The organism is Janthinobacterium sp. SUN026 (assembly GCF_030397625.1).
In the GTDB taxonomy this organism is placed as follows: domain Bacteria; phylum Pseudomonadota; class Gammaproteobacteria; order Burkholderiales; family Burkholderiaceae_D; genus Janthinobacterium; species Janthinobacterium kumbetense.
On the sequence record NZ_JAPQNU010000001.1, the window covers coordinates 395816 to 509565 of the forward strand.

A 113750-nucleotide genomic window follows, 5' to 3' on the forward strand; every position below is an offset into this window, starting at 1 on the left:
GTGGGGCGCGAGCCGCATCGTGGTGGGTTTACCCAGCCATCCCGATGGCACGGAACACGAAATGAGCGCGCGCTGCCGCCGTTTCGCCAACCAGGTGCACGGCCGCTTCAACCTGCCGGTGGAACTGGTCGACGAGCGTTATTCATCGGCCGTCATCGCCGCCAAGCGCGGTGAAGTCATCGATGACCGCGCCGCCGCCATCATCCTGCAACAGTATTTCGACGCGAATTATTAATCTGACCTTTGACCCATTCCTGAATGATCAAGAACCCTATGCCGCATCCTACGAATCCTTCCCAACTCGACGCCGAGGCCCTGTACGCGGTCTTGCTGCAACAGGTGCAGAGCGGCCTGGCGGGCATCCCCAACGTGGCCATCGTCGGCATCCATTCGGGCGGCGCCTGGCTGGCTGAACGCCTGGCGCGCGACCTGAACCTGCTCGACCGCCTGGGCGTGCTCGATGTCTCGTTCTACCGCGACGACTTCGCCCAGAAGGGCCTGCATGCCGACGTCAAGCCGACGCAAATCAGCTTTGACGTGGCCGGCGCCACCATCCTGCTGGTCGACGATGTGCTGTACACGGGCCGCACCACGCGCGCGGCCATCAACGAATTGTTCGACTATGGCCGCCCGGCCAAGATCATGCTGGCCGCCCTGGTCGACCGCGGCGAACGCCAGTTGCCTGTGGCCGCCGATTTCGTGGCCGCCTTCACAGCCGTGCCGCCGGGCCAGGCCCTGGTCCTGAAGCAAGCCGACGATGGAAAATTCACGCTCACCATAGATACCCACCATGCTTAATCCGCAACTGAATAAACACGGCGAACTGCAACATCTGCTGACGATTGAAGGCTTGCCGAAGTCTATCGTCAACCACATCCTCGATACCGCTTCCTCGTTCGTCGGCATTTCCGACCGCGATGTGAAAAAGGTGCCGCTGATGCGCGGCAAGAGCGTTTTCAACCTGTTCTTTGAAAACTCCACGCGCACCCGCACCACCTTCGAGATCGCGTCAAAAAGGCTGTCGGCCGACGTCATCAACCTGAACATCCAGGCGTCGTCGGCCAGCAAGGGCGAGTCCCTGCTCGACACCATCGACAACCTGTCGGCCATGCATGCCGACATGTTCGTCGTGCGCCATGCGCAGTCGGGCGCGCCCTACCTGATCGCCAAGCACCTGATCGACACGAAGCAGCCGCACGTCCACGTGGTCAACGCGGGCGACGGGCGCCATGCGCATCCGACCCAGGGCTTGCTCGACATGTACACGATTCGCCACTACAAGAAGGATTTCACCAACCTGACGGTGGCCATCGTGGGCGATATCCTGCATAGCCGCGTGGCCCGTTCCGACATCCACGCGCTGACCACCCTGGGCGTGCCGGAAGTGCGCGCCATTGGCCCGCACACCCTGCTGCCGGGCGGCCTGGAACAGATGGGTGTGCGCACCTTCACCAACATGGATGAAGGCCTCAAAGGCGTGGACGTGATCATCATGCTGCGCCTGCAGAATGAACGCATGAGCGGTGCGCTGCTGCCGTCGGCGCAGGAATATTTCAAGAGCTATGGCTTGACGCCCGAGCGCCTGGCGCTGGCGAAACCGGACGCCATCGTCATGCATCCGGGCCCGATGAACCGCGGCGTGGAGATCGATTCGGCTGTGGCCGACGGTCCGCAGGCGGTGATCCTGCCGCAGGTGACGTTCGGTATCGCCGTGCGCATGGCGGTGATGAGTATTTTGGCTGGTAATCAGGGCTGATAGCCCAAGGACGAGTAAGCGAGCATGACGACACTACATATCAAGAATGGCCACCTGATCGACCCTGCCAACGGCATCGATGGCTTGCAAGACCTGTTTATCGCCGACGGCAAGGTGCTGGCCGTGGGCAGCGCCCCGGCCGGTTTCACCGCCGACACCACCTTTGACGCGGCCGGCCTGGTGGTTTCCCCCGGCCTGGTCGACCTGTCCGCGCGCCTGCGCGAGCCGGGCTACGAATACAAGGCAACGCTGGAATCGGAGTTGCAGGCAGCCCTTCAGGGCGGCGTCACGAGCCTGGTCTGCCCGCCCGACACCGATCCCGTGCTCGACGAGCCGGGTCTGGTGGAAATGCTGAAATACCGCGCCAAGACGCAGAACAAGGCGCACGTGCATCCGCTGGGCGCACTGACCATGGGCTTGAAGGGCAAGTCGCTGACGGAGATGGCCGAATTGACGGAAGCGGGCTGTATCGGCTTTGCGCAGGCGGAAGAGCCGATCGAAGACACCACCGTGCTGCTGCGTGCGATGCAGTACGCGAACACCTTCGGCTACACGGTCTGGCTGCGCCCGCAAGACCCGCACATCGGCCGCGGCGGCATCGCCCACAGCGGCCCGCTGGCATCGCGCCTGGGCCTGTCCGGCGTGCCCGTGATGTCCGAAACCATCGCGCTGCACACGATCTTTGAGCTGATGCGCGCCAGCCGCGCGCGCGTGCACCTGTGCCGCATTTCGTCGGCGGCGGGCCTGGAACTGATCCGCGCGGCCAAGGCCGAAGGCTTGCCTGTCACCTGCGACGTGGGCGTGCACCATGTGCACCTGACGGACGCCGATATCGGTTTCTTCGACCCGAACGCGAGGGTCACGCCACCGTTCCGCAGTCAGCGCGACCGCGATGCGATCCGCGCCGGCTTGCTCGACGGTACGGTCGACGCCATGTGCTCGGACCATACGCCCGTCGACGACGATGAGAAACTGCTGCCGTTCGGCGAAGCGTCGCCCGGCGCCACTGGCCTCGAACTGCTGCTGTCGCTGGCCCTGAAATGGGCCGACGACTATGCGCTGGCGCAACCGCAGGCGGGCGCCCGTCCGCTGGCGCGCGCCGTAGCCAAGGTCACGTCCGATGCGGCCCGTGTCGCCGGCATCCCTGCCGGCAGCCTGGCCGTGGGCGAAGCTGCCGACATCTGCGTCTTCGACCCCGCCGCGCGCTGGACCGTGTCGTCGGCGTCGCTGGCCAGCCAGGGCAAGCACACGCCTTTCCTCGGCTATGAGCTGAGCGGCATCGTCAAGGCGACCATCGTCGCCGGACAGGTGGCGTTTCAGCGTTAAAAAATCAGATCCGTGGACCGGGGCACGCTGCCCCGGCATCCCTTGTCTGCTCCCGGATTTCGGTTCTGGTTTATTTGTTGGTGTGATTTGAAACTTCTGCTTACCTACCGCCTCGCGCGCATCGCCATTCACCTGAGCTGCGGCATGGCCAAGAGCGCCGTGCTCTTTCCCTGGCTGGACCTGGAGGGCCGCAACCGGCGCATCCGCCGCTGGTCGACGCAGCTGCTCGACATCTGCGGCGTGCACGTGGCGCAGCCGGCGGACAGCGTGCCGGCGCTCGACCATGCGATGGTGGTGGCGAACCACGTGTCGTGGCTCGATATCTTCGTCATCAATGCCGTGCACCCCTGCCGTTTCGTCGCCAAGGCGGAAATCCGCGCCTGGCCCATCCTGGGCTGGCTGGCGGGGCGCGCCGGCACCATCTTCATTTCGCGCGGCAGCAAGCGCGATTTGCGCCTGATCTTCCAGGGCCTAGTGGATAAATTGACGGCGGGCGAGCGCATCGCGTTCTTCCCCGAAGGCACGACCGCCGCGCAGGGACAGATACTGCCGTTTCACGCCAACCTGTTCGAGGCGGCCATCGATGCGCAAGTGCCGGTGCAGCCGTTCGCGCTCGTGTATGTGGATGACAAGGGAGCACTGCACCACGCCGTCGACTTTATCGGCGAGATGAGTTTTGCGCAAAGCATGGTGGCAATCCTGAGCGGCCCGCCCATCACGGCGCGCCTGACTTGTCTGGGACCAGTGGCGACGCTCGATGCGCACCGGCGCGAACTGGCGACGGCAACGCAGGCGGCGGTGGCCGCCGCGCTGCCGCTGGAAAAGACCGTCTAGTTTTTGACGTGCAGCCAGTGCGCATGCGCTGCGCGTGCCAGGTAGTCGAGGATAAATCCAAGTATGCCGATCAGTACGATGGCGGCCATCAGCTCCGAATACGCGAGGCGGTCGCGCGTATCGAGGATGAAGTAACCGAGACCGGCCGACACGCCAAGCATTTCCGCCGGTACCAGCACGATCCAGATGATGCCGATGGCCAGGCGCACGCCCGTCAGGATGTCGGCCGTGATGCCCGGCAAAATCACTTTAAACACGATCTCGCTGCGCGTGGCCGATAGGCTGCGCGCCAGCAGCAGCCAGTTCGGGTCGAGCCGCGCCACGCCGGCCGCCGTATTGAGCAAAATCGGCCAGACTGCCGCAAACGCCAGCAGGAAGTACACGGGCGCGTCGCCGACGCCCAGCACCATCACGGCGATCGGCATCCACGACAGCGGCGAAATCATGCGCAGCAGCTGGAACAGCGGCATGGCGGCGCCGGAAAAGCTCTTCGACATGGCCACCAGCACGCCCAGCGGCACGCCGATGACGATCGCCAGTCCCAGGCCCACGGCCACCCGTTGCAGGCTCAATACCACGTGCAGCCAGATATCCGCACCGCCCACCATCTCCTTGAATGCCAGCGCCGTGGGCAAGGGCGCGAAGGCGGTGGCGATGGGCGTGGATTTCTCCAGCGCCGTCACGCCCATGGACCACAGCAGCAAGGCACAGGCCAGCCCCACCAGGGGCAGGCCGAACTTCGTGAACAACTTGCTTGCCATCGTCAGACCGCCACGGTTTCGCTGCGCAGCAGGTTGGCCGGCAAGCCGAAGGCGGCCGGGCCGCCGACTGCCGTGATGGCCTTGCGCACGAAGCGGTCATCGACCAGGTCGCGCGCGGCGAACTTCGGATCGAGGTTGGCCAGGAAGCGCGTATCGCCTTCGACCTTGGTACGGCCGATGGCGCGCACCAGTTCTTCCGTGTACGAGGCAAACGGATACGGCTGGAAGTCGATGCGGCGCTGCTGCCAGTTCTTGTGCACGATCAGGCCCTGCTTTTCATAGCCGGCGTAATCGGTGGTGGCCAGCACTTTGGTCAGTACTTGCAGCGGATGCGGCGTGTAGCGGTGCTCGCCCACGTTCGACAGCAGCTTGGCCGTGTCGACCTGGTTCGAGCGCGTCCACAGCTGGGCCTTGACGATGGCGTTGGTGACCTTCTGCGCCCATTCGGGGCGCGTATTGATGTCTCGCTCGGAAAGGAAGGTGACGCAGCATGCATGGTTTTTCCACACGTCGCCCGAGAAGCGCAGGATCTTGCCGATGCCGGCGTTTTCCGCCGCCGCGTTGAACGGTTCGGCCACGATGTAACCGGCGATGGACTTGCTTGCCAGTGCCGAGACCATTTCGGCCGGCGCCAGCACGATCAGGTTGACTTCATTCGGTTTGATGGCCGCATTGCGCGCCCGCGTGACCGGGGTCAGGCCATTCGAGGACAGGATCTGCTGCAGCAGGATGTTGTGGATCGAGTACCAGAACGGGATGGCGACCGTGCGTCCGCCCAGGTCGGAGACCTTGTTGATCTCGTTGGCCACCGTCAGCGCGGAACCGTTGACGTGGTTCCAGGCGACGACTTTCGCGGGGAACTTGGCGCCGTAGCGCACCCACAGGGTGGCTGGCGACAGCAAATGGATGACGTTGACCTGGCCGGCGACAAACGCTTCGATGATCTGCGCCCAGCTGCGGAACAAACGCGGCGTCTCGGCCTGCAAGCCTTCCGCTTCGAACAGCTTGCGCGCGTGGGCGACCAGCAGCGGGGTGGCGTCGGTAATCGGCAGGTAGCCGATTTTCACGGGCTGGTCGTCGCCTTTCGGGCCTTGTTGGGCCATGGCGTCACCGGCGAACAGCAGGGGAGAAGCCACGCTGGCCGTGGCCAGGGCCGACATGCGCAGGAAGTCGCGCCGCGTCAGGCCGCAGTCGCAATCGGACGAGGCGCAGATATGCAGGGGTTTGTTTTGATCTTCGAATGTCATGGGAAAGTTCCGGTCGATTAATTGGGAGCGAAGGCGGGCGTTTGATCCTGCTTTTGCAGCGCCTGCAGGGCCTCGAGAATGTCCATCTTGAGGGCGATCACGTCGGCGCTGTGGCCGATTCTGGGCTGGGCGATGGCGACGGGCCATTCGCGCACGATGTTGCCCGGCTTGCCGCCCATCAGCAGGATGCGGTCGGCCACGAGGATCGCTTCATCGATATCATGCGTGACGAGCAGCACGGCCGTGTGCCAGCGGTGCACCACGTCGACCAGCAGCGACTGCATCTCGGCGCGCGTGATGGCGTCGAGCGCGGAAAACGGTTCATCGGCGAACAGCAGTTCCGGTTCGCGTGCCAGCGCACGGGCCAGCGCCACGCGCTGCGCCATGCCGCCGGAGAGGGCGGATGGATACAGCTTTTCGCGTCCCTTCAATCCCACCGCCTCGATAGCTTGCGCCACGCGCGCCTGGTGCGCTTCGCGCGTCAACTGCGGCTGGTGCTTGAAGTCCAGGCCGAAGCCTGCATTGCCCGTGACGTTCAGCCAGGGCAGCAGGCTGGCTTGCTGGAAGACGAGGGCGCTGCGCGGGTCCGGCTCGCGCATGGGGGCGTCGAGGAATTGAATCTCGCCCGTGGACGGCGGCTGCAAGCCGGCCAGCACGCGCAGCAGGCTCGATTTGCCGCAGCCGCTGCCGCCCAACAGGCAGACGATTTCGCGCTTGCGCACGCCCAGCGAGACGTGCTGGAACACGGGCGCCGTGCCCGGATAGGCATAGCTCAGGTCCTGCGCCTGCAGCGCCCAGTCTTGCGTTTCCACCGCTGCCGTCATGCCGGCGCTCCCGCCGCCTTGGCCGCCTGCTGGCTATCGAATAGCTGCAAGGCCGCCTGCAACTGCGTCAGGCTGGGGGTGACGATGGGGATGAACGACGATTCGCGCCAGCGGCGGGCAAAGCCCTGCTGCTCGGCGTTCAGATAGGCACGCCCGCCCATGGCTTGCAATTCCAGCATCAGCGCCTGCTGCAGCACGTCGGCCAGCTGTATGCGCAGGCGGAACATGGCCGGCGCCTGCGTCTTGAAGCGGCCATCGTGAACGCCGGCCAGCAAGGTTGCGACGGCGGCCTGCAGGGTGGTTTGCAGCGCTTCGATGCGCGGCGTGAGCTGGTTGCGCGAGCCGGCAGAAATTTGCGCCGCTTTGGCCAGGCTGGCGCGCGCCAGGCCGATCGACAGGCCGCACTGCATGCCGAGGAACGATGGGCGCACCTGCGGCAGCCAGGCCGGCGCGTTGTCGCTGATGATGTCCGCGGCGGGGATGTGCACCTGCGTCAGCCTGACGGAAGCGGTATTGCTGCCGCGTAAGGCGATCAGGTCCAGGTCGTCGCTGCGCTGCACGCCTGCCGTGCTGCTGTCGAAGGCAACGATGACGGGTGGCGCGCCGTCGTTCGGCGCCACGGCGGCGGCGGCGACAAAGCCCGCCTTGCGCAAGTTCGTCACCCAGGCCAGGCCGCCGTCGACCAGCAAGCCGTCGTCGTGGCGCGCGCCCGTGATTTGCAGTTGCTCGATGCCGGACAAGAATTTCATGGCGTTCGACAGGCCGCTGGCACCAGCCTGCGAGCCTGCCAGCAGGCCAGGCAAGCGGTGCTCGGCCAGGGCGTGGTTGTCGCTTTGCAGCAGGAATTCGATGAAGCAGCGCTGGCCCCAGAAAACAAAGGCGGCCGTCACCGATTGTTCGGCCACGTTGGCGATGGCGTCGATGGCGTCGCGTACGTCGCCGCCCGCGCCGCCGTGTTCCTGCGGCACGCCGATGGCCAGCAACTGGTCGCCAGCGAGAGCCGGCAAAATGGTTTCAGCCAGGTCCGACGATTGGTCCAACTGGTCGGCATGCGTGTGCAGCCAGTGATTGAGGTGGCCCATGTCAGACGGCGCCAGGCAGGTAGGGCGTCAATTGCGGATTGACGGGCGTGCCGGCCAGGCTGTTGGAGAAATTGCACAGCGTCGCCAGGCTGATGCCCAGCACCACTTCCAGCGCCTGCTGTTCGTTGTAGCCGGCGGCCAGGAAGGCTTGGTATTCGGCGTCGCTGACGGCGCCGCGCGTGGCGATGACGGCCGTGGCGAAGGCGGCGACGGCGTCCAGCTTTGTATCGCCCGTCGGCTGGCCATGCTGCAGCGCGCGCACGGTGTCCGGTGTCTGGCCCGCTTTTTTCAGCGAGATGGCGCTATGGCCGGCGATGCAGAAATCGCAGCCGTGGATGCGCGCGGCCGTGATTTGCACCACTTCGCGTTCCATTAACGTCAGGCTGGCGCGCGCATTGATGCCGGAGACGGTCAGATAGGTTTCCAGGGCCAGCGGGGCATTGGCCAGCACGCCGATCAGGTTGGGCAGGAAGCCATTGTTGGCGATGGCCTTTTCCACGAAGGGGCGGCTATCGGCCGGGGCGGTATCGAGAGTGTGCAGCGTCAGACGGGACATGGGGTACCTTGCTAAGTTGGTAAGTCACTCATGCATTATATCGGCCATGCCGTGCAGGTAACAGACGTCAGCGTCGTCCTTTTGTGCTCGTTCGTCTGCGATTGTGCGATCCTTGATTTCAGCTGGCCAGTTGGCGCTGGCGCTGGTCGCGCCGGTAGGCGCCTGGCTGTTCGCCCGTGACTCGCTTGAAGGCGCGCGTAAAGGCCGCGTGCGAGCGGTAGCCCACCAGTTCGGCCGCGCGTTCGACGGAGACGCCATCGTGCAGGCGCCGTGCGGCGATCTTCATGCGCAGCAGGAGCAGGAACTGGGCCGGCGAGTGGCCGCTGGCGCTGGCGAAATGCTTGCAGAAGCTGGCGCGCGACATGCACGCGGCCTTGGCCATGTTCTCGATCGACCAGTCGTCGGCGGGGGCGTCGAGCATGCGTTCGAGCAGCGGCGAAAATGCGGGCTGGTGCAGCAGCGACAGCAGGCCGGCCGCCACCTGCTCGCCCTGCGCCACATGGCGTATCAGGTAAAAGAACAGCAGTTCGACCAGGCGCGCGATGAGCGGCGACGGTTGTTCCGGGTCGCCGCCGGCTTCCGCCAGGATCAGGTCGAACAGCGCGGCAGCGGCGCTGAAGGCGGGCGCGTCGCCGCGTATCAGCAGGTACGGCGGGAAGGAGTCGACGATCAGCGCGGAGAGGGCGCCGCGAAATTGAAAGAAGCCGCAGGCCAGCGCCGTCGCCGGCTGGTCCGTGGACGACTGCAGCGGCAGCATGGCTTGCGCGCTGACCGCCTGCAGCGGGTCGCTGTGCGGGCTGAGGAAGTGCGGCAAGTCGCGCAGCAGGAAGACGCCGTCGCGCGGGCCGAGCGCAATCGGAGCCGTCCCGTCGAGGTGCAGATAGCAGTGGCCATCGAGCACCAGGTGAAAGCTGCCCAGTTCCCGGCCCGCCGTGGAGGCGCGCCAGCGGCCGCAGTACTGGCCCACATGCAGGACGGCGGTGTCGAGTTCCAGGCTGCCGAGCAGCCAGCGCGCCAGTCTGTCGGTATCAGGATGCATGGGATCGCAAAGGCAAAAGCTGCATCATACGGGCTGCGCGCGGCAAGGCCAACGACCGATTTCGACTAAGCATATGCGCGCCATGCTTGCCATTTAGCGCTTGCCGCTGTGCTGCTGGAAGGCGGGGCAGGCGACTTGCAGCAGCGAGCGGTCTTCCAGGCACACGGACGACAGTTTTCCACCCCAGACGCAGCCGCTATCGAGGCCGATCAGGTGCTCCCGCAGCTGCAGTCCCAGCGCCGACCAGTGGCCGAAGACGATGGTGTCGCCGGCGCTGCGCCGTCCCGGCACGTCGAACCACGGCAGCAGGCCGGAACCCGGCGGCGGGCTGCCGCTCTCCTTCATCTTGAAGTCCATCACGCCTTCCGGCGTGCAAAAGCGCAGCCGCGTCATGGCGTTGACGATGCAGCGCAGCCGGTCGGCGCCCTGCAGGTCGTCGCGCCAGGCGGCCGGCTCGTTGCCGTACATGGTGCGCAGAAAGGCCACCCAGCCGTCGCTGCGCAGCATCGCGGACACTTCCCCGCTCAGGGACAGGGCTTGGGCCGCACTCCATTGCGGCAGCAAGCCCGCATGCACGAGCACGTGGCCGTCGTGCTCCAGTGCCAACGGCCGCTGGCGCAGCCAGTTGATCAACTCGTCGCGGTCGGGTGCGTCGAGGATCTCGGCCAGCGTATCGGACGCATGCTCGGGGCGGATGCCGTTGGCCACGGCCAGCAGGTGCAAGTCATGGTTGCCCAGGACGCTGTCGGCCAGGCCCTGCTGCGCTAGCGCGTGCACGTGGCGCAGCGTGGCCAGCGAGGCCGGGCCGCGGTTGATCAGGTCGCCCGCGAACAGCAGGCGGTACGGGCCATTCGCCGCCGCCTGGATCCGTTCGATCAGTTCGATGGTTTGTGCATGGCAGCCTTGCAGATCGCCGATAAAGTAAGTTTTCATATGTGCCAGGGTGAAGTGAACTACGCGCCTGCATTATAAGCATGCCTGCCCTTTGGTGTTGGGTGCATTCCTGGTCGGTACCCGATTGCGCGCACTGCTGGCGGGAAGAAAAGCGGATGCCGATTATGCTGCCGGAGATTTAATGGGGCGGCATTTCCCGCTGGCGTATATCGATAATCATCCGCCAGCGCGTTTATCGGAATGGATAGCCGCGCCAAGCTGGTCTTGCAAGCGGCCTGCGCAGGAAGCCGGAATGCCACTCATCCATGTTTATTTATTTTCTACGCGTACTTTCGGCATATTTTTCATTGAATCTTAATGTGGAGCAGATAAATAAGCCGATAGCCGTGATTCAATAGGCGATGAATTATGCAACGCTACGCAGATGTTTATGCAATGTAGTATATTTCACGCTTATTTTATTATTTAAATTAATATAAAGGATGTACGGGATGGATCTGTCTACGATGACGATGCTGGAATTGCGCAAGCTGGAAGATAATATCAAGCAGGAATTGAACGGCCGCGAACGTGAAGATTTGAACAAGGCGCGCGAACAGATCATGGCCATCGCGCAGCAGGCGGGCATTCCGCTGAAACAACTGATACTCGACGGCTTGCACCCGCGCACGGGCAAAGTCGCGGTGCGTTACCGCCATCCTGACAATGCGACCGAACAATGGACAGGCCGTGGTCGCCAGCCGCTGTGGGTCAGGCAATGGGTGGAATCGGGCAAGTCGATCGATCTGCTGCGCGTATAATTCGGTATACTCTTGGCGCAGTAGCAAGCTGTCAGCCCCGCGCTGCACCTTGCCAGGCACCCTATTTGACCCTCTTTATACCGCCCACACCATGCTTCCATTGTCCAGAACGATCTTCAAGGCCTACGATATTCGCGGCATCATCGCTAAAACCCTCGATGCCAGCGTGGCCCACAAGATCGGTCAGGCATTTGGCCAGGCCGCTCTGGCCAAGGGCGAGCAGCGGGTCGTGATCGGCCGCGATGGCCGCCTGTCGGGGCCGGAATTGACGGCGGCGCTGGCGCAGGGCTTGCAAGCTGCAGGCGTCGACGTGATCGACCTGGGCGTGGTGGCCACGCCGATGGTCTACTTCGGCACGAATGTGCTCGACACGCGTTCCGGCATCATGGTCACGGGCAGCCACAATCCGCCCGACTACAACGGCTTCAAGATGGTGCTGGCCGGTGAAGCCATTCACGGCGAAGCGATCCAGGCCCTGTACCACAGCATCGTCGCGCACGACGGCAGCGCCAGCAGCACGCCAGGCAGCTATGCCACGCACGATATCCGCGCCGCCTATTTGGAGCGCATCCTGGGCGACGTCAAGCTGGCGCGTCCGATCAAGATCGCCGTCGACTGCGGCAATGGCGTGGCCGGCGCATTCGCGGGCGACCTGTTCCGCGGCATGGGCTGCGAAGTCATTGAACTGTTCTGCGAAGTCGATGGCAATTTCCCGAACCACCACCCGGACCCGGCGCATCCGGAAAACCTGCAAGACCTGATCCGCTGCTTGGCCGAGACGGATGCCGAAATCGGCATCGCCTTCGACGGCGACGGCGACCGCCTGGGCGTGGTCACCAAGGATGGCCAGATCATCTACCCTGACCGCCAGATGATGCTGTTCGCCGCCGATGTGCTGACCCGCCATCCTGGCGCGCAAATCCTGTACGACGTCAAATGCACGCGCCACCTGGCGCCTTACATCACCAAGCATGGCGGCGTGCCGCTGATGTACAAGACGGGCCACTCGCTGGTAAAAGCCAAGCTGCGCGAGACGGGTGCGCCGCTGGGTGGCGAAATGAGCGGCCATATCTTCTTCAAGGACCGCTGGTACGGTTTCGACGACGGCCTGTATTCGGCTGCGCGCCTGCTGGAAATCCTCACGCGCGAAGCCGATCCATCGGCCTTGCTGAACTCTCTGCCGCAGTCCGACAGCACGCCCGAACTGCACCTGGAGCTGAAGGAAGGCGAGAATGTCGCGCTGATGGACATGCTGCGCCGCGACGCCGTCTTCCCCGGCAATGAGCAGATCATCACCATCGACGGCTTGCGCGTGGAGTATGCGGATGGTTTCGGCCTGGCCCGCTCGTCGAACACCACGCCGGTGATCGTCATGCGCTTCGAAGCGGAAACGCCGGCAGCGCTGGCGCGCATCCAGGGACAGTTCAAGAGCGTGATCCTGGCCGCCAAGCCAGACGCTGTGCTGCCGTTCTGACAGCATGGCCGGCCAAGCTGGCGCACAGGCGCCCTTGAAAATCCTGCTGGTGCGGGTGTCCTCGCTGGGCGACGTACTGCATAACCTGCCGATGGTGGCGGATATCGCCCGCCATTATCCGGATGCGACCATCGACTGGGTGGTCGAAGAGGGTTATGTCAGCCTGGTGTGCCTGAATCCGCGCGTGGGCACCATCTTCCCGTTCGCGCTGCGGCGCTGGCGCAAGAGCCTGGGCAAGAAAGAAACGCGCGCGGAAATCGCTGCCTTCTTCCGCAGCCTGCGGCAGACGCGCTACGATTATGTGTTCGATACCCAGGGCTTGCTCAAGACGGGCATCATCATGGGTGCCGCGCGCCTGGCGCCGGGCGGACAGAAAGTCGGCCTGGCCAATGGCAGCGAAGGCTCCGGCTACGAAGGTATCTCGCGCATTTTTCATACGAAAAGCATTCCGCTCGATCCGCGTACACATGCGGTAGCGCGCGGTCGCCTGGTGGCCGGCGCGGCGCTCGGCTATACGGTCGATACGCCGGCCGATTTCGGCTTGCCGGACATATCGGCCAGCGAAGCGCGTCCGGACTGGATGGGCGAGGCGCCCTACTGCGTGTATTTCCACGGCACGGCGCGTGACGCCAAGAAATGGGCGCCGGAGAACTGGATCGCCCTGGGCCACGCGCTCGCTCCCATGCCGATTTTGCTGCCCTGGGGTTCGCCCAAGGAAAAGGCGGAAGCCGAACAACTGGCGGCCAGCCTGCCCAACGCGTGCCTGCTGCCGAAGCTATCGATGGAAGACGCCACCCTGCTGGCGCGCCATGCGGCGCTGGTGATCGGCGTCGACACGGGCCTGACGCATATCGCCGCCGCCTTTGTACGTCCGACGGTGGAAATCTATGCCGATTCGCCGCTGTGGAAAACGGAAGGCAACTGGTCGCCGAAAATCATCAACCTGGGCGACAAGGGCGCGCCGCCCGGCGTGCCGGAAGTGCTGGCCGCGGCGCGGCGCCTGCTGGCCGACCACCCTCCCGCCTGACTTCAACCGCCTGACTTCAACATCAAACAAACATGCGACTTCTTTATACCCTTGCCTGGTGGCTGGCCTTGCCCCTGGTGCTGGCGCGGCTGTGGCTGCGCGGACGCCAGGAACCCGGCTATCGCCAGCATTGGGGCGAGCGTCTGGGCTTTTATGGACGTCGGCCGACATCCGCTACCGACACCATCTGGCTGCACGCCGTCTCCGTCGGCGAGACGCGCGCGGCCGAGCCGTTGATCGATGCGCTGCTGGCCGCATGGCCCGCGTGCCGCATCGTCCTCACGCACATGACGCCGACGGGGCGCGCCACGGGGAAATCCCTGTTCGCCAGACACGGGGCGCGCCTGGTGCAAAGCTACCTGCCGTATGACACGGGCGCCATGCCGGCCCGTTTCATCCGCCATTTCGCGCCGCGCATCTGCATCCTGATGGAGACGGAAGTGTGGCCAAACCTGATCCACCAATGCAATCGCTACAAAGTGCCCGTGGTGCTGGCCAATGCGCGCCTGTCGCAGCGATCGCTGGGCAAGGCGCAGCGCCTGGGCAAATTGATTGCTGATGCGGCGCGCGGCATCACCCTGGTGGCGGCGCAGACGCAGGACGATGCCGATCGGGTGCGTCAGCTGGGCGTGCAGGACGTGGTGGTCACAGGCAGCATCAAGTTCGACGTCGTCGTGCCCGAGGCGGCGCTGGCGACAGGCGCCTGGCTGCGCGGCGCCATCGGCACACGTCCCGTGCTGTTGTGCGCCAGCACGCGCGAAGGGGAAGAACAATTGATTCTCGACGCCTTGACCCGCGCCAGCCTGCCCGCGAATGCACTGCTCTTGATCGTGCCGCGTCATCCGCAGCGCTTCGACGAGGTGGAAAAATTGGTGCTGGCGCAAGGCCTGGCCATGCAGCGCAGGTCCGGCCTGGGCCAGGATGGCGTCGTGGCTGCGGGCACGCAGGTGCTGCTGGGCGACTCGATGGGCGAGATGTTTGCGTACTATGCAGCCTGCGATTGTGCTTTCGTGGGCGGCAGCCTGCTGCCGCTGGGCGGGCAAAACCTGATCGAGCCGGCGGCCCTGGGCAAGCCCGTGCTGATCGGCCCCCACACCTTCAATTTTGCGCTGGTGACCGAGCAGGCGATTGCCGCCGGCGGCGCCGCGCTGGTGGCGGACGCCGACGCGCTGATGGCGCAGGCGGCGGCCCTGCTGCAGGATCCCGCGCGCCTGGCGGCCATGGGAGAAAAAGCGCTGGCGTTTGCCAGCCAGCATCGGGGCGCCACGCCGCGCACGATCGCTGCGATCCAGCCTTTGCTGCCAGCTTAATTGAACAGGACTGGTAATTCCTGCGAGCGTTTTCTGAGCGCCTGCTTGGCCCCATCGTAATCGGGATAGATCGATTCCACGGTGGCCCAGAAGCGGGGGCTGTGGTTCATTTCCAGCAGATGCGACAGTTCGTGCGCCACCACGTAGTCGATCAGCGGCAGGGCGAAATGGATCAGGCGCCAGTTCAGGCGGATCTTGCGCTCGATGGTGCAGCTGCCCCAGCGCGTGCCGGCCGATGATAGCGACAGTGAATCGTACTGCACGCCCAGCTTGTCCGCATACACGTCCAGGCGCGCCTCGAACAGCTGGCGCGCTTCGTGCTGGAACCATCCCTTCACTTTTTCCTTCAACTGCTGTTCGCTGCCCGTGGGCGTGACCCAAACGTGCAGCTCATTCGTCTCGCGCTGGAAGCTGGCGCGGTGGCGCGGTGCCTGGTGCAACCGCAAGGTGATGTCGCCGCCGAGGTAGGGCAGCACGGCGCCGTCGATCCATGCCACGGGCGGGCGCTGCTGGCGCTGCACCTTGCGCTCGCCCCGTTCCAGCAGTTTCGAGACGATCCAGCCTTGCTTGGCGCGGATGGCGTTGTCGATTTCGGCCAGGGTGACGCGCTTGGGCGCCGTGACGCGCAAGCCGTTATCGTCGATCATGAAGCCGATGGAACGGCGCGTGGAACGGCGCAGGGCAAATTCGACGAGGTGGCTGCCCAGTTGCAGCTGGCGCAGTGGCGGGCCATCGGCGGTGCGTGGCGGGGAAGGCAGAGGAGGCGGGGCAGGACGAGTGATGGGGGGCGCGGGTGCCACTAGCGGTGGCGCCACGGGCGGCGCTGGCGGTGCCGTGGGGCGCACCGCCGGGGGCGTGCTGGTCGAGACGTCATGCGCGAACAAATCCAGTTGCTGGTCGCCGACCCTGATGGTCTTCATCTGCTGGCGCAGTGTCGGCTCCTGGATGACCGCGCTGATGCCGTCTAGCCAGCGTTGTAGGCGTGAGGCGAAATGACGCGCATTTCTGATTCTATCCAATTTTCCACCTGTTGCATCATGCTGTCCGGGGTTTGCCCTTCCGGCGAAATCGGTTTGCCTATCGAGACGGTGATCAGTCCCGGGCGTTTGAGGAACGATTGCTTGGGCCAGCACTCGCCTGAATTATGCGCAATCGGCACCACCACGGCGCCCGTGGCGATAGCCAAACGCGTGCCGCCGCTCTTGTACTTGCCCGCCTGGCCCACGGGAATGCGGGTACCTTCAGGGAACATGATAATCCATTGGCCATCTGCCAGGCGGCGCTTGCCATGCGCGACGACGCTCTTGAACGCATGCTTGCCCTGCTTGCGGTCGATGGGGATCATGCGCAGCAGCGCCATGGCCCAGCCGAAGAAGGGGATGTACAAAATCTCCTTCTTGAACACATATACGAGCGGGCGTGGCAGGCTGGGAAGCAAAAAGATGGTTTCCCAGGCCGACTGGTGCTTCGAGAGCACGATGGCCGGCGCATCGGGGAAGTTCTCGGCACCCTTGACTTCATAGCGGATGCCGCAAATGACCTTGGCACACCACAGGATAAACACGTTCCAGCGCGAGGTGACCCAATAGCGCTTGTTATAGCTCAATGGCGCGGCAAAAAAGCACACGCAGGCCCAGACGATGGTTGCCACGATCATGATGATCATGAACAGCAGGGATCGCAGGAACAGGGAAATATTACGCAATGCGGTTCTCCGAAGATTAGATACTGAATGCCACTGTGGGCGCCGCTGCCGCCGGCGCCTTGAGCAGGTGGCTGACGACGGCGGCCAGGTCGGGGAAGACCTGGGTGCCAGGCGGCAAGCCGCCCGTTTCATTGGTCTTTTCGCCTTTGCCCGTCAAGACCAGGTAGGGCACGCAGCCGCTGATGAAGCCTGCCTGCAGGTCGCGCAGCGAATCACCGACCGTGGGCACGCCTTTCAGGCTGGTGTTGTAGCGCTGCGATATTTCATGGAACATGCCCGGTTTCGGCTTGCGGCAATCGCAATTGTCCGCGCCCGCATGCGGGCAAAAGAAGATGGCATCGATATCGGCGCCTACCTGCTGCGCCAATGTATGCATTTTCTGGTGGATCGCGTTCAAGACCGTCATGTCGAAATATTCGCGCGCGATGCCCGACTGGTTCGAGGCGATGACGACGCGATAGCCGGCCTGGTTCAGGCGGGCGATCGCTTCGAGCGAACCGGGGATCGGCAGCCATTCGGCCGGCGACTTGATGAAGTCCGGCGAGTCATGGTTAATGACACCGTCGCGGTCGAGAATAATCAGCTTCAGCGCCGGCGTGCCCATTATGCCGCCAGCTTCGAAATGTCTGCCACGCGGTTCATCATGCCGTGCAGCGACGACAGCAAGGCCAGGCGGTTGTTGCGCAGGGCGACATCCTCGGCCATCACCATCACGTCGTTGAAGAAGCCATCGACATCGTCGCGCAGCTGCGCCAGCGTTTGCAGGGTGCTGGTGAAGTCGCCCTTGGCGAAGGCCGCGTCGACTTCCGGCTGCACGCGCGAGACGGCGGCGGCCAGTTTTTTCTCCGCCTCGTCCTGCAGCAGCGCCACGTTGACGCCGCCGGCGGCGACCTGGCTCACGGCTTCTTCGTTCTTTTTCAGGATGTTCGTGATGCGCTTGTTGGCGGCGGCCAGCGAGGCGCTTTCTGGCAGGGCGGCAAACGCCTGCACGGCTTCCAGGCGCTGCACGATGTCGTCCAGGCGGTCCGGGTTTTGCGCCACGACGGCTTCGATTTCATTCGGCGAAAAACCGCGCTCGCGCAGGATGCCGCGCAGGCGGTCGAGCATGAAGGTGGTCACGTCGGCCACCGGGTCCTTGAAGCCGGGAACGGCTGCGAACTGCGCTGCGGCGTCGGCCAGCAAGCCCTGGATCGACAATGGCAGGCGTTTTTCCAGCAGCATGCGCAGCACGCCCAAGGCATGGCGGCGCAGTGCGAACGGGTCCTTGTCGCCCGTCGGCGCCAGGCCGATGGCCCAGATGCCGACCAGGGTTTCGAGCTTGTCGGCCAGCGCCACGGCCGTGCCGGTGGCGGTCGATGGCAGGCTGTCGCCGGCAAAGCGCGGCTGGTAATGCTCGGACGCGGCCAGCGCCACTTCCTCGGCTTCGCCGTCATGGCGCGCGTAGTACGTGCCCATGATGCCTTGCAGCTCGGGGAATTCGCCTACCATGTCGGTCAGCAGATCGGCCTTGGCCAGCAGGGCGCCACGTTCGGCCAGGGGCACGTCATATTGCAGCTTGGCGGCGATGGCGCCGGCTAATGCTTTTACTCTTTCTGTGCGGGCAGCTTGCGTGCCCAGCTTGTTGTGGTAGACGACGTTGGCCAGCAGCGGCAGGCGCGATGCCAGGGTCTTCTTCTTGTCTTGCTCGAAGAAGAACTTGGCGTCCGACAGGCGCGGGCGCACGACGCGCTCGTTGCCGCCGATGATGTGTTCGGGCGTGTCCGTTTCGATGTTCGACACGATCAGGAAGCGCGAGCGCAGCTTGCCTTCGCTGTCCGTCAAGGCGAAGTATTTCTGGTTCGTCTGCATGGTGAGGATCAGGCATTCCTGCGGCACGGCCAGGAATTCTTCCTCGAAGTGGCACTCATACACGACCGGCCATTCGACCAGGGCCGTGACTTCATCGAGCAGCGCTTCGGGCATCAGCACCTGGTCGGCGCCGGCCTTGTCCAGCAGCTGGGCGCGGATGCGCTCCTTGCGTTCTTCGTTGCTGGCGATGACGCTGGCGTTGAGGATCAGCGACGGTGCATAGTTTTCCGCGTGCGCAATGGTGATCGGCGCGCCGTCGGTGAGGAAGCGGTGGCCCAGGGTGGTGCGGCCGGCCGTCAAGCCCAGCAAGGTCAACGGCAGGATATTGATGCCGTGCAGGGCGATCAGGCTGTGGGCCGGGCGCACGAATTGCACGGTGCTGCCATCCGGGCGCTGATAGCTCATCAGTTTTGGAATCGGCAGCTTGGCGGCCGACTCGGCCAGGGCAGCTTGCGCGCCCGTGGCGAGCTGGCTGCCGGGTGCCGTGTAGGTGTAGAAGAAGCTTTCAGCCTTGCCGTCGGCGGCGCGTTCCAGCTCGGCCACCGTCAGGTCGGGGAAGCCCAGCGCGGCCAGTTTCTTGGCCAGCGGCGGGGTGCCGTTGCCGTTCGCGTCCAGCGCCACGGAGACGGGCAAGACTTTTTCGCGGATCGATTTATCGGGCGAGACTTCGCGCACGTTGGTGATGGAGACGGCCAGGCGGCGCGGCGAGGCGTAGCTGGTGGCGACGCTGTCGGCTTCCAGGAAGTCGCGCGCTTTCAGTCCGTTGACGATGCCGGCCGTGAAGGCGGCGCCCAGTTTGGCCAGCGCTTTCGGCGGCAGTTCTTCGGTCAGCAGTTCGATGAGCAGTGTTTGGTTCATGGTGTTCTTGTCTGGTACGGCGGTGTATGAGCTAGGCAATCAAGCGGCGGCGGGTTGGTTTGCGGCGGGCAGCATCGGGAAACCGAGGCGCTCGCGCGAGTCGTAATACGCTTGCGCCACCAGGCGCGACAGGGTGCGCACGCGGCCGATGTAGGCGGCGCGTTCCGTCACCGAGATGGCGCCACGCGCATCTAACATATTGAAGCTGTGCGAAGCCTTCATGATCTTTTCGTAGGCGGGCAGGGTCAGTTGCAGCTCGATCAGGCGTTTCGCTTCCGCTTCGTAGTTGCCGAACTGTTCGAACAGCAGGTCCGTATTCGCGTGCTCGAAGTTGTAGGTCGATTGCTCCACTTCGTTCTGGTGGAAGACGTCGCCATAGGTCAGTTTTTTCGTGACCCCGTTCTCTTCCCACTCGGTCCACACCAGGTCATACACGTTTTCCACGCCTTGCAGATACATGGCCAGGCGTTCGATGCCGTAGGTGATTTCGCCCAGCACGGGCTTGCAATCGAGGCCGCCCACTTGCTGGAAGTAGGTAAATTGGGTCACTTCCATGCCGTTCAGCCAGACTTCCCAGCCCAGGCCCCAGGCGCCCAGGGTCGGGCTTTCCCAGTCGTCTTCGACGAAGCGCACGTCATTCTGCTTCAAATCCAGGCCCAGCGCGGCCAGCGAACCCAGATACAGGTCGAGGATGTTTTCCGGCGCGGGCTTGAGCACCACCTGATACTGGTAATAGTGCTGCATGCGGTTCGGGTTTTCGCCATAGCGGCCATCCTTCGGGCGGCGCGAAGGCTGCACATACGCGGCGCGCCAAGGCTCCGGGCCGATCGCGCGCAGGAAGGTGCCGGTGTGGAAGGTGCCGGCGCCGACTTCCATGTCGTAAGGCTGGAGCAGGGCGCAACCTTGCTTGTCCCAATAGGTTTGCAAGGTCAGGATAATTTGTTGAAATGTGAGCATCGTATGAGTTCGCCGCGCGGGAGGCTGCGCTTTGTTAAGGTTTGCTTGAAGCCCGGACGCATGCTTGGCAGCGCGTCCGGGCCGGAGTTTTGCTAATTTTAGCGGTTTTTACGGGCCCACTGTGACTCTTCGGGCAATATCGGCCGCTTATTGCTGCGCGGCGCGGCCACGGCGGGCGGCGCGCGACAGCAGGAAGGCCGTCAGCAGGGCCAGCGCGGCCAGGGCCAGCACCAGTTTGTTGCCGTAAAGAATGTATGGCGTCATGCCGCCCATGCCTTGCACCTTGGCCGCCAGGGTGGCTTGCTGTTCCGGCTGCAGCAGGCTTTGCACCACGCCCTTGCCGTCGATGACGGCGGTGGCGCCCGTATTCGTCGAGCGCAGCATCGGGCGGCCCGTTTCCAGGCTGCGCATCTGCGAGATCTGCAGATGCTGCGGGATGGCGATCGAGTCGCCAAACCAGGCCAGGTTCGAGATATTCAGCAGCACGGACGCTGACTGCTTGCCGCTGCGGTGGGCGCTGGCCAGCTGGCCGGCGATTTCCTCGCCAAACAAGTCTTCATAGCAGATATTCGGCAGCACCAGCTGGTCGCGCACGGCCAAAGGCGCTTGCACCTCGGCGCCGCGGCCCATGTCGCCCAGCGGGATGGCCATCATGGCGACAAACCAGTGCAGACCGGGCGGCACGAATTCGCCGAATGGCACCAGGTGGTGCTTGCGGTACTGGTAGTACGGTCCCGGCGTGCCGTTGGGCGTGATCCCCACGGCCGCATTGTAGAAGCGCTGCTGCTCGTCGAGCACGGGCATGCCGACCAAAATCGAGCTGCCCGTCTGCCGCGCATACGTCGCCAGGCTATCCAGATAACCGGGCGGCAGCTGGTGCGGCAGCACGGTGACGGCCGTTTCCGGCGTGGCGATTAGGTCGGCCGGCGCGCTGGTGATGGCGCTTTGGTACATCTGCAGGGCGCCCAGCACGAAGCCGGGGTCGAATTTCTGCTGCTGCGGCACATTGCCCTGCAGCAGGCGCACCGTGATCGGACGTCCGACCGGGTGCGTCCACGCCACGTACTGCAAGCCGATGCCGGCCGCGTACAGCGTGATCAGGCCGCCCAGCGCGAACCAGCGCGTACGGTGCGTGAGCAAGAGCAGGGCGCCGGCCGACAGCGCCGCCAGCCAGCCCAGGCCATATGACCCAACGATGGGGGCGAAGCCGGCCAGCGGGCTGGCATTGTGGGCGTAACCGGTGGCCAGCCATGGGAAACCCGTAAACAGCCAGCCTCGCGTCCATTCGAACAGGGTCCAGGTCGCGGGCAGCACCAGCAGGGTCATGGCGGGCAGGGACAGCACCCAGCGCTGGCGCAGCCAGGCGGCAGCGCCCATGGCCAGGGCCACGTAAATGGCCATCAACAGGGCCAGCAGGGCCACGGCGACGGCGGCAATCGGCGCGGCCATGTCGCCATAGCGGTGCATGGAGATGTACAGCCAGTGCGTGCCGGCCGCGCACCAGCCGAAGCCGTAGGCCCAGCCGATCAGCGCGCCGCCCTTGACGCTGGACGAACGCAGCACCTGGTAGAACAGCATGCCCAGGCTGAGGATTTGCAGCGGCCAGTAGCCGAAAGGGGCGAACGCCAGCACGGCGACGGCGCCGGCGATGGCGGCAGTCAGCATGCGCGCCCAGGTGCTGCGGGGCGGTTTGGCGGGGGCGTTGGGGTCGGCGCGTCTGAAACGCATTTACAGGACGCGCATGTCAGAGTTCCAGTTCCGGCACGTTGGGCAGGCGCTCGACGAGCAGCACGTGCACCTGGCGCGCATCGGCGCGCAGCACCTCGAAGCGCAGGTTGCCCAGGTCGAAAATATCGCCCTTGTGCGCCATGCGGCCCAGGTACTTCGACACGAGGCCGCCGATGGTGTCGACGTCGTCGTCCACCAGGTGGCTGCCCACTTCTTCGTTGAATTGTTCGATCTCGGTCAGCGCCTTGACGCGCCAGCGGGGGCCGAACTGGCCTTCCTTCAGCGAGAGGATATTGTCCTCGGCTTCGTCGAAGTCGTATTCGTCCTCGATATCGCCGACGATCTGTTCCAGCACGTCTTCGATGGTGATCAGGCCGGCGACGCCGCTGTATTCATCGACGACGATGGCCATGTGATTGTGGTTGGCGCGGAAATCGCGCAGCAGCACATTCAGGCGTTTCGATTCGGGGATGAAGATGGCGGGGCGCAGCATGTCGCGGACGTCGAAAGTTTCTTCTGCGTAATAACGCAGCAAGTCTTTCGCCAGCAGGATGCCGATGACCTTGTCGCGCTCGCCTTCGATCGCGGGGAAGCGCGAGTGGGCGGTGGACAGGACTTCCGGCATCCATTCCTCGATCGGCTTGCTGATGTCGATGACATCCATTTGCGAACGGGGAATCATGATGTCGCGCGCACAGAGATCCGATACCTGAAACACGCCTTCGATCATCGACAGGGCGTCGGCATCGATCAGCTTGCGTTCATGCGCATCGTGTAGAACATCGAGCAATTCTGCACGGTTCTCTGGCTCGGGGGAAATGAGTGCGGTCAGGCGTTCAAACAGTGACCGGTGGGGCTTGACGTCAGTTCTGACGCCACTAGGGTGCTCGGGCATAGGAGGCGTGAGCCGTTGTTGCGAAGGGATATAGGATACACCAAAAGTGGGGGAATACCGGATTTCCCCGCTTTTGATGCAAATTTAATACGTTGAAGTGCGCCGTTGCCCGATGTTTTACGCGGCGTCCGGGCCCAGCACGCGTGCGCGCAAGGCCGCCACGTCGGCTTGCCAGTCGGCGAAATGCTCGCTGTCCTGCCACAGCTGGCGCAGTTCCGACGATTCCGCCGTGATGCGCTCGAAGGCCAGGCGCGCCTTGTCCAGCAGCGGCGGCGTCACCTTCTTCTTGCAGGCGGCCACCCACTCGTCCACTTCCGCCGTGGCCGGATCGTCCTCGCCCGGCTTGCCCAAGAGGCGCGCGATCACTTCCAGCGCGGCCAGCGCTTCGGCGGCGAACGGCGCTTCCAGCTCCGCTTCCTGGCTGTCGATGACGTTGTCGAGCGTCGTCTCGACCAGTTCCAGGGTTTTATATTCGTGCAAGTCCTGCGCCCAATCCATGGCGTAGTCGTTGCCGAAGGCGTCAGTGGCCCAGGTTCCCATCTGCTTACTCCTTGTACGGGTCGGTGATGCCGAGCTTGGCCAGGATGTCCGTTTCTAGTCCCTCCATTTCGGCCGCTTCTTCGTCATCCATGTGGTCGTAGCCCTGCGCATGCAGCACGCCGTGCACGATCAGATGGGCCGTATGCTCTTCCACGCTTTTCTTCTGTTCCGCCGCTTCCTTTTCCAGCACGTCGGTGCACAGGATGATGTCGGCGCGCGTCGGCTCGTCGTCGCTTAACTCTTCGCCTTCGTTGTAGGCGAACGTCAGCACGTTGGTGGCGTAGTCCTTTTCGCGGTAATCGCGGTTCAAGGTACGGCCTTCTTCCGCGTCGACGAAGCGGATGGTGAATTCGGCGGGGGCGAACAGGGCCGCCTTGACCCAGCGGCGCACTTTCGGGCGCGTGATCAGGGTTTCCAGGCGGGCGTCCGGGTATTGCACGGACAGGGACAGTTTATTTTTTTCGGACATTTTTGGCGGCAGCTGGTTTCAACAAGGGGAGTAACTGAGCGGCGTCGGCGTTGGCCGCCTGCGCCGTTTCATAGGCGTCGACGATGCGCGCGACGAGTGGATGGCGCACCACGTCGGTGCTGTTAAATTGCGTGAAGCCGATGCCGCGCACGTCTTTCAATACGTGCACGGCGTCGATCAGGCCGCTCGTCTGGCTCTTGTGCAGGTCGACTTGCGTGACGTCGCCCGTCACCACGGCCTTGCTGCCGAAGCCGATGCGCGTCAAAAACATCTTCATCTGTTCGACGGTGGTGTTTTGCGCCTCGTCAAGGATGACGAAGGCGTGGTTCAGGGTGCGTCCGCGCATGTAGGCCAGCGGGGCGATCTCGATCACCTGTTTTTCAAACAGTTTTTGCGTGCGGTCAAAGCCCAGCAAATCATACAGCGCATCGTAGAGGGGACGCAGATACGGGTCGACCTTTTGCGCCAGGTCGCCCGGCAGGAAGCCCAGGCGTTCGCCCGCTTCGACGGCGGGGCGCGTCAAGATGATGCGCTTGACGGCGTCGCGTTCGAGCGCGTCGACGGCGCAGGCGACGGCCAGGTAGGTTTTGCCCGTGCCCGCCGGGCCGACGCCAAAGCTGATGTCGTGCTCGAGGATGTCGCGCAGGTAGGCGATCTGGTGCGGCGTGCGCCCGCGCAGGTCGGCGCGCCGCGTTTTCAGCACGGGGCTGGCGATATCCGGCTCGACGAAGGTGCTGACGGGTGCGTTGGCGTGGTGTTCCGAGGCGGCGGACAGGCCCGCGCGCTGTTCTACCAGGGCCAGCTGCACTTCTTCCAGCGGCACGACCTTGTTGGCGATGGCGTAGAACTGTTCGAGGATTTCCACGGCGCGTTCGGCATTGCTGCCGCCGACAATGAATTTCTCGCCGCGGCGGAAGATCGTCACGTCGAGGGCGGCGGAAATCTGGCGCAGGTTTTCATCGAGGGGGCCGCACAGGTGCGCCAGGCGCGTGTTGTCGAGCGGCTCGGGGATGAAGTAATGCGGCTGTATCGGGGCTTTGGTTTTCAACTGGCTCTTTTCAATGCGGGTGCGCTGGCGACGAGTTCGCCGCGCAGGGTGTAGGAATGGCTTTCGGTGATGCGCACGTCGACCAGCTGGCCGATCAGTTGCAAACCGTCAGGGCCGGCGTCAAAATTGACCACGCGGTTGTTTTCCGTGCGGCCTTGCAGTTCGCTGTCATTGGTATCCTTCTTCGAGCGGCCTTCGACGAGGATGGTTTGCACGGTGCCGACCATGGACAGGCTGTATTTGCGCGTGTTGGCGTCGATGGCCGTCTGCAATTGCTGCAGCCGGGCCAGCTTGACTTCATGCGGCGTGTCGTCTTCCAGGCTGGCGGCCGGCGTGCCGGGGCGCTTGCTGAAGATGAAGCTGTAGCTGTTGTCGAAGCCCACGTCGGCGATCAGCTTCATCATCGCGTCGAAGTCGGCCTGGGTCTCGCCGGGGAAACCGACGATGAAGTCGGACGAAATGGCCATGTTCGGGCGCACGGCGCGGATGCGGCGGATGATGGATTTGTATTCGAGGCCCGTGTAGCCGCGCTTCATGGCGCCCAGTACCTTGTCGGAACCGTGCTGCGCGGGCAAATACAGGTGGTCGACCAGCTGCGGGATCTTCGCATAGGCGTCGATCAGGCGCTGCGTGAATTCTTTCGGGTGGCTGGTGACGAAGCGCATGCGCGCGATGCCGGGGATGTCGGCCACGTATTCGAGCAGCAGGGCGAAGTCGGCAATGTCTCCGCCTTCCATCGCGCCACGGTAGGCGTTGACGTTTTGCCCCAGCAGGGTGATTTCCTTGACGCCCTGGGCGGCCAGGCCCGCCACTTCCGTCAGCACGTCCTCGAAGCGGCGCGACACTTCCTCGCCGCGCGTGTAGGGCACGACGCAGTAGCTGCAATATTTGCTGCAGCCTTCCATGATGGACACGAACGCCGAGGCGCCTTCCACCTTGGCTGGCGGCATGTGGTCGAACTTTTCGATTTCCGGGAAGCTGATATCCACTTGCGCGTCGCCGCTGGCGCGGCGCAGTTCGATCATCTGCGGCAGGCGGTGCAGGGTTTGCGGGCCGAAGACCATGTCGACATACGGCGCGCGCTTGACGATGGCGTCGCCTTCCTGCGACGCCACGCAGCCGCCCACGCCGATCAGCAGGTGCGGCTTGGCCAGTTTCAGCTCGCGCAGGCGGCCCAGGTCGGAAAACACTTTTTCCTGCGCCTTTTCGCGCACGGAGCAGGTATTGAGCAGGATCACATCGGCATCTTCCGGCGTGTCGGTGCGCACCAGGCCATCGGAGGCGCCCAGCACGTCGGCCATCTTGTCCGAGTCGTACTCGTTCATCTGGCAGCCGAAGGTTTTAATGAATACTTTTTTCTGCATGGCGTCGGGTGCTTATCGGTAAATGTGGCGGCAAATAAGTGGGACAAATAATGGAGCAAATCAGTGTGGCTGCAAATAAGCTGGGCAGGGGGCTTGCGCTGTGCGCCGCTCGGGGCGGGAGGCGGCGGATGACCGGCCGGGCAGCCTCTAGCTGCCCGGCGGCAGGCTCGCTGCAAGTTCAGGCCATAGTTTAGCGTAAATCGCCGGGGCGGGCCATGTTGTGCTTACCTTGCCGACAAGGTTGTCGCCTGTATATGTGGCCCTGCGTCGTGATGCCCAAAAGCATTTATTGCCGTGTGACACCATTGATTTGTAACAAGTTGCTGCAAAGCCTTGTGTGCGCCCGCTGGCATCCTAATGTGTTGAAATAGCATCGTTGCCAAGCCAACCAGCAGCTTGATTGATATTTAACAATCAGGAAGTTTGCGCGAGGCGCAGATGCCGCGTGTTTGGGCTAGTATATTGCCTTATATGCAATTCATTTCAGTGAATTGCACGTGCTTTTACTCACGCGGCAAATTGCGTACGTTGGCTGGGCGTGGCTGTGCGAGTCCTGTGCAGGCAGTGCGATACGGAGGAAAGGCGGGGGAGGGCTGAATCCGATGACAGACGTTTATTTGAACACTCTAAGCCAGCCTTAAGTTCGTATCGGCATTATTTTCTACATTCACCAGACGAGGAAAAATCATGGCACATCATGCATTAGCATCGCAAGAGAGTTACAACCCGAACCACCTGCTGGATATTCTGCTGAGCAAGATGCAGCTGAAAAACGATGCAGCCCTGTCGCGTCTGCTCGAAGTGGCGCCACCCGTCATCAGCAAGATCCGCCATCACCGCTTGCCGGTCGGCGCCTCGCTGCTGATCCGCATGCACGAAGTGACGGGCATGAGCATCCGTGACCTGCGCGACTTGATGGGCGACCGCCGCACCAAGTATCGTCTGTCCGATGCCCAGGGCCGTCCAAAAGCGGAAGACCGCGGCGATGCGCAAGAATCGAATTACGCGCACTGATGCGGCGGTGGCGCGCTGACTGTGCCGCTTGCGTAACTGCTGGCGGCAACAGGCCGGCGTGGAGCGGGCAGCATGGACACACCGCAATACCCTTGACGGCTTTCGCTTCGCAGCGAGAGCCGTTTGCGTTTGCGGCCATGTCTAGCTCAGCAGTGCCGAGGTGATTTCGTCATAGCGCAGTTCCGTCTCGCGGAACAGCTGCAGATACGTGTCTTCGCCCAGGCCCAGCGCATCCCAGGCTACCGGCGAGACGCGCGGCACCATGTCGTCGCCCGCCTGCGCCAGGTCGAGCGCGCAGACGACGGCATTGGCCACGTGGATCAGCGACGCGAGGAAGCCTGCTCCCGGCGTGTCCGGCTGCAGATAGTTACCCAGCGCCAGGCGCATCGTGTCGGAAAAATTCCAGTGTTCGGCCAGCGCCACGCCAGCTTGCACGTGATCCACGCCCAGTACGGCTTGCTCCGCTTCGAGCAGGCTGCAATCGTGCGCCGCCTGGTGCGCGATGACTTGCGCATAGTGCGCGGGAAAACTGCTGACCAGCACCAGGCGGCCGATGTTGTGCAGCAAGCCGGCCGTGAACGCGTAATCCTGGTTGAAGCGGATTTGCCGCGCCAGCACCTTGGCGCAGGCGGCCGTCGCCACCGAATGGCGCCAGAAGGCCTTGTCGTCGAAACCGGGGCAGCGTCCTTCCGGGAAGCAACCCGTGATGGCCGCCGACGTGATCAGGCTGCGCGTGGTCTGGAAGCCCAGGTAAGTGATCGCCTGCTGGATGGTGGTGGCTTTCACCTGCAAGCCATATTGCGAGGAGTTGGCCAGGCGCAGGGTTTTCGCCGTCAGCGCCTGGTCGTACGATACTTTTTTGGCCAGCACGGAAATATCGACGTCTTCCTGGTCGATGCTGTTCAATAGTTCCATGACGACGGCGGGCAGCGATGGCAGGTCGTCGAGGTGGGCGACGATATCGTCGAGCGTCAACTGGGTGCTCATGCTGCCTCTCCCGTGCCCAGGCGGTAAGCCGTGACATAGCTGCGCAGCAAGGTGGTGGCCGCATCCAGGGGATCCTCGGGGTCATGCTTGCGGAACAGGTAGGCCAGTCGTTCGCTGTCGGCCGCCTGTTGCGCGGCGATTTCTTCGGGCGAGGGGGGCGGCGCCTGGATCGGCAGCATGTCGATGTTGTGGCGCGGCATCAGGGCCAGCATGTTTTCCGTCAATACCGCGCCTTGCGGCAACAGCACTTGTCCATGCGCATCGAGCAAGACATCCGACAAGACCATGCCAGGACGAACTTGTTCCAGGGGTAGATGTTGATGCATGACCGCCATGACGACTCCTTAGATGATTGCGGGATATTACCATTGCCATGGCGCAATGTCTCAACCTGTATCAAGGCCTGGTGGAAAACGGCATTGCTGTAAATCTTGCCAATAAGCATGTCATACCGTACATTTGATTCAGGCTGTTGTCCGCTGACGTCACTGCGCCCGCGCCGCGGGCTGGCGGCCTGGCCCGGGGAGTGTTGATTGATGGTGAGTATCCAAGTCCGGCTGACCCTGCTTTTTGTCGTGATCGTCACCCTGGTGCTGGGCATTTCGGGTAGCTATACCCAATATACCTTGAGCAAGGAACTCGAATCGGGCAGCGCGCGCCTGCGCAGCGGCGTGCTGACGCGCTTGCAGACCAGCTTGCCGTCCGCCCTGTGGGACCTCGACAAATCCAAGGTCGACAGCATCGTCGCGGCCGAAATGCTGCCGCCGGAACTGGTCGGCATCCGCGTCTACGACGCCTCCGTCGGCCTGTTCGCGGGCGAAGTACGCGACGCGGCCGGCACCCTGGTGCCTTTGACCTCCGACGTGGCCATGGGCGGCACGCCCGTCGAGGCGCCGCTGGTGTTCCGCGACGCCGTAGCCGCGGCCACGGGCGGCAAGCCGGTGATCGTCGGCAAGGTCATCGTCAATTTCAGCCGTGCCCAGATCGATGCAGCCCTGCGCGGCGAAGTGCGGCGCAAGGTGCTGGAAGTGTTGCTACTTGACATCATTTTGGTGGGCGCCCTGGCGCTGAGCCTGCGCATCGTCTTCGGCCCCTTGAAACAGTTGCGCGACGGCTTGTTCGACCTGGCCACGCGCGGCAGCGATGATGTCGAAGAGCTGCCGGAAAACCGGCGCGACGAGCTGGGCGACGTGATCCGCGGCTTCAATGCCGTGCAGCGCAAGCTCAAGTCCATCATCGAGGGCAGCCGCGAGGCGGAAGACATGGCGCGCCGCTCGCAGCAGGAGACGGCGCAGGCCATGGACGAGTTGCGCCGCGCGCAGGAATCGTTGCTGCAGTCGGAACGCCTGGCCTCGCTGGGCAGCCTGGTGGCGGGCGTGGCGCATGAAATCAATACCCCGGTCGGCATCGCGCTGACCAGCGCCTCGGTGCTGAAGGAAGCCACCGATGGCATCAGCGCGGCGGTGGCGGGCGGCAGCGTGAAGAAGACCGATATCGTGCGCTACCTGGAAACGGCCGGCGAAAGCGCGCGCCTTATCATGAACAATGCCTACCGCGCCGCGCACCTGATCCACAGCTTCAAGCAGATCGCCGTCGACCAGGTCAGCGAAGCGCGCCGTTTGTTCGAATTGCGCGACTATATCGGCGAAGTCATCTCGAGCCTGCAGCCGACCTTGAAAAAGACCCGCATCCGCATCGATATCGATTGCCCGCCCGGCATCATGCTCGACAGCTATCCGGGCGCGCTGGCACAGGTGCTGACCAACCTGGTCCTGAACTGCGTCGAGCACGCCTTCGATGCGGACACGGACGGCCACATCCATATCGGCGTGCACGGCGACAACGACTGGATCGCCATGCAGGTGCGCGACAATGGCCGCGGCATCGCGCCCGACATGCTCGACCGCGTGTTCGACCCGTTTGTCACCACGCGGCGCGGACAGGGCGGCACGGGCCTGGGCTTGAATATCGTATTCAACTTGATTGCCAAGCAGTTTGGCGGCACCATCACGGTCAGCAGCACCTTGGGTCAGGGCGCGACGTTCCTGCTGCGCCTGCCCAAGGTGACGCCATTGCCGGAAGGCGCCGCCAGCGTTCCGGCCGGCCAGGCATAGGCAAGGAGACAACACATGGCACAGATGGAAAATAGTCAGCAAGTGGCGCTTTTGCGCGGGATCAATGTGGGCCGCGCCAAGCGCGTGGCCATGGCCGACCTGCGCAAGCTGCTGGGCGACTTGGGTTTTGCGCAGGTGCGCACCGTGCTCAACAGCGGCAACGTCGTGTATGACGGAGGCAAGGTCGCGCCGGCCGACGCCGCTGCCCGCATTGAGGAAGCGCTGGTGCTGAAACTGGGCGTGGCGGCCCGGGTGACGGTGCTGTCGGCCAGCCAGTTTGCCGAACTGATCGAACAAAACACCCTGGCGCCGGCGGCCGATGCGGCCCGTCTGCTGACCTTGGTGCTGAACAATCCGGCCGACATGCTGCGCCTGGCGCCCCTGGCGCAGCGGCCGTGGCAGCCGGAAGCGCTGGTCCTGGGGCGCTGGGCCGCGTATGCCTGGTGTCCCGATGGCGTGTTGGCCAGCAAGGTGGTGGCGGCGCTGGGCGTGCTGCTCGGCGATGGCGTCACCTCGCGCAACTGGGCCACCATGCAAAAATTGCATGTGCTGCTGAACGGGCCGGAGGCGGCCGCCACCTCTTCATTTTCCAAGGAGTACTGATGCCTTCCATTCACGGTACATTCGACGTCACCATCACCCCGGAAACCTTGTCGGACACGGCCGCGCAATCGGGGCTGGGACGCCTGTCGCTCGACAAGCGCTACCACGGCGCCCTCGACGCCAGTGCGCGGGGCGAGATGCTCAGCGCGCGCGCCAGCGTGGCCGGCTCGGCAGGCTATGTGGCGCTGGAGCGGGTGGAAGGCACGCTGGATGGGCGTCACGGCAGTTTTTATTTGCAGCACAGCGGCACGATGACGCGCGGCGCGCCCGCCTTGTCGGTGACGGTGGTGCCCGATACGGGGACGGAGCAATTGCAAGGCCTGTCGGGCAGCCTGGCCATCCGCATCGAAGAGGGCAAGCATTACTATGCTTTCACGTATGAGATTGCTGACGCGCCATGAACTGGGAGATCGTCAAGGGCGTGCTGATATTGCTGGTCGCCGTCAGCGTCCTGGGCACGGCCTTTGTGCTGATTTCCGCCTCGGGCACGGACAAGGCGGCCTGCATTGCGCGCGCCCTGAAGTCGGGCATTCCTGTGGGCAATATCGAACGGGTTTGCCGCTTGCTGGACAAGTGAGCATCAAGTGAGCATCAACCCAGGCACGGCAGGCAAAAAAATTCCGCGCAAGGCGGAATTTTTTTTAAGGCAGCGGCAGCGGCTGCCGGAATAGGGTCAGCTATCGAATTTTTCCTGTTTTTCACCGTGCATGCTAAAGGCCAGCAAGCCCAGTCCCACCAGCAGCATCGAGACCATGCTCGCTTCGGGCACGGGCGGCGGCACGTTCGTTTGCTGCACGGCCGGGGCCGTGGCGGCTGCGGACGGAGGCAGTGCGCCGTGGCGCGCACCGGTGCTGCTCCAGCGCGGGGCCGCGTTGAGCATGGTGCCCTGCGCCAGCAGGCGCGCATACGGCAAGTCCGGTGTGTCCCAGCCGGGATTGTCGGCAGTGCTGGTGAAACCGAGACTGTCGTCGCTCACGACCTGGGCGTGTGTCGTGGGCGGGGTGCTGGCCGCCGCACTGCCGGCGCACGCCGACAGCGCCAGCATGGCCATGCCTAGCGGCTGAAGTAACTTCATCTTTGACTCCCTGGTTCACCGTGCGGTGCGGTCGAAAACCGGCCTGCGCCAAGACGGACAATGCGCCTGTACGGGGGCGTATCACGATTTTTCTGAAGAGCTCTTATTACAGCACAAATCGTGGCAATTTTGCTACGCTTATTTACTTTAAATTACGAATATTTATCATTTTGATAGCTTGATGGCTATCGCTGCCGCACACTTCGCATGAGCACGCTATCGCCGAAAAACACTGTTGTTTTTTTGTGCGAATCGCCAGCAGGAAAACAGTATATTGATTAGTATATTGTTTATCGCATGATGATCAATATGACCGCCTGTGGGAGGGCACGATGGAGACAGTCGCAACACAACACGCCGAATACAACCTCGACGCCATGCGTGGCTCGGCCTACAAGGCCAGCTCGCTGCTCAAGGCCATGGGCAATGCCGACCGATTGATGCTGCTGTGCCAGCTATCGCAGGGCGAGCATTGCGTCAGCGACCTCGAGCAAAAAGTGGGCATCGGCCAGCCGACCCTGTCGCAGCAGCTGGGCGTGCTGCGCGAAGAGATGCTGGTGGCCACGCGGCGCGACGGCAAGCAGATCTATTACCGCGTCGCCAGCGCGCCCGTGCTGGCCGTGCTGCAAGTGTTGTACGCGCAATTTTGCGCGCCACGCCCCACGTTCAACGACGAAGCGGACTGAGTATTTCCATGCACATCGACTGGCAGCATTTCACGCCGTGGGCCTCGCTGGCCGGCGGCATGCTGATCGGCCTGGCCGCGGCCCTGCTGATCCTGTTCAATGGCCGCATCGCCGGCATCAGCGGCATCGTCGGCGGCTTGCTGCGGCCGCGCCGTGGCGACCTGGGCTGGCGCATCGCCTTTCTTGCCGGCCTGGTCGGTACGCCCTTGCTGTATTCGCTGTGGCAAGTCTTGCCGCCCGTGCAGATCGATGCGGGCACGCCCGCCCTGATCGTGGCGGGTTTGCTGGTGGGCGTGGGCGTGCGCTATGGCGCCGGCTGCACCAGCGGCCACGGCGTGTGCGGCCTGTCGCGCCTGTCTCCCCGTTCGCTGGCGGCCACCATCGCCTTCATGGCGGCCGGTTTCCTCACCGTCTATCTGTTGCGCCATCTGTGAGCAAGCTTATGAGCAAGCTTATGAGCAAGCTGATCCTTTCCCTGTTGAGCGGCCTCGTCTTTGGCCTGGGCCTGATCGTTTCCGGCATGGGCAACCCGGCCAAGGTGCTCGGCTTCCTCGACCTGGCCGGCGCCTGGGACCCGTCGCTGGCGCTGGTGATGGGCGGCGCCATCGGCGTGGCCCTGCCCGCCTTCTGGCTGGCGCGGCGGCGCAGCACGGCGTTGCTGGGCGAACCCATGCAATTGCCAGTATCGCGGCGCATCGACCGGCGCCTGCTGCTGGGCAGCCTGGCGTTTGGCGCGGGCTGGGGCATCGCCGGTTTCTGTCCCGGCCCCGCCCTCGTCTCCTTGCTGGCGGGCCAGCCGAAGGCGTGGCTGTTTGCCGGCGCCATGCTGGCCGGCATGCTTGTCTTTGAAGTGCTGGAGCGCCGCAAGCTGCCGGCGCCGGCCTGAGACGGTACAATCTGGCGCATCGCCACTTGAAGATACCCGCCTGACATGAAAACCGTGATTTTCCGCGCCGGCGCGCGCGCCGCCCTGTTGTGCAGCGTGCTGGCGCTGGCCGCCTGCGGCAGCTTGCTGAAGAAAGACGCTCCGCCCGCTCCCGTGCCCGTGGCTGACACCTTGCCCAATCCGCAAGTGTTGCTGCTGGGCGAAGTCCATGACAATGCACAAGGCCAGCGCCTGCGCGTCGAGGAATTGCGCCGCCGCCTGGCGACCGGCTGGCGTCCCGTGATTGTCATGGAACAGTTCGACCGCGAAAACCAGGCCTTGCTGACGCGCGCCGCGCGCGATTGCGCCGATCCCGACTGCATCATCCGCGTGATGGAACAGCCGCGCTGGGACTGGAGCTTGTACCGGCCCGTGCTGGACCTCGTCATCAGCTACCAGCTGAGCCTGGTCGCCGGCAACCTGTCGCCCGCCGATGCCTCGCGCATCGTGCGCGACGGCATCCAGTGGGCCATGCCGCCCGCGATGGTGGCCACGTACCTGGCCGCGCCCGTACCGGCCGATATCCTGGACGGGCAAGAGAAGGAAGTCCAGGCGGCCCGCTGCAATATGCTGCCCGACATGATGATCAAAGGTGTCGTCAACGCCCAGGTGGCGCGCGATATCTGGATGGCCAAGCTGATCCGCGACCAGGCGCCGCGCGACGTGGTGTTGATCGCCGGCAACGACCACGTGCGCAAGGATATCGGCGTGCCCCGCTGGCTGAAGCTGGCCGACCCGCAGCTGAACGTGCGCAGCATCGGCTATCTGGAGCAGGGCGGCAGCGGCTACAAGGGCACGTTTGACCTGACGCAATCGATGCCGGCGCAACCGCGCCCGGACCCGTGCGCCAAATTCAAGAAATAAGGTTCAAGCAATAAGCGCTACTGCTGCACCCGCACCAGGGCGCTGACCCGGCTTGCCGTATCGAGCAGTTTCGGCAAGCTGTGTTCCAGCAGGTGCGCGACGGACGGCCCCGCCGTCTGGCCGCTGACGTTGATGGCCGCCACCACCTTGCCGGCCCGGTCGAACACGGGCGCGGCCAGGGCGATCAAGCCCTGTTCCAGCTCTTCCTGCACCAGGCACCAGCCCTGGCGCCGCACTTGCGCAATCTCTTCCATCAAGAGGTCGATATCGACCTTGGTCGCCGGCGTGATTTTCAGCAGCGCCATCTTCGACAGCCGTTCGCGCAGCACCTCGGGCGCCAGGCCCGACAGTAAAACCCGTCCCATCGAGGTGCAGTAGGCGGGCAGGCGGCTGCCGATGCCCAGGTTGATCGACATGGTGCGGTGCGCGGACAGGCGCACCACATACACGATGTCGTCGCCGTCGAGCACGGTGGCCGAGCACGACTGGCGCAAGGTCTGCATCAATTCTTCCAGCAGCGGCTGCGCCTGCGTCCACACGGGCAGCGACGACAAATAGGCATAGCCGAGGTCGAGCACCTTCGGCGTCAGGCGGAACAGCCGCCCATCCGCTTCCACGTAGCCAAGATGCAACAAGGTGTGCAGGATGCGCCGCGCGCCCGCGCGCGTCAGCTGCGTCCGCTCCGCCACTTCGCTCAGGGTCTGTTGCGGCGCGTCCGCGCCAAAACTGCGCAGCACGGCCAGGCCCCGCGCGAACGATTGCACATAGCTGTCGCCGGGACGCGGCGCGCCGTCGGCATCGAGGGTTTCTTCGGAGGAAAGGGGCGTGCTGCTGCGTGCGGTCATGGCGATTCCAATTGGTCAAGGTGGCAATTATAGCCATGGGGCCGGCGAAAACGGCAAATTGACAAGCGCCCCGATCAGGCATATTCTCACGAATAAGTTCTAAATACGAATATTTGTTCGTTATACGAACAAATGTCTGATGAGTTTGATTGGGAGGAGACAGGCAATGATCGACAAACTGCGTTCCAGCGTGCTTGATGCGCTGGCCGATATCCACGATGGCGCCACCGTCATGATTGGCGGCTTCGGCGGCGCGGGCCAGCCGGCCGAGCTGATCGATGGCTTGATCGCCCAGGGCGCGCGCGACCTCGTCATCGTCAACAACAATGCGGGCAATGGCGACACGGGCCTGGCCGCCCTGCTGAAAAACGGGCAAGTGCGCAAGATCATCTGCTCGTTCCCCCGACAGGCCGATTCCCACGTGTTCGACGCGCTGTACCGCGCGGGCAAGCTGGAGCTGGAATTGGTGCCGCAGGGCAATCTGGCCGAGCGCATCCGCGCCGCCGGCGCCGGCATCGGCGGCTTTTTCACGCCCACGGGTTACGGTACGGATTTGGCGAAGGGCAAGGAGACGCGCGAGATCGACGGCCGCATGTATGTGTTCGAGTCACCGATTCACGCCGACTTCGCGCTGATCAAGGCGGAGCAGGGCGACCGCTGGGGCAACCTGACTTACCGCAAGACGGCGCGCAACTTCGGCCCCATCATGGCCATGGCCGCGAAAGTCAGCATTGCTTCCGTGCATGAAGTTGCTGAACTGGGCAGCATCGATCCCGAGCACGTCATCACGCCGGGCCTGTTCGTGCAGCGCCTGGTGCAAGTGCCGCGCACGGCCACCGGCCCCGCCGGCTTCAAAGCTGCCTGAGGAATATCAAGTGAATAAATGGAATCGAGATCAAATGGCGGCCCGCGTGGCGGCGGACATCCATGAAGGCAATGTCGTCAACCTGGGCATCGGCTTGCCGACCCTGGTGGCGAACCACTTGCCGGCCGGCGCGGACATCATCTTGCACAGCGAAAACGGCGTGATCGGCATGGGCCCCGCGCCCGCGCCGGGCGAAGAAGACTACGACCTGATCAATGCGGGCAAGCAGCCCGTCACCCTGCTGGCGGGCGGCAGTTACTTCCACCACGCCGACAGCTTCGCCATGATGCGCGGCGGCCACCTGGACATCTGCGTGCTGGGCGCGTTTCAAGTCTCCGCCACGGGCGACCTGGCCAATTGGCACACGGGCGCGTCCGACGCCATTCCCGCCGTGGGCGGGGCCATGGACCTGGCCATCGGCGCGAAAAAAACCTGGGTCATGATGGAATTGCTGACCAAGACGGGTGAAAGCAAGCTGGTGCAGGCATGCACGTATCCGCTGACGGGCATCGCCTGCGTCAGCCGCATCTACAGCGACCTGGCCGTGCTCGACCTGTCGCCCGCCGGCGCCACGGTCGTCGAACTGGTGGATGGCTTGAGTTTCGAGCAGTTGCAAGCGTTGACGGCCGTGCCGCTGGCGGACGGACGTTAATTCACCGCCCATTCAATACACTTTCTTGGAGGAAAGAACATGACCCATGCTTACATTTGCGACGCGCAGCGCACGCCGTTTGGCCGCTATGGCGGCGGACTCGCCGGCGTGCGCGCCGACGACCTGGGCGCTGTGCCCATCCGCGCCTTGATGGCGCGCAACCCGAATGTGGACTGGAACGCCGTCACCGACGTGCTGTACGGCTGCGCCAACCAGGCGGGCGAGGACAACCGCAACGTGGCGCGCATGGCGGCCCTGCTGGCGGGCTTGCCCGACAGCGTGCCGGGCGCCACCCTGAACCGCCTGTGCGGCTCGGGCCTGGACGCCATCGGCAGCGCCGCCCGCTTCATCAAGAGCGGCGAAGCGGGCTTGCTGATCGCCGGCGGCGTGGAAAGCATGAGCCGCGCGCCGTTTGTCATGGGCAAGGCGGACAGCGCCTTTTCGCGCGGCATGAAAATGGAAGACACGACCATCGGCTGGCGCTTCATCAATCCCTTGATGAAGGCGCAGTACGGCGTCGATTCGATGCCGGAAACGGCGGAAAACGTGGCGTCGGACTTCGGCATCAGCCGTCTTGATCAGGATGCGTTCGCCCTGGCCAGCCAGGTGAAAGCGCTGGCGGCGCAGCAGGCGGGCGTGTTCGACAGTGAAATCTGCCCCGTCAGCATCGCCCAGAAGAAGGGCGAGCCCGTCGTCGTCGTCCGCGACGAGCATCCGCGCGCCACCACGCTGGAAACCTTGACGAAACTCAAGCCCGTCGTGCGCGCGGACGGCACGATCACGGCCGGCAACGCGTCCGGCGTCAACGATGGCGCGGCGGCCCTGCTGCTGGCCGACGAGGCGAACGCGGCCCGCTTTGGCCTGACGCCGCGCGCGCGGGTCGTGGCCATGGCGACGGCCGGCGTAGCGCCCCGCATCATGGGCATCGGGCCCGCGCCCGCCACCTTGAAAGTGCTGGCCATGACGGGCTTGACCCTGGCCGACTTCGACGTCATCGAACTCAACGAAGCGTTTGCCGCGCAGGGCCTGGCCGTGCTGCGCCAGCTGGGCTTGCCCGACGACGACCCGCGCGTGAACCCGAATGGCGGCGCCATCGCCCTGGGCCACCCGCTGGGCGCGTCGGGCGCGCGCCTGGCCATGACGGCCGTCAACCAGCTGCACCGCACGGGCGGGCGCTATGCACTCTGCACCATGTGCATCGGCGTGGGCCAGGGCATCGCGCTGGTGCTGGAACGGGTCTGACCTCCAGCGCGTCCGGGCAGGCACCATGCACTGTGCACTGACACAAGATGCGGCATCGGCATCGGCCAGGGTATCGCGCTGGTGCTGGAACGGGTCTGATTCCGCCCGCCCGCAGGTGAAAAAAGTTGCCGGCGATACGTATTAACGCGTATGCCGGGCGGCTTTTTGACCCTGATCAAGGGCGTATGATGCAAAACCAGCCCGGGCAACCCGGCTGGCGTTGGCTTTTTCACACGAACAAGAAGACTGATATGACATCCCACGATACTCCGCATGACGTTGCGCAGCTGACATCCCAGCAGCGCATCAAGGCCATCATTGGCGCTTCCTCCGGTAACCTGGTCGAATGGTTCGACTTCTATATTTACTCGTTCTGCGCGCTGTACTTCTCGCACGCCTTCTTCCCTTCCGGTAACCCGACGACGCAGCTGCTGCAGACGGCCGGCATCTTTGCCGCCGGCTTCCTCATGCGTCCCGTGGGCGGCTGGCTGTTCGGCCGCATCGCCGACAAATACGGCCGCCGCCAGTCGATGATGATTTCCGTGCTGATGATGTGCGGCGGCTCGCTGATGATCGCCGTGCTGCCCACGTATGAAACCATCGGCGCTTTCGCCCCGTTCCTGCTGCTGGTGGCGCGCCTGTTCCAGGGCTTGTCCGTGGGCGGCGAATACGGTACCAGCGCCACCTATATGAGCGAAGTGTCGGAATCGGGCAAGCGCGGTTTCTTCGCCTCGTTCCAGTACGTGACCCTGATCGGCGGCCAGTTGCTGGCCTTGCTGGTGCTGGTGGTCTTGCAGCAATTGCTGACCCTGGAAGAATTGCGTGCCTGGGGCTGGCGCATCCCGTTCGTCTTCGGCGCCCTGGCGGCCCTCGTGTCGCTGAACCTGCGTAAATCCCTGACGGAAACGACCACCGCCAGCGAGCGCAAGGACAAGGACGCGGGCAGTCTGCGCGGTTTGCTCAAGCATAAGCGCGCCTTCATCACGGTACTTGGCTTTACGGCCGGCGGCTCGCTCGTGTTCTACACGTTCACCACCTACATGCAGAAATACCTGGTCAACACGGCCGGCATGGATACCAAGACGGCCAGCGCTGTCATGACGTGCGCCTTGCTCGTCTACATGATTTTGCAGCCGGTGTTCGGCGCCTTGTCGGACCGCATCGGCCGCCGCACCTCGATGCTGTTCTTCGGCGGCCTGGCCACCCTGTGCGTGTTGCCGATCATGCATGCCTTGAAAGACATCACCAGCCCGTACGCGGCGTTTGGCCTGATCATCATCGCGCTGGCCATCATCAGCTTCTATACGTCGATCAGCGGCTTGATCAAGGCGGAAATGTTCCCCGTCGAAGTGCGCGCGCTGGGCGTGGGCCTGTCGTATGCGGTCGCCAACGCCATGTTCGGCGGTTCGGCCGAATACGTGGCGCTGCAGTTCAAGGCCTGGCACGTGGAAGAGTATTTCTATTGGTATGTGACCATCATGTGCCTGATTTCCTTCATCGTGGCCATCCGCATGCCGGACCCGAGCCGCTCGGGACTGCTGAAGTAAGCTTGCCGTAAAATAAGGGGACACTGCGGTGTCCCCTTTTTCATCACCGCCTTTTTATCGTGCCGATCAGGAGTTTCCATGTCGTATGTCATTGCCGCAGCCATCCAGCCCAGCGTTCCCGTCAGCGGCAGCGTTGATACTTTCCCCGTCCACCGCATCTATTGCGTGGGCCGCAACTATGTCGACCATGCCAAGGAAATGGGCCACACGGGCCGCGAGGCGCCGTTTTTCTTCATGAAGCCTGCCGACGCCGTGCTGCCCGTGCCTGCCGGCACGACGGGCGAGTTGCCGTATCCGGCGCAGACGCAGGATTTCCAGCACGAGATGGAACTGGTGGTAGCCATCGGCAAGGGCGGCAGCGATATCGGCGTGGCCGATGCGCTGAGCCACGTGTGGGGCTATGCGATCGGCCTGGACATGACGCGCCGCGACGTGCAGGGTGCGGCGAAAAAGCAGGGCCGTCCGTGGGAAACGGGCAAGGCGTTCGAGCACTCGGCGCCCATCGGTTCCATCACGCCGGCCGCGCAGGCGGGCGACGTCAGCCATGCCGCCATCACCCTGCACGTGAATGGCGAGCCGCGGCAAAGCAGCAGCATCGACATGCTGATCTGGAATGTGGCGGAAACCATCGCCGACCTGTCGACCTACTTTACCCTGCAGCCAGGCGACCTGATCTACACGGGAACGCCGGCCGGCGTGGCGGCCGTGCAGCGCGGCGACGAGCTGGTGGGGGCCATCGATGGCCTGGAGACCTTGCGCGTGAAAGTGGTCTAAGTTGTCAAGGAGACTGGCATGATGAATGACACGTATGCTGTGGCGCAACCCACGCGGGCCGGGATCGACGCCCTGGCAGGGCCGGCCCTGCTGGAATTCGGCACGGGCTGGTGCGGCCACTGCCGCGCCACCCAGGCGCCGCTGGCCGCCGCCTTTGCGCAGCACCCCGAGGTGCCGCACCTGCGCGTGGAAGACGGCCCCGGCCGCGCCCTGGGACGCTCGTTCCGGGTGAAACTGTGGCCGACCTTGATTTTCCTCAAGGATGGCCAGGAAGTGGCGCGCCTCGTGCGCCCGCTCGACAGCGCGGAGATCGCCAAGGCGTTCGCCCTGATCGACGCGTAGGCGGTTTCCATCATTTCTTGCCGCACCGCACCACTGCGCGTATCATAAGCCGCTTACAGCAAGATCAACCGCATCCTTCGTGATGCAGGCGCGATCATCGCCGGCCCGCTCCACCCGGAGGGGCCGCAGGCAAGGATTCACCACAAATGACCGATGCCGCGATGCCGACGCGCGGGTCTGGTACGGAATGCCTGGCGATACGCCGGGCCTGATACACGTCGCCCATCCCCTGACGCCTTTCCTGCCGTGCCCCGGGTAACCGGATGGCGCACGACCGTTGTTTCTCTGATCAGCACTGATCGCAGCGCGATAGCGCGCGTTTGTTCACCGTTGCCTGCCGTTAACAACGGCGTGTTGCTGCGTGGAATTTGTTTGCGAATTTAATAGCAAATTCACAGCAAATACGTCCGCGCACGGCTATGATATGTGAACCGCGCGCCTAGACAACGTGCTGTGCTGCTGCCTGAAAAAACATCCAGAGAATGGCCTTTAGACACCCTCCCCAAGGAGCGCAGTAAATGAGCACCCCCCCCAAGAAAAATTCCCCCGGCACGGTGCTGTTCGCCAGCCTGATCGGCACCACCATCGAGTTCTTTGACTTTTATATCTACGCCACCGCCGCCGTGCTGGTGTTCCCGAAACTGTTCTTCCCCGCCGGCGACCCGTCGGCCGCCGTGCTGCAGTCGCTGGCCACGTTCGCCATCGCCTTCTTCGCCCGTCCCATCGGTTCGGCCGTGTTCGGCCACTTCGGCGACCGCATCGGCCGCAAGGCGACCCTCGTGGCCGCCTTGCTGACGATGGGTATCTCCACCGTCATCATCGGCTTGCTGCCGACGTATGCCGCCATCGGCACCCTGGCGCCGCTGCTGCTGGCGCTGTGCCGTTTCGGCCAGGGCCTGGGCCTGGGCGGCGAGTGGGGCGGCGCGGTGCTGCTGGCCACGGAAAACGCGCCACCGGGCAAGCGCGCCTGGTACGGCATGTTCCCGCAGCTGGGCGCGCCGATCGGCTTCTTCCTGTCGGGCGGCATCTTCCTGCTGCTGAGCGAAACCATGACCGATGAGCAATTCTTCAGCTACGGCTGGCGCATCCCGTTCCTCGCCAGCGCGCTGCTGGTCATCGTCGGCCTGTACGTGCGTTTGAAGATCACGGAAACGCCGGACTTCCAGAAAGTCATCGACAAGAACGAGGTCGTCAAACTGCCGGTGGCCACCGTGTTCCGCCAGCATGGCCGCATGTTGTTCCTGGGCACCATCATCGCCCTGGCCACTTTCGTGCTGTTCTACCTGATGACGGTGTTCGCGCTGAGCTGGGGTACGACCAAGCTGGGTTTCACGCGCAAGGAATTCCTCGTCGTGCAGCTGTTTGCCGTGCTGTTCTTCGCCCTGACGATTCCATTCTCGGCCGTGCTGGCCGACCGCCGCGGCCGCCGCGCCACCCTGATCTGGGTCTCCGTCGCCATCGCCATCTTCGGCCTGGTGCTCGCGCCCATGTTCGGTTCGGGCGTGACGTGGGAAGTGACGGTCTTCATGGCTGTCGGCCTGGGCCTGATGGGCATGACCTACGGACCGCTGGGCACGATGTTGTCCGAACTGTTCCCGCCCGAAGTGCGCTACACGGGCGCGTCGCTGACGTTCAACCTGGCCGGCATCCTGGGCGCCTCGCTGGCGCCGTACATCGCTACCTGGCTGGCCACGAACTATGGCTTGCAGTACGTGGGCTATTACCTGTCGCTGGCAGCCGTGCTGACCCTGGGCGCGCTGCTGATGGTAGGCAAGCCACGCGAGGGCAAGGAAGCCTGGCAGTAACACCCCTCTGACCCCACCGGTCCCGAAAGCCGCCAGCTGCAACGCTGGCGGCTTTTTTTGTCGGTAAAACACCACGCCGCCCGCCTGCCGAGATTCTTGTTGACAGTCAAAATCGGCTGGTGGTAAGGTGTGCACACGTGTGCAATGCAGTGCAAGTCTTGAAAAAGCACATCCCTGGACAGTGACACCGCAAGATAGCGGTGCGGTCTGAAGTACCACAACGACAACAAACTTGGAGTGAGACGATGAAGATGCGCAATGTTGCGATTGCTATAAGCCTGGCCCTGCCGATGACGGCCATGGCCGCCGAGGAACGCCTGTCCGTGCTGTGTTCGGCCGACATGGAGTGGTGCCAGCTGATGAAGAACCGCTTCGAGGCGGAAAGCAAGATCAAGGTATCGATGATCAGGAAGAGCGCCGGCGAGGCGTATGCGAAGATCCGCGCCGAAGCGTCGAACCCGAAATCGGACATCTGGTGGGGCGGCACGGGCGACCCGCATCTGCAAGCGGCCGCCGAAGGCTATACGGAAGAATACAAGTCGCCCACCTTGCCCAAGCTGCAGCCGTGGGCGCTCAAGCAGGCCGAGACGGCCAAGTACCGCACCGTCGGCATCTACATCGGCATCCTGGGCCTGGCCTACAACGAAAACGTGCTGAAGAAGAAAAACCTGCCGCCGCCGCAATGCTGGAAAGACCTCGTCAAGCCCGCCTACAAGGGCGAGATCGAGATGGCCAACCCGAACTCCTCGGGCGCCGCCTACAACGCGCTGGCCACCGTGGTGCAGCTGTTCGGCGAAGAGGAAGCCTTCGATTTCCTGGCGAAAATGGGCCAGAACGTCAGCAAGTATCCGAACGCGGGCGTGGCGCCCGGCGAGGACGTGGGCCGCGGCGAAGCGGGCGTGGCCATCGGTTTCATGCATGACCTGATGAAACTCACCGTGGCCGGCTTTCCCGTGAAAGTCTTGCCGCCCTGCGAAGGCACGGGTTACGAGATCGGCTCGATGAGCATCGTCAAGGGCGCGAAAAACATGGAGCAGGCAAAGAAATTCTATGAATTCGCCCTGCGCCCGGACGTGCAGAGCGAAGCGGTGAAAGCGCTGGCGTTCCAGATCCCGTCCAACGTGGCCGCCACCATTCCCGCCGCCTCGCCCCGCCTGGAAAACATCAAGACCATCAACTACGACTTCGCCAAGTATGGCGCCTCGGACACGCGCAAGCGTTTGCTGCAACGCTGGACGACACAGATTTATTCGGCTGGCAATTAAGGCGTAAAGACTGTCATCGTACCGAACCTGCCGCATGCCGCAATGGCCATGCCGGCGGGTCTACTTAGCTGGATAGAGACCTCATGAAAAAGATATTTTACGGCTGGCTGCTGGCCGCCCTGGCAGCGTTGTGCCTGTTGCCCTGGCAGCAACAGGAAGCGGGATTGTTTGCCGGCGAATGGTTGCGCGACGGCCAGTTCTTCAGTGACCGTGGCGCACCGGCCGTGCTGCACCTGCTGTCGTTCGGCGCCTGGCCGCTGGGCGTGTTCTTCGCCCTGATCGCCGCCAGCGCCGCGCTGGTGGCCGGCAATCCCCACCGCAAGACCCTGGGCCTGGGCCAGATCGCCATCGGCGGCGCCGGCATGCTGTGGCTGGCATGGCTGGGCTGGGGGCCGCTGGCCGCCGGCACGGGCCTGGGCTTCGGCGCGCTGCTGCTGGCGCTGTGCCTGCTGTTCCTTCTCACCTCGGGCGCGGCCGCCTGCGGCGTGTGCCGCGGCGACGCCTTCGTGGCCGGCGCCATCGGCCTCATCATTTGCCTGATTTCCCTGTTCGTGCTGTTCCCCGTCGCGCTGATCCTTGTCAGCGCCGGCCAGCCCATGGATGATGGCGGCACGGGTGCCGCGGCCCTGGTGCGCCGCCTGGCGGACCCCGGCATCTGGAGCCTCAATTGCGTGTCCGGCCCCGGCCGCTGCGGCGTGGCCTGGAATACGCTGGCGCTGGCGCTGCTGACGGGCGTGTCGGCCACCTTCCTCGGTCTCGTGTTCGCCCTCTTGGTGACGCGCACCAATGGCCGCTGGGTACGCCCGATGCGCGCCATTACGATACTCCCCATCGTCACACCGCCTTTCGTGCTGGGCCTGGCCCTGATCCTGCTGTTCGGCCGCAACGGTGCCATCACGGGCCTCGTCGGCGACCTGTTCGGTATCGAGCAGAGCCGCTGGCTGTACGGCATGACGGGCGTGTGGCTGTCGCAGATGCTGGCCTTTGCGCCAATTGCCTTCATGACATTAATTGGTGTGGTGGAAGGCGTCAGCCCCTCGCTGGAAGAAGCGTCGGGCACCCTGGGCGCCAGCAGCTGGCAAACCTTCGTCAAGGTGTCGCTGCCCTTGATGCGTCCCGGCATCGCCAATGCCTTTTTGCTGTGCTTTATCGAAAGCATGGCCGACTTCGGCAACCCGATGGTGCTGGGTGGCAACTTCCACGTGCTATCGACGGAAATCTTCTTTTCCGTGGTGGGCGCCTCGAACGACCAGGGCCGCGCCGCCACCCTGGCCATCGTGCTGCTGACTTTTGCCGTGGGCGCCTTCTTCATCCAGAACCTGTGGCTGGGCAAGAAATCGTATGTGACGGTGACGGGCAAGGCCGACCACGGCGGCCACGCCTCGCTCAACCCGCGCCTGAAAACCACGCTGTGGACCATCGCCCTGCCATGGTTCGCCTTTACGGCCCTGATCTACGGCACGGTGGTGGCGGGCGGCTTCGTGAATAACTGGGGCCAGGACAATGCCTTCACCTTGCGCCACTACATCGACGCCTTCGGCATCACGGCGGGCGCTTCCGGCTGGCACTGGACGGGCCAGGCCTGGCCGTCGCTGTTCACCACCTTGATGATTTCGGCCATCGCCGCGCCCTTGACGGCCTTTGTCGGCATCCTGTCGGCCTGGCTGCTGGTGCGCCAGCAATTCGCCCTGAAAAGCGCGTTCGAGTTCGGCACCATGCTCAGCTTTGCCATTCCCGGCACCGTCATCGGCATCAGCTACATTCTGGCGTTCAACTCGGCGCCCATCGAGTTGACGGGCACGGCCACGATTTTGATCCTGTGCTTTGTCTTCCGCAACATGCCGATGGGATTGCGTACGGGCATCGCCGCCATGCGCCAGCTCGACGGCAGCCTGGACGAGGCCTCGATCACTCTGGGCGCCAGCAGCTGGACCACCATGCGCAAGGTCATCCTGCCGCTGTTGCGCCCGGCCATTGCCTCGGCCCTCGTGTATGGCTTCGTGCGCTCGATCACGTCGATCTCGGCTGTCGTCTTCCTCGTCAGCGCCGATTACGACATGGCCACGTCCTACATCATCGGCCTGGTGTCGAACGGCAACTACGGCACGGCGATTGCCTACGCCACGGTCTTGATCGTCGTCATCCTGCTGTGCATCCAATTGATTCATTTGCTGGTCGGCAAGCGCCGCCTTCGCCGCGTCAGCGCCGAAAAAACGCTGCCGGCCGCCGTTCCCAACCTGGAAAAGAGCTACGCATGAACCACTTTACTACCCACGAAACAGAGATTGCCGCGCTGGAATTCGATGGCGTCACCAAGCGCTACGGCAAGGCCCTGGCCGTGAACGATGTGTCGTTCACCATCGCGCCGCACACCATGGTCACCCTGCTGGGTCCCAGCGGCTGTGGCAAGACCTCGACCCTGCGCCTGATCGCCGGCCTGGAACGCGTCAGCGCCGGACGCATCCTGCTGGCCGGCGAGGACGTCACCTTGACCTCGGCCGCCGAGCGCGACGTCAGCATGGTGTTCCAGTCCTACGCCCTGTTTCCGCACATGACGGTGCTCGACAACGTGTGCTACGGCCTCATCGTGTCCGGTGAAACCAAGCCGCGCGCCGTGGAACGGGCGCAGGAAAGCTTGCGCCTGGTGGGCCTGGCCGATTTTGCCGCGCGCTTCCCGAACGAGTTGTCGGGCGGCCAGCAGCAGCGCGTGGCCGTGGCCCGTTCGCTGGTGCTGCAGCCCAAGGTGCTGCTGCTGGACGAACCGCTGTCGAACCTCGACACGAAACTGCGCCGCCGCGTGCGCGACGAGATCCGCGACATCCAGGTCAAGCTGGGCTTGACGGCCGTGTATGTCACGCATGACCAGGAAGAGGCGCTGGCTATTTCTGACCAGATCATCGTGATGAACCGGCAAGTGATCGCGCAAAAGGGCACGCCGCACGAGCTGTTTGAATCGCCGGCCGACAAATTCGTCGCCGACTTCATCTGTAACGCGAACATCGTCGATGGCGTGATCGAAGCGGTGGCCGACGGCAAGGCCACCTGCGTCATGGGCAAGTTGCGGCTGCGTCTGCCATGCCGCAGCCAGCGCAGCGGCGAAGCGAGTTTCGCCGTGCGTCCGGAAGCGATCCTGCTGTCGCCCGCGCAGCCCGACAGCGCCATGGTGGTGCGCGTGGCGCGCGCCACCTACCTGGGGCGCGAAATGCAATACACGCTCGACACGCCGGTCGGCGAACTGTTTGCCGTCTCGCACGACTTGAGCCAGGTTTTCACGCAAGGCACATCGGTCGCCATGACCGTACACGAACATGGCGCAGCCATCATTGGAGGACAAGCATGACAGATATGACACAGGCAGCGGTACTGGCCGACGCGGCCACCCTGGAGCGCTATGCCTACGCCCGGCACATCATCCGCCAGGCGGGCGAGATTGCGCTGGGCATGTTTCACCGCCGCACGGAACTGGTGATCGAGGAAAAAGGCTTGCAGGACATGGTCAGTATCGCCGATCGCATGGTGGAAGACTATGTGCGCGCGCAAATCGCCGCGCGTTTTCCTGACGACGCCGTGGTGGGCGAGGAGCGGGGCGGCGGGGCGTCGGACGCGCGCTGCGTGTGGGTCATCGATCCCATCGACGGCACGGCCTGTTTCGTCAACGGCATGCTGGCCTGGTGCGTGTCGATCGGCGTGCTGGTCGACGGCAAGCCGGCCATCGGCGCCGTGTACGACCCGAATGCGGACGAGCTGTTCCACGCCTGCCAGGGGCAGGGCGCCTACGTGGCGGCGAAGGCCGGCGAAACGCGGCTGCGCGTCAACGACGTGGCCAGTTTGCAGGGCGGCGTGCTGGGCGTGGGTTTTTCGCACCGCGTGGGCACCGATACTTTTTTACCGTTCCTGCTCGACGTGCTGGAAGAGGGCGGCATGTTCATCCGCAACGGTTCCGGCGCGCTGATGATCGCCTATGTGGCGGCCGGACGCCTGATCGGTTATTTCGAGCCGCACATCAATTCCTGGGATTGCCTGGCCGGCATCGTGCTCGTCAACGAGGCGGGCGGGCGCTGCAATGATTTCCTGGCCGATAACGGCCTGGAAAAGGGCAATCCCATCCTGGTGGGCGGCCCCCGCCTGTATCCGCAACTGGCAGCGCTGGCCTTGCCGCGCTGTGCCTGAGCACATTTTATTGAAAGGGAGGACAGGCGTCCGGCGAGGGGCGCGCGTAGTGGCAACACACTGTTGAGCATCATGAGTAATCCACCACCATAAAAACAAGCAGGAGACAAAATGAAAAACGGGATGAAAAACGAGATGAATACCATGCAGTTGAACAAGATCGCCGCCGTATTCTTGCTGGCCGTGCCAGGCTGCGTGCTGGCTGAATCGAGCGTCGTCGTGTACGGGCGCATCCATGCGGGCTTCGACCGTATCGAAACGTCAAGCTCGGCCACGGCGCCGAATGGCGAATCCATTTCTCGCGTATCGGACAATTCCTCGAAGATCGGCTTCCGGGGAAGGGAAGACTTGGGCAATGGCAACACGGCCTTCTTCCAGATCGAGGGCAATGCCAAGCTGGACGATGGAACGGGCGCCATCAATAGCAAGGATACCTTTGTCGGGCTGGAAAATCCCGCCTATGGCCGCATCGCGCTGGGCCGCTTTGCCACGCCGATTCGCCAGATCAACGGCTACACCAACCGTTTCGTGGGCGAAGGCATCCAGGATGACGCCAACATCTCCCAGCTGGGCGGCGAAGGCTTCAACCGCCGCAGTTCGAACGCCGTCAGCTACCGCACGCCCGTGCTGCAAGGCTTCAGCGCCACGATTTACCGCGCCAGCGAAAACGAGGCATCGAACGGCGACCGCATCTATTCGGGCATCGTGCAATACGTGAACGGCCCCATCAAGGGCGCCGTCGGCTATGAAAAGCACAAGGACTTGCGTCCCGGCTTCAGCGAAAAGATGTTCCGCGCCTTGGGCAATTACAACTTCGGCGGCGGCGACGTGGGCGTGGCCTGGAACCGCATGGTGTATGACGTGGCCGGCGGCGACTTGCAGCGCGACTACTTCACCATCACGGGCGCCTACAAGGCGGGCGGCGGTTCCTTCATCGGCCGGTTCGGCGTGGCAGGCGACGTGTCCGGCAGCGCGCCCAACGGCAGCAGCGTGACCATCAAGGCGACCACCCTGGTGCGCGGCGACGACAGCGGTGCCAAGCAGGCCACCCTGGGCTACGAGTATTACCTGTCCAAGCGCAGCACCGTCTATGCCTACTATACGCAAACGAATAACGACAGGAACGCCAACTACACGTTTGGCGGCAATGCCTTCGCCGCCACCAAGAAGGGTGCCAAGCTCAGCGGTGTGATGCTGGGCGTCATCCACCTGTTTTAACCTTTTTTGCCCGGATTTGCACACGTGTGCATTTCCGGGCGGCATTATCCCGACTATCAAGGAGATGGAAATGATTCAAGTGGCATTGTTCGGCGCCGGGCGCATCGGCCGCATTCACGCCGGCAATCTGGTGCGCCAGCTTGGCGTGCGCCTGAAATACGTGGTCGACGTGCATGCGGGCGCGGCGGCGGAAGTGGCGGCCCTGCATGGCGCCAGCGTCGCCAGCGTGGAAGCGGTGCTGGCCGACCCTGAAGTCAAGGCCGTGCTGATCGCGTCGAGCACGGATACGCATGCGGACCTGATCGTGCGCGCAGCGGCTGCCGGCAAGGCCATCTTTTGCGAAAAACCCGTCGACCTGACGCTGGAGCGTGCGCGCGCCGCCGCCGTTGCCGTCAAGGATGCTGGCGTGCTGTGCATGATCGGCTTCCAGCGCCGCTACGACCCCACGTTTGCCGCCGTCAGGCAGCGCATCGCAGCGGGCGAGATCGGCGCGCCGGAGTTGCTGGTGGTCACCAGCCGCGATCCCGGCCCGCCGCCCGTCAGCTACATCAAGGTATCGGGCGGCATCTTCAAGGATATGCTGATCCACGATTTCGACATTTTCCGCTGGATACTCGACGATGAAGCCGTCAGCGTGCACGCCACGGGAAGCTGCCTCGTCGACCCCGCCATCGGCGAGGCCGGCGACCTGGACACGGCCGTCGTCACCATCCGTACGGCCAAGGGACGTTTGTGCCAGATCAATGCCTCTCGCCGCGCCGCCTACGGTTACGACCAGCGCTTCGAAGTGCTGGGCAGCGCCGGCATGCTGCAGGCAGGCAACCACAAGCCGACGGAAGTGACGGCCTATGGTTCGGTGAACGTCAGCGTGGACAAGCCGGAAGATTTCTTCCTGGAACGCTACCGCGCCGCCTACGCCAGCGAAATGGCGCACTTTTTCGAGGCCTTTGCCCATGGCGCGCCCTTGCGCACCACCGTCCACGATGGCTTGAAGGCACTGGAACTGGCCGAGGCGGCCACCGTGTCATGGCGCGAACAGCGCATCGTGCAATTGTCATAAGGAATGCATGTGATGAAGAATACGACTGAATTTGCCCAGGGACGCGCGCTGGACGTGATCTGCCTGGGCCGCCTGGCGGTGGATCTGTACGCGCAGCAGATCGGCAGCACCCTGGAAGACGCGACCAGTTTCGCCAAGTACCTGGGCGGCTCGTCGGCGAATATCGCCTTCGGCACGGCCCGTTTGGGTTTGAAGTCCGCCATGCTGTCGAAAGTGGGCGACGACCACATGGGGCGTTTCTTGAAGGATACGTTATCGAAAGAGGGTTGCGACGTCAGCCATGTCGGCATCGACCACGACCGTTTGACGGCGCTGGTGATGCTGGGCATCAAGGATAAAAACACGTTTCCCCTGATTTTCTACCGTGAAAACTGCGCCGACATGGCCATCGAGTCATCCGCCGTCGACGCCGCCTTTATCGCCTCCAGCAAGGCGCTGTTGATCACCGGCACGCACTTCTCCACGGCTGCCATGCACGCCGTCAGCACGCAGGCCCTGAAATTGGCGCGCGCCAACAACGTGCGCACCGTGCTCGACATCGATTACCGGCCCGTGCTGTGGGGTTTATCGGGCAAGGCGGACGGCGAAACGCGTTTCGTCTCGAACGACGGTGTGACGCGCCACCTGCAGGCGATCCTGCCGCAATTTGATTTGATCGTCGGCACGGAAGAGGAATTCATGATCGCCGGCGGTGGCGCCGACATCATGGCGTCCTTGCGCGCCGTGCGGGCCGTGAGCGGTGCCACGCTGGTCGTCAAGCGGGGGCCGCTGGGCTGCGCCGTCATCGACGCGGCCATTCCAGCCAGTCTCGATGTGGCTTTCAACTATCAGGGCGTGCGCGTCGAAGTGCTGAACGTGCTGGGCGCCGGGGACGCGTTTCTCTCGGGCTTTTTGAAAGGCTGGCTGCGCGGCGAGGATTACGAGGCGTGCTGCCGCTATGCAAATGGCTGCGGCGCCCTCGTCGTGTCGCGCCACGGTTGCGCGCCGGCCATGCCGTCGCCTGTGGAGCTCGATTATTTCCTCGCCAATGCGGCGAAACTGACGCAACCGGACCAGGACGCCACCTTGTCGCGCCTGCACCGCACGACGGTGGCGCGCTCGCAGTGGGACGAGCTGTGCGTGTTCGCGTTTGATCATCGCACGCAATTCTTTGAGCTGGCGCAACAGGGCGTTAGTGATGAAGCGCGGATTTCAACGCTGAAGCAACTGTTCGTGCAAGCCGTGGGCCAGACGGAAGCGGCGCGTGGCTTGCAGGGCGGCACGGGCGTGCTGATCGATGACCGTTATGGCGTCGATGCGCTCAACGATGCGACCGGGCGCGGCTGGTGGATCGGCCGTCCTGTCGAGATGCCGGGATCGAACCCGCTGCAATTCGACTGGGGCCGCTCGCTGGCGTCGCGCCTGACGCAGTGGCCCAAGGAACACGTGATCAAGTGCCTGGTGCAGTTGCACCCCGACGATACGCCGGAAAACCGCCTGGAACAGGAAGCGCAGATCAAGGGCTTGTACGACGCGGCGCAAATCACGGGCCATGAGTTGCTGCTGGAAATTATTCCTGCGAAGTCCTTGCCGCAGCACGACGATACCGTGTACCGCGCGGTGAAACGGCTGTACAACCTGGGCATTTACCCGGAATGGTGGAAGCTGGAAAGCATGTCGGCCCAGCAATGGCAAGCCATCGATGCCCTCGTGCACGAGCGCGATCCGTATTGCCGCGGCGTCGTCCTGCTGGGCTTGAACGCGCCGATTGCCGCCCTGGCCGCCAGTTTTGAGCAAGCCAGTGCCAGCACGACGTGCCGCGGCTTCATGGTGGGACGCACCATCTTCCAGGAGCCGAGCCGCCGCTGGCTGGCGGGCGAACTCGACGATGCGGGCCTGATCGCCGCAGTGCGTGCCAACTTCGAGCAGCTCATTGCCCTGTGGCAGCGCACGCGCAACCGCCTGGAGCGTGCCGCATGAAGACGACGATCCGCTTGACCATGGCGCAGGCTTTAGTCTGCTACCTGGCCGCCCTGCGCACGGAAGAGGGCGATGGTTCCTTGATCCCCCTGTTCGGTGGCGCCTTCGCCATCTTTGGCCACGGCAACGTGGCGGGCCTGGGCGAGGCGCTGTACCAGTACCGCGACAGCTTCCCCACGTACCGCGCCCACAACGAGCAGGCGATGGCACACTCTGCCATTGCCTATGCGAAAGCCCACATGCGCCGGCGCATGCTGGCCGTCACCAGTTCCATCGGCCCCGGCGCCACCAATTTGCTGACGGCCGCCGCGCTGGCCCACGTGAATCGCTTGCCGGTCTTGCTGTTGCCCGGCGACGTGTTCGTCTCGCGCGCGCCGGACCCCGTATTGCAGCAGCTGGAAGACGCCAGCGACGGCAGCGTGTCGGTGAATGATGCCTTTAAACCTTTATCGCGCTATTTCGACCGCATCGTGTATCCGGAGCAATTGCTGACGGCCTTGCCGCGCGCCATCGCCGCCTTGACGGACCCGGCCGCCTGCGGTCCCGTCACGTTATCTCTGCCGCAAGATGTGCAAACGATGGCGTATGACTATCCGGCCGATTTCTTTACTCCGCGCACCGTGCGTTTCCGCGCCGTGCCGCCCGTGGAGCAGGAACTGGAAGAGGCGGCCGCCTTGCTGAAACATGCGAAACAGCCGCTGATCGTGGCCGGCGGCGGCGTGCTGTACGGCAAGGCTGGCGCCGCCTTGCAGGCGTTTGCCGAGCGCCACGGCATCCCCGTGGCGGAAACCCAGGCCGGCAAGAGCGCCTTGCCGTGGGACCATCCGCTGCAGCTGGGCGCCATCGGCGTGACGGGTTCGCCTGCCGCGAACGCGCTGGCGGCGCAGGCGGACGTGGTGCTGGCTGTCGGCACGCGCTTGCAGGATTTCACGACGGGCTCGAATTCGTTGTTTGCGCAAGCGCAATTGGTCAGCCTGAACGTCAACGCTTTCGATGCGCTGAAACGCCGTGGCCTGGGCGTGCAGGCGGACGCGACACTTGGCTTGCAGGGCTTGTCGCGGTACTTGCCTAATTGGAACAGCGCGGGCCACTGGCTGGACCGCGCGCAGCAGGCGGGCCAAGCCTGGCGCGCGACGGTAGCCACGATTACGGGTCTGCGCGACGTGGCCGGCTTGCCGTATGACGGCGAAGTCATCGGCGCCGTGCAGCGCTCTTCACCGGATTCTACTGTGCGCGACATCGTCGTTTGCGCGGCGGGGACGCTGCCGGCCGAGTTGCACAAACTGTGGCGCACGAGTACACCCGGCGGCTACCACATGGAATACGGCTATTCGTGCATGGGCTATGAAATCGCCGGCGGCCTGGGCGTCAAGATGGCGAAACCGGATGCCGAGGTCATCGTCATGGTAGGCGACGGCAGTTATCTGATGATGAATTCGGAAATCGCCACCTCCGTCATGCTGGATAAAAAACTCATCATCGTCGTGCTCGACAACCGGGGTTACGGCTGCATCAACCGCCTGCAGCAGGCGTGCGGCAACGCGTCATTCAACAATATGTTGCCCGACAGCGCACCCGCCATCGACTTCGCCCTGCACGCCCGGTCGCTGGGCGCGCTGTCCGAACACGTGGCCAACATTGCCGAACTGGAACAGGCGATGCTGCGCGCCCGCGCCGCCAGCCGCACCTACTTGATCTGCATCAATACGGACGCTACGCGCACGACCGCGGAGGGCGGTTGCTGGTGGGAAGTGGCCGTACCCGAAGTCTCGACACAAGCCGGCGTGCAAGCGGCGCGCGCCCGTTATGAACTTGACCGCCAAGGACAACAAAAATGACTACATGGAATGTGACGATCGGCATCAACCCGATCTCGTGGATGAACGACGATTTACCCAGCCTGGGCGGCGAAACGCTGCTGGAAACAGCCCTCAAGGAAGGCGCCGAGATCGGCTACGTGGGTTTTGAGCTGGGCAACAAGTTTCCCAAGGATGCCCCCGCCCTGAACGCCGTGCTGGGCAAATATAATCTCGCCTGCGTGTCCGGCTGGTATTCGGGACGGCTGGCCCATCGCTCGGTCGAGGAGGAAATCGCCGCCGTAGCCTCGCATTTACGTCTGCTGGCCGACAGCGGCGCCACCGTCATGGTCTACGGCGAAGTGGCGGACGCCATCCAGGGCGAAGCCCGCCCGTTGTATAAACGTCCGCGCTTTCAGTCGCCGCAGCAATGGCAGGCGTACGCCGACAAATTGACGGCGTTTGCGAAACACTTGCTCGACCACGGCGTGCGCCTCGCCTACCACCACCACATGGGCGCCTACGTGGAAACCCCGGCCGACGTGGACCAGTTGATGGCCTTGACGGGGCCGCAAGTGGGTTTGCTGTTCGACACGGGCCACATCACCTTTGCCGGCGGCGACGCGCTGGCAGTCTTGAACAAGCACATCGATCGCATCTGCCACGTGCATTGCAAGGACGTGCGCCCCAACGTGGTGAAACTGGCGAGAAATGGCCACTGGAGTTTCCTGCAGGCCGTCATCAATGGCGCCTTCAGCGTGCCGGGCGACGGCAGCATCGACTTTCCTGCCATCCTCACGCGCCTGTATTTGCACGGCTACGAGGGCTGGCTGGTGGTGGAAGCGGAGCAAGATCCGGCCGTGGCCCCCAGTTATCAGTATGCCAAGATGGGCCACGATTACCTGGCACGCCTGGTCGACGCGATTCCGCGATTGAAACGGGAGGCGGCATGAGCCCGCTGCTGGTCAAGGCTAGGGCCGGTTCGGCCATCGTCGAAGTGACGCCAGAGTCGGCCGGCTGGACGCACGTGGGCTTCGCCGCGCACCGTCTGGCGGCAGGCGAACAGCTGACGTTGGAGACGGGTAGCCGCGAACTGTGCCTCGTCGTGCTGACGGGCACGGTGACGGTGCAGGCGGGCGGGCAGACCTGGGAAGCCATCGGCAATCGCCAGAGCGTGTTTGAAGATGTCTCGCCCTACGCCGTGTATGTGCCGCTGGAAACCACGGTCGGCATCACGGCCGTGAGCGCCGCGGAAGTGGCGCTGTGCAGCGCACCGGCCACGACCCATCGCCCGGCGCGCCTGATCGACCCGCAGTCGATGATGCGTTCCGTGCGCGGCAAGGGGGCGAACACGCGCTATGTGTGCGACATCTTGCCGCAGACGGCCGAGGCCGATGGCTTGCTGGTGGTCGAGGTGGTCACGCCGTCCGGCCATTCGTCCAGCTATCCGCCGCACAAGCACGATAGCGACAATATCCCGCTGGAAAGTTCGTTGGAAGAAACGTACTACCACCGCCTCAATCCCGAGCAGGGCTTTGCGTACCAACGCGTCTACACGGACGACCGCAGCATCGACGAAGCCATGGCCGTGGAAAACCACGACGTGGTGATGGTGCCCAGGGGTTACCACCCCGTCACCGTGCCGTATGGCTACGATGGCTATTACCTGAATGTGATGGCCGGCCCGAAACGCGTGTGGCACTTTAAAAACGACCCGGCCCATGACTGGCTGATGACGAAATAACAAGGACAAGACAATGACTACCCCGATGATCGGCCACTTTATTGGTGGCAACCCCATGGCGTCGCGCTCCGAGCGCACCAGCGACGTCTTCAACCCCGCCACGGGCGCCGTCACGGCGAAAGTATCGCTGGCGACGCCTTCCGAGCTGAATGCGGCCGTGGCCGCCGCCCATGCGGCCTTTCCTGCCTGGTCGCAAACCTCGCCCCTGCGTCGCGCCCGCGTCATGTTCAAGTTCAAGGAATTGCTGGAAGAACATGCGGATCAATTGGCGGCCCTGATCACGGCTGAGCACGGCAAGGTGTTCACGGATGCGAAAGGGGAAGTGACGCGCGGCATCGAAGTGGTGGAATTTGCCTGCGGCATCCCGCAAATGATGAAGGGAGAATATTCGGAGCAAGTGGCCGGCGGCATCGACGCCTGGTCGATCCGCCAGGCATTGGGCGTCTGCGTCGGCATCACGCCGTTCAATTTCCCCGTGATGGTGCCGATGTGGATGTTCCCGATGGCGATTGCCTGCGGCAATACCTTCGTCTTGAAACCGTCCGAGCGCGACCCGTCGGCGAGCCTGCTGCTGGCGCAGCTGTTGACGGACGCCGGTTTGCCGGACGGCGTCTTCAACGTGGTACAGGGAGATAAAGAAGCCGTGGACGGCTTGCTGCACCACCCGGACGTGCGCGCCGTCAGTTTCGTCGGTTCCACGCCGATTGCCGAGTACATCTACGCCACCGGCTGCGCGCAGGGCAAGCGCGTGCAAGCGCTGGGCGGCGCAAAAAACCACATGGTCGTCATGCCGGACGCCGACATTCCCCAGACGGTCGACGCCCTGATGGGCGCCGCGTTTGGTTCGGCGGGCGAGCGCTGCATGGCCATTTCCGTCGTCGTGGCGGTGGGCAATGTCGCGGACCAGCTGGTGGAAGCCTTGGTGCCGCGCATCGCGGCCCTGAAGATTACGCAAGGCATGGATTTACAGGCGGAAATGGGCCCGGTGGTCACGCAAGTGCACAAGGACAAAATAGCTGGCTATATCGCCACGGGCGTCAAGGAAGGCGCCAAGCTGGTCAGTGACGGGCGCGGCTTCGTCTTGCCCTGCCACGAAAAGGGCTTTTTCCTCGGTGGCAGCCTGTTCGACCATGTGACGCCGGAGATGACGATCTATAAAGAGGAAATCTTCGGCCCCGTACTGTGCATCGTGCGCGTGCCCGATTTTACGACCGCGCTGGACCTCGTCAACGCGCACGAATACGGCAACGGCACGGCGATTTATACGCGCGACGGCAATACGGCGCGCGAATACACGCACCGGGTGCAGGTGGGCATGGTGGGCGTGAACGTGCCGATTCCCGTGCCGATGGCCTTCCACAGCTTCGGCGGCTGGAAGCGCAGCCTGTTCGGCGACCACCACGCGCATGGCCCGGAATCCGTGCGCTTCTACACGAAACAGAAGGCCGTCACGCAGCGCTGGCCGGCCTCGACGGCGGCGGGAGCGGAGTTTGCCATGCCGACCTTGAAGTAAGGTGCGATGGCGGCGCGCAGCATCAGCGCGTCAGCGCGCCGCCACGTGGCCGTAGCAGGTTTTCAGTTTTGCATAGTCGTAGAAGACGCTGCCCGGCGCGATGCGGGCGCCGTCGCAACTGGCCTGGAAGTCCGTTTCCTTTTCGTTGTACAGCAGGCGCACGATCAGCTGGCCTGTGTCGTTGCGGTACACATCCCATTGCATGTTGGCCGCCAGCGGCGAGACGTTCTGGCCGCGCCATGGATTGTTGGCATAGCTGTAGGGCGTCGATGCCGGCAGCGGCGCCAGCGCCTGTTGCAAGCCCATGGCCGAAGCGAGCGGAATGATCATCTCGGCGTGCGTGAAGCGCAGCTTGGCCGCGTGGCGCAAATCTCCCCTGGCCAGCGCATCGACTTCCTTGAAAAAATCGTCGCGCAGGGCCAGCGCGAAGCGCCAGGTCACGCCGCTGCTTTCCGTGGTGGCCGGCCCTTTCTGGTAAAAATCCTCGTGGTCGGCGATATAAGCATAGTAGCGCGCATCCTCGGCGGGCATGTAGCGGCTGAAATCGGCCGGCATTTCATGGCGCATGCCGGCGGCGATCGCGTACAGCTCATACAGTTTCGTGGCGGCCGCATTCAGGCTGCGGATGATGGTCTTTCCGCTGCCCGTCATGGTGCGCGTGAGCTGGCCGTCCGCGCTGGTGAAAGTGTAGCTGCCCGTATCCGCAAAACTGGCGGCGCCGCGCTCAAGCTGGTCGAGGAAGGCGGGTGCAAACAGCCGTTCGAGCACGTGGCGCGCATGCGCGGCCGCTTCCGGTTTTCTGGCCGGGGCATCCATCAGGGCGTGCAGCTGCTTGGTTCTTTCATAGTACTGGTAGGCCTGGCTGGCGGCATAGGTGGCGTAATGCGGGTTGGCGCGATCGGCGACAAAATCCGTCTGCGGCGCCAGCTTGTGCGCATACAGCAGGAAGCGGTTAACACCATCGGACTGCGCCACTGCCTTGCGTCCCTGCGGATACTGCGCCGGCGCGGGCGGCAGGTATAGCAAGGGCGCCAGCGCGGGCGCGTGCTCCAGCAGCGACTGCGTAAAAAAGCGTGCACTGTCGCGCGCGCGGTCCACTCCGGAATGGATGGTGACGAGCTGGCGCGGCGCCGTCGCGGCGTCTTGGCCCACTTGCGCGAACAGGGTGGGCAGGCGCGCCAGTATGCGCACGGCCAGTTGCCGGTGTTCCTCGATGCCCGTCTGCGACAGATTGCCGTAGCCGGGCCGCTCGATGCCGGCCACACCGTAACCGAGCAAGGCGTTCGCCTGCATCAGGGCCAGGATGTCGGGACCCAGTTCGCGCCCCAAGGGCGTGAGCGCATCCTGCGCGGCGGCCTGCCGCCACATCGCATACAGGGCTGCGTCGCTCTTCATGCCGGTCAATCCGCGAGCACCGTGGCGCGCCACCAGTTGTGTGTAGATGGGCTGGAAACCGGCCGGTGGCGCGGCATAGGTGGCCGGGTCCTGCTGCGGCGCATACGGCGCCTTGGTCTGGTAATGGCCTTCCGCGGCCTGGGCGGGAGCGGCGCAGATGGTGAGGGCCAGCAGCATGCTGGGCAAGGGGAGCGGTGGGGGCATGGCTATCCGTAGGTGACGTGATTGGTTCTTATGTGCAAGCCTAGCAGCAAACGTCCAACAGGCGGGCACGGCTGCCCGCCTGCATTCGTACTTACTGCGCCACGTGGCCGTAGCAGGTCTTCAGCTTCGCATACACATAGAAATGGCTGCCGGCGGCAAAGCGGGCGCCATCGCAGGCGGCCTGGAAGTCCGTTTCCTTTTCGTTGTACAGCATTTTCACGAGCACATTGCCGCCGGCGTCGCGGTACACATCCCACTGCATGTTGGCCGCCATCGGCGCCACGTACAGGCCGCGCCAGCTGCTGTTGTCATAGCTGTAGGTCTGCGCCGTCGGCAGCGCGCCGACGACGTTCTTCAGGCCCATGGCAGTGGCCAGCGGAATGATGGCTTCCGCATGCGTGAAGCGCAGTTTGGCGCCGTGCGACAGGTCGCCGCGCGCGATGGCGTCCACTTCCGTGAAAAAGTCGTCGCGCAGCGCGCGCACGTAGTTCCAGGTGATGCCGGCGCTTTCCGTGGTACCGGGGCCCTTGTTGTAAAAATCCTGGTAATCCTGCACGAATGCCTGGTACTTGGCCGCGTCCGACGGCATGTATTGCACGAAATCGGCTTTCACTTCGTTCGTCATGCCGGCCATGATGGCGTACAGGTTGTACAGCACCGAGGCGGCATCTGCCAGGCCCTTGATGGTGGTGCCACCGTCGCCCGTGACGGTGTTGGTGAACTTGCCGTCGTCGCTGGTAAAACTGTAGGTACCCGTGTTGGCGAAGCGGTAAGTGCCGTTGTCGATCTTGTCGACGAAGGCCTTGGTGAACAAGCGTTCCAGTACTTCGCGGCCCAGGGTACGCGCCGTGGCATCCGTGTCGATGGCCGTGTATTTGGCCAGGAAGCCGGGGCTTTCCAGGTAGGCCTGATAGGCCTGGCTATCCTGGTAAGTCTGGTAATGGCGGTCGAGGGTGTCGGTGACCAGATCCGTCTTCGGCACCAGCTTGTGCGCATACAGCAGGAAGCGGTTGGTGCCATCGGGCTGCGCCACGGGCTTGCCGGCCGGATAGCCGGTCGGGGCGGGCGGCAGGGTAATCAGCGGCGCGACGTTTGGTGCCGTGGCGGCCAGCGACTGCGCAAAGTACGCGGCGCTGTCCTTGGCGCGGTCCACGCCGGAGCTGATGGTGACGATCTGGCGCGGTGCGCTGGCGGCATTGCTACCCAGTTGCGTGAACAGGGCAGGCAGGCGCGCCAGCATGCGCACGGCCAACTGCTTGTGTTCATTGATGCCCGTCTGCGACAGGTTGCCGTAGCCTGGCGCCCTGATGCCGTCCACGCCGTAGCCGAGCAGCGCGTTGGCCTTCATCAGTTTCAGGATGTCGGCGCCCAGCTTTTGCCCCAGGGGCGTGAGCGCATCGTCGGCTGCAGCCCGTTGCCAGACGTTGTAGAAGGCGGCGTCATATTTCATGCTCGACAGGCCGCGCGAACCGTGGCGGGCCACCAGTTCGGTGAACACGGGCGCGTAGCCGGCAGGTGCCGCTTCATACGTGGCCGCATCCTGCTGCGGCGTGTAGGGCGTCTTGGTCTGGTAGTAGGTGGCGGGGGCGGCCGGCGTCACGGGCGGCGTTACCGGGGGCGTGACGGGGACAGGCGGTGTATCGTCGCCGCCGCCACAGGCGGCCAGGGAAAGCATCAGGAGGGACAGGGGGAGATGGCGTGCGCGCAGCATGGTGTTTCCTTCAGGTGTGGTTAGCCCAGGCGCGCCGTGCAGATGGCGCACCCAGGACAGACAGGCAGGGGAATGGGTATTACAGCTTGAGGGCTTTGGCCAGGCTGTTGGCGCGCGCATCGCGCTCGCTCAAGGGCGCCAGGCCATGGCGTTCCTCGATGAACTTCAGGATCGACACGGTTTCATACTCGGTATGGTCGATATGCCCGCCTTCGCTGAAGGGCGAGATGACCAGTGCGGGGATGCGCGTGGCCGGGCCGAAGCGGTCGCCTTTCGGTGGCGCCACGTGGTCCCAGAAACCGCCGTTTTCATCGGTGGTGACGATGATGACGGTGTCCTTCCATTGCGGGCCTTCCATGATGGCGCTGATGATGGCCACGCCTTCGTCGTCGCCGGCCGCCACGCTCGATTTATCCATCCCCGGATGCATGTTCTTCTTGCCCATGGGTTTGTAGAACGAGACGGGCGGCAGCTTGCCTGCCTGGACGTCGGCGAGCATGTCGGAGCGGTCCTTCAGGTGCGTGGCGCGCTGCTGCGGGCTGTCGATGAAGCGCTTGAAGTAGGTGAACGGCTGGTGGTGATACGAGAAATCGTCGGCCTTCTTGCCTGACTTGGTCGAGGCGACGGCGATGTCGTAGCCGTCCGCATAATAGACCCAGGAGATGCCCTTGTCCGTCAGGCGGTCGCCGATGGTGGGCATGGTTTGCGGCGGCAGGAACGTCTGTTTTTTTGTCGGATCGAACAGCAGCGGGCCCTGCATGGTGTTGACGGCGTAGCCGTCCTGCGTCACTTCCGCTTCCTCGCCCTTCTTGTGGCCCGTGCCGCGCTCATCCTGGGAGACGATGGACTTGGGCGCGTTCGGGAACACGGGCGTGCAGGCGCAGGTCAGCCACATGTGGTTGAGGAAGGAGCCGCCGTAGGCGGACTGGAAGAAGCGGTCGGCCAAGGTGTAGCGCTGTGCCAGCGCCCATAGTTTGAGCTTGCTGCCGTCGAAATAGCCCATGGGCAGGGCGCCCGTATTGCCCTCGACGACGAAGCGGTCATTCTTGCCGTCGTTGATCTGGCGCTTGTGCGTCCAGAACGCGTGCACGGGACTGGCCGTCTTGTCGCCAAGCGAGACGCTCGGCTCCATGCGGAAGGGCGCGTTGGCGATGTCGGCCTTGAAGCGCTGGTCCAGGCCGCCCTTGTCGAGTGCCACGGCGGGCAGCATGGCATAGGGCTTGCCATCGGGGCCGGTCTGCGTGGTGGTGTCGGGCGAGTGGCCATTGGCGATGCCGTCGGCACCGGGGAAGGTGCCGAACAGGTGGTCGAAGCTGCGGTTTTCCATGTACACGACAACGATCTGACCGATCTTCGCCAGCTTCGGATCGGCGGCGACTGCTGCGGCCATATTGCGCTGCGTGCCGACTTGGGTGGTGCAGGCTGCCAGACCGATGGCCCCGGCGCCGAACAGGGCGATTCTTAGAACGTGGTTCAACATAACAGTCTCCTTGACGCGCCTCCGTGGACGGGGCGCTTTTTTTAGTGGTGTGGCCAGAACTGGCTTGTTTGAAGAAATTGCACACGTGTGCAGCACGCGTGTGCAAACAGTAACCCGGATTTTTTTTGATGTCAACAAGTACAGGCGGGGGACGAAAAAGTGTGGAAAACGGGGAACGGCGGGCGGTGGCGGGCGGGCAGACGGCGTTGCGCCATCTGCCGCATCGAATGATTTAGCGCGTCGTGCCGCGCCGCACCAGGGTGACGGGCACTTCCTTCAATCGGCCCGGCATGGCAAATTTTTCCATGCGCTCGACCAGGCTCTTGACGGCGCGGCGCGCCAGTTCGCCCGCGTCCTGGCGGATGGTGGTCAGCTGGTAGGCATCCAGCGCGGCCATGGGAATGTCGTCGAAGCCGATCACCTGCAGTTGCGCGGGCACGTCGATGCCATACTTGCTGCGCGCCGCGTCGATGAAGCCGCAGGCGATCAGGTCGGTGGCGCAAAAGACGCCGTCAGGCAGCTTGCCCGAGGCGAGCAGGGCGTCGGCCGCTTCCTGGCCCGCCTGGTAGCCGATGGCGTCGGCCAGGTATTCGCCGGCCGTGCAGCGCTTCTTCGCCAAGGCCGGCGCCAGGTGGTCGAGGAAGGCCTGGCCGCGCGCGATGCCGCTGAAACTGCTGGCGCGCGTGTTGATGAAGGCCAGCCGTTTGGCGCCGCTGTCGAGCAGGGTGCTGGCCGCCAGTTCGCCGCCGTGGCGGTTGTCACTGTTGACCACGTCCACGCCTTTCAGGTCGCGCGCGCGGTTGATCATGGCCACTGGCACTTGCCGCTGCAGGTATTCCGTGGCGACGGCGGACGGCGGCGAGCCGGACGTCATGATGACGCCGGAAATCTTGTAGCTGAGGAGGATGCGCAGCAATTCGCTGAGGCGCTCGGGGTCTTCCGCATTCATCAGCAGCGGCACCAGCGCATGTTCGCTCAGGCTGCGCGTGACTTCGCCCAGCAGGGCCACGCGGAACGGGTCCGTGAAGCCCGTGATGACGACGCCTACCAGGTTGCTTTGTCCCTGGTTCATGCTGCGCGCCAGGATGTTGACCTGGTAGCCCAGCGATTGTGCGGCTTCCATCACGCGGGCCCGCGTTTCGGGCGCCACGCTGGCGCCGGGCGTGAACGTGCGCGAGACGGCGGAGCGGGAGACGCCGGCCCGTTTGGCGACGTCCACCGAAGTGACCCAAGACTTGTCTTTTTGTTCCATTGACGGTGTAGATGAATGAGAGGCCGATGCACGATGCGGTGCGGCGCAATGCCGCGCCATCATCTTAGCCGAAAATCCCGGCCGCGGCGCGAACTGAATGCCAGTTCCGCGCCATGGCCAGCGTGCCGGCCCTCAGCCTCTCGATCGCCTTACCACTTCGGCGTGTACTTCAGGGTGAACTGCACGTTGCGCGGGTCGCCATAGTAGTTATTCGACCCGGTGGTATTGTAGGCCGGGATGATGTAGCTCTTGTCGAAGACGTTGTTGACATTGAGCGACAGGGCCACTTGCGGCGTGGCTTGCCAGGCCATGCGTGCATTCCAGATCGAGACGCCGGCAACCTTGAAGGTGCTATTGGTATCGAGCGTATGGCTTTGCGTGTTGACGCCGGCGCCCACGCTGAATTTGTCCCAGGCGCCGGGCAGCGTGTAGCTGGACCACACGCGCAGCATGTGCTTGGGCGTCCAGGTGGAAAAGACCTTGCCCTGGTTGTCCGGGTCGTTCAGATAGGTCGTCGTCGTATAGGCGTAGCCGGCCGACAGCTGCAAGCCGCGCGCCACTTCGCCCGACACTTCCGCTTCCAGGCCCTGGCTTCGCACCTTGCCCGAGGCGCGCGAGCAGTACTCGTTATCGCACACCATGCCCGCGTCATAGTCGAACACGGCACGGTTCTTGTGGTCGTAGCGGAACACGGCCAGCGAGGTGTTGAGCTTGCCATCCATCAGCTCACCCTTGATGCCCGCCTCGTAGTTGGTGCCCGTGATGGGCTTGAGGACCTTGTCTTGCGCATCGCGGATACTTTGCGGCGTGAAGATGTCGGCATAGCTGGCGTAGGCCGACCATTGCGGATCGAGCGCGTAGATCAGTGCCGCCGATGGCGTGAACTTGGCGGTGGCGTTGAGTTGCTCTTCAGGACCTTCGGGTGTCGCATACACGAAGTCGTACCAGCTGAAGCGTCCACCCAGCACGGCTTTCAGCTTGCGGGTCAGCTGGCCGTTCCAGCTGCCATACAGGCCTTTCTGGCGTATTTCGTAGGTGCTGACGGGACGCACGCCCTTCGGGCGCGCGGCGATGCTGTCGAGGTCTTGCCATGGGCGGTTGTGCCTGATGTTGAAGACGTCCGCACCAGATTCCCAGGCGCGGGCGTAGACGTCGTCCGACGCCATCGTGACATAGCTGGCGCCCACGAGGACTTCCTGCGCGATGCCCAGGCCGTCGAATTTGCCGCGCACGTAGGTATCGATGCCGCGCTTGCGGTTGTCGAAATCCATGCCAAAGTCGGCATAGCTCGCGCCGCTGCCGTCGGGATTGATGGGCAAGGCCACGCGCTGGTGCACGGAGCCGGTGTTTTCCTTTATGTTCACGGCGGATGCCTTCAGGCTCCACTGGCTGTTGAAATGGTGTTCCAGATCGAGATACACGTTGGTTTGTTTGGCTTCGCTGCGGTTCCAGTCTGCGCCCGTGAAGGTGGAGCGGGGCAGGTTCAGCGCGCTGCCGTCCGCGTAGCGGGGCAGACCGATGAAGGTCGGGCGGCCATGGTCGTTGACGTTGCTGATGGCCAGGCCCAGGGTGGTGGCCGGTCCCAGGTCGTAGTCGAGCGCCGCGTACAGGGTACGGTTCTGGCTCCACACCTGGTCGACGAAGGAATGGGTATCGTCTTCATCGACGATGGCGCGTCCGCGCAGGCTGCCGTCCGCATTCAGGGGCATGCTGACGTCGAGCTGGGCGCCGTAATGGTCCCACGAGCCGGCGCGCGCCGTCATGCTGACACTGCGCGCGGCGGTCGGGCGCTTGCGCACCAGGCTGACGGAGCCGCCGGGACTGCCCGTGCCGACCAGCATGCCCGAGGCGCCGCGCAGTACTTCCAGGCGGTCGTAGATGACCATGTTTTCCTGGCCCCAGTTGCCCAGCGCATAGGTGTTGCGGTCGATGGGCACGCCATCGTATTGCCATTGATCGATCTGGAAGCCGCGCGCCGTGATCACCACGCCCGGTCCCACGCCATGCACGCCCACTACGCCGGTGACGTTGTTGACGGCTTCGCGCAAGTCCGTGATGCCCTGGTCGTCCAGGCGCTGGCGCGTCAGCACGCTCACGGATTGGGGGATGTCCTTCATCGATTGCTCGCCCTTGCCGATGGTGAGCTTGCGCGCCGTGTAGGAGCCGCTGCCTTCCGTGATGGCGCCTTGCTCGGCCTGGCCAACGATGGTAATCGAGGGCATGGTGCGTTCGGCCGCTGAAGCAGCGCCGATCGCCGCCGTGGGCGGGGACGCCGGCGCGGCCACCAGCACATAGCCGGTCGGCGTCTTGCCGATGGCGTAGCCGCTGCCGCGCAGCAGGACGGCGAAACCGTCATCGATGGCGTAGCTGCCTTGCAAGCCTGCACTGGTCAAGCCCTGCACCCGGGATGCATCGATGACGATGGACACGCCCGCCTGCTGCGCATAGCGGTTCAGGGCGCTGGCCAGCGGGCCGGCGGGGATGGCGTAGCTGGCGACAGCCGGGGCAGCCTGGGCGACTGCCTGGGCGTGCAGGCCGGCGCTTGCCAGCAGCATGGCCGCCAGGGCGAGCGGACGCAGGCGCGTGCGCAGGGTGTTCGGGGAGGAAACGGCAACGACTTGAGCGTACATGGTGACAGCCTTTTTTGAATGATCTCAGCTGCCTTGACGCACGAGATGCGCAAAGTGGAACCGCGAACGCACAATTTCTTACTTATTTTTTGCGGAGCCGCTGGCGGGGACATCGACCATCACCAGGTAGCGCGTCAGCATGCGGATGCGCAGTTGCGGGAAATTGTCGATCAACAGCTGCAGCGCCTTGTCGGTGTCGTCCAGCGGCAGCACGGCGGCCACGCGGATGCCGGCGATCTGCGCGCGGTCGTAATGCAGCTGGCCGGGACGGTGGCGCGCCAGCTCGTCGAGCACCTCGGCCAGCGGCAGGTCGTCGACCACCAACTGGTGCGCGCGCCACGCTTCCTGCACGCTGGCCGCATCGATGGCCGTGATCGGCCCCACTCCATCGTCCGTGATGCGCGTGCGTTGGCCCGCCTGCACCACGACGGCCGGATGTTGCGGCACTTGCGCCAGCACTTTGGACTCCAGCATGCTCAAGATGGTGGCGCCGTCTTCCCTGCGCACGCTGAAACGCGTGCCCAGGGCGCGGATCGCCGCCTGTCGGCTGTCGACGATGAAGGGGCGCTGCGCATCCTTGGCCACGTCGACGAGAATGTCGCCCTGCACCAGTTCCACATGCCGTTCGCCCGCATTGAAGTGCACGTTGACGGCGCTGTTGCCGGCCAGGGTGATCCGGCTGCCATCGGCCAGGGTGTGCGTGGACCATTGTCCCGTGGGGCTGCGCAGGTCGGCCAGCAGGTAGGCGGGGCGTTCGTTGAAGGCCAGCGCCCCGGTCAGCGTCAGCACGGCCACGGCGCTGGCCGCGGCCAGCTGGCGCAGACGCTGGCGGGGCTTGGGTGCGATGGCGGCCAGGGCGGCGCGCGCGGGGCGATGGTCGCCGCCGGCCGGCTCGCGCACGGCGTTCAATTGACGCAGCAGGTTTTCCATGCCAGCGGCCGCCGTCGCGTGCAGCGGATCGGCGGCCTTCCATGCTGCGAAACCGGCCTGCGCGGAGTCTCGCTCGGCCGGGTCGTCGGCGCTCAGGCGCACGATCCACCGTGCGGCCTGTTCGGCGGCGATATCCGTGCGGGGGCTATTCATGCCGCCAGGGCCGGGCAGGCGTGGCGGCAGGCCAGCAAGGCTTGCACCAGGTATTTTTGCACCATGCGCGTGGAGACGTTCAGTTGTGCGGCGACGGCGGCCTGCGGCTGCTCTTCCAGGTAGTGCAGCAAAAAGGCATCGCGCGCCTTGGCGGACAAGGCGGCCAGCGCCGTGGCGATCTGCTCGAGCGCCTGCACGGCCATCAGGACTTCATCCGGCGAGGGTGCGCCGGGCAGGCTGTCGGCCAGCAGGGCCAGTTCCGCCAGGTAGCTGCGCTCGAGTATCTGGCGGCGTGCGCGGTCGAGCAGCAAGCGCTTTGCCGTCGTCGACAGGTAGGCGCGCGGCTCGCGCATGCCGAACAGCGCGTCGCGCGAGGCGATGATGCGCACAAATGTATCTTGCGCCACGTCGGCCGCACCATGCGGGCAACTGAGTTTTTTGCGCAGCCAGCCGACCAGCCAGCCGTGATGCTCGCTGTAGAGCGACTGCACTTGCTGTTGCAGGCTGGGCTGGATAGAGGACATGGGCGATGAATAATATAAATGAGAATTATTCTCATTGTAAGCGCCAGCGGCGGATTGCCACAATCCCCGATTGCATGTGGATGGGGCTGGTGTTGCGTACAGGCTGCACGCGAGGCGGCGCCGGAAATGAAAAAACCCGCCGCTGCACGGGGCAGGGGCGGGTTGTTCAATACTGCAAATTCTTGGTGGTGATAGGTGGACTTGAACCACCGACCCCAGCATTATGAATGCTGTGCTCTAACCAACTGAGCTATATCACCAAACAGACCGGTCAAACCGGATGCTCGTTTTGACCAGGGGAAACCTGATCGATGTTCTTTGGTGGTGATAGGTGGACTTGAACCACCGACCCCAGCATTATGAATGCTGTGCTCTAACCAACTGAGCTATATCACCCAACAGCCGAGCATTATCCAGTCTTCCCTTTTTCTTGTCAATGCCAGCGCAAAAAAATGTGCGTTTTTTTCACGCGCCGGCGCTGGCGTGATTATTTTTGTAACACCGTCAGCAAAGGCTGGATTTGCGCCAGCATGGCCGCGGCCGGATCGGGGCCCAGGCAATCGATGACGATGCGTTCCGGCATGGAGCGCAGCCTAAGTCGCGCCTAGCGCTTGGTCAGTTGTTGTGTGGCGACGCTTATGTCAGCAAAGGGACGATTTGCGCCAGCATGGCGCTGGCCGGATCAGCGCCCAGGCAATCGATGACGGTACGTTCCGGCATCGAGCGCAGCCACGTCAGCTGGCGCTTGGCCAGCTGACGCGTGGCGATGATGCCCGTCTCGCGCAAGGCGGCGCGGTCGATGCGGCCGTCCAGGTAATCCCAGGCCTGGCGGTAGCCCACGCAGCGCATCGAGGGCAAGCCCGGATGCAGGTCGCCGCGGCGGCGCAGCTGCTCCACTTCATCGAGCAAGGCGTCGTTTTTCAGCATGAGGTCGAAGCGCGTGGCGATGCGCGCGTGCAGCACGGCGCGGTCCGACGGTTCCAGCGCGAACGATTGCAATTGAAATGGCAGCACGGTTTTTTCGCGCCGGTCCAGCAGGGCCGACATGGGCTGGCCGGACAGGGCGATGATTTCCAGCGCGCGGCCGATGCGCTGCGCGTCCTGCGGCGCCAGGCGCGCGGCTGTGACCGGGTCTTGCTGCGCCAGGCGCGCATGCATGGCGGGCCAGCCGATGGCGGCCGCGTCCTCTTCCAGCTGGGCGCGCAAGGCAGGATCGGCGCCGGGCAAGTCGTCGAGGCCATCGGCCAGGCCCTTGAAGTACAACATGGTGCCGCCGACGAGCAGCGGCAGCTTGCCGCGCGCGGAGATTTCCGTCACCAGGCGCAGGGTATCGTTGCGGAACTGCGCCACCGAATACGCGTCGAGCGGGTCGATGATGTCGATCAAATGATGCGGTACCTGGGCCAGTTCTTCCTTCGACGGCTTGGCCGTGCCGATATCCATGCCCCGGTAGACGAGGGCGGAATCGACCGAGATGATCTCGGACGGGATGGCTTGCGCGATGGCCAGCGCACTGGCCGTCTTGCCGCTGGCCGTGGGGCCCATGATGGCGACGGCCAGGGGGAGGTGTGGGGTGTTTTGCATGTTAGTTTTGTATGATGTGGTGCAAGAGCGACTGGAAAAACGTTCAGGGCGAAGCAGTGCAACGCCGCCATGGACGTTTTTCAGGCTCTTTTATTGGCCGCGCAGGAACAGTTTATCGAGCGCGTTGATTTCGACCTGCACCCACGTCGGCCGGCCATGGTTGCACTGGTCGGCGCGTTCCGTGCTCTCCATCTGGCGCAGCAGGGCGTTCATTTCCTGCACCGACAGGATGCGGTTGGCGCGCACGGCGGTGTGGCAGGCCAGGGTGCCCAGCAATTCGTTCTGGCGCTCGATCAGCACGCGCGAGCCTCCGTATTCGCGCACGTCGCGCAGTACGTCGCGCGCCAGCGTTTGCGCATCGGCGTTTTTCAGCAGGGTCGGCACGGAACGCACGGCCAGGGTGGTGGGCGACAGGGCAGCGATGTCGAAGCCCAGCGCCTTCAAGGTGTCCTGGTTTTCATTCGCCGTCGACACTTCGATGGCGTCCGCATAAAAGGTCACGGGGATCAGCAAGGATTGCACTTGCATGTCCTGCCCGGACACCTGCGCCTGCAGCGCGTTTTTCAGCTGTTCATAGAGGATGCGCTCGTGCGCGGCGTGCATGTCGACCAGCACCAGGCCCTTGGTATTTTGCGCCAATATATAAATACCGTGCAGCTGGGCCAGGGCAAAGCCCAGCGGATATTCTTCGCGCGCCATCGCTTCGGGCGAGGCGATGTAGGGCTCCGCCTGCGTGATCGGCGAGGATGCGGCGCCGCCGAACAGGGCGCCGTAGGCCGCCGTGTCCTGGGCCACGCCTGGCGCGTCGGCAAAGAAGGGGCGGGCCGCGCCGGGCGAGGCGGGCGCGAAGGTATTCGTAAATTGCGCGCCGAACGAGGTTTGCGTCTGTTCGCGGCGCCAGATGCCAGGTCCACCCAAACCCGCGCCCGCGGTATCACCGCCGAGGCTGGAGGCGGCCGGCAGGGGCGCCGGCACGCTGCCGAAGGCCGTGGCCGACGTTTGCGCCAGCGCGCGCTGCACGGCGTGGAAAACGAATTGGTGCACGGAGCGGCTGTCGCGGAAGCGCACTTCGATCTTCGACGGGTGCACGTTGACGTCGACCAGGGCCGGGTCGAGGTCGAGCGCCAGCACGTAGGAGGGAAAGCGGTCGCCGTGCAGCACGTCTTGGTAGGCCATGCGCACGGCGTGCACCAGCAGCTTGTCGCGCACGAAGCGCCCGTTGACATAAAAGAACTGGCCGTCGGCGCGCGCCTTGGACGCCGTTGGCAAGCCGGCAAAGCCGTGGATGCGCAAGGTGCCGGCCGATTCGTCCAGCGCCAGGCGGGCTTCGGCGAAGTCATTGCCCAGGATGTGGGCGCTGCGCTTGGCCAGTTCGCTGATATTCCACTGGTCGATGGTGCGGCCGTTGTGCGACAGCGAGAACGATACGTCCGGCCGCGCCAGGGCGATGCGGCGCACGACTTCGGCGCAGTGGCCATACTCCGTCTGTTCCGATTTGAGGAATTTGCGCCGCGCGGGCGTGTTGAAATACAGGTCTTGCACGTCGACCGTGGTGCCGTGCGCGCCTGACGACGGAGAGACGCTGCCATTGTGCGAGCCGACGATTTCCCAGGCGTGGGCCGCGTCGGCCGTGCGCGACGTCACGGTGACGGCGGCGACCGAAGCGATCGAGGCCAGTGCTTCGCCGCGAAAGCCCAGGGTACCCACGTTTTCCAGGTCGTGCAGGGACGCGATCTTCGACGTGGCGTGGCGTGCCAGGGCCAGCGGCAGCTGATCTTTATCGATGCCGCGCCCGTTATCGGTAATCGCGATGCGTTTCACGCCCCCTTCTTCCAGCCGTACCGTGATCTGCGTGGCGCCCGAGTCGAGCGCGTTTTCCAGCAGCTCCTTGACGACGGCGGATGGCCGTTCGACCACCTCGCCGGCGGCGATTTGCGAAATCAACTGGTCAGGCAGGGCCTGGATCGGACGGTGGGGCGTGATGGGAGCGTTCATCCCCTGATTATAACGGGTTGCGAATTGCCGGGCACCGGCTACTTCGCCACCTCCCGCACCGGTATCGGCGCATTGCACACGTCGACATGGCCGGCCGTGACCTTGCTCCACGGGCCGCCGCGGTGGCGCTGGGCTTCCAGCACGGCCTGGTAGGCGGCGCTGTCGGTGCGCATCACTTCCAGGTTGCTGCGCTGCGCCAAAGGCACGCTGGCAGCCAGGCGGATGGCCTTGATCGGCACGTTTTTCTCGGGGCTGTCATAAAAGCCCATGGGGCCCGTGCCGCGGGGCAGGGTGGACAGCAATGGCATGCCGGAGACGACTCTGCCGACGACGGTGATGTCGCGGTCCAGGTGGCGCGGCGACTGGCCGATGACGGCGTACAGCTCCGTGCCGCCACCGCTGTCGCTGGCGCTGTCGCGCCCCACGCCCACGGTGGCATAGCAATGCGTGAGCCAGGCCGTGCCGGTTTTCTGATCGCGCGCGGACGGGAAACCGTTCGAATGGCCGACTTGCGGCGCATAGCCGTCGACGTCCGGCAGGCGCGTGAAGCTCTTGACGTTTGTCAAAGGTACCGTAAATTCGCCGGGCAGGGTGCGCCGGGCATGCTGGATCGGTTTTGGATTTTTCTCGTTCGGATCGCCCCACTGCGCCACCCAGTTGTCCTGCGCGCGCGTGATGGCCAGGCCGTCGTAATACTGCTCGGCCACCAGGGCCTTGATGTTGGCCACGTGTTTCGGCGCGAAGTCCGGCGCCAGTTCGATCACCACGCGGCCGGCGGGAATGTCCAGGTACAGGGTGTTGTCCGGGTCCAGCGCACGCCAGTCGGACGGCTTCGAAGCCTTGATCACGTCGGCCAAGGTCGCCTTGGCGGGCAGTTCGGCGGGCGCCTTGATCTGGACGGGCGCCGCGTGGGCAGTCAGATGTGCAAGGCCCAGTACGGTGGCCATGGTCAGGCCGCTCAGTGGGTGTCGATACATGTTTTCTCCTGGTCGACGCGGGTTGCGCCGTGCAGAAAGTGTATACCGGAATGCCAATATTTCGTTGGAAAAACATTGCATATGGCAATCCTGACAGTTGCCTGCCGATAAGGCGTTTCCTTAACCTTTACTTAAAATGCCACGCCGCCAAGGGCGCTGCCGAATTAATCACGAAATATCGGCCTGGGGACTGCCGTTGCGCTGGCTGGGTGGTGTATGATTCCGCCGCTACCTTTAGGGAAAAATATATGGATTTTGTGCAATTCCTCGACATGATCGTGCATGTCGACAAGACGCTGGGTCTCTTGATCGAGCAGTACGGTACCCTCGTGTATGCGGTGCTGTTTGCCATTATTTTTTGCGAGACAGGCCTCGTGGTGCTGTTTTTCTTCCCTGGGGATACCTTATTGTTTATCGCCGGCGCGTTTTGCGCGACGGGACAGATGCACCTGGGCTTGCTGATAGCCTTGCTGGTGACGGCCGCCGTCACGGGCAACACGCTCAATTACTGGATAGGCGAGGCCATCGGGCAAAGGGTGTTTACCCACGATTACCGCTGGATCAACAAGGATGCCATGCGCCGCACGCATGAATTCTTTGAAAAGCACGGCGGCAAGACCATCATCCTGGCCCGTTTCGTACCGGTGGTGCGCACCTTCGCGCCGTTCGTGGCTGGCATTTCCGACATGACGCATGCGCGCTTCCAGATGTACAACGTGACGGGCGCCCTGTTGTGGGTGGTCGGTCTGGTGACGGCCGGTTACTTCTTCGGCAATATCCCATGGATCCGCGACCACCTGACCTTGATCGTGCTGATCGGAGTCGGCGCCGCCGTCGTGCCGGTGGTACTGGGCGGCATGTGGAAACTCTACAAGCGCATGGTCGGCAAGTCGGCGTAAGGCCGCATGGATCCGGGGCAAGCGCGCTGCGGCACAGCCCGCAGCCGGCCCCGGATCCCGTTTTTCTCTGTCTTGTTTCTGTTTTACTCCCGCCCTGATTCAAGTTTTGTTGCTTTCCAGCCGTAAACCAGAGGGTATTCTCACTTTCTGGATTTCCATGCGACATTTGAGCGCCCTGTTAGCTTGCAGCCTTGCCGCGATGGCGGCCATGGCAAGCGCCAAAGATGCCCCCGCTTCGGCGAGCGCCGCTGCATCCGCGCCCATGTCGGCGTCGGCGCGTGCGGCCGCCATGAAAACCCTGACCGAATCGGTGAAGGGCAAGGAGGCCAAGGCGCCTGTCGTCGTCGCGCCGACGGCGCGCGAGAAGGAAGAAGCGGCCGAAGTCGACCTGTCCGAACGCATCGCGGCGCGCCTGGCGGAAATGCGCGCCACCCAGGCGGCCCGCGCCGCCGCCCGCGCCAAGCGCGCCGCCGTGGTGAAGGCCGCGCCGCCGCCACCGCCACCCGTGCCGCGCGGCACGCACTGGTCGTACGAGGGCGACAGCGGCCCGTCCAACTGGAGCAAGATCAATGTCGACTGGGCCAAGTGCGGCAATGGCAGCCGCCAGTCGCCGATCGATATCCGCGATGGCATGAAGGTGGAGCTTGAACAGATCAGCTTTGACTACCACCCGTCGTCGTTCAATGTGGTCGACAATGGCCACACGGTGCAGGTGGGCGTCAGCGGCGGCAATTACATCACGGTGCAGAACCGCATGTTCGAACTGCAGCAATTCCATTTTCACCGGCCGTCCGAAGAGCGCATCAATGGCAAGGCTTTCGAGATGGTGGTGCATCTGGTGCACCGCGATGCGGAAGGCCGGCAAGCCGTGCTGGCGTTGCTGCTGGAGCGGGGCGCGCCGCAGGCGACCATCCAGACCGTGTGGAATAACCTGCCGCTGGAAAAATTCGAGACCATGCAGCCGACCATCCTGCTCGACCCGGCCGAGATGCTGCCGACGCGGCGCGATTACTACACCTACATGGGATCGATGACGGAGCCGCCTTGCAGCGAAGGCGTGTTGTGGATGGTGATGAAGCAGCCGGTGCAGGCTTCGCCGGCGCAGATGGCGCTGTTCAGCCGTTTGTATCCCTTGAATGCGCGCCCGATTCAGCCTGCCAACGGCCGCATCATCAAGGAGTCGAATTAAGAGCGCCTGAGCAAAGCCCATGGCGTTGTTACCCCGCCTCGTCGTACATGCGTACTGTCTTCGGCGAGGCGCCTAGCCCTGGACTTTTTCAGTCACTCTTATATAAATTCAAGGCGCTGGCGGCCGGTCCATTCGGCGCCGGCAGCCAGCGTATCGGGCTGGATCAGGGCTGGCTCGATGCAGAGGAAGCGCTGGTACTCGTCGTCGGCCAGGTCGGACAGGGCGGCCGCGTCTTGCGCACCGGGATTCCACACGACGGCATCCGTAAAGCCCTGCTGTTCCAGGCGCAGGGTATGGCTGCCGGATTGCAGGCTCAAGGCGCCCGGCAACTGGTAGTAGATGCGGTCCAGCTTGTCCTCGAATTGCAGCACCTCTTCCGCCTGCAAGGCGTCTTGCGGCGTCTCGTCCGAATAGCGCACGCGCTGCAAGCCGCCAATGCGCGCCTCGCTCAATTGATCAATCGCAAAATAGCTGTGCAGGGCGGCCGAGAACGGAAACGCCTGTTCGCCCGTGTTGTGCACGGACAGGTGCAGTTCCAGCGATTGCGCCTTGACGGCCACGCGCAGGCGCAGGGTGAAGGCATAAGGCCAGGCGGCGGCGATAGCTTCCGGCAAGTCAGCCTGGGTCAGGACAAATTGCGCCCAGGCTGCGCCATCGGCGTCGCCCGTCGATTCCAGCTGCCACGTCGCCACGCGCGCAAAGCCGTGGCGCATGCCCGTGCCGCGCGCGCCGAACTGGGGGAAGATCACGGGCACGCCGCCACGGATGGCGCGGCTGCCATCGAGGCTCGATGCGCGGCTGCAGAACAGGCGCTCCTGGCCATCGCTGGTCTGCCACGAGACCAGGTGGCCGCCGTACAGGGTGACGGTCGCCTGCGCGCCGTCTGCGGCGCGGATGGTCACGGCCGGCAGCTGGCCAAAAGTGCTGTTGCTCATGCTAGGCTTTCATGTCAGGTCAGGCGGCTTTTCGCCAGCGGCGGATTCTTGGCAAAGTAATTCTTGATGCCCGTGACGATGGCGTCGGCCATCTGGTCCTGGTAGCCGTTGTCGGTCAGCTTGGCTTCTTCTTCCGGATTCGAGATGAACGCCGTCTCGATCAGGATGGAGGGAATGTCGGGCGCCTTCAGCACGGCGAAGCCGGCCTGCTCGACGGAACCTTTGTGCAGGCGGTTGATGCCGCCGATTTCGCGCAGCACGGCCTTGCCCAGCTTCATGCTGTCATTGATCTGTGCCGTCGTCGACAGGTCGAGCAGCACGCTGGCCAGCTGCTTGTCGTGGTTCTTCACGTTGACGCCGCCGATCAGGTCGGCCTGGTTTTCCTTGTTGGCCAGCCAGCGCGCGGCCGTCGAAGTGGCGCCCTTTTCGGACAGCACGAAGACGGACGAGCCGCGCGCCGTCGGCTGGATGAAGGCGTCGGCGTGGATGGAGACGAACAAATCGGCCTGCACCTTGCGCGCCTTTTCCACGCGCATGCCCAGCGGGACGAAGAAATCGGCGTCGCGCGTGAGCATGACGCGCATGTTCGGCTGCAGTTCCAGCTTGGTCTTGAGGCGCTTGGCGATGGCCAGCACCACGTCTTTTTCGCGACTGCCCCTGCTGCCCATGGCGCCCGGGTCTTCGCCGCCGTGGCCGGGATCGAGCGCGATGGTAATCATGCGCACCACTTTCTGGCCTGGCAGCGGGCGCGCTTCGGGGCGCTGTTCCGGACGGACGTCGGGTACGGGCGGCACGATGGGCGCTACCGGCGGCGCCACGGCGGCCACGGGCGGCTTGCCGCTCTCGGGCAGGGGCAGCGCGGGCGGCGGCGTATGCGTGCCGGCCATGGGCGGCTTGGCCGGGTCGCTCGACCAGTCGCCCTTTTCGATCATCTGCGCGATCAGGTCCGGCTCGCGCACGGGATACAGGTCGAAGATCAAACGGTGGTTATAGGAGCCGGCCGGCGGCAGGGTAAACAGCTGCGGCGTGACTTCCTCTTTCAGGTCGAACACCAGGCGCACGACGTTGGGCCGGTTCTGGCCCACGCGCACCTGCTTGATGTACGGGTCGTTCGACTGGATCTTCGCCACCAGGCCCTTCAGGGTGGGATTGAGTTCCAGCCCTTCGATGTCGACCACCAGCCGTTCCGGGTCCTTGACGATGAAGTGGGTCGCCTTGAGGATGCTGTCATTTTCCAGGGTGACGCGGGTGTAGTCCTCGGCCGGCCAGACGCGCACGGCGAGAATTTGCGCCGCCATCGCCGACATGGGCGCGAACACGGACAACAGCAGGGTGCCGCCGGCCTTGAGCACCGTGCGCCGGGTGATGGGCGAGGAGATCAAAGGTTCGGGGCGAATTTGAGACGGTGAAGGCATGACAGACCCAATTCAGAAGACGCTTGCAATTCTACATCACGTCCTGTACCCGCAACGTTCAAATAAATATTCAGGTCCGCCGGCGGCAGCACCGGTTCGGCTTTCTCCGGCCATTCGACGATGCAGATATTGCGGCCGTCGAAGTCTTCGCGAAAACCGGCGTCGAGGAACTCCTCGGCGCTGCCCATGCGGTACAGGTCGAAGTGGATGACGTTGACGCTCTGGCCATCGAGCCGCACCGTGTACGGTTCGGACAAGGTGTAGGTGGGGCTTTTCACGTGTCCAGCATGGCCGGCCGCGTGCAGCAGGGCGCGGGTAAGGGCCGTCTTGCCGGCGCCCAGGTCGCCGTGCAGGTAGATGGCCAGGCCCGGCGCCAGCGCGCGCGCCAGCGCGGCGCCCAGCGCGGCGGTACCGGCTTCGTCGTGGAGGTGGGCTTTGAAGTGTTCGGTCATTATCTTCTGTATCGCATAAAATGGAGGCTGCTGTCATTGTAACCGCCCGCGCGCCTGCCGTTTTCCGTAAAGTCCCCTATGTCCGCCACCGTCACCGATCTCGCCTTTCTAGCGCGTACCATTAAAGAATGGGGGCGCGAGCTGGGTTTTGCCGAGGTGCGCATCGCCGACGTGGACCTGTCGCACATGGAAGCGCCCTTGCAGGCCTGGCTCGATGCAGGGTATCACGGCGAAATGGATTACATGGCCAGCCACGGCATGAAGCGCGCCCGCCCGGCCGAACTGGTGCCAGGCACGGTGCGCGCCATCAGCGCGCGCATGAATTATCTGCCGCCGGCGCTGGGGCCCGACTGGCGCGAACGCGAGGCGGCGCGCGATGCTGATCCTGCGGCGGCCGTGATCTCCGTGTATGCGCGGGGCCGCGACTATCACAAGGTGATGCGTTCGCGCCTGCAGCAGCTGGCCGAGCGCATCAAGGGCGAGATCGGCGACTTCGGCTACCGCGTCTTCAGCGATTCGGCGCCCGTGATGGAAGTCGAGCTGGCGCAAAAAGGGGGCTTGGGCTGGCGCGGCAAGCACACCTTGCTGATCAACCGCCAGGGCGGCTCCTTCTTTTTCCTTGGCGAGATCCTCATCGACGTGCCGCTGCCGGTCGACCCGCCGGAAACGCCGCGCTGCGGCCAGTGCTCGGCATGCATCACGGTGTGCCCGACGCAAGCCATCCTGGCGCCGCACAAGCTCGACGCGCGCCGCTGCATCTCCTACCTGACCATCGAATTGAAGGGCGCCATTCCCGTCGAGATGCGGCCTTTGATCGGCAACAAGGTGTACGGCTGCGACGATTGCCAGACCGTCTGCCCGTGGAACAAGTTCGCTCAGCGCGCCGTGGTGCCCGATTTCGACGAGCGCCACAGCCTGGGCAGCGCCGGTATGGTGGAGCTGTTCGCCTGGACGGAAGAAGAATTCAACCGCCGCATGGAAGGCAGCGCGATTCGCCGCATCGGCCACGAACGCTGGCTGCGCAACCTGGCCGTCGGCATGGGCAACGCGGCCGCCAAGGCCCGGGGCCAGGCCGACATCGTCGCGGCCCTGCTGTCGCGCCGCGAGCACCCGTCGGCCATCGTGCGCGAGCACGTCGAGTGGGCGCTGGCCTTGCACGGCGTCGTTTAACCCCCTCTCAAGCCTGCTTCAGGCGCAGCGCCGACCAGTTTGCGTCGATGGCGATCATTGCCACGCTGTCGAGTCCCATGGTTTGCGCAAAATTGCGGATATCGTCGCGGTGGATGTCGCTGCCCGCCTTCACGCCACCCTTGCGGTACGCCACCCAGACCGCGCCGCCGGGCGCCAAGCGCGCCTGCGCCACCGGCAGGAACTGTTCCAGTTCCGCGCGGCTGCGCGCGAACAGCACGATCCAGTCGGCATTTTCACCTTCCCGCACAAGCCGCTCTGGCGGCAACTGCGCCAGCAATTCCCCATGCTCGCCGCCGTCATTGAGCACGGCCAGGGCCGTGGCATTTTTCACATACATTTTTTCTAGGACAGTTTTGTCAGGCATGGCAGGGGCGTGTCGATTGGAGAAAGACGAGCATAACAAATTTCTCCTTGACTTATCGATATATCGTTATAAAATGGCGATACCTACTAACGATATATCTTTAAAGAGAAAACATGAGAAACTCACACCACGCAGAACATGGCCATTGCGGCCAACATCATCACCACCATCACGGCGAGCACCGTCACGACCACCGCCACGAGCACCGCGGCGAATACGCCATGCATGGCCGCGGTCCGCGCGGCTTCGACGAGCGCGGCGACGGCATGGGCCCTGGCGGCCCCGGTGGCAGGGGTGGGCGCGGCGAACGGGCCGAGCGCGTCTTCGGCCGCGGCGACCTCCCGCTGATCGTGCTGGCGCTGATCGAGATCAGCCCCCGCCACGGCTATGAAATCATCAAGGCCATCGAAGAGCGTTGCGGCGGCGCCTATGCCCCCAGCCCGGGCGCCGTGTATCCGACCCTGACCCTGCTGGAAGAGCAGGACCACGTGACGTCCTCCGAAAGCGCCAGCGGCAAGAAGCTCTACACGATCACGGACCTGGGCCGCGCCTACCTCGACGAGAACCGCGCCCAGGTGGACGGCATCCTGGCCCGCCTCGACATGTTTGCCCGCGTCCAGGCGCGCAACGCCTTGCCCGAGCGCGTGCGTCAGGCCATGCACACCCTCAAGCATGCGCTCTTGCTGAACAAGAGCAGCTGGAGCGACGCGGAAGCCGAGCGCGTCTCGGCCGTGCTGGAACAGGCGGCCAACGCCATCGTCGATGGCCACTGAGCCTACTTTACAAGGATAAGCAATGACTACTGACTCAACTGCCGCACCACGTCCGCATGCCATCGAGCGCGTGCGGCATGACTTGAAACTGCGCGTGCTCACCGTCGTGCGCACCGAGCAGCTGACGCCGCACATGCGCCGCATCACCCTGGCCGGCGACGACCTGGAGGGATTTGTCTCGCCGGCGCACGACGACCACGTGAAACTGTTCTTCCCCGCCTCCGGCGAGACCACTCCCGTGTTTCCCGTGCTGGGCAATGGTTCGAATCCCATCCAGTACGCGGAAGGCGCGCGTCCCATCGCTCGCAACTACACGCCGCGCCGCTACGACGCGGCGCGGCGCGAGCTGGAAATCGACTTCGTGCTGCATGGCGACGGCCCCGCAGCCAGCTGGGCGGCGCAAGCTGCACCCGGCCAGACCCTGGGCGTGGGCGGACCGCGCGGCTCGATGCTGGTGCCGCTTGATTTCGACTGGTATGTGCTGGTGGGCGACCAGACGGCCTTGCCGGCCATTGCCCGCCGCCTGGAGCAGCTGCCGGCCACGGCGCGCGCGACGGCCGTGATCGAGATCGTCGAAAACGGCGAACAGATCGCGTTGGAGTGCGCGGCGCAGCTGGACGTGCGCTGGGTGGCGCGCCATGGCCGCAAGGGACCGCTGCTGCTGGAGGAATTGGCGCAGGTCGCCTTGCCGCAGGATGGCGATGGCTACGTGTGGGTGGCGTGCGAGCATGCGCAGGTGCAGGGCTTGCGCGGGCATTTCATCGACGCCGGGGTGCCGAAGCAGCATCTGCACGTGGCCAGCTACTGGAAGCATGGCGTGGAAGAGCACCATGAGCATCACGACGACTGATTAGATACTTGAAACCTCGATCCGGGGTCTGACGCCGGATTTCAGTCTACTTCAACAACCCCGCAAGCTCCACCGCCGTCTTGACCTGCATCTTGTCGAAGATATGCGCGCGGTGGACTTCCACGGTGCGCATGCTGATGCCCAGCTTGTCGGCCACCACCTTGTTCATCTTCCCCGCCAAAATCAGGTCCAGCACTTCGCGTTCGCGCGTCGACAGGGTGGCCAGGCGCGCGTGCACGGCGGCCAGTTCGCCCGCCTGGCGCGAGTTGGCCAGGCCCTGCTGCACGCGGTCCATCAGGTCGTTGTCGTTGAACGGCTTTTCAAAGAAGTCGAAGGCGCCCCGTTTCAGGCTGTCGACGGCCATCGGCACGTCGCCGTGGCCGGTGAGGAAAATCACGGGCAGGCGCGCCGTCAGGTCGCGCTTGACCAGCTGGTCGAACAGGGCGATGCCGTTCATGTCGGGCATGCGCACGTCGAGCAGCACGCAGTCGCCGGCGGCGTCGAAACTGCCGTCCAGGCTATCGAGGAATTGCTGGGCGCTGGCGTAGTTGCGCGCCTCGATGCTGCGCGAGGCAGCCAGCCAGGACAGGGAGTCGCGTACGACCTCTTCGTCGTCAATGATGTGCAGCATGGTGTCTCCGGATTGTCGTTATGCGTTATTCGTTAAGGCGAGTGCGGCGCGCGCGGCGCGGCCGGCACGCTGAATGTAAAGATCGTACCGCCAGCGGGGTTGGCGCCGAAGGTCAGCGCGCCGCCGTGAAATTCGATGGCGGTGCGGCAGATGTTCAGCCCCATGCCCATGCCTTCGGACTTGGTCGAGAAAAACGGCGAAAACAGCCGCTCGGCCACGTTCTGCGGGATGCCGTGGCCATGGTCGATCACGTCCACCGTCACCATGCCCTGCTGCGCGTCGTGGCTGGCCCGCAGGCGCATGATACGCCGTCCCGGCGCCGCATCCTGCATGGCTTCGATGGCGTTGCGCGTCAGGTTCAGCAGCACTTGCTCGATCATCACGGGATCGGCACGCAGCAGCGGCAGGTCCGGCGGCAGCTCTTCCTGGATGGTGACATAGTATTTGCGCGCCTGCAGGTCGATCAGCGCGCGGATGCCGTCGATCAGGGTGCGGATGGCGATATCCTGGCGCTGCGGCTCGCTCTTGCGCACGAAATCGTGCACGCTGCGGATGATCTGGCCGGCCCGCTGCGCCTGCGCGCTGGCCTGCTCCAGCGCCGGTTTCAAGGTGCCCGGATCGACGGGGGCGTCATGCTCGATGGCGCGGCGGATCAGGTTCAGCGCCCCCGTGGTGTAGCTGGAAATGGCCGCCAGCGGCTGATTTAATTCGTGCGCCAGCATCGACGCCAGCTCGCCCATGGTGGCCAGGCGCGAACTCGTTTGCAGTTTTTCCTGCTGCTGGCGATTCAGTTCCTCGACCCGCTTGCGGTCCGAGATATCGAGCACGGAACCCATCCAGCCCGTCTGCTGGCCGTTCTTGTCCACCAGCGGCGCTTCGAAGATCAGCACCGCCACGCGCGTGCCGTCGGGGCGCTGGAAATAGGTTTCGAACTGCGGCGTGGGATTGCCGGCCAGGGCCTTGACGAAGCGCTGCTGGTATTCCTCCAGCGCCTCGGGCACCCAGTAGGGCATGGGCGGCAGGCGGCCCAGGATTTCCTCGGGCGGATAGCCGACGATCTGGCAAAACGCGGGATTCACATACGTGACTCTTCCTTCGAGGTCGCGTGCGCGCATGCCCGTCACCAGCGAGTTTTCCATCGCCGTGCGAAACAGCATCTGCTGGCGCAGCGCGCCCTCGGCCACCAGGCGGCGCGAAATATGCCGCCACAGGGCCAGCAGGCTCCATAATAAACCCAGCGAGAGGGCGATGACGGAGCCGACCAGCAGATTGGGCAGCAGCTTGGGCTGGCTTTTCACGCTGTCGGTAAACAGGGTGATGGTGGCGCCGGGCACGTCGAGCGCGCGCTTGTGCGTGTACACGCCGTGGCCGGGACCGGCGGCGGCGCGCCGCGCCAGCACCTTGTCGTCGCGGTCGATCAGCGAAATCTGGTTATCCTGCGCAAACCACCACGGCACCATTTCATCGAGCAGGCTGCTGATCTGGTAGGTGGCCACCAGGCTGCCGACATAGCGCTGGCCGTCGAACAGGGGCTGGTGGTAATCCATCAGCATGGCGCCCGGCGGCGCGTCGGGAAAGCCGCTTTGCTGCGAAGGCTGGGCATATTGGCCCCGGTGCAGGCGGCGCGCATTGTCGGCCGCCGTCAGCGAGGCTGGCGAAAACGACAACGCATGCGGCAGGCTGTTGTCGCTGGTGGCCAGCACCTTGCCGCTGGTGTCGAGCCACAGCACGCGCTGCAATTCGCGGCCATTGCGCAGCATCTGCTGCAGCCGTTCGTGCACTTTTTCTGCGCCCAGCGAGGCGCTGGCGATGTCCACGCCCAGGTTGAACAGGCTTTCCTCGTTGCGCGCCAGCTGGAAGCGGATGGTTTGCTCGACCCACAGGGTGTCGGCGATCAGCTGCTCCTGGCGTTCGTTGCTTTCCATCTGGCGCGCCTGCCAGGGCAGCCAGAACAGGATGGACAGGAACAGCAGCAGCAGGATGACGGGCAGCAGCCAGCGCATCGGGCTCGATAGCTTGAAACGGCGCGCAAAGGTGGGGGAAGTCGGCATGGCTGGCAGGGTAGCGGCTTATCGGGAGCCGGCTATTGTGGTTAACCACAATAGCCGGAGTAGTTTCTTTGGCACAATATCCAAGTAGACAAAAAATAAAGTTTTTTAAAAAACCACTCAGGAGACAAAAATGCAACTGCCGCCAATGAAAACCCTGTTCGTCGCACTGTGCGCTGCCATCGGCGCCACCGCCGGCGTCCACGCCTACGCGCAAGCGCCCATCGTCATCAAATTCAGCCACGTCGTGGCCACCGATACGCCGAAAGGCCAGGCCGCCGAGCGCTTCAAGCAGCTGGCCGAGAAAGCCACGAATGGCAAGGTCAAGGTCGAACTCTACCCGAACAGCCAGCTGTACAAGGACAAGGAAGAACTCGAAGCCCTGCAGCTGGGCGCCGTGCAGATGCTGGCGCCGTCGCTGGCCAAGTTCGGCCCCCTGGGCGTAAAGGAATTCGAAGCGTTCGACCTGCCCTACATCTTCCCCACCAAGACGGCGTTGTACAACGTCACCGAAGGCGAAATCGGCAAGAGCCTGCTGAAAAAACTGGAACCCAAGGGTATCACGGGCCTGGCCTACTGGGATAACGGCTTCAAGGTGATGTCGGCCAACAAGCCGCTGCATACGCCGGCCGACTTCAAGGGCCTGAAAATGCGCATCCAGTCGTCGAAGGTGCTCGACGCACAGATGCGCGCGCTGGGCGCCAACCCGCAGGTGCTGGCCTTCTCGGAAGTGTATCAGGCGCTGCAGACGGGCGTGGTCGACGGTACGGAAAATCCGCCATCGAATATGTACACGCAAAAGATGCATGAAGTGCAAAAGCACGTGACCGTGTCGAACCACGGTTACCTGGGCTATGCCGTCATTGTCAACAAGAAATTCTGGGATGGCTTGCCGCCCGAAATCCGCGGCCAGCTGGAAAAAGCCATGCGCGAGGCGACCACGTTTGAAAAAGCCATCGCCCAGCGCGACAATGACCAGGCCCTCGACGCCATCAAGAAGGCGGGCAGGACGCAGATCTATACCTTGACGGTGCAGGAGCAGGCCGAGTGGCGCAAGGCGCTGGCGCCCGTGCAGAAGGCCATGGAAGCGCGCATCGGCAAAGATCTGATCTCGGCCATCAACAAGGAAAGCGCGAAGTAAGCCGCAGGCTGTAGCGCGCCGCGCCGCCTGGCGCGGCAGGCAGGGCACCCTGCCAGTCCGTTTGAACGACTCCTGCGCGTCCTGCGCGGGAGTGCGTGTACCCGCATTCTTTGAAAGTCCACCATGAAATTTCTGGATCACCTGGAAGAGTGGCTGATCGCGTCCCTGATGGGCGCCGCCACCTTCATCATCTTCGTCGCGGTCGTGCACCGCTACCTGGCGGGCTTGCCGATACCGGTCGTGCAAGACTTTCTGATTCAAATCAATACCAGCTGGGCCCAGGAACTGTGCATCTACATGTTCGTCTGGATGGCCAAGTTCGGCGCTGCGTACGGCGTGCGCACTGGCATCCACGTGGGCGTCGACGTCTTGATCAACCGCATGAATCCCCGCTGGCGCGACCGTTTCATCGTCTTCGGCCTGGGGGCCGGCGCCCTGTTTACGGGCGTCGTGGGCACGCTGGGCGCCAGCTTCGTGTGGTCGATCGGCCACACGGACCAGACGTCGGCCGACATGGAAGTGCCGATGTGGCTGGTCTACTTGGCCGTCCCGCTCGGTTCCTACCTGATGTGCTTCCGTTTCCTGCAGGTGATGGTGCATTTCATCAAGACGGGTGCCTTGCCGAAACACGACCACTCGCATGTCGAGGGGCTGGAAGATGAATTGACGGCTGAAGAAAAAGGAGCCAAGGCATGAACGCGCTGATCATCTTTGTATTGCTGCTGGCGCTGATGCTGACCGGCATGCCCATTTCCATTTCGCTGGGCCTGACGGTACTGACGTTCCTGTTTACCATGACCAGCGTGCCCATCGAATCGGTGGCCCTGAAAATTTTCACGGGCATCGAAAAATTCGAAATCATGGCCATCCCGTTCTTCATTTTGGCGGGCAACTTCCTCACGCATGGCGGGGTGGCGCGGCGCATGATCAACTTCGCCAGCTCCATGGTGGGCCACTGGCATGGCGGCCTGGCGCTGGCCGGCGTGATGGCGTGCGCGCTGTTTGCCGCCGTCTCCGGTTCCAGCCCCGCCACCGTGGTGGCGATCGGTTCCATCATCCTGCCGGCCATGGTCAAGCAGGGCTATCCGCGCGGTTTCGGCGCCGGCGTCATCACCACCTCGGGCGCCCTGGGCATCTTGATACCGCCATCGATCGTGATGGTGATGTATTCCGTCAGCACGAATACCTCCGTGGGCAAACTGTTCATGGCGGGCGTGATTCCCGGCATGATGCTGGCCATGCTGCTGGGCCTGACCACGTGGTTCTTGGCGCGCAAGCACAATTATCCGCGCATGCAGAAGGCCAGCTGGGGCGAGCGCTTCGTGACGTTCAAGAAGAGCGCCTGGGGCCTGCTCTTGATCGTCATCGTCATGGGCGGCATCTATTCGGGCGCCTTCACGCCGACGGAAGCGGCCGCCATGGCCGCCGTGTACGCCTTCATCATCGCCGTCTTCGTCTACAAGGACTTGAAGATCAAGCAAGTGGGCAAGGTCTTGCTCGATTCGGCCGCCATGTCGGCGATGCTGTTGTACATCATCACGAATGCCGTGCTGTTCTCGTTCCTGATGACCAGCGAAAACATCCCGCAAGCGATGGCCGAATGGATCACAGGCAAGGGCCTGGGCGTGATCAGCTTCTTGTTGGTAGTCAACGTGCTGCTGTTGTTGGCTGGTAACGTCATGGAACCGTCGTCCATCGTGCTGATCATGGCACCGATTCTGTTCCCCGTGGCCATGAAGCTGGGCATCGACCCTGTGCACTTCGGCATCTTGATCGTGGTCAATATGGAGGTCGGCATGTGCCATCCGCCCGTGGGCCTGAACCTGTACGTGGCGTCCGGCATCACGAAGATGGGCATCTCGGAGCTGACCGTGGCCGTGATGCCGTGGCTGCTGACGATGCTGGGCTTCCTCGTGCTGATTACCTACGTACCACAAATCTCGCTGTGGTTGCCAAATTTAATTTACAACTAAAACAGTTGTCCCCGTCATGGTGCAAAAAAAGTCGATCCGGCCGAATAAATGCGCTATGATGGGCAGCCTTAAGGGGAAACACGTATATGCATATACGCCCTGGTAGCAAGGCTGAAAGACAGAATTGGTAACAAGGTTAGTGGGGGAGTGGTCTATAAAAACGGTATTGATACCGGGGATATATTGAGGAGACACACGTTTCACAGAAGTTGTTGAGTCATAGCTGTCTGCGGCCACAAGCCGGCACCGGCGGACCCAAACGACCGGGAACGTGAAGCAATATTTGAAGCGCACCGACTGGTGCGCTTTTTTTTCGTGCGGGGGAAACGTCCGCCGGCACGCCCAAAGTCGGTGCATAATCACCGGGGCGCAGCCAGATGCGCCGGCAGGTTGTATATATGCCACACTTGAAATTTGATCAGCAGATGAAAAAACAACAGGGCAGTGAACTGTTCAGCGCCATCGTGGCCGCGCCGTTCGGCGCCATGGGCGTGCGCACGCAGGATGGCCAGCTGCGCGAACTGGTCTACCTGCCGCCGCACTTTGCGGAAAAAGACGCGCAGGATGCCGTCTCCGAGCGGGCGTGCCGGCAACTGGCGCGTTATTTCCTTGATCCCGATTATGTCTTTGACCTGCCGCTGGCAGACGCGGGCAGCGCCTACCAGCAACGGGTATGGGCAGCGATTGCCGGCATTCCGCGCGGCCAGGTGCGCACGTATGGCGACGTGGCGCGCCTGATCGGCTCAGCCCCGCGCGCCGTGGGCCAGGCCTGCGGCGCCAACTGGTTTCCCGTGGTCATACCGTGCCACCGGGTCACGGCCGCTGGCGGCCTGGGCGGCTTTGCCCACCACGACGATGCGACGGGCTTCCACCTGGGTGTCAAGCGCTGGCTGCTGGCGCATGAAGGTGTCGAGGGCATGGGATGGTCCAAACGATGATGAACAGCCTGCTGGCGCCCGACAACACTACCCTGATCGATGAATTTTGCGACAGCCTGTGGCTGGAAGACGGCCTGTCGAAGAACTCGCTGGACGCCTACCGGCGCGACATGCGCCTGTTCGCGCGCTGGCTGGAAGTGAACCGGCCCGGGCGCGAGGGCCTGTACGAAGTATCCACGGCCGACATCGACGCGTATTTCGCGGCCCGCCACGACGAGAGCAAGGCGACGTCGTCGAACCGGCGCTTGTCCGTGCTCAAGCGCTTTTACCAGCTGGCCTTGCGGCACAAGCATATCGCGGCCGATCCGTGCCTGAAGATGGTCTCGGCCAAGCAGCCGGCGCGCTTCGTGCACACCTTGAGCGAAGCGCAGGTGGAAGCCTTGCTGGCGGCGCCCGACGTCAGCACGCCGCTGGGCCTGCGCGAACGCACGATGCTGGAGCTCATGTATGCGAGCGGCTTGCGCGTGTCGGAACTGGTGGATTTGAAATCGGTGGAATTGAGCCTGAACGATGGCGTGCTGCGCATCACGGGCAAGGGCAGCAAGACGCGCCTGGTGCCGTTCGGCGAGCAGGCGCGGCTGTGGATCGAGCGCTACCTGAAGGAAGCGCGCGGCGTCATCCTCGATGGGCAGATGGACGATGCGCTGTTCGTCACGCGGCGCGGCGGCGCCATGACGCGGCAAATGTTCTGGGTCATCATCAAGAAACACGCGCTGAGCGCCGGCATCACGGCACCCCTGTCGCCGCACACCTTGCGCCATGCGTTCGCCACGCATTTGCTCAACCATGGCGCGGACTTGCGTGTTGTGCAATTGTTACTGGGGCACTCCGATATTTCCACCACGCAGATTTACACGCATGTGGCCCGCGAACGGCTGAAACTGCTGCATGCGCAGCATCATCCGCGCGGCTAAAAATTTTGTATTTGCTCCAACTGCGTCATAATGTGCCCTATGTGCTTATCTGTAACAATAAAAAACTAAAGAGGTAGTAAATGGCCAAGACAAATTTCCAATACGAAAAACGGCAAAAAGAGCTGGAAAAGAAGAAGAAAGCCGAGGAAAAAGCCAGACGCAAGCTGGAAGCGAAGAACAATCCGAAACCGGCCGATGGCAGCGAAGGCGATGAGCCGGACGCGGACGACGCCGACGTCGACGCAGATCCGGCCGCCGAAGGCGACGCACCCGCCCAGCCCCAGTAATTTCCCGTTCCTGACGACCGGTGCGGCATCGCCGCGCCGGTATCCCCTCGTTCTCCCTTCCCCCGCTACAAGCGCGGCCGCTGGCCAAGCGCCAGTTGCAGCTGCGTGCTGGCCATGGCCGCATCGGCGCGCGCCTGCACATAGCCCTGGTACGCGTCATCGGCCGAGCGCTGCGCCGCCAGCCATTCCAGCAGCGAGGCATTGCCGCTGAAGTAAGACAGGCGCATGCCGTCGACTACCTTTTGCGCATCGACCAGCACGCCTTCGCGGTAGCGCGCCAGCCTGTCCTGCGCCGCATGCAGCTGCCGCTGCGCCGTGCGCACTTGCGTCTCTGCCTGTAATTCGGCCTGGCGCAGGGCCAGCATCGCTTGCGTGACCCCTGCTTCGGCTTGCACCACGTCGCCCTTGTCGCGCCGCGACAGGGGGATCGGGATGGCCAGCGAGATGGACAGCGCACGGGAGCGGGGCGCGCCATCGACGGGATTGCCGCTGGCGTCGATGCCGTCATGGTAGCCGCGCGCGGCGGCCAGGCCTACGGTCACGGTCGGGTCGACGGCGCGGTTGGCGCGCACCAGCGCCGCACCGTCGCGCAGGTTGTCCAGCGTGGCGCGGGCGATGCGCACGTCGTTGCGGGCCTCGAGCGCCTGCGGCACCAGCACGCCGGCGTCGCCGCCCTCGTACGCGGCGAAGTCGCACGCCAGCTGCGCCTGCGGAAACAGGCCATCGAACTGGCGTCCCAGCGGCGGCGACAGGGCCAGCATGGCGCCATCGGCCTCGCTGCGCGCCTGCGCCAGGTCGGCCTGGAACTGGTCGCGTTCCACGCGCGACTGCAGCAGCTCGATGCCGCCCACGTCGCCCGCCTTGCGCCGCACGGTATTCGCTTCGACTACCTTCGACAGGGCCGCCATGGTCTGTTCCTTGCGCGCGAGGACCTCGCGCGTGCGGCACGCTTCCGTGAACGCGGCGGCGGCCGTGCCATACAGTTCGCTCCTGAAACCGGCCACCGTTTCCTCTGCCAGCGCGACATTGCTGTGCGCCGCCTTCAAGCGCGCGGCGCGCTTGCCGCCCGTCTCGATGGCCATGCTGATGGCCGGATTCCACGTGACGGGACGGTGTTCGACGCTGCGCACGGTTTCGCGCGTGGCGCCCAGCGTGAATTCCGGGTCGGGACGCAGGCCGGCGATGCCGATGCCGGCCCTGGCCGAGGTGATGCCTTCCTGCTGCGCCTGCAGTTCCAGACTGTGGCTTTCCACGGCGGACAGATAGGTTTCAAAGCTCAAGGGCGCGGCGAAGGCGCAGGGGGCCAGCAGCCAGGCCGTCAGCAGCACATTAAAACGTGTCATGAGTCTCTCCTTCGGTGTCGATCCGGCGTTGTTGCAGGTGCGCCTCGATCAGGTAATACAGGGCCGGCAACAGCAGCAGGGTGAGCGCGGTCGCCGTCACCAGACCGCCCACCACCACGGTGGCCAGCGGGCGTTGCACGTCGCTGCCCAGGCCCGTCGCCAGCATGGCCGGCGTCAGCCCCAGGGCGGCCACCGTGGCCGTCATCAGTACGGGACGCATGCGGTCGCGCGCGCCTTCCAGCACGGCCTCGCGCAAGCTTTTTCCCTCGTCGCTGCGCAAGCGGTTGATCTGCGCCAGCATCAGGACGGCATTCAGGACGGCCACGCCGAACAGGGCGATGAAGCCGACGGCGCTCGACACGTTCAAGGTCATGCCGCGCAGGTGCAGCGCGGCCAGGCCACCGAGCATGGCCAGCGGCACGGCCAGCAAGACCAGCGCGGGCTGGCGCAGGTTGCGGAACTGGCCAAACAGCAGCAGGAACATGGCGCCCAGGGTCATCGGCAGGATCAGCGCCAGCCGGCTTTGCGCGCGCTGCAGGTTTTCGAACTGGCCGCCCCATTCGACGCTGATGCGCTGGTGTTCATCGGCCACGGCTTGCGCCACCAGCGGGCGCGCTTCGGCCAGGAAGCTCGCCAGGTCGCGCCCGCGGGCATTCAGGCGCACGATGATGTGGCGCCGTCCCATTTCGCGCACGATCACGCTTTCGCCCGAGGTGGTGCTGATGGTGGCCACCTGCGCCAGCGGAATCCTCGCTCCGTTGGCGGCGTTGAGCTTCAAGTTGGCGATGGCGTCCGGGCTGGAACGCGTGGCCGGCGGGAAGCGCACGGCGATGTCGTAGCTTTTCTCGCCCACGTACACCTGGCCGATGGGCGCGCCGCCGATGCCGGTGGCAATCAGGTCGGCCACGTCTGCCGCGTTGATGCCGTAGCGGGCCGCCTTTGCCCTGTCCAGTTCCACCTTCAGGTTGGGCAGCGGCGGCTCCACGTCCACCGCCACGTCGGAGGCGCCAGGGATAGTCTTCAGGACATTTGCCACCTTGCCGGCGATGCCGCGTACTTCGTCGAGGTCATTGCCGAAGATTTTCACCGTCAGGTCGCTGTGCGCGCCCGACAATTTATCCTGCACGCCGTCGATCATCGGCTGCATGAAAGCCACGGTGACACCGGGCATGCTGGCGAAGCGCGCGTTCATTTTGGCGATCAACTGCTGCTTGCTCATGCCCGACTTCCAGCTCTTGTACGGATGCAGGCCCACGCTCGCCTCGATGTGCGACGGCGTCCAGTAATCGGTGCCGTCGTCGTTGCGCCCCGTCTGCGTGACGATGGTCGACACTTCGGGAAACTCCAGCGCGGCGTGCCGCAGTTCGCTGGCCATCTCGGACGCCTTGTCCAGCGTGATCCCGGGTGGCATCTGTACCTGCAACCACAAGGAGCCTTCATCGAGGTAGGGCAGGAAGTCGCGCCCGATGCTGCCGCCCAGCAGCGCCAGGCACGCCAGCGAGGCGGCGCACACCATCGCCACCCAGCGCTTCTTGCCCACCATGCGTTCGAGGAAACGGCCGTACGCGCCCGCCAGCTTGTCCAGCGCGCGGTTATGGAAGGTGCGGCGCGGCTTGCGCAAGGCCAGCCAGGCCAGGCCCGGGATCAGCACCAGCGCCACCACCAGCGCGCCCACCAGCGCCGCGCCCACCGCATACGCCATCGGCGAGAACAGCTTGTATTCGATGCGCTGGAAGGCGAACAGGGGTAAATAAGCGGCGATGATGACGGCCATGCCGAACATGATGGGGCGCGCCACCTGCAGGGTCGCATCGATGGCGTCCTGCAGGGTGAGAGGCCGTTCCTGTTCCCGTTCGCGGCGGCGCAGCATGTTTTCCAGCACCACCACGGAACCGTCGACGAGGATGCCGAAGTCGATGGCCCCCAGCGACAGCAGGTTGGCGGGAATTTTAAAATGGTGCATGAAGATGAAGGCGATCAGCAGGGCCAGCGGAATCGTCAGCGCGACGATGGCGGCCGCGCGCGGGCTGCCCAGATACAGCAGCAGCACGAGGGCGACGAGCAGCATGCCTTCGCCCAGGGTGTAACTGACCGTGTGCAAGGTGGCGTCGATCAGCGAGCTGCGGTCCAGGTAGGGCACCACTTTCACATCCTTCGGCAGCACATTGGCATTCAGGTCGTCGACGGCCGCATGGATGCCGGCCAGCGCCTCGGACGGGTTGAAATCCTTCAGCAGCAGGGTGATGCCTTCGATGGTGTCGGGGTTGTCGTCCTTACCGAGGATGCCGCGCCGCTCCACGTTGCCGTAGGCGAGCTTGCCCAGGTCCTTCACCAGCACGGGCACGCCGTTCTTGCTGCTGACGACGACGTTGCCCATGTCGTCGAGCGAGTGCAGCAAGCCTACGCCGCGCACCACGTACGATTGCTGGCCGCGGTCGATGACGCTGCCGCCGCCGCTGATGTTGTTGGCGTTGATGGCGTCCTTGACCTGCGCCAGCGAGAAGCCGTAGCTGTCGAGTTTTGCGGGGTCGAGTTCCAGCATGAACTGCGTCGTGAGTCCGCCGAAATTGCTCACATCGGCCACGCCGCGCACCTGCTGCAGGCGCGGTATCACGGTCCAGAACTGCAGCTCGGACAGTTCGCGCAAGCTGCGCGACTTCGATTCCAAGGTGTAGCGGTAGATCTCGCCCGTCGGCGAGGTATAGGGATCGAGTCCCGGCTTGGCCTCATACGGCAGGTTGACGCTGGCGAGGCGCTCCTGCAGCCGCTCGCGCGTGAAATAGCCGTCGCTGCCATCCTCGAACACCACCGTGATCAGCGACAGGGCGAACAGGCTGCGCGTGCGCAGCACGTGCATGCCGGGCGTGCCGAGCAGCGCGCGTTCGAGCGGAATGGTGATCTGCTGCTCGATTTCCTCGGCGCCCAGGCCCGGCACCTGCGTGACGATTTGCGAGGTGACGTCGGCGATGTCGGGATACGCTTCGATGGGCAGCTGCTTCCAGCAGTAGACGCCATAGGCGGCGACGAACAGCAGTACCAGCCAGACGATGCCGCGCCGCTGGCAGCAGGTGGCGATGAAACGGTCAATCATTGAGTAGCACTCCTTCCTTGACGACGATGCGTTCGCCCGCGCGCAAGCCCGAGACGATTTCCACCTGGTCGCCATGGCTGGCGCCCACTTCCACCGCGCGCGGCGAGAACACCAGCGCGCTGCGTTCGACCATCACACGCGTCGATGGTCCGCTTTGCAGCAGGGCGGACGCGGGCACGAGGAGGGCGCGGCGGCTGGCTCCGGCGAACCCCGCGTGGGCGAACATGCCGGGCTTGAAGGCGCCGCTGCGGTTGTCGATGGCCACGCGCACCTTCACCGTGCGCGTCTCGGGGTCGAGCACGGCGCCCACATACGCGACCTTGCCTTCGAAAGCCTTGCCGGGCCAGGCGTCGACGGTGATGCTGGTCGTTTGTCCCACGGCCACCTGCGCCAGGTCCCTTTCGGCCACGTTGGCCGACAGCCAGACGGTGGACAGGTCGGCCACCGTCATGACGGGTGCGTTGATATCGTTCCAGTAGCCGCCCTGGGCGCCTTCCATGGCGATCACGGTGCCGGCGATCGGCGAACGCAGCACATAGTCGCGGCGCGACCCGCGCGCGCCGGCGCCGTACTGCGCCAGCTTGTCGGCGCTGGTCTGGGCGTCGCTGCCGGCCTGCGCAAAAGTGGCCTGCGCCGATTCGTACTCCTTGCGCGCGGTGATTTCCGCCTCGAACAGGGTTTTCTGGCGTTCCAGTTCCTGGCGCGCCTGCAGCAGGGCGGATTTCGCTTTGCTGTCGTCCGCGTAGGCGGCGCTCAGTTCCGCCGAGTCCAGGGTGAACAGCGGGTCGCCCGCCTTCACGCTGTCGCCCAGGGCGCGCTGCAAGCGCGTGATGCGCCCGGCCAGGGGCGGCGTGATCTTCACCAGCTTTTCCGGCATGGCTTCGATGCTGCCCGGCGCTTCCGTCTGCGTAGCGATGTCCTGTTCCAGCACGGCGGCGACCTGCAGGCGCTGGCGCAGCGGCGACATCTTGTCGACGGCGATGCTGCCGTCGTCCAGATGCATCGCTTGGACGGGCGGCGTGGCTGCCGCCGTCGGCTTGGCGCAGCCGGCCAGGGCCGAGCAGGCGAGAGCGAGGGCGCAGCTGGCGCCCAGGGCGTTGCGGGTGGTCGTGTTCATCCCGTGTTTCCTTGTTATTGATGGTGAAGGGGCATGCATGGATGCCGTGCCCAGGCGGGCGGTCAGAGGGGGCGCCGGTAGCGTGACAAGAGCAGCGTCACTACAGCGCCGGGAAAGCATAGCAATGTGGTCCTGAAGAAGCGCCCAAGAACGCCTGAATCATTCTTCAGGTCCCGTGCGCGCACGGTGCGGCGCGGTAAAATGCCAGCATGGAAAACACGGCGCAATGCGAAAGGCAGGCATGAGAATCCTCCTGGTGGAAGATGACCGCAAGGCGGCGCGCCTGCTGGCGCGCGGCTTGCAGGAAGAAGGCTTTGTCGTCGACGTGGCGCACAGCGCGGAAGAGGGCGAGGACGAAAGCTACGCCGTCGACTATGACGCAATCGTGCTGGACTGGATGTTGCCGGGCAAGCAGGGCATCGATTTTTGCCGCGACTTGCGCGCGCGCGGCATCCAGACGCCCGTGCTGATGCTCACGGCGCGCGACGCCACGGCTGACCGGGTGGCGGGCCTGAACACGGGCGCTGACGATTACCTGACCAAGCCGTTCGAATTCGAGGAGCTGCTGGCGCGCATCCGCGCCTTGCTGCGCCGCTCCGATATCAGCCGCCCGCTGGTGCTGGCGCTGGCCGACCTGACGCTCGATCCCGTCAGCCACCAGGCGACGCGGGCTGGCACGCCGCTGGTGCTCACGCCCAAGGAATACGCGATCCTGTTGATCCTGCTGCGCCAGGCGGGCGAAGTGGTCAGCCGCGCGCGCCTGGCCGAGCAGATCTGGCAGGCGGACCTGATCGGCATTGACAACCTGATCGACGTCCACGTGCGCAACCTGCGGGGGAAAGTGGATGCGCCGGGCTTACCGCCATTGATACACACGGTGCGCGGACGCGGCTTCCGCCTGGCGGAAAACAATGGAGGCTAGCTTTCGCAAGCGCCTGCTGCTGGTGCACCTGGCCGTCATCCTCGCCATCGTCGCCTTCACGGCGCTGGCCGGTTACTGGGGGCTGTCGCGCGCCGTGCACGGCCAGCTCGATGCGGCCCTGCTGGCGCTGGCCGAGACGGAAATGGCCATGCTGCCCGCCGCGCCGCGCCAGCCCGTGCAGGTGCACGAGGTGGCGCCGGGCCAGGCGCCGCCGTCATTGACGCGGCTCGACCGCCTGGTGCAGATCATCGATGGCGAAGGCCGCGTGCTGGCGCGCAGCCGCAACCTGGAGGCAGCGCAATTGCCGGCGCCACCGGCCTTGCTGGCGCGCCTGGCGGCCGGCGAGACCATTTTCGAGACCCTGCCGAAGTTCGGCGAAGAGCCGCTGCGCATGGTCTCGATTCCCGTGCCTTCGTCCGGTGCGCGCCTGGCGGTGCAGGTGGCCGGTTCGCTCGACGACACCAATCACGTGCTGGCCGCGGCCACCGTGCTGTTTGGCGCCATGGCGCTGGCCTTGCTGGCGGCCGTGGGCCTGGCCGGCGAAATGCTCACGCGCCGCGTGCTGGGCGCCATCGACGACGTGGTGGACCAGGCGCATTCGATCGGCGAAGCCAGTTTGCACCAGCGCCTGCCCCATCCCGGCACGCAAGACGAGATCGGCCGCCTGGTCGATACCCTGAACGCCATGCTGGACCGCCTGGAGCACGGCTACGATGCGCAGCGCCGCTTCACGGCTGACGCTTCGCACGAATTGCGCTCGCCCCTGTCGCGCCTGCGCACGGAAATCGAAATCACCCTACGCCGCCCGCGCGAGTCGCCCGAATATGTCGATGCGCTGGCCTCCTGCCTCGATGAAGTGCAGCGCCTGACGACCCTGGTGGAAGAGCTCTTGATGCTCACGCGCCTGGACGTGGGCCAGGAGCGCAACGCGGTGGAAACCATCGAACTCAATCCGCTCGTGCGGGCGGCGGCGCAGCGCCTGGAAAAGGCGGCAGCGCAGCGCGGCATCCGCATCGTCTTCGATGCAAGTGTCGACGTGCAGGCCAGGGTGGCGGCCGGCCCGGTCGACCTGGTGCTGGCCAATTTGCTGGATAACGCCGTGAAGTTCTCGCCGCCCGACAGCGTCATCAGCGTGCACGTGGCGCGCGATGGCGCGCATGCGATCGTTGGCGTGAGCGATGCCGGACCGGGCATCGGCGTGGAAGACTTGCCGCACCTGTTCGAGCGTTTCTACCGGGGCGCCCAGGCGCGCGCGGGCGAGGCGCCCGGTTTCGGCCTGGGCCTGGCCCTGTCGCAAGCCATCGTGCACGCGTATGGCGGCAGCATCGAGGCGCAGAACCGCCCGCAAGGCGGCGCGCTGTTCCTCATGCGCCTGCCCGCCTCAAGCTGAAGGCGCGACGCCTTCCCAGCGCACTTGCCGCACTTGCGGCCAGGCGCCCGCGCGGTTGACGAAGCGCACCAGCACGGCGCGCTGCACGGCCTGGCACAGCACCGTGGCGATCAGGCGCACGCTTTGCCTGCCTTCTTCCCAGTTGCGCACGATCTGCGACGGCGCCAGGCCCGCGCCCTTGAGTTCGGCCAGCAGCAGACGCACCACATGGTCGGCCTGCGCCGCGGGGCAGGTGACGGTCAGGCGGTAGGTGGCGACAGCCGGACCACGTTTGACAAACCACAGCATCCATTTTTTCATCATCACACTCCCCGTTCGGCGACAAATTCCGCGTTGTTCACCAGCGCCCAGCGCACGGCCGAGACGCTGCCTTCCAGGCTGACCTGGCTGACGATCTGCTCCAGCAATCCCAGGCTGGACAGGGGCGTGAGCAGGTCGGCCCGCACTTCGATGCGTCCGGCGTGCGCGGCATCCTCGCTGTGCAAGGATTGCAGCATCAGGGCCGGCATGCCGCTGATCATGCGCAGCATCAGGTTGCGCACGAGGATTTCCTGCTCCGCCTCGCACACGGCCGTCACGCGGTAGATGCTTTCCGTCTCGATGCCCGCTTCGCTGCCGTGCGCGTTGATGCGTTGCGCCAGGTGGCGCAGCACCAGGTTGGCCACCAGTACAAATCCCGTGCCGATGGCCGCTTCCAGTGCAAACCCCAGGCCGCACAGGATGCCGATGGCGGCCGAGCACCACAGGGTGGCGGCCGTATTCAGGCCGCGCACCGTCATGCCTTCGCGCATGATGACGCCGGCGCCCAGGAAGCCGATGCCGGAGACCACCTGCGCGGCGATGCGCATATGGCCGGCGCTATCGCCTTCGAGCACGGAAACCATCACGAACAGCGAGGCGCCGACGGAGACCAGCGCGTTCGTGCGCAGGCCCGCCATGCGCTGGCGCAGCTGGCGTTCGGCGCCGATCATGGCGCCCAGGGTCAATGCCGCGGCAACGCGCAGCGCAAAGTCAAATACCACCATCAGTTTCTCCCGGCTGGGGAGGAACAGGCGAGTGCAGGGGCGAAGACAATTCGCCCCGAAAGGGGGCAGCAGACGATAACGGTGGAACGATGAGGAGGGAAGTGGCGGCGAGAGAATACTGCCGCTGATAAAACCGCACCTTGCCATGGGCAGGGCGGGCGGAATGCGCGCGTCTTGCCTAAGGCCGATCGCCGATGGTCAATCGACTACTGTCACTGGAACAAGCACCCACGAGTCACTCCATATCATTGATAACGGGGACAGTCTAGCCAGTGGGGCTGCTTTGGTCAACTGAAGCTCTCTTCAGGAAGCCGCCGCGTCGTCCCCGCCAATGCGGGGACGGTGAAGGCGACCGGTCAATCAGTGGGCGTGTGCTTTGCCGTCGTCGGCGGAGTCGGCGTGCTCGCCGCTGCCGCCGAAAAATCGCGCGGCGCGCTTGCCCAGGCTGTCGAGGTAGGTGTAGGCGACGGGCACCACCACCAAGGTCAACAGGGTCGAAGTGATCACGCCCCCGATGACGGCGCGGCCCATCGGCGCCTGCGATTCGCCGCCGTCGCCCATGCCGATGGCCATCGGCAGCATGCCGAAGACCATGGCCAGTGTCGTCATCAGGATGGGGCGCAAGCGCACTTGCCCCGCTTCCATCAGCGCCTCAAACTGGCCCAGGCCTTCGCGCTGGCGCTGGTTGGTGAAGTCCACCAGCAGAATCGCATTTTTGGTGACTAAGCCCATCAGCATGATGAAGCCGATCACGGAGAAAATGTTCAGGGTGCTGCCCGTAATGAGCAGGGCTGCCAGCACGCCGATCAGCGACAGTGGCAGTGACACCATGATGGCGATCGGCTGCAAAAAGCTGCCGAATTGCGACGCCAGCACCAGGTAGATGAAGATCACGGCGATCCCCAGCGCCATCATCGCGCCGCCCATGGTTTCGGCCATCTGCTGCGCATTGCCGGCCACGTCGAAGCGCACGCCGGGCGGCAGGTCGATGGACTTGATGGCTTTCTGCACGTCGGCGTCGACGTCGCCGGCAGGGCGGCCCTGCGTGCCTGCATAGATGGCGACCCGGCGCTGCAAGGCCTGGCGCTTCAGCACCTGCGGGCTCGATGACGGCACGAAGTCGACCACCTGGCGCAGCGGGATCATGACGGGCTTGCCGTTCGCGTCAAGCTTGCTCGAGGCCAGCGACAGGTCGGCCAGGTCGGCCACCTTTTGCCGGCCCGACTTGGGCAGCTGCACGTTGACGTCGTAGTTTTGCCCGTCGCTGGCCAGCCAGTGGCTGACCGTGTCGCCCGCCACGAACGGACGCAGGGCATTGCCGATCTGCTGCACCGACAATCCCAGGTCGCTGGCCAGTTCGTTATTGATCTTCACGGTGGTCGATGGATTGGCGCCTTCCTGGCTGTATTCCATGTCGGCCAGGCCCTTGATGCCGCGCATCTTGTCCATCAGGGTATGCGCCACCGCATCGAGCTTGCCTTCGTCCGTGCCCAAAATGGCGATGAAGATGGGGCGCTGGCCGACGGACAGGGTGATGCCGGCGATCGGCGCCAGGCGTTCGCGGATCAGCTTTTCCAGCTCCTGCTGCGAGCGGCGTTTGTGCTTCTTGATGTCCGTCAGCTTCAGATTCACCTCGGCCGTGTTGCGCCCGTCCTGCGTGCCGACATTGGCCACCAGGCTGTCGATTTCAGGAAATTCCTTCAGGGCCGTTTCGATCTGGCGCACCTTGGTATCCGTGTATTCGAGGCTGGAGCCGACGGGCGTCTTGAAGCGCAGGTTGACCCAGCCCTGGTCCGTTTCCGGGAACATCTCGCCGCCGATCATCGGCACGAGCATCAGGCTGCCCGCGAACAGGGCGACGGCCGTGGCCAGGGTTGTCTTGCGCCAGCGCAAAGCGACAGCCAGCACCTTGCCATACCATACATGCAGGCGGTCAATGCCCGTCTCGATCCAGGCCATGAAGCGGCCCAGCCACGGCGCGTACTTGAAGCGGTCCTTGACGGGGTCGCGCCAGACGGACGACAGCATGGGGTCGAGCGTGAAGCTGACGAACAGGGAGACGAGAACGGCGACGGCTACGGTGATGCCGAACTGCAGGAAGAAGCGGCCGATGATGCCGTCCATGAAGGCGACGGGGACGAACACGGCGACGATGGCGAACGTGGTGGCCATCACGGCCAGTCCGATTTCATTGGTGCCGTCGTTGGCCGCCTTGTAGTGGTTCTTGCCCATGCCCAGGTGGCGCACGATGTTTTCGCGCACGACGATGGCGTCATCGATCAACAGGCCGATGCACAGCGACAGCGCCATCAAGGTGAGGAAGTTCAGGGTGAAGCCGAAGGCTTTCATGGCGATGAAGCTGGCCAGCACGGAGATCGGCAGGGTCAAGCCCGTGATGATGGTCGAGCGCCACGAGTGCAGGAACAGGAAGACGATCACCATGGTCAGCACGGCGCCTTCGATGATGGTGCGCTTGACGTTATCGAGCTGGCTTTGCACGCGCTCCGATTCGTCGTCCAGCACGCGCAGGGTGATATCGGGCGGCAGCGTTTTTTGCAGGTCCGCCGCCACTTTCAGGATGCCGGTGCCCACTTCGACCACGTTGGCGTCCTGCACCTTGGTGATTTCCATGGTCACGGCCTGCTGGCCGTTCATGCGCGAGATCGACAGTTCTTCCTGTTCGCCGTCGACGACGGTGGCCACCTGGTCCAGGTAGACGGGACCGACGGCGCGGCGCGCGACGATGATCTTGCCGAATTCGCGCGCATCCTTGATCTTGCCTTCCACGCGCACCAGCTGTTCGGCCGCGCCATGGCTGATGGAACCGGCCGGCAAATTGGTATTCGTGGCCTGGATGGCGCGGATCACTTCATCGACGCCGATGCCCTGGGCATTGAGTTCGATCGGCTTCATGCTGATGAGGATCTGGCGCGCGCGCAGGCCGCGCAGCTTGACTTGCCCCACGCCGGCCACGCCCTGGAAGCGCTTGCTGATGATCTGCTCCGTCATGGTCGACAGCGAGCGCAGGTCATGCCCGGTGGACGTCAGCACGATGGTGGCGATGGGGCGCTCGTTGTCGCCCTCGGCGCGGGCGATGAACGGGTCCTTGGCTTCCTTCGGGAAGCGGGGGCGCACCAGGGCCACCTTGTCGCGCAAGTCCTGCATGGCCTTGTCCATGTTCGTCGACAGCTCGAATTCCAGGTAGACGCCGGCGCGTCCTTCCCACGAGTTGGCGCGGATGGTCTTGATGCCGCTGACGGTGTTGACGGCGTCCTCGATGGGGCGCGTGATGTCGTTTTCCACGGCTTCGGGCGAGGCGCCCGGATAGTTCACTTCAATGGCGGCGAACGGGAACTGCACGCTGGGCATGCTTTCCACGCCCAGGCCCCGGTAGGAGAAGATGCCCAGCACCACCAGCGCTACCATGACCATGGTGGCGAAGACGGGGTTCTGGATGCTGACTTTGGTCATCCACATGGCTTAATCCTTCCGTGCCAGCACGGCTGCCGGCGCGGCAGGGGCGGCGGCCGGTGCGGCGAAGGTCACGCCATGGCCCGGCTTGACGCCATCGAGCCTGGCGATGATGACTTTCGCGCCCGGCACTAGGCCGGACGTCACTTCCGCATAGCCTTCATCTTCGTTGCGCAGGCCCAGGGTAACTGGCTGGGCGACCACCTTGTTGTTCACCAGCGCATACACGACGGGGCCCTGCTTTTCATTGCGCACGGCCGTCAACGGCACCAGCGGCGCCACGTTTGACCGTTCGGTGACGATGCTGCCCTTGGCGAACATGCCGCCGCGCAGCGCGCCGTCGCCATTGTCGACGGCGATGTAGACCAGCATGGCGCGCGAGCCGCTCTCGGTGGTGGGGTTGATGCGCGTGACCTTGCCGGCGAAGTCGCGTGCGCCGAAGCCGTCGACCTTGAAGTGCACGTCCTGGCCCAGTTTGATGCGGGGGATTTCCGCGCTGGGCACGGGCGCTTCCAGGGTCAGCTGCGCCAGGTTGACGATGGTGTAGACGGGCATGTCGGGCGAGACTTTTTCCCCGGCCTGCAGGTGGCGCTTGCTGACGATGCCGGCCATCGGCGCGCGGATCACCGCATCGGCCAGCGCGATGCGGGCGATATCGACCATGGCGGCGGCGGACTTGACGTTGGCGCGCGCCAGGTCGACCGAGTTTTGCGTCGTGTCGTACGCCGTCTGCGAAATGTATTTTTGCTTGAGCAAGGCCTGGCTGTTCGCTTCATTCTTGCTGGCCATCGACAAGCGCGCCTGCGCTTCGTCGAGCATGGCTTGCTGCTGCGTCAGGCGGGCGCGCAGGTCGGCCGCGTCCAGGCGCACGAGGATTTGCCCATTCGCCACTTGCTGCCCTTCCTGCAAGGTCGTTTCCTGGATCACGCCGGAAACCTTGGCCTTGATGGTGGCCTGGGTCACGGGGGCCAGCGAGCCGGACAGGGGCAAGCTGATGCTGAGCGCGCGCGCCGCGATGGCTGCCACGTCGCCCTGCGCCAGTTCATGCACGGGCGCCTTGGCCTGCTCCTTCTTCTTGCTCGCTTGCAGTTCGGCCGCCTTGGCGGCTTGTTGCTTCGATTGCATCACCGTCCAGCCGCCGCCGGCCAGGCCCAGCACGACCAGGATCAGCACGGGGGTGCGCCAGCGCCGGCGGCGCGTGGCTGCAAGGGGAGAGGCGGGGGGCAGGGTCTCGTTTTTCATAGGTATTTTTGGTCAGGAGCGGCGCAGGGGTTCGGCGCCAGGTCTCGGTGCGGACCCGGCCTGTCGCTGGCCGGGGGAATTCGGGTAGCGTATCACCGTGGCGGCCGCAGACAACACGCCTGCCGCTGCAGCCGTTCACGGCGATGCGCATGTTGCCACTTTAGGAAGAATCCAGCCCGGCCGCCATCGCCGTGCGACAGATTGCACAAAATCGGGGCTGGAATGCAAAAAACGGCGACCAAAGACACTGCCGGCATCGACGCCTTGCACGTCACGATGCTTGCGCATCCTCAAGAAGCCGATTCGCCGGCGCGCAAGAATGGGTGGGATGGTTGCGCCACCGGACAGGCCATTCGCCCGCCGGTTGCCGTGCGGCCGCGCCACGGGGGGCTGATGTCTGAACGGATTGCCGGAGCCGCCCCGTCGCCGGGCCGTTTGCTGGCCGCTGCCGAACCGCAGGCGGGAGCGGCCGGCAAGGCGCTCGATTTGCTGTCCATCATCGTTGCCGCCGTCGAGCAGGCACCGGGCCTGGCCGTGCGCGGCATCGACCGCGATGGCATCGTGCGCTACTGGAGCTTGGGTGCGGCGCGCCTGTATGGCGTGACGGCCGAGCTGGCGCTGGGCCAGCCGTGGGCCAGGGTGGCCGCCTCGCTGCCGGATGCCACCCTGGCCGAGGAGGTTGCCGGCGAACTGGCGGCCGTGTGGGAAAGCGGCAAGGCGCGCAGCACGCGCCTGTGGAAGCTCGGCGCCGATGGGGCCGCGCCGCGCTGCATCTGTTCCACCGTGTTTCCTGTCATCCAGTCCGGGCGAGTGCGGCAAGTGGTCTGCATCGACGTCGACATCACGGCCAGCGGCCAGGATGGCGCCGCCGCGCAGGGCGCCTTGTTGCTGATGGGTGACAATTTCTGCCAGTTGTACGAGAAATCCGCCGATGCCATCCTGCTGCTGCGTGACGAGCATATCGCCGACGCCAATCCGGCCGCCATCGTCCTGTTTCAATGCGAGGACCGGCCACGGCTGCTGGGGCGCCGCCTCAGCGATTTTTCGCCCTTGCGCCAGCCCGATGGCGAATTGTCAGCGTTGCGGGGCACGCAACTGGCGGCGCAGGCCCACGCGGACGGCAATTGCCGCTATGACTGGCGCTACCAGACGTGCGCGGGCGAGCTGTTCTGGGGCGAAGTGCTGCTCACTTCCGTCACGCTCGACCACACCTATCTGTTTTACGCCGTGATACGGGATATTTCCTCGCGCAAACTTGCCGAGCGGGCCCTGTACCTGTCGGCGCAGGTGGTCGAGCATGCGCGCGAAGCCATCGTCGTGCTGGACCCGCAGCAGCGCGTGGTCAGCATGAATCCTGCGTACAGCGAGATCAGCGGCTACAGCCTGGACGACATGCTGGGCAAGCCCTTCGTCCTGCACGGCGCGGAACCGGACGCGCCGGCGTTTTTCGACCACGTGTGGGACGAAGTCGGAGATAACGGATATTGGCAAGGAGACATCGTGGGCCAGCGCAAGGCGGGCGGGCGCTACCCGGCCTGGCTGTCACTGACGGCCATTCGCGATTCGCAGGGGCAATTGAGCAATTATCTGGCCATCCTCAGCGATATCAGCGAGCGCAAGAAAAACGAGGAGCACACGCGCCACCTGGCCGAGCACGATTTCCTCACCGACTTGCCGAACCGGGTGCTGTTGCTGGACCGGCTGTCGCTGGCGCTGGCGGCCGCGCGGCGCAAGCTGAGCATGCTGGCCATTTTGTACCTGGACCTCGACCACTTCAAGCACATCAACGACAGCATGGGCCACCACGTGGGCGACTTGCTGCTCAAGGAAGTGGCGCGGCGCCTGGTGCGCTGCGTGCGCGGCGTCGATACGGTCAGCCGGCATGGCGGCGACGAGTTCGTCATCATCCTGGCCGAGGTGGGCGGCATCGACCAGGTGGCCCACGTGGCGTCCAGCTTGCTGCATGCCGTCACGCAGCCCTATCAGCTGGGTGAATACGAATTGCATGTGTCCACCTCGATCGGCGTGGCCATCTTTCCCAGCGATGGCGACAGCATCGATAGCCTCGTGCATAACGCCGACATCGCCATGTACCACGCCAAGGAAAGCGGGCGTAACAATTTCCAGTTTTTCAATGCCGAGATGAATGCGCAGATCGTCGAGCGGGCCAGCCTGGAGCAAGGCTTGCGCGAGGCGCTGGGTCGCGAGGAATTCGTGCTGGAATTCCAGCCTGCGCTCGATGTCGCAAGCGGGCAGATCGTCGGCGCCGAAGCGCTGTTGCGCTGGCGCCACCCGCAACTGGGCGTGCTGCCGCCCGAGCGCTTCATCGCCGTGGCCGAGGAGTGCGGCTTGATGGTGTCGATAGGCAACTGGGTGCTGCGCCACGCCTGCCTGCGCGCGCGCGCCTGGCACGACGCGGGCCATGCCTGGCGCGTGGCCGTGAATCTGTCGCCGGCGCAATGTCTGCACAATAACTTGTTGCTCAGCGTACAAGAGGCGCTGGCCGTGTCGGGCTTGCCTGCCGGCTGCCTGGAACTGGAAGTGACGGAGTCCTTGCTGATGAAGGGCGGCGCGCGCCTGGCCGGCGTGCTGGCGCAACTGCGCGCGCTGGGCGCCAGGCTGGCCATCGACGACTTCGGCACCGGCTATTCGCGCCTGGCCAATCTGCGCCATTACCCGGTGGATAAACTCAAGATCGACCCCTCGTTCCTGCCCGCCGCGGCGGACGGCGCGGCGGGCGAGTCCGACACGGCCGTGGCCGCCACCATCATCGCCATGGCGCGCGAGCTGCAATTGACGGTGATCGCCGAAGGCGTGGAGACGGCGCAGCAGCTGGCGTATCTGCGGGGGCAGGGCTGCCAGCAATACCAGGGGCGCTATGCCAGCGCGCAAGTGGAGGGCAGCGCGCTGGCGAAGTTGCTTAATTAGCAGTTGATTTAGTCAATATTTCCCAGCAGCTTGATGCGTGCCAGCACCTGGCCATGGTCGGAGGCGTGCCGCAAGCCCAGCAGCAGATGGTCGTTGAGATAAGTCACTTCCTGCAGCACGCCGATGGCGCGCGGCGAGGCGGGATGAAAATGTTCGGAAACGAGGATGTGGTCGATCGTCATGTAGGCGCTGTCGTGGATATTCGTGTAGCCCACGTGGCGCAGGGCGTCCTGGCGCTGCTGGATGGCGTTGGCGTCGTACAGGCGTTCGCGCATCTCGGCACCCGCTTCGCACGGTGCGCCCGCGCCCATGACGATGGCCGTGGTGACGGCATTGGCGATGTCGTTGAAGTCGCCCAGCACGATGCGGGGACGGCCGCTGTGGCCAAGTTCGCTTGCCAGCACGCGCAGGGCCACGGCTTCCGCGCCGCGCCGCTGCAGCGAGCGCAGGTTGGCCAGCGCGTAGGCGGTGGCATCGTTGCCGTCGCCATGGCGGTAGTCGGGGCGGCGCGATTTCAAATGCACCACGACCACGTCCGTGAGTTGTCCGCCAGGCAAGATGACCTGGACATGCAGCGGCGCGCGGGCGAAGCGGCCAGCATCGTCTTCGGCAGGCACGCTCACGCCGGCGGGAAAATTCGCCCAGGCAACACCGGCGCCAGCCAGCGGCAGCCGCGACACGAGCGCCACCGTGGGCAGCATGCGTCCGGCGGCATCGATGGCATCGTAGCCGGCCAGGGTGGCTGCGCGGTAATGGCGCGTGCGCGACAGCACGTCGCGCAGGGCAGCTTGCGAGAAAATTTCCTGGAAACCGATCACGTCGGCGTCGAGCAGGTCGATTTGCCGCGCCGTCCATTCCGCCTTGGCTTCGTATTGCGCCGGGCTCAACGGTTCCAGGTTGTCATACAATTTCGCCCCGGCGGGGGCAAGGTTGCAGACATTGAATGTGGCAAAGCGGATTTCTTCCTGCATAATTAGCACTCCTCACTGAACGATCAGCGTATCACGCATGGCTAAAAAAGAGCATATTTCCGAAACCCAGGCGACGCAGTTGCTGCGCAAGCATCAAGTTTCCTTCGAAGAACATCCGTATCCCTACGAGGAGCACGGCGGCACCAGCGTCTCGGCGCGCGAATTGAACGTGCCCGAACACGCGGTGATCAAGACCCTGGTGATGCAGGATGAGGCGGCCAAGCCGATGATCGTGCTCATGCATGGCGATTGCAAGGTGTCGACCAAGAATCTGGCGCGTGGCATTGGCTGCAAGTCCGTCGAGCCATGCAAGCCCGAAGTGGCGCAGCGCCATTCCGGCTACATGATCGGCGGCACCTCGCCCTTCGGCACGAAGAAGGCCATGCCCGTGTACGTGGAGCAATCCATCCTGGCGCTCGAGCGCATCTATATCAATGGCGGGCGGCGCGGTTTCCTCGTCTCGCTGGCGCCGCAGGTGCTCGTTGATTTGTTGCAAGCCAAACCGGTGCAGTGCGCCTTGCAGGATTAAGAGAGCAAGAAAGCGGGGCTCCGCCCTGTCCCTGGACGGGGCGCTGGTGTATATTCTGCTGCGCCAGCCTCGATGCTGGTGCAATAAACACAATAAAGGGAAGAAATGAATCCAGTAATCACAACCGTGGCAATGACAGTGGCCGCTTACTTGCTCGGCTCGATATCGTTTGCCGTGGTGATGAGCAAGGTCTACGGCATTGCCGATCCGCGCACCTATGGCTCGAAAAATCCGGGCGCCACCAACGTGCTGCGTAGCGGCAACAAGGGCGCTGCCATCATGACCCTGCTGGGCGATGGCGCCAAGGGTTGGCTGGCCGTGTTCCTGGCCGACCATTTTGCCACTGCGCTGGGCGTGGGCGACACGGCCGTGGCCCTGGTCGCCATCGCCGTCTTCCTCGGCCATCTGTGGCCCGTGTTCTTCCGCTTCGTCGGCGGCAAGGGCGTGGCCACGGCCCTCGGCGTGTTGCTGGGCATCAATCCCTGGCTGGGCCTGGCGACCCTGGCCACCTGGCTGATCATCGCCTATGCCTTCCGCTATTCCTCGCTGGCAGCCCTGGTGGCGGCCCTGTTCGCGCCGTTTTATTATGGCTTGCTGTTCGGCGTCGATCCCATCTTGCTGGCCGTCATCGTCATGAGCGTGTTGCTCGCTTACCGCCACAGCCAGAACATCGCGAACTTGCTCTCTGGCAAGGAAAGCAAGATCGGCGGCAAGAAGGATGGGGCCAAGGCGCCCGCCAAGAAAAAGTAAGCGCTTGATTTCCCGCGGGCCGCACGCATATGCTGTGCTTGCGGCGCCGCGCGGTGCGGCCGCCACCGACTCGCGCAAAGGCTGCCCACCATGACTGTCTCCACCTCTTCCGCCACACCTACCCCCATCCGTATCGATTTCGTTTCCGACGTTTCCTGCCCCTGGTGCGTGGTCGGCCTGAAATCGCTGGAGCAGGCACTGGACACGCTGCAAGGCACCGTCCAGGCCGACATCCACTTCCAGCCCTTCGAGCTGAACGCCAACATGCCGCCCGAAGGCGAGGATGTCGGCGAACACATCGCCCGCAAATACGGCTCCACCCCGGAACAGATGGCGCAATCGCGCGAAGCCATTCGCGCGCGCGGCGAACAGCTGGGCTTTACCTTTGCCATGGACAAGCGCGGCCGCATCTACAACACGTTTGACGCGCACCGTCTGCTGCACTGGGCCGGACTGGAAGGGCGCCAGAAGGCATTGAAAATGGCGCTGTTCGATGCGTATTTCACGCAGGGACAGGATCCGTCCTCGCACGCGGTGCTGCTGGCCGTGGCCGGCAAGGTGGGGCTCGATGGCGTGAAAGCGGCCGAGGTGCTGGCCTCCGGCGCGTATGCGGACGAGGTGCGCGCGCAGGAACAGTTCTACCAGCAGAACGGCATCAATTCGGTGCCCGCCGTCATCATCAACGAGCGTCACCTGATTTCCGGCGGCCAACCTCCCGAAGTGTTCGAACAAGCCTTGCGCCAGATCATCGCCGGCGCTTGAGCGGGGCGCCAATGGCGCGCGCCATGGCGGACTTTTTGCGCTACACTCGGCGCAGAAGGAGGATAGTCAAATGCCAACAGCCAGCTGGAATGGCGCCGTCATCGCGCAAGCCACCGATGCGCAGGTGCAAGTCGTTGAAAACAATGTGTATTTTCCTTTAGCTACCGTGACGCAGGAATACCTGCGTCCCAGCAGCCACACGAGCATCTGCCCATGGAAGGGCACGGCCAGCTATTACGATCTCGTCGTCGATGGCCAGACGAATGCCAACGCGGCCTGGTATTACCCCCAGCCCAAGGATGCCGCCAAGCAAATTGCCGGCCACGTCGCCTTCTGGCGCGGCGTCAGCGTCGAGCGCTGACGCTTTCTTACGACCAATCAACCTGAAAGCAGACGATGGATTTACGCCTCGCCGTGTACCAACTCGCCTCGGACTATGCGCTCGATGCTCAACAAACCCGGCAGCTGCAGGAAGTGGCCGGCTTCCAGCGCGAACCGGCGCGCCTGGCCTACTGGCTGCCGCGTGGCGTGGCCGTGCTGGGCGCCGTGCTGCTGGGCATGGGCTTGATCTGCTGGGTGGCCGCCAACTGGGAAGACCTGGGCCGCATGGGCCGCTTTGCCCTGCTGCAAGGCGTGCTGGCGGCCGCCTGCGTGGGTGCGTTTGCCGTGCCGAAAGCGCGCGTACCCTTGCTGCTGCTGGCCTTGCTGGCCATCGGCGGCCTGTTCGCGTATTTCGGCCAAACGTACCAGACGGGCGCCGATCCGTGGCAGCTGTTCGCCCTGTGGGCCGCGCTGGCCTTGCCGCTGTGCCTGGTGGCCCGCAGCGACGTGCTGTGGACGCCGTGGATGCTGATACTGTCGACGGCCGCCACCCTGTGGATGCAGGCGCATGCGCACAACAGCTGGCGCGTCGATTCGGCCGATCTGCCCATTTTCATCGGCGGCTGGCTGGCCGTGCTGGCTGGCTGTGCGTTCGTCTCGCCCCTGCTGGCGCGCTGGACGGGCGCGGGCAACTGGGCCTTGCGTCTGGGCCTGGTGCTGGCCACCTTCCTCATCACGGGCACGGCCGTCAGCGCCCTGTTCGGCAGCGAGATCGAATCGCCGTACTGGGCCGGTCTCGGCTTGCTGGCCGTCGCCGGCGTCCTGCTGGCCACGCGCCAGTTCTTTGACGTGTTCGGCCTGAGCGCCGTCGCGCTGGGCCTGAACACCTTGCTGGTGTGGGGACTGGGGCACGTGCTGTTCCATGGCGGCGGCAATGGCGATGGCATCGGCAGGCTGGTGATGCTGGGCTTGTTCGCGGCCGTGCTGCTGGCGCTCACCGTGCAAGGCATTTTGTGGCGCACGCGCCGGGAGGCGGCATGAGCCATATCAATAGTCAGCGAGCCGATGCGCTCGCCACCCTGATCGACGACGCCACGCGCGCCGGCCTGTTGCCGTCCGGCGCCGCCCGTCCCGTGCAGGATGTGCGGCCGTGGCCGCTGGTACTGATGACGGCCCTCGGCGCCTGGCTGGCCGCCATCCCCCTGGTCCTGGCGCTAGGCGCGGGACTGGAAAGCGTCGTGCGCCACGGCCCCGGCGCGTATGTCGTGGCCGCCATCGTGCTGGTGGTGGCCGTGCTGCTGATCCGCACGCGCGGCGTGGCCTTGTTTGTCGAGCAACTGGCCGTGCCATGCCTGCTGGTGGGCGGCAGCCTGCTCGGCTATGCCCTGTTCCGCGACTATGCCACGCAGACGGCGTCGCTGCTGATGTGCCTGGCGTGCCTGCTGACGGCCGCCGCCTTGCCGCGCGACTGGCTGCGCGTGCTGCTGGGACTGGTCGCCTGCGGCTTGCTGGGGCTGGGCATCATCGATAGCACGCGCGACTGGATTTTCGAGAACGACCCCACGCAGCTGTACAGCGCTTGGATGCTGGCCCTGGCATTCTGGCTGGGCGCCCACTGGCTGCAAAAGCAGGCCTTCAACGATGGCCGCGGCGCGTCCATCGCCGCCTTCCTGGAATCGCTGTCGACGGGGTGGGTCCTGGCAATCTTGCTGGGGCTGGTCTTCTGGTCCGGCATGACCTTCATGCTGGGCGGCGCGCTGGGCGGCGGTATTGTCGGCGACGTGGCGCGCGAAGCGACCCGGCACCAGGCCGTTGCCTGGTATGCGCAAGTGTTGAATGGGGTATCGCTCGTGCTGGCCACGGCGGCTGCCGCCTGGGCGGGATGGCGCTGGCCGGCGCTGCGCCAGTTGCCCGCCATCGGCGTGGCGCTGGTGCTGATCGTGCTGGCGTGGTTCATGCCGGCGCTGGGGCCCGTGCTGCTGATCCTCGCGTATTGTTTGACGAGCGGGCGTTCGCGCGTGGCCGTGGCGGCCGCGCTGGCGGCGGCGTGGATACTCGGCAGCTTTTATTACCAGCTGGCCTGGCCGCTGGCCAGCAAGGCGGCGCTGCTGGCCATGGCCGGCGCGCTGTTGTGCGCCCTGTCGTGGCTGGCCACGCGCGGCGCCGTGCTGCATTTGGTGGAAAGCAAACCGGCGGGCGTGGTTCTTGAACACCGCGCCGCGCGCCTGGGCGTGCTGGGGGGCTTGCTGCTGGTGTTGCTGGTCGCCAATGGCGGCATTTGGCAAAAAGAGCAGCTGATTGCCAAAGGACAAGCGATCTTCGTGGCGCTGGAACCCGTCGATCCCCGCTCGCTGATGCAGGGCGACTACATGCGCCTCAATTTCGTCAACCTGGGCGTCCTGTCCACCCTGGCCAGCGTGGACCGGGCGCCTGGCAGGCCCCTCGTGGTGGCGATGCGCGATGCGCGCGGCGTGGCGGAATTGCTGCGCCCGTACACCCAAGAGGCGCTGGCGCCCGGCGAATTCCTGCTCGAACTGACGCCGAAGGATGGGAACTGGGTGCTCGTCAGCGATGCCTGGTTCTTCAAGGAAGGCGAGGCGGCGCGCTGGGAAAAGGCCCGCTATGGCGAGTTCCGCGTGCTGCCCGACGGCCGCGCCTTGCTGGTGGGCATGCGTGGCCCGGAGCTGGAGAAGCTGTAGCTTTGTCGCGCAGGCAGTCGTGCAAGAGCACGCCAGGGCGGGCATCCTGTAAAATTGCCCTATGGATAATATTACGCATTCGGTCATCGGCCTCGGGGTCGGCGAACTGGTACACCGCAGCCTGCCGCCCGAGCCGCAGGCCCCCGCACAGCGCACCCGGCGCGCGCTGTTTTTATTTTCGGCATGGTTTGCGAGCAACGCGCCCGACCTGGACTTGGTGCTGACCAGGCTGTTGCCGCGCCCGTTCGGCTACATGTTGCACCACCGCGGCCATACGCATACCTTGCTGCTGGCCTTGCCGCAGGCGCTGCTGTTGCTGGCCTTGCTGTGGCTGCTGTGGCCCGGCGCGCGCCGGCTGCTGAAAAGCAGCGTACCCGCCCGCATCGGCCTGGCCGCTTGCCTGCTGCTGGGCTTTTGCCTGCACATGGGCATGGATTTCCTCAATTCCTATGGCTTGCACCCGTTCTATCCGTTTGACAGCCGCTGGCTGTATGGCGACATGGTCTTCATTGTCGAGCCCATGTTCTGGGTGCTGCTGGGCGTGCCCGTGATCATGTCCTTGCACTACGGCATCGTCAAAAGCGTGCTGCTGGCGGGGTTGACGGCGGCCCTGTGTTTCTTCACCTATAAAACCTATCTGGCGCCCGCTTCGCTGCTCATCCTGCTGGGGCTGGGCGTGGTCCTGGCCGTGCTGCAGGGGCGGGCTGGCGAGCGGGGGCGCGGACCGCTGCTGCTGGCCTTCGCGCTGGCCGCCACGTTCATCGGCACGCAGGGTGTGGCGTCGGCCCTCGGCCGTGCGCGCATCGAGGCGGCCGTGCAGCGCCTCGATCCCGGCACGCGCGTGTGGGACGTGGCGATGACGGCCTTCCCCAGCAACCCGCTGTGCTGGATCTATGTCTCGCTCGACAGCAAGACGGACGTGTACACCTTGCGGCGCGGCACCCTGAGCCTGCTGCCGGATGCGCTGGCGCCCGCCGCCTGCCCGGCCGGCCTGGTGGAAACGGGTAAGCAAGGCCAGCAGCTGGCGCCCGGCATCGCCGTGTCGGCCAAGGCGGAGGGTAGCCTGGCCGCCTTGCGTGCCTTGCAGGAAGACAATTGCTATGTCGACGCCTGGTTCCGCTTTGCCCGCATGCCCAGGTTGAATGCGGACAAGCTGACGGACGTGCGCTTCAACCCCGGCATGTTGCCTAATTTCACGACCGTCGAACTGCAGCAGTTCCGCAACCGGCCGTGTCCCGCCTACGTGCCGGGCTGGGGCCGCCCCCGCGCGGACATGCTGGCGCCGCCGCAAGAGGTACGTCCGTAGCGAATTTGTTGCCTTGTGGCAAAATATCGTGTGTGCACTTACTTTGCCATGGCCGCGCATGCGACACGACCAATTCAGCATGAATGATATTTAGTTAGGATTATTTTGGAAGAGCAACACGCCTTACCGTATTTGCGGGAAACCCTGCTGTTTCTCGCCCTGGCCGGGATTTTTATTCCGTTATTGCAACGCCTGAAAGTCAACCAGGTCCTCGGTTTCCTGGCCGTCGGCGCCCTGTTCGGCCCGTTCGGCTTCGGCCTGTGGGCGGGCGACTTCACGTGGCTGACGTATTTCTCGTTCGTGCGTGCCGAACAGGTCAGCGGCCTGGCCGAGCTGGGCGTGATGTTTTTGATGTTCATGATCGGCCTGGAACTGTCGACGGAACGGCTGTGGGCGCTGCGGCGCTGGGTATTCGGCGCGGGCGTGGGGCAGGTGGCCGTCAGCGCCTGCCTGATCGGCGGCGTCGCGTATTACTTTGGCCTGTCGCTGGAAGCGTCCATCGTGCTGGGCCTGGTGCTGTCGCTGTCGTCGACGGCCGTGGTGATGCAGCTGCTGACCGACCAGCGTTCGCTGCAGACGCCGGCCGGCCAGGCGGGCTTTTCCATTTTGATGTTCCAGGATTTGATGGTGGTGCCGCTGTTCATCCTGATCGACGTGTTCGCCAGCGGGCGCAGCGACGATCTCGCGTATCTGCTCAGCTTTGCGGCCGTGAAATCGGCCGGCGCCATCCTGCTCATCTATCTGCTGGGGCGCCGCGTGATTCGTCCGCTGTTCCAGTTTTTCGTCAAGAAACGCCAGCCCGACGTGTTCATGGCCTTGACCCTGCTCAGCACCCTGGGCATCGCGGGCTTGACTTACCTGGCGGGCCTGTCGATGGCGCTGGGCGCCTTGCTGGCCGGCCTGCTGCTGGCGGAAACGGAATTCCGCCACGAAGTGGAAGTGACGATCGAGCCCTTCAAGGGCTTGCTGATGGGCTTGTTCTTCATGTCCGTGGGCATGCAGATCGACGTGCGCGAAATCCTCAAGTCGCCGGTGTTGATCCCGTTGGCCGTGCTGAGCCTGTTTGCGCTGAAAACCCTCGTCATCAGCGTGATTTTCCGCATCGGCGGCTTTCATTGGGGGCGCGCCGTGGAAACGGGCGTGCTGCTGGGGCAGGGCGGCGAATTCGCCTTCATCGTCGTCGCGTATGCGCTGGGTACCAAGCTGATCGGCCCACAGGTGGCGCAGTTCGTCATGCTGGTGGTGGGCCTGAGCCTGTTTGCCACGCCGGCGCTGGCCAAGGCGGCGCGCGCTTTCGGCAACTGGTGGGAGCAGCGCCACCACCATCAGCTGGCCGACCTGGCGCACGGCGCGCCGCCGCCGCAGGGCAGCACCGTCATCATCGCCGGGTTTGGCCGGGTGGGGCAGTTGCTGGCCAAGGTGCTGACGGAGCAGGATATCGCGTATGTGGCGATTGAAAATGATGCGCGCCTGGTGACGACCCTGCATCCGCGCGGCTTCCCCGTGTATTTCGGCGATGCGTCGCGCGCGGAATTGTTGCAAAAGGTCAATGCGGACCGGGCCGCCGCCGTGGTGCTGACGATGGACCATGCGGCCTCCGTGCTGCATGCCGTGAAATCGATCCGCCGCGAATATCCGCAG

At 64.3% G+C, this 113750-nt stretch carries 106 protein-coding genes and 2 tRNA genes (2 of these 108 running past the window's edge); 59 read left to right on the forward strand and 49 right to left on the reverse strand.

The genetic code is table 11. The features are described from left to right. The 5 genes from ruvX to OX459_RS01875 form a co-directional block, all read left to right on the forward strand. A protein-coding gene (gene ruvX, locus OX459_RS01855; RefSeq protein ID WP_230492103.1) for a Holliday junction resolvase RuvX crosses the window boundary here: on the forward strand, positions 1-235 show its 3' portion. Its footprint begins 164 nt before the window's first position; only the last 235 of its 399 coding nucleotides appear in the window; the start codon falls outside the window, past its left edge; it ends in the stop codon at positions 233-235. 38 nt (positions 236-273) lie between these two features. Beyond that, positions 274-798 (forward strand): bifunctional pyr operon transcriptional regulator/uracil phosphoribosyltransferase PyrR, encoded by a 525-nt coding sequence (gene pyrR, locus OX459_RS01860; RefSeq protein ID WP_034780225.1) that lies wholly within the window; start codon positions 274-276, stop codon positions 796-798. Beyond that, entirely contained in the window at positions 791-1756 is a 966-nt protein-coding gene (locus OX459_RS01865; protein WP_034746695.1) for an aspartate carbamoyltransferase catalytic subunit, read from the forward strand. Before pyrR ends, OX459_RS01865 begins: the two co-directional genes overlap by 8 nt. 24 nt (positions 1757-1780) lie before the next feature. Beyond that, positions 1781-3082 (forward strand): dihydroorotase, encoded by a 1302-nt coding sequence (locus OX459_RS01870; RefSeq protein WP_289903539.1) that lies wholly within the window; start codon positions 1781-1783, stop codon positions 3080-3082. Positions 3083-3169: 87 nt separating this feature from the next. Next, complete coding sequence (locus OX459_RS01875) at positions 3170-3916, forward strand: lysophospholipid acyltransferase family protein (protein WP_289903540.1); 747 nt, start codon at positions 3170-3172, stop codon at positions 3914-3916. Here OX459_RS01875 and OX459_RS01880 read toward each other — a convergent pair. The 7 genes from OX459_RS01880 to OX459_RS01910 all read right to left on the reverse strand — a co-directional run bounded on the left by OX459_RS01880 (position 3913) and on the right by OX459_RS01910 (position 10358). Continuing rightward, positions 3913-4677, reverse strand: a complete 765-nt coding sequence (locus OX459_RS01880; protein ID WP_289903541.1) for an ABC transporter permease — start codon at positions 4675-4677, stop codon at positions 3913-3915. The two genes, OX459_RS01875 and OX459_RS01880, sit on opposite strands and share 4 nt — an antisense overlap. Before the next feature lie 2 nt (positions 4678-4679). Then, positions 4680-5924 carry an ABC transporter substrate-binding protein gene (locus tag OX459_RS01885; RefSeq protein WP_230538868.1) on the reverse strand — a complete coding sequence of 415 codons (1245 nt, stop codon included), beginning with the start codon at positions 5922-5924 and terminating at the stop codon, positions 4680-4682. Between the two features lie 17 nt (positions 5925-5941). After that, positions 5942-6748 carry an ABC transporter ATP-binding protein gene (locus OX459_RS01890; RefSeq protein WP_289903542.1) on the reverse strand — a complete coding sequence of 269 codons (807 nt, stop codon included), beginning with the start codon at positions 6746-6748 and terminating at the stop codon, positions 5942-5944. After that, positions 6745-7830, reverse strand: coding sequence for an acyl-CoA dehydrogenase family protein (locus tag OX459_RS01895; RefSeq protein WP_289903543.1), 1086 nt, complete (start codon positions 7828-7830; stop codon positions 6745-6747). Before OX459_RS01895 ends, OX459_RS01890 begins: the two co-directional genes overlap by 4 nt. A 1-nt stretch (position 7831) precedes the next feature. Next, on the reverse strand, positions 7832-8386 hold the full coding sequence (locus OX459_RS01900) for a carboxymuconolactone decarboxylase family protein (RefSeq protein ID WP_070222110.1): 555 nt from the start codon (positions 8384-8386) through the stop codon (positions 7832-7834). Positions 8387-8504: 118 nt separating this feature from the next. After that, positions 8505-9425, reverse strand: a complete 921-nt coding sequence (locus OX459_RS01905; RefSeq protein WP_289903547.1) for an AraC family transcriptional regulator — start codon at positions 9423-9425, stop codon at positions 8505-8507. Between the two features lie 93 nt (positions 9426-9518). Then, positions 9519-10358: a symmetrical bis(5'-nucleosyl)-tetraphosphatase gene (locus tag OX459_RS01910; RefSeq protein ID WP_289903548.1), complete on the reverse strand. Its 840-nt coding sequence runs from the start codon at positions 10356-10358 to the stop codon at positions 9519-9521. 85 nt (positions 10359-10443) lie between these two features. Between OX459_RS01910 and OX459_RS01915 the strand changes: the two genes are divergently transcribed. From OX459_RS01915 to waaA, 5 genes are all read left to right on the forward strand, one after another. Next, positions 10444-10677 (forward strand): hypothetical protein, encoded by a 234-nt coding sequence (locus OX459_RS01915; RefSeq protein ID WP_289903549.1) that lies wholly within the window; start codon positions 10444-10446, stop codon positions 10675-10677. 133 nt (positions 10678-10810) lie between these two features. Further along, entirely contained in the window at positions 10811-11119 is a 309-nt protein-coding gene (locus OX459_RS01920) for an H-NS histone family protein (RefSeq protein WP_289903551.1), read from the forward strand. Between the two features lie 91 nt (positions 11120-11210). Next, a complete protein-coding gene (locus tag OX459_RS01925) occupies positions 11211-12593 on the forward strand; it encodes a phosphomannomutase/phosphoglucomutase (protein WP_289903552.1) in 1383 nt (460 codons plus the stop codon). A 4-nt stretch (positions 12594-12597) separates the two neighbouring features. Then, a complete protein-coding gene (waaC, locus tag OX459_RS01930) occupies positions 12598-13620 on the forward strand; it encodes a lipopolysaccharide heptosyltransferase I (protein ID WP_289903554.1) in 1023 nt (340 codons plus the stop codon). A 32-nt stretch (positions 13621-13652) separates the two neighbouring features. After that, positions 13653-14930: a lipid IV(A) 3-deoxy-D-manno-octulosonic acid transferase gene (gene waaA / locus OX459_RS01935; RefSeq protein ID WP_289903555.1), complete on the forward strand. Its 1278-nt coding sequence runs from the start codon at positions 13653-13655 to the stop codon at positions 14928-14930. On the opposite strand, the gene OX459_RS01940 is transcribed toward waaA, so the two are convergent. The 11 genes from OX459_RS01940 to miaB form a co-directional block, all read right to left on the reverse strand. Then, positions 14927-15850 (reverse strand): SprT family zinc-dependent metalloprotease, encoded by a 924-nt coding sequence (locus OX459_RS01940; protein WP_289903556.1) that lies wholly within the window; start codon positions 15848-15850, stop codon positions 14927-14929. The genes waaA and OX459_RS01940 overlap by 4 nt on opposite strands. Before the next feature lie 44 nt (positions 15851-15894). After that, positions 15895-16635, reverse strand: a complete 741-nt coding sequence (locus tag OX459_RS01945) for a lysophospholipid acyltransferase family protein (protein ID WP_034746739.1) — start codon at positions 16633-16635, stop codon at positions 15895-15897. Between the two features lie 16 nt (positions 16636-16651). After that, a complete protein-coding gene (gene gmhB, locus OX459_RS01950; protein ID WP_289903559.1) occupies positions 16652-17239 on the reverse strand; it encodes a D-glycero-beta-D-manno-heptose 1,7-bisphosphate 7-phosphatase in 588 nt (195 codons plus the stop codon). After that, positions 17239-19341, reverse strand: a complete 2103-nt coding sequence (gene glyS, locus OX459_RS01955; RefSeq protein WP_289903561.1) for a glycine--tRNA ligase subunit beta — start codon at positions 19339-19341, stop codon at positions 17239-17241. Before glyS ends, gmhB begins: the two co-directional genes overlap by 1 nt. 39 nt (positions 19342-19380) lie before the next feature. Further along, positions 19381-20298 carry a glycine--tRNA ligase subunit alpha gene (gene glyQ, locus OX459_RS01960; RefSeq protein ID WP_289903563.1) on the reverse strand — a complete coding sequence of 306 codons (918 nt, stop codon included), beginning with the start codon at positions 20296-20298 and terminating at the stop codon, positions 19381-19383. A 147-nt stretch (positions 20299-20445) separates the two neighbouring features. Beyond that, entirely contained in the window at positions 20446-22026 is a 1581-nt protein-coding gene (gene lnt, locus OX459_RS01965; protein WP_289903566.1) for an apolipoprotein N-acyltransferase, read from the reverse strand. A gap of 16 nt (positions 22027-22042) precedes the next feature. After that, complete coding sequence (locus OX459_RS01970) at positions 22043-22921, reverse strand: transporter associated domain-containing protein (protein WP_071075558.1); 879 nt, start codon at positions 22919-22921, stop codon at positions 22043-22045. A 117-nt stretch (positions 22922-23038) separates the two neighbouring features. Continuing rightward, complete coding sequence (locus OX459_RS01975) at positions 23039-23461, reverse strand: DUF4259 domain-containing protein (protein ID WP_099666558.1); 423 nt, start codon at positions 23459-23461, stop codon at positions 23039-23041. Between the two features lie 4 nt (positions 23462-23465). Continuing rightward, complete coding sequence (gene ybeY, locus OX459_RS01980) at positions 23466-23930, reverse strand: rRNA maturation RNase YbeY (RefSeq protein ID WP_099666559.1); 465 nt, start codon at positions 23928-23930, stop codon at positions 23466-23468. Next, a complete protein-coding gene (locus OX459_RS01985; RefSeq protein ID WP_099666560.1) occupies positions 23914-24978 on the reverse strand; it encodes a PhoH family protein in 1065 nt (354 codons plus the stop codon). The genes ybeY and OX459_RS01985 overlap by 17 nt, the downstream gene beginning before the upstream one ends. Continuing rightward, complete coding sequence (gene miaB, locus OX459_RS01990; RefSeq protein ID WP_289903567.1) at positions 24975-26342, reverse strand: tRNA (N6-isopentenyl adenosine(37)-C2)-methylthiotransferase MiaB; 1368 nt, start codon at positions 26340-26342, stop codon at positions 24975-24977. Before miaB ends, OX459_RS01985 begins: the two co-directional genes overlap by 4 nt. 687 nt (positions 26343-27029) lie before the next feature. Between miaB and OX459_RS01995 the strand changes: the two genes are divergently transcribed. Continuing rightward, positions 27030-27356, forward strand: coding sequence for a hypothetical protein (locus OX459_RS01995; protein WP_034746769.1), 327 nt, complete (start codon positions 27030-27032; stop codon positions 27354-27356). 141 nt (positions 27357-27497) lie between these two features. On the opposite strand, the gene OX459_RS02000 is transcribed toward OX459_RS01995, so the two are convergent. Beyond that, entirely contained in the window at positions 27498-28343 is an 846-nt protein-coding gene (locus OX459_RS02000; protein WP_289903568.1) for an HDOD domain-containing protein, read from the reverse strand. Beyond that, positions 28340-28669, reverse strand: coding sequence for a hypothetical protein (locus OX459_RS02005; RefSeq protein ID WP_306508788.1), 330 nt, complete (start codon positions 28667-28669; stop codon positions 28340-28342). The genes OX459_RS02000 and OX459_RS02005 overlap by 4 nt, the downstream gene beginning before the upstream one ends. 210 nt (positions 28670-28879) lie before the next feature. Between OX459_RS02005 and OX459_RS02010 the strand changes: the two genes are divergently transcribed. The 4 genes from OX459_RS02010 to OX459_RS02025 are packed head-to-tail and all read left to right on the forward strand — an operon-like array spanning position 28880 to position 31637. Then, the gene (locus OX459_RS02010) at positions 28880-30457 is read left to right on the forward strand and encodes a HAMP domain-containing sensor histidine kinase (protein ID WP_099666563.1); all 1578 of its coding nucleotides are present in this window, start codon (positions 28880-28882) and stop codon (positions 30455-30457) included. A 15-nt stretch (positions 30458-30472) separates the two neighbouring features. After that, entirely contained in the window at positions 30473-31060 is a 588-nt protein-coding gene (locus OX459_RS02015) for a DUF1697 domain-containing protein (protein ID WP_289903570.1), read from the forward strand. Further along, positions 31060-31461, forward strand: a complete 402-nt coding sequence (locus OX459_RS02020) for a DUF3224 domain-containing protein (protein ID WP_289903571.1) — start codon at positions 31060-31062, stop codon at positions 31459-31461. Before OX459_RS02015 ends, OX459_RS02020 begins: the two co-directional genes overlap by 1 nt. Next, the gene (locus OX459_RS02025; protein ID WP_099666566.1) at positions 31458-31637 is read left to right on the forward strand and encodes a hypothetical protein; all 180 of its coding nucleotides are present in this window, start codon (positions 31458-31460) and stop codon (positions 31635-31637) included. The genes OX459_RS02020 and OX459_RS02025 overlap by 4 nt, the downstream gene beginning before the upstream one ends. Positions 31638-31733: 96 nt before the next feature. On the opposite strand, the gene OX459_RS02030 is transcribed toward OX459_RS02025, so the two are convergent. Beyond that, entirely contained in the window at positions 31734-32135 is a 402-nt protein-coding gene (locus OX459_RS02030; RefSeq protein ID WP_289903572.1) for a hypothetical protein, read from the reverse strand. A gap of 332 nt (positions 32136-32467) precedes the next feature. On the opposite strand from OX459_RS02030, the gene OX459_RS02035 reads away from it, so the two are divergent. The 4 genes from OX459_RS02035 to OX459_RS02050 are packed head-to-tail and all read left to right on the forward strand — an operon-like array spanning position 32468 to position 34610. Continuing rightward, a complete protein-coding gene (locus OX459_RS02035) occupies positions 32468-32821 on the forward strand; it encodes a metalloregulator ArsR/SmtB family transcription factor (RefSeq protein ID WP_035822023.1) in 354 nt (117 codons plus the stop codon). Between the two features lie 8 nt (positions 32822-32829). Next, positions 32830-33255, forward strand: a complete 426-nt coding sequence (locus OX459_RS02040) for a YeeE/YedE family protein (RefSeq protein ID WP_289903574.1) — start codon at positions 32830-32832, stop codon at positions 33253-33255. A 20-nt stretch (positions 33256-33275) separates the two neighbouring features. Further along, complete coding sequence (locus tag OX459_RS02045; RefSeq protein ID WP_099666569.1) at positions 33276-33707, forward strand: YeeE/YedE family protein; 432 nt, start codon at positions 33276-33278, stop codon at positions 33705-33707. 45 nt (positions 33708-33752) lie between these two features. After that, on the forward strand, positions 33753-34610 hold the full coding sequence (locus tag OX459_RS02050) for a ChaN family lipoprotein (protein WP_289903576.1): 858 nt from the start codon (positions 33753-33755) through the stop codon (positions 34608-34610). 17 nt (positions 34611-34627) lie between these two features. On the opposite strand, the gene OX459_RS02055 is transcribed toward OX459_RS02050, so the two are convergent. Further along, positions 34628-35455 carry an IclR family transcriptional regulator C-terminal domain-containing protein gene (locus tag OX459_RS02055; protein ID WP_289903578.1) on the reverse strand — a complete coding sequence of 276 codons (828 nt, stop codon included), beginning with the start codon at positions 35453-35455 and terminating at the stop codon, positions 34628-34630. A 166-nt stretch (positions 35456-35621) separates the two neighbouring features. Here OX459_RS02055 and OX459_RS02060 point away from each other — a divergent pair, with 166 nt between their 5' ends. From OX459_RS02060 to OX459_RS02145, 18 genes are all read left to right on the forward strand, one after another. After that, positions 35622-36320: a 3-oxoacid CoA-transferase subunit A gene (locus tag OX459_RS02060; protein ID WP_077408447.1), complete on the forward strand. Its 699-nt coding sequence runs from the start codon at positions 35622-35624 to the stop codon at positions 36318-36320. Between the two features lie 10 nt (positions 36321-36330). After that, positions 36331-36972, forward strand: a complete 642-nt coding sequence (locus OX459_RS02065; RefSeq protein WP_289903580.1) for a 3-oxoacid CoA-transferase subunit B — start codon at positions 36331-36333, stop codon at positions 36970-36972. Between the two features lie 39 nt (positions 36973-37011). After that, positions 37012-38214, forward strand: a complete 1203-nt coding sequence (gene pcaF / locus OX459_RS02070) for a 3-oxoadipyl-CoA thiolase (protein WP_289903581.1) — start codon at positions 37012-37014, stop codon at positions 38212-38214. A 251-nt stretch (positions 38215-38465) separates the two neighbouring features. Then, the gene (locus tag OX459_RS02075; RefSeq protein WP_099666574.1) at positions 38466-39761 is read left to right on the forward strand and encodes an MFS family transporter; all 1296 of its coding nucleotides are present in this window, start codon (positions 38466-38468) and stop codon (positions 39759-39761) included. Positions 39762-39839: 78 nt separating this feature from the next. Continuing rightward, on the forward strand, positions 39840-40535 hold the full coding sequence (locus OX459_RS02080) for a fumarylacetoacetate hydrolase family protein (protein ID WP_289903582.1): 696 nt from the start codon (positions 39840-39842) through the stop codon (positions 40533-40535). Between the two features lie 18 nt (positions 40536-40553). After that, positions 40554-40877, forward strand: coding sequence for a thioredoxin family protein (locus OX459_RS02085; RefSeq protein WP_099666576.1), 324 nt, complete (start codon positions 40554-40556; stop codon positions 40875-40877). 518 nt (positions 40878-41395) lie between these two features. Continuing rightward, positions 41396-42682 (forward strand): MFS transporter, encoded by a 1287-nt coding sequence (locus OX459_RS02090; protein WP_099376599.1) that lies wholly within the window; start codon positions 41396-41398, stop codon positions 42680-42682. A gap of 245 nt (positions 42683-42927) precedes the next feature. Beyond that, the gene (locus OX459_RS02095) at positions 42928-43947 is read left to right on the forward strand and encodes an ABC transporter substrate-binding protein (protein WP_099666577.1); all 1020 of its coding nucleotides are present in this window, start codon (positions 42928-42930) and stop codon (positions 43945-43947) included. 83 nt (positions 43948-44030) lie between these two features. Beyond that, positions 44031-46205, forward strand: coding sequence for an iron ABC transporter permease (locus OX459_RS02100; RefSeq protein WP_289903584.1), 2175 nt, complete (start codon positions 44031-44033; stop codon positions 46203-46205). Further along, positions 46202-47287: an ABC transporter ATP-binding protein gene (locus tag OX459_RS02105; protein ID WP_289903585.1), complete on the forward strand. Its 1086-nt coding sequence runs from the start codon at positions 46202-46204 to the stop codon at positions 47285-47287. Before OX459_RS02100 ends, OX459_RS02105 begins: the two co-directional genes overlap by 4 nt. Next, positions 47284-48117: an inositol monophosphatase gene (locus OX459_RS02110; protein WP_099666580.1), complete on the forward strand. Its 834-nt coding sequence runs from the start codon at positions 47284-47286 to the stop codon at positions 48115-48117. Before OX459_RS02105 ends, OX459_RS02110 begins: the two co-directional genes overlap by 4 nt. A 111-nt stretch (positions 48118-48228) precedes the next feature. Further along, on the forward strand, positions 48229-49335 hold the full coding sequence (locus OX459_RS02115; protein ID WP_289903586.1) for a porin: 1107 nt from the start codon (positions 48229-48231) through the stop codon (positions 49333-49335). A gap of 70 nt (positions 49336-49405) precedes the next feature. Beyond that, the gene (iolG, locus tag OX459_RS02120; RefSeq protein WP_289903587.1) at positions 49406-50395 is read left to right on the forward strand and encodes an inositol 2-dehydrogenase; all 990 of its coding nucleotides are present in this window, start codon (positions 49406-49408) and stop codon (positions 50393-50395) included. A 12-nt stretch (positions 50396-50407) separates the two neighbouring features. Next, positions 50408-52354 (forward strand): 5-dehydro-2-deoxygluconokinase, encoded by a 1947-nt coding sequence (gene iolC / locus OX459_RS02125; RefSeq protein ID WP_289903588.1) that lies wholly within the window; start codon positions 50408-50410, stop codon positions 52352-52354. Further along, positions 52351-54192 (forward strand): 3D-(3,5/4)-trihydroxycyclohexane-1,2-dione acylhydrolase (decyclizing), encoded by a 1842-nt coding sequence (gene iolD, locus OX459_RS02130; protein ID WP_289903589.1) that lies wholly within the window; start codon positions 52351-52353, stop codon positions 54190-54192. The genes iolC and iolD overlap by 4 nt, the downstream gene beginning before the upstream one ends. Next, positions 54189-55103: a myo-inosose-2 dehydratase gene (gene iolE, locus OX459_RS02135; RefSeq protein WP_289903591.1), complete on the forward strand. Its 915-nt coding sequence runs from the start codon at positions 54189-54191 to the stop codon at positions 55101-55103. Before iolD ends, iolE begins: the two co-directional genes overlap by 4 nt. Beyond that, positions 55100-55894 (forward strand): 5-deoxy-glucuronate isomerase, encoded by a 795-nt coding sequence (gene iolB / locus OX459_RS02140; RefSeq protein ID WP_289903592.1) that lies wholly within the window; start codon positions 55100-55102, stop codon positions 55892-55894. Before iolE ends, iolB begins: the two co-directional genes overlap by 4 nt. A gap of 13 nt (positions 55895-55907) precedes the next feature. Beyond that, positions 55908-57407 (forward strand): CoA-acylating methylmalonate-semialdehyde dehydrogenase, encoded by a 1500-nt coding sequence (locus OX459_RS02145; RefSeq protein ID WP_289903594.1) that lies wholly within the window; start codon positions 55908-55910, stop codon positions 57405-57407. 30 nt (positions 57408-57437) lie between these two features. On the opposite strand, the gene OX459_RS02150 is transcribed toward OX459_RS02145, so the two are convergent. The 12 genes from OX459_RS02150 to OX459_RS02205 all read right to left on the reverse strand — a co-directional run bounded on the left by OX459_RS02150 (position 57438) and on the right by OX459_RS02205 (position 72242). Further along, positions 57438-59006 (reverse strand): histidine-type phosphatase, encoded by a 1569-nt coding sequence (locus OX459_RS02150; RefSeq protein ID WP_289903596.1) that lies wholly within the window; start codon positions 59004-59006, stop codon positions 57438-57440. Positions 59007-59097: 91 nt separating this feature from the next. Beyond that, positions 59098-60717: a histidine-type phosphatase gene (locus OX459_RS02155; RefSeq protein WP_289903598.1), complete on the reverse strand. Its 1620-nt coding sequence runs from the start codon at positions 60715-60717 to the stop codon at positions 59098-59100. A gap of 79 nt (positions 60718-60796) precedes the next feature. Then, positions 60797-62197, reverse strand: coding sequence for an acid phosphatase (gene acpA / locus OX459_RS02160; protein WP_289903600.1), 1401 nt, complete (start codon positions 62195-62197; stop codon positions 60797-60799). Between the two features lie 232 nt (positions 62198-62429). After that, positions 62430-63416 (reverse strand): LacI family DNA-binding transcriptional regulator, encoded by a 987-nt coding sequence (locus tag OX459_RS02165; RefSeq protein WP_354669647.1) that lies wholly within the window; start codon positions 63414-63416, stop codon positions 62430-62432. A 182-nt stretch (positions 63417-63598) separates the two neighbouring features. After that, positions 63599-66079, reverse strand: a complete 2481-nt coding sequence (locus OX459_RS02170; RefSeq protein WP_289903604.1) for a TonB-dependent receptor — start codon at positions 66077-66079, stop codon at positions 63599-63601. Between the two features lie 78 nt (positions 66080-66157). Further along, positions 66158-67162, reverse strand: coding sequence for a FecR domain-containing protein (locus tag OX459_RS02175; RefSeq protein ID WP_289903606.1), 1005 nt, complete (start codon positions 67160-67162; stop codon positions 66158-66160). Next, positions 67159-67686, reverse strand: coding sequence for a sigma-70 family RNA polymerase sigma factor (locus tag OX459_RS02180; RefSeq protein ID WP_289903607.1), 528 nt, complete (start codon positions 67684-67686; stop codon positions 67159-67161). Before OX459_RS02180 ends, OX459_RS02175 begins: the two co-directional genes overlap by 4 nt. A gap of 183 nt (positions 67687-67869) precedes the next feature. Continuing rightward, positions 67870-67946, reverse strand: a tRNA-Met gene (locus OX459_RS02185). A gap of 59 nt (positions 67947-68005) precedes the next feature. Further along, positions 68006-68082, reverse strand: a tRNA-Met gene (locus tag OX459_RS02190). A 240-nt stretch (positions 68083-68322) separates the two neighbouring features. Further along, entirely contained in the window at positions 68323-69270 is a 948-nt protein-coding gene (gene miaA / locus OX459_RS02195) for a tRNA (adenosine(37)-N6)-dimethylallyltransferase MiaA (RefSeq protein WP_289903608.1), read from the reverse strand. A 90-nt stretch (positions 69271-69360) separates the two neighbouring features. Continuing rightward, entirely contained in the window at positions 69361-71265 is a 1905-nt protein-coding gene (gene mutL, locus OX459_RS02200; RefSeq protein ID WP_289903609.1) for a DNA mismatch repair endonuclease MutL, read from the reverse strand. A gap of 38 nt (positions 71266-71303) precedes the next feature. Then, positions 71304-72242: a peptidylprolyl isomerase gene (locus tag OX459_RS02205; RefSeq protein ID WP_289903611.1), complete on the reverse strand. Its 939-nt coding sequence runs from the start codon at positions 72240-72242 to the stop codon at positions 71304-71306. Positions 72243-72490: 248 nt separating this feature from the next. On the opposite strand from OX459_RS02205, the gene OX459_RS02210 reads away from it, so the two are divergent. Continuing rightward, complete coding sequence (locus OX459_RS02210) at positions 72491-73141, forward strand: VTT domain-containing protein (protein ID WP_071075583.1); 651 nt, start codon at positions 72491-72493, stop codon at positions 73139-73141. A 99-nt stretch (positions 73142-73240) separates the two neighbouring features. On the opposite strand, the gene OX459_RS02215 is transcribed toward OX459_RS02210, so the two are convergent. After that, on the reverse strand, positions 73241-73432 hold the full coding sequence (locus tag OX459_RS02215) for a hypothetical protein (RefSeq protein WP_251351786.1): 192 nt from the start codon (positions 73430-73432) through the stop codon (positions 73241-73243). On the opposite strand from OX459_RS02215, the gene OX459_RS02220 reads away from it, so the two are divergent. Continuing rightward, positions 73350-74330, forward strand: coding sequence for a carbonic anhydrase family protein (locus tag OX459_RS02220; RefSeq protein ID WP_289903613.1), 981 nt, complete (start codon positions 73350-73352; stop codon positions 74328-74330). The genes OX459_RS02215 and OX459_RS02220 overlap by 83 nt on opposite strands. A gap of 98 nt (positions 74331-74428) precedes the next feature. Here OX459_RS02220 and OX459_RS02225 read toward each other — a convergent pair whose 3' ends face one another. Genes OX459_RS02225 through tsaE form a run of 3 tightly spaced genes read right to left on the reverse strand, consistent with a single transcriptional unit; the run spans position 74429 to position 77132 of the window. Beyond that, a complete protein-coding gene (locus tag OX459_RS02225) occupies positions 74429-75265 on the reverse strand; it encodes a D-hexose-6-phosphate mutarotase (RefSeq protein ID WP_289903615.1) in 837 nt (278 codons plus the stop codon). A 14-nt stretch (positions 75266-75279) separates the two neighbouring features. Further along, positions 75280-76680 carry an N-acetylmuramoyl-L-alanine amidase gene (locus tag OX459_RS02230; RefSeq protein ID WP_289903617.1) on the reverse strand — a complete coding sequence of 467 codons (1401 nt, stop codon included), beginning with the start codon at positions 76678-76680 and terminating at the stop codon, positions 75280-75282. After that, positions 76644-77132 (reverse strand): tRNA (adenosine(37)-N6)-threonylcarbamoyltransferase complex ATPase subunit type 1 TsaE, encoded by a 489-nt coding sequence (gene tsaE / locus OX459_RS02235; RefSeq protein ID WP_092714150.1) that lies wholly within the window; start codon positions 77130-77132, stop codon positions 76644-76646. Before tsaE ends, OX459_RS02230 begins: the two co-directional genes overlap by 37 nt. A 78-nt stretch (positions 77133-77210) precedes the next feature. On the opposite strand from tsaE, the gene queG reads away from it, so the two are divergent. Then, on the forward strand, positions 77211-78302 hold the full coding sequence (gene queG / locus OX459_RS02240) for a tRNA epoxyqueuosine(34) reductase QueG (protein WP_289903621.1): 1092 nt from the start codon (positions 77211-77213) through the stop codon (positions 78300-78302). Between the two features lie 7 nt (positions 78303-78309). Here queG and OX459_RS02245 read toward each other — a convergent pair whose 3' ends face one another. Further along, positions 78310-78654, reverse strand: a complete 345-nt coding sequence (locus OX459_RS02245; RefSeq protein ID WP_289903623.1) for a DUF3052 family protein — start codon at positions 78652-78654, stop codon at positions 78310-78312. A gap of 146 nt (positions 78655-78800) precedes the next feature. Here OX459_RS02245 and OX459_RS02250 point away from each other — a divergent pair, with 146 nt between their 5' ends. Both OX459_RS02250 and OX459_RS02255 read left to right on the forward strand, forming a co-directional pair. Further along, on the forward strand, positions 78801-79460 hold the full coding sequence (locus OX459_RS02250; RefSeq protein WP_289903624.1) for a PadR family transcriptional regulator: 660 nt from the start codon (positions 78801-78803) through the stop codon (positions 79458-79460). A gap of 22 nt (positions 79461-79482) precedes the next feature. Beyond that, positions 79483-80310 carry a siderophore-interacting protein gene (locus tag OX459_RS02255; RefSeq protein ID WP_289903626.1) on the forward strand — a complete coding sequence of 276 codons (828 nt, stop codon included), beginning with the start codon at positions 79483-79485 and terminating at the stop codon, positions 80308-80310. A gap of 46 nt (positions 80311-80356) precedes the next feature. Here the strand turns inward: OX459_RS02255 and OX459_RS02260 are convergent, their stop codons facing one another. Both OX459_RS02260 and OX459_RS02265 read right to left on the reverse strand, forming a co-directional pair. Next, positions 80357-80941 carry a response regulator gene (locus OX459_RS02260; protein WP_034780029.1) on the reverse strand — a complete coding sequence of 195 codons (585 nt, stop codon included), beginning with the start codon at positions 80939-80941 and terminating at the stop codon, positions 80357-80359. Between the two features lie 32 nt (positions 80942-80973). After that, the gene (locus OX459_RS02265) at positions 80974-82992 is read right to left on the reverse strand and encodes a PAS domain S-box protein (protein WP_289903628.1); all 2019 of its coding nucleotides are present in this window, start codon (positions 82990-82992) and stop codon (positions 80974-80976) included. A gap of 145 nt (positions 82993-83137) precedes the next feature. On the opposite strand from OX459_RS02265, the gene OX459_RS02270 reads away from it, so the two are divergent. The 6 genes from OX459_RS02270 (at position 83138) to OX459_RS02295 (ending at position 88242) form a co-directional block, all read left to right on the forward strand. Beyond that, positions 83138-84130 (forward strand): TRAP transporter substrate-binding protein, encoded by a 993-nt coding sequence (locus OX459_RS02270; RefSeq protein ID WP_251351784.1) that lies wholly within the window; start codon positions 83138-83140, stop codon positions 84128-84130. A 123-nt stretch (positions 84131-84253) separates the two neighbouring features. Beyond that, positions 84254-84826, forward strand: coding sequence for a TRAP transporter small permease (locus OX459_RS02275; RefSeq protein ID WP_289903629.1), 573 nt, complete (start codon positions 84254-84256; stop codon positions 84824-84826). Beyond that, positions 84823-86103 carry a TRAP transporter large permease subunit gene (locus OX459_RS02280; RefSeq protein ID WP_099666605.1) on the forward strand — a complete coding sequence of 427 codons (1281 nt, stop codon included), beginning with the start codon at positions 84823-84825 and terminating at the stop codon, positions 86101-86103. The genes OX459_RS02275 and OX459_RS02280 overlap by 4 nt, the downstream gene beginning before the upstream one ends. A 425-nt stretch (positions 86104-86528) precedes the next feature. After that, positions 86529-87041 carry a methylated-DNA--[protein]-cysteine S-methyltransferase gene (locus OX459_RS02285; RefSeq protein ID WP_289903630.1) on the forward strand — a complete coding sequence of 171 codons (513 nt, stop codon included), beginning with the start codon at positions 86529-86531 and terminating at the stop codon, positions 87039-87041. Continuing rightward, entirely contained in the window at positions 87038-87955 is a 918-nt protein-coding gene (xerD, locus tag OX459_RS02290) for a site-specific tyrosine recombinase XerD (protein WP_251351763.1), read from the forward strand. The genes OX459_RS02285 and xerD overlap by 4 nt, the downstream gene beginning before the upstream one ends. Positions 87956-88035: 80 nt before the next feature. Beyond that, a complete protein-coding gene (locus OX459_RS02295; RefSeq protein WP_289903631.1) occupies positions 88036-88242 on the forward strand; it encodes a hypothetical protein in 207 nt (68 codons plus the stop codon). Positions 88243-88307: 65 nt separating this feature from the next. On the opposite strand, the gene OX459_RS02300 is transcribed toward OX459_RS02295, so the two are convergent. Genes OX459_RS02300 through OX459_RS02310 form a run of 3 tightly spaced genes read right to left on the reverse strand, consistent with a single transcriptional unit; the run spans position 88308 to position 93793 of the window. After that, a complete protein-coding gene (locus OX459_RS02300; RefSeq protein ID WP_289903632.1) occupies positions 88308-89585 on the reverse strand; it encodes a TolC family protein in 1278 nt (425 codons plus the stop codon). Next, positions 89572-92676: a CusA/CzcA family heavy metal efflux RND transporter gene (locus tag OX459_RS02305; RefSeq protein WP_289903633.1), complete on the reverse strand. Its 3105-nt coding sequence runs from the start codon at positions 92674-92676 to the stop codon at positions 89572-89574. The genes OX459_RS02300 and OX459_RS02305 overlap by 14 nt, the downstream gene beginning before the upstream one ends. Further along, the gene (locus OX459_RS02310; RefSeq protein ID WP_289903635.1) at positions 92669-93793 is read right to left on the reverse strand and encodes an efflux RND transporter periplasmic adaptor subunit; all 1125 of its coding nucleotides are present in this window, start codon (positions 93791-93793) and stop codon (positions 92669-92671) included. The genes OX459_RS02305 and OX459_RS02310 overlap by 8 nt, the downstream gene beginning before the upstream one ends. Before the next feature lie 241 nt (positions 93794-94034). Here OX459_RS02310 and OX459_RS02315 point away from each other — a divergent pair, with 241 nt between their 5' ends. Both OX459_RS02315 and OX459_RS02320 read left to right on the forward strand, forming a co-directional pair. After that, on the forward strand, positions 94035-94715 hold the full coding sequence (locus tag OX459_RS02315) for a response regulator transcription factor (RefSeq protein ID WP_289903636.1): 681 nt from the start codon (positions 94035-94037) through the stop codon (positions 94713-94715). Beyond that, entirely contained in the window at positions 94705-96105 is a 1401-nt protein-coding gene (locus OX459_RS02320) for an ATP-binding protein (protein WP_289903638.1), read from the forward strand. Before OX459_RS02315 ends, OX459_RS02320 begins: the two co-directional genes overlap by 11 nt. Here OX459_RS02320 and OX459_RS02325 read toward each other — a convergent pair. From OX459_RS02325 to OX459_RS02340, 4 genes are all read right to left on the reverse strand, one after another. Then, positions 96097-96405, reverse strand: a complete 309-nt coding sequence (locus tag OX459_RS02325) for a hypothetical protein (protein ID WP_289903639.1) — start codon at positions 96403-96405, stop codon at positions 96097-96099. The genes OX459_RS02320 and OX459_RS02325 overlap by 9 nt on opposite strands. Before the next feature lie 2 nt (positions 96406-96407). After that, positions 96408-97130 (reverse strand): MgtC/SapB family protein, encoded by a 723-nt coding sequence (locus OX459_RS02330; protein WP_289903640.1) that lies wholly within the window; start codon positions 97128-97130, stop codon positions 96408-96410. A gap of 360 nt (positions 97131-97490) precedes the next feature. Next, positions 97491-100607 (reverse strand): efflux RND transporter permease subunit, encoded by a 3117-nt coding sequence (locus OX459_RS02335; protein ID WP_289903641.1) that lies wholly within the window; start codon positions 100605-100607, stop codon positions 97491-97493. Between the two features lie 3 nt (positions 100608-100610). Next, the gene (locus tag OX459_RS02340; RefSeq protein WP_289903642.1) at positions 100611-101843 is read right to left on the reverse strand and encodes an efflux RND transporter periplasmic adaptor subunit; all 1233 of its coding nucleotides are present in this window, start codon (positions 101841-101843) and stop codon (positions 100611-100613) included. Between the two features lie 393 nt (positions 101844-102236). Between OX459_RS02340 and OX459_RS02345 the strand changes: the two genes are divergently transcribed. Beyond that, the gene (locus OX459_RS02345; protein ID WP_289903643.1) at positions 102237-104771 is read left to right on the forward strand and encodes an EAL domain-containing protein; all 2535 of its coding nucleotides are present in this window, start codon (positions 102237-102239) and stop codon (positions 104769-104771) included. Positions 104772-104779: 8 nt separating this feature from the next. Here OX459_RS02345 and OX459_RS02350 read toward each other — a convergent pair whose 3' ends face one another. Further along, a complete protein-coding gene (locus OX459_RS02350; protein WP_099666615.1) occupies positions 104780-105742 on the reverse strand; it encodes an endonuclease/exonuclease/phosphatase family protein in 963 nt (320 codons plus the stop codon). A 37-nt stretch (positions 105743-105779) separates the two neighbouring features. Here OX459_RS02350 and ybaK point away from each other — a divergent pair, with 37 nt between their 5' ends. The 8 genes from ybaK to OX459_RS02390 all read left to right on the forward strand — a co-directional run. Further along, the gene (gene ybaK, locus OX459_RS02355) at positions 105780-106271 is read left to right on the forward strand and encodes a Cys-tRNA(Pro) deacylase (protein ID WP_251351753.1); all 492 of its coding nucleotides are present in this window, start codon (positions 105780-105782) and stop codon (positions 106269-106271) included. A 105-nt stretch (positions 106272-106376) separates the two neighbouring features. Continuing rightward, the gene (gene plsY / locus OX459_RS02360; protein WP_257218863.1) at positions 106377-107021 is read left to right on the forward strand and encodes a glycerol-3-phosphate 1-O-acyltransferase PlsY; all 645 of its coding nucleotides are present in this window, start codon (positions 106377-106379) and stop codon (positions 107019-107021) included. A 90-nt stretch (positions 107022-107111) separates the two neighbouring features. Then, positions 107112-107783 (forward strand): DsbA family oxidoreductase, encoded by a 672-nt coding sequence (locus OX459_RS02365; RefSeq protein ID WP_289903644.1) that lies wholly within the window; start codon positions 107112-107114, stop codon positions 107781-107783. Between the two features lie 70 nt (positions 107784-107853). Continuing rightward, positions 107854-108144, forward strand: a complete 291-nt coding sequence (locus OX459_RS02370; protein ID WP_077408361.1) for a DUF427 domain-containing protein — start codon at positions 107854-107856, stop codon at positions 108142-108144. Positions 108145-108179: 35 nt separating this feature from the next. Further along, entirely contained in the window at positions 108180-109145 is a 966-nt protein-coding gene (locus OX459_RS02375) for a DUF2157 domain-containing protein (RefSeq protein ID WP_289898858.1), read from the forward strand. Further along, on the forward strand, positions 109142-110803 hold the full coding sequence (locus tag OX459_RS02380; protein ID WP_289903645.1) for a GDYXXLXY domain-containing protein: 1662 nt from the start codon (positions 109142-109144) through the stop codon (positions 110801-110803). The genes OX459_RS02375 and OX459_RS02380 overlap by 4 nt, the downstream gene beginning before the upstream one ends. A gap of 61 nt (positions 110804-110864) precedes the next feature. After that, complete coding sequence (locus OX459_RS02385) at positions 110865-112109, forward strand: metal-dependent hydrolase (RefSeq protein WP_289903647.1); 1245 nt, start codon at positions 110865-110867, stop codon at positions 112107-112109. 105 nt (positions 112110-112214) lie between these two features. Continuing rightward, a protein-coding gene (locus tag OX459_RS02390) for a cation:proton antiporter (RefSeq protein ID WP_099666623.1) crosses the window boundary here: on the forward strand, positions 112215-113750 show its 5' portion. It continues 216 nt past the right edge of the window; 1536 of the gene's 1752 nt are visible here — the first part of the coding sequence; the start codon lies at positions 112215-112217; its stop codon lies beyond the right edge, outside the window.

Bases quoted from the DNA above. Each gene is read 5' to 3' on its own strand.
- pyrR (WP_034780225.1), top strand. From the start codon at position 274: ATGCCGCATCCTACGAATCCTTCCCAACTCGACGCCGAGGCCCTGTAC.
- OX459_RS01865 (WP_034746695.1), top strand. From the start codon at position 791: ATGCTTAATCCGCAACTGAATAAACACGGCGAACTGCAACATCTGCTG.
- OX459_RS01870 (WP_289903539.1), top strand. From the start codon at position 1,781: ATGACGACACTACATATCAAGAATGGCCACCTGATCGACCCTGCCAAC.
- OX459_RS01880 (WP_289903541.1), bottom strand. From the start codon at position 4,677: ATGGCAAGCAAGTTGTTCACGAAGTTCGGCCTGCCCCTGGTGGGGCTG.
- OX459_RS01885 (WP_230538868.1), bottom strand. From the start codon at position 5,924: ATGACATTCGAAGATCAAAACAAACCCCTGCATATCTGCGCCTCGTCC.
- OX459_RS01890 (WP_289903542.1), bottom strand. From the start codon at position 6,748: ATGACGGCAGCGGTGGAAACGCAAGACTGGGCGCTGCAGGCGCAGGAC.
- OX459_RS01895 (WP_289903543.1), bottom strand. From the start codon at position 7,830: ATGGGCCACCTCAATCACTGGCTGCACACGCATGCCGACCAGTTGGAC.
- OX459_RS01900 (WP_070222110.1), bottom strand. From the start codon at position 8,386: ATGTCCCGTCTGACGCTGCACACTCTCGATACCGCCCCGGCCGATAGC.
- OX459_RS01905 (WP_289903547.1), bottom strand. From the start codon at position 9,425: ATGCATCCTGATACCGACAGACTGGCGCGCTGGCTGCTCGGCAGCCTG.
- OX459_RS01910 (WP_289903548.1), bottom strand. From the start codon at position 10,358: ATGAAAACTTACTTTATCGGCGATCTGCAAGGCTGCCATGCACAAACC.
- OX459_RS01920 (WP_289903551.1), top strand. From the start codon at position 10,811: ATGGATCTGTCTACGATGACGATGCTGGAATTGCGCAAGCTGGAAGAT.
- OX459_RS01925 (WP_289903552.1), top strand. From the start codon at position 11,211: ATGCTTCCATTGTCCAGAACGATCTTCAAGGCCTACGATATTCGCGGC.
- waaC (WP_289903554.1), top strand. From the start codon at position 12,598: ATGGCCGGCCAAGCTGGCGCACAGGCGCCCTTGAAAATCCTGCTGGTG.
- waaA (WP_289903555.1), top strand. From the start codon at position 13,653: ATGCGACTTCTTTATACCCTTGCCTGGTGGCTGGCCTTGCCCCTGGTG.
- OX459_RS01940 (WP_289903556.1), bottom strand. From the start codon at position 15,850: ATGAAGACCATCAGGGTCGGCGACCAGCAACTGGATTTGTTCGCGCAT.
- gmhB (WP_289903559.1), bottom strand. From the start codon at position 17,239: ATGGGCACGCCGGCGCTGAAGCTGATTATTCTCGACCGCGACGGTGTC.
- glyS (WP_289903561.1), bottom strand. From the start codon at position 19,341: ATGAACCAAACACTGCTCATCGAACTGCTGACCGAAGAACTGCCGCCG.
- glyQ (WP_289903563.1), bottom strand. From the start codon at position 20,298: ATGCTCACATTTCAACAAATTATCCTGACCTTGCAAACCTATTGGGAC.
- lnt (WP_289903566.1), bottom strand. From the start codon at position 22,026: ATGCGTTTCAGACGCGCCGACCCCAACGCCCCCGCCAAACCGCCCCGC.
- OX459_RS01970 (WP_071075558.1), bottom strand. From the start codon at position 22,921: ATGCCCGAGCACCCTAGTGGCGTCAGAACTGACGTCAAGCCCCACCGG.
- OX459_RS01975 (WP_099666558.1), bottom strand. From the start codon at position 23,461: ATGGGAACCTGGGCCACTGACGCCTTCGGCAACGACTACGCCATGGAT.
- ybeY (WP_099666559.1), bottom strand. From the start codon at position 23,930: ATGTCCGAAAAAAATAAACTGTCCCTGTCCGTGCAATACCCGGACGCC.
- miaB (WP_289903567.1), bottom strand. From the start codon at position 26,342: ATGCAGAAAAAAGTATTCATTAAAACCTTCGGCTGCCAGATGAACGAG.
- OX459_RS01995 (WP_034746769.1), top strand. From the start codon at position 27,030: ATGGCACATCATGCATTAGCATCGCAAGAGAGTTACAACCCGAACCAC.
- OX459_RS02000 (WP_289903568.1), bottom strand. From the start codon at position 28,343: ATGAGCACCCAGTTGACGCTCGACGATATCGTCGCCCACCTCGACGAC.
- OX459_RS02005 (WP_306508788.1), bottom strand. From the start codon at position 28,669: ATGCATCAACATCTACCCCTGGAACAAGTTCGTCCTGGCATGGTCTTG.
- OX459_RS02010 (WP_099666563.1), top strand. From the start codon at position 28,880: ATGGTGAGTATCCAAGTCCGGCTGACCCTGCTTTTTGTCGTGATCGTC.
- OX459_RS02015 (WP_289903570.1), top strand. From the start codon at position 30,473: ATGGCACAGATGGAAAATAGTCAGCAAGTGGCGCTTTTGCGCGGGATC.
- OX459_RS02020 (WP_289903571.1), top strand. From the start codon at position 31,060: ATGCCTTCCATTCACGGTACATTCGACGTCACCATCACCCCGGAAACC.
- OX459_RS02025 (WP_099666566.1), top strand. From the start codon at position 31,458: ATGAACTGGGAGATCGTCAAGGGCGTGCTGATATTGCTGGTCGCCGTC.
- OX459_RS02030 (WP_289903572.1), bottom strand. From the start codon at position 32,135: ATGAAGTTACTTCAGCCGCTAGGCATGGCCATGCTGGCGCTGTCGGCG.
- OX459_RS02035 (WP_035822023.1), top strand. From the start codon at position 32,468: ATGGAGACAGTCGCAACACAACACGCCGAATACAACCTCGACGCCATG.
- OX459_RS02040 (WP_289903574.1), top strand. From the start codon at position 32,830: ATGCACATCGACTGGCAGCATTTCACGCCGTGGGCCTCGCTGGCCGGC.
- OX459_RS02045 (WP_099666569.1), top strand. From the start codon at position 33,276: ATGAGCAAGCTGATCCTTTCCCTGTTGAGCGGCCTCGTCTTTGGCCTG.
- OX459_RS02050 (WP_289903576.1), top strand. From the start codon at position 33,753: ATGAAAACCGTGATTTTCCGCGCCGGCGCGCGCGCCGCCCTGTTGTGC.
- OX459_RS02055 (WP_289903578.1), bottom strand. From the start codon at position 35,455: ATGACCGCACGCAGCAGCACGCCCCTTTCCTCCGAAGAAACCCTCGAT.
- OX459_RS02060 (WP_077408447.1), top strand. From the start codon at position 35,622: ATGATCGACAAACTGCGTTCCAGCGTGCTTGATGCGCTGGCCGATATC.
- pcaF (WP_289903581.1), top strand. From the start codon at position 37,012: ATGACCCATGCTTACATTTGCGACGCGCAGCGCACGCCGTTTGGCCGC.
- OX459_RS02075 (WP_099666574.1), top strand. From the start codon at position 38,466: ATGACATCCCACGATACTCCGCATGACGTTGCGCAGCTGACATCCCAG.
- OX459_RS02080 (WP_289903582.1), top strand. From the start codon at position 39,840: ATGTCGTATGTCATTGCCGCAGCCATCCAGCCCAGCGTTCCCGTCAGC.
- OX459_RS02085 (WP_099666576.1), top strand. From the start codon at position 40,554: ATGATGAATGACACGTATGCTGTGGCGCAACCCACGCGGGCCGGGATC.
- OX459_RS02090 (WP_099376599.1), top strand. From the start codon at position 41,396: ATGAGCACCCCCCCCAAGAAAAATTCCCCCGGCACGGTGCTGTTCGCC.
- OX459_RS02095 (WP_099666577.1), top strand. From the start codon at position 42,928: ATGAAGATGCGCAATGTTGCGATTGCTATAAGCCTGGCCCTGCCGATG.
- OX459_RS02100 (WP_289903584.1), top strand. From the start codon at position 44,031: ATGAAAAAGATATTTTACGGCTGGCTGCTGGCCGCCCTGGCAGCGTTG.
- OX459_RS02105 (WP_289903585.1), top strand. From the start codon at position 46,202: ATGAACCACTTTACTACCCACGAAACAGAGATTGCCGCGCTGGAATTC.
- OX459_RS02110 (WP_099666580.1), top strand. From the start codon at position 47,284: ATGACAGATATGACACAGGCAGCGGTACTGGCCGACGCGGCCACCCTG.
- OX459_RS02115 (WP_289903586.1), top strand. From the start codon at position 48,229: ATGAAAAACGGGATGAAAAACGAGATGAATACCATGCAGTTGAACAAG.
- iolG (WP_289903587.1), top strand. From the start codon at position 49,406: ATGATTCAAGTGGCATTGTTCGGCGCCGGGCGCATCGGCCGCATTCAC.
- iolC (WP_289903588.1), top strand. From the start codon at position 50,408: ATGAAGAATACGACTGAATTTGCCCAGGGACGCGCGCTGGACGTGATC.
- iolD (WP_289903589.1), top strand. From the start codon at position 52,351: ATGAAGACGACGATCCGCTTGACCATGGCGCAGGCTTTAGTCTGCTAC.
- iolE (WP_289903591.1), top strand. From the start codon at position 54,189: ATGACTACATGGAATGTGACGATCGGCATCAACCCGATCTCGTGGATG.
- iolB (WP_289903592.1), top strand. From the start codon at position 55,100: ATGAGCCCGCTGCTGGTCAAGGCTAGGGCCGGTTCGGCCATCGTCGAA.
- OX459_RS02145 (WP_289903594.1), top strand. From the start codon at position 55,908: ATGACTACCCCGATGATCGGCCACTTTATTGGTGGCAACCCCATGGCG.
- OX459_RS02150 (WP_289903596.1), bottom strand. From the start codon at position 59,006: ATGCCCCCACCGCTCCCCTTGCCCAGCATGCTGCTGGCCCTCACCATC.
- OX459_RS02155 (WP_289903598.1), bottom strand. From the start codon at position 60,717: ATGCTGCGCGCACGCCATCTCCCCCTGTCCCTCCTGATGCTTTCCCTG.
- acpA (WP_289903600.1), bottom strand. From the start codon at position 62,197: ATGTTGAACCACGTTCTAAGAATCGCCCTGTTCGGCGCCGGGGCCATC.
- OX459_RS02170 (WP_289903604.1), bottom strand. From the start codon at position 66,079: ATGTACGCTCAAGTCGTTGCCGTTTCCTCCCCGAACACCCTGCGCACG.
- OX459_RS02175 (WP_289903606.1), bottom strand. From the start codon at position 67,162: ATGAATAGCCCCCGCACGGATATCGCCGCCGAACAGGCCGCACGGTGG.
- OX459_RS02180 (WP_289903607.1), bottom strand. From the start codon at position 67,686: ATGTCCTCTATCCAGCCCAGCCTGCAACAGCAAGTGCAGTCGCTCTAC.
- miaA (WP_289903608.1), bottom strand. From the start codon at position 69,270: ATGCAAAACACCCCACACCTCCCCCTGGCCGTCGCCATCATGGGCCCC.
- mutL (WP_289903609.1), bottom strand. From the start codon at position 71,265: ATGAACGCTCCCATCACGCCCCACCGTCCGATCCAGGCCCTGCCTGAC.
- OX459_RS02205 (WP_289903611.1), bottom strand. From the start codon at position 72,242: ATGTATCGACACCCACTGAGCGGCCTGACCATGGCCACCGTACTGGGC.
- OX459_RS02210 (WP_071075583.1), top strand. From the start codon at position 72,491: ATGGATTTTGTGCAATTCCTCGACATGATCGTGCATGTCGACAAGACG.
- OX459_RS02220 (WP_289903613.1), top strand. From the start codon at position 73,350: ATGGCAAGCGCCAAAGATGCCCCCGCTTCGGCGAGCGCCGCTGCATCC.
- OX459_RS02215 (WP_251351786.1), bottom strand. From the start codon at position 73,432: ATGGCGGCCGCACGCGCCGACGCCGACATGGGCGCGGATGCAGCGGCG.
- OX459_RS02225 (WP_289903615.1), bottom strand. From the start codon at position 75,265: ATGAGCAACAGCACTTTTGGCCAGCTGCCGGCCGTGACCATCCGCGCC.
- OX459_RS02230 (WP_289903617.1), bottom strand. From the start codon at position 76,680: ATGCCTTCACCGTCTCAAATTCGCCCCGAACCTTTGATCTCCTCGCCC.
- tsaE (WP_092714150.1), bottom strand. From the start codon at position 77,132: ATGACCGAACACTTCAAAGCCCACCTCCACGACGAAGCCGGTACCGCC.
- queG (WP_289903621.1), top strand. From the start codon at position 77,211: ATGTCCGCCACCGTCACCGATCTCGCCTTTCTAGCGCGTACCATTAAA.
- OX459_RS02250 (WP_289903624.1), top strand. From the start codon at position 78,801: ATGAGAAACTCACACCACGCAGAACATGGCCATTGCGGCCAACATCAT.
- OX459_RS02255 (WP_289903626.1), top strand. From the start codon at position 79,483: ATGACTACTGACTCAACTGCCGCACCACGTCCGCATGCCATCGAGCGC.
- OX459_RS02260 (WP_034780029.1), bottom strand. From the start codon at position 80,941: ATGCTGCACATCATTGACGACGAAGAGGTCGTACGCGACTCCCTGTCC.
- OX459_RS02265 (WP_289903628.1), bottom strand. From the start codon at position 82,992: ATGCCGACTTCCCCCACCTTTGCGCGCCGTTTCAAGCTATCGAGCCCG.
- OX459_RS02270 (WP_251351784.1), top strand. From the start codon at position 83,138: ATGAAAACCCTGTTCGTCGCACTGTGCGCTGCCATCGGCGCCACCGCC.
- OX459_RS02275 (WP_289903629.1), top strand. From the start codon at position 84,254: ATGAAATTTCTGGATCACCTGGAAGAGTGGCTGATCGCGTCCCTGATG.
- OX459_RS02280 (WP_099666605.1), top strand. From the start codon at position 84,823: ATGAACGCGCTGATCATCTTTGTATTGCTGCTGGCGCTGATGCTGACC.
- OX459_RS02285 (WP_289903630.1), top strand. From the start codon at position 86,529: ATGAAAAAACAACAGGGCAGTGAACTGTTCAGCGCCATCGTGGCCGCG.
- xerD (WP_251351763.1), top strand. From the start codon at position 87,038: ATGATGAACAGCCTGCTGGCGCCCGACAACACTACCCTGATCGATGAA.
- OX459_RS02295 (WP_289903631.1), top strand. From the start codon at position 88,036: ATGGCCAAGACAAATTTCCAATACGAAAAACGGCAAAAAGAGCTGGAA.
- OX459_RS02300 (WP_289903632.1), bottom strand. From the start codon at position 89,585: ATGACACGTTTTAATGTGCTGCTGACGGCCTGGCTGCTGGCCCCCTGC.
- OX459_RS02305 (WP_289903633.1), bottom strand. From the start codon at position 92,676: ATGATTGACCGTTTCATCGCCACCTGCTGCCAGCGGCGCGGCATCGTC.
- OX459_RS02310 (WP_289903635.1), bottom strand. From the start codon at position 93,793: ATGAACACGACCACCCGCAACGCCCTGGGCGCCAGCTGCGCCCTCGCT.
- OX459_RS02315 (WP_289903636.1), top strand. From the start codon at position 94,035: ATGAGAATCCTCCTGGTGGAAGATGACCGCAAGGCGGCGCGCCTGCTG.
- OX459_RS02320 (WP_289903638.1), top strand. From the start codon at position 94,705: ATGGAGGCTAGCTTTCGCAAGCGCCTGCTGCTGGTGCACCTGGCCGTC.
- OX459_RS02325 (WP_289903639.1), bottom strand. From the start codon at position 96,405: ATGAAAAAATGGATGCTGTGGTTTGTCAAACGTGGTCCGGCTGTCGCC.
- OX459_RS02330 (WP_289903640.1), bottom strand. From the start codon at position 97,130: ATGGTGGTATTTGACTTTGCGCTGCGCGTTGCCGCGGCATTGACCCTG.
- OX459_RS02335 (WP_289903641.1), bottom strand. From the start codon at position 100,607: ATGTGGATGACCAAAGTCAGCATCCAGAACCCCGTCTTCGCCACCATG.
- OX459_RS02340 (WP_289903642.1), bottom strand. From the start codon at position 101,843: ATGAAAAACGAGACCCTGCCCCCCGCCTCTCCCCTTGCAGCCACGCGC.
- OX459_RS02345 (WP_289903643.1), top strand. From the start codon at position 102,237: ATGTCTGAACGGATTGCCGGAGCCGCCCCGTCGCCGGGCCGTTTGCTG.
- OX459_RS02350 (WP_099666615.1), bottom strand. From the start codon at position 105,742: ATGCAGGAAGAAATCCGCTTTGCCACATTCAATGTCTGCAACCTTGCC.
- ybaK (WP_251351753.1), top strand. From the start codon at position 105,780: ATGGCTAAAAAAGAGCATATTTCCGAAACCCAGGCGACGCAGTTGCTG.
- plsY (WP_257218863.1), top strand. From the start codon at position 106,377: ATGAATCCAGTAATCACAACCGTGGCAATGACAGTGGCCGCTTACTTG.
- OX459_RS02365 (WP_289903644.1), top strand. From the start codon at position 107,112: ATGACTGTCTCCACCTCTTCCGCCACACCTACCCCCATCCGTATCGAT.
- OX459_RS02370 (WP_077408361.1), top strand. From the start codon at position 107,854: ATGCCAACAGCCAGCTGGAATGGCGCCGTCATCGCGCAAGCCACCGAT.
- OX459_RS02375 (WP_289898858.1), top strand. From the start codon at position 108,180: ATGGATTTACGCCTCGCCGTGTACCAACTCGCCTCGGACTATGCGCTC.
- OX459_RS02380 (WP_289903645.1), top strand. From the start codon at position 109,142: ATGAGCCATATCAATAGTCAGCGAGCCGATGCGCTCGCCACCCTGATC.
- OX459_RS02385 (WP_289903647.1), top strand. From the start codon at position 110,865: ATGGATAATATTACGCATTCGGTCATCGGCCTCGGGGTCGGCGAACTG.